This window comes from Alteromonas sp. DY56-G5 (assembly GCF_041414725.1).
Taxonomy (GTDB): domain Bacteria; phylum Pseudomonadota; class Gammaproteobacteria; order Enterobacterales; family Alteromonadaceae; genus Alteromonas; species Alteromonas macleodii.
This window is the reverse complement of record NZ_JANHZQ010000002.1, coordinates 1-115,343: the sequence shown is the minus strand read 5'-3', so window position 1 is coordinate 115,343 and position 115,343 is coordinate 1. Positions and strand designations below refer to the sequence as shown.

Below are 115,343 nucleotides of genomic sequence, written 5' to 3'. Positions count from 1 at the left end.
CAGTTTTTTGCCACGAAGGTGACGTTTACGCTTAGAGCTCTTCTTAGTCAGAATGTGACGTAAGTGAGACTGTTTGCTTTTAAAGCGGCCAGAACCCGTTTTCTTGAAACGTTTGGCGGCACCGCTTACAGTTTTCATTTTAGGCATTGCTAAAACTCCGCATTGTTTAATATCGGTATTTTTCGTGTTGCAGTCACTTCATACCGGCTAATGTTTAGCAGCAAGGTGTTTAAGGGTGCAGATTCCTTAAAACTTTAGACCGTTACTACTTCTTATTTGGGGCTAGCACCATGATCATCTGACGGCCTTCCACACGACGTGGGAAAGACTCGCAAGTAGCGATATCTTCCAAATCACCTTTAACGCGATTTAGTAGATCGATACCGATGTCTTGGTGCGCCATTTCACGACCGCGGAAGCGGATCGTAACTTTGGCTTTATCACCACCTTCAAGAAAGCGACGCAGGTTGCGCAGTTTTACCTGGTAATCGCCTTCATCAGTGCCAGGGCGAAATTTAATCTCCTTGACCTGAATTTGCTTCTGTTTTTTCTTCTGCTCTTTCTGAGCTTTACTTTTTTCGAAGAGGAATTTGCCATAGTCCATAACTTTACAGACTGGCGGCTCGGCATTTGGACTGATTTCTACTAGATCTAGGCTCGCTTCTTCAGCGGCACGCGTAGCATCTGCTAGCGAAACCACACCAACCTGTTCACCGTCTTTGCCAATTAATCTTACTTCTCTGGCTTTAATCTCATCGTTAATGCGGGCTTTGTCGCCCTGAGCCTTGTTGTTAGCGCCTTTAATGTGCTATTCCTCCAAACATTTAATTCTTTTGTCTGCTTTTGGGAGGTCGGTTGACCCGAAGTAAAACCAAAAGCAGACACCTTAATTGTGTATTATACACAATTTGCTCAACTACTTAATCGTCTTTTCAACAACTTCTTGTTGAGCCATGGCAATAAAGTCTTCCAGGCGCATTTTGCCTAGGTCGTCACCGCGACGAGAGCGTACTGCTACTTCGCCCGCTTCCATTTCTTTATCGCCCACAACTAGCATATACGGAATACGCTTCAAAGTGTGCTCGCGGATTTTAAAGCCGATCTTCTCATTTCGCAAGTCAGACTTTGCTCTAAAACCTAATTCTTGCAGTTTTTTTACACAATCTGAGGCATATTCAGCTTGTTTGTCGGTAATATTCATTACCACAACCTGCTGAGGTGCCAACCAGAGTGGGAAGAAACCTGCAAATTCTTCGGTCAAAATTCCAATGAAGCGTTCTAGTGAACCCAAAATAGCGCGGTGAATCATAACCGGCACTTTGCGTTCGCCATCTTCTGCTACATAAGTAGAGCCCAAGCGACCTGGCATTGAGAAATCTAGCTGTACGGTTCCGCACTGCCATGCACGGTCTAAGCAATCGTGCAGTGTAAACTCAATTTTCGGTCCGTAGAACGCACCTTCTCCAGGCTGATAATCGAACTCGATGTCATTGGCTTTAAGTGCATCTGCAAGCGCAGCTTCTGATTTGTCCCAAATCTCGTCAGCACCTACGCGCTTTTCTGGGCGAGTAGACAACTTAACTTTGATGTTTTCGAAACCAAACGCGGCGTATGTCTCGTACACCATCTTAATACAGCCACTCACCTCTTCTAGGATCTGTTCTTCAGTACAGAAAATATGAGCATCGTCTTGCGTAAAGCCACGAACACGCATTAGACCATGTAGTGCACCCGATGGTTCGTTACGGTGACAGCAGCCAAACTCAGCCATACGAAGAGGCAGGTCGCGGTACGACTTCAAACCTTGGTTGAAAATCTGTACGTGGCCTGGGCAGTTCATTGGCTTAACGGCATATTCACGCTTTTCAGATTCAGTCGTAAACATGTTTTCAGCGTACTTGTCCCAGTGACCTGATTTTTCCCAAAGCGAGCGGTCCATCATTAATGGGCCTTTAACTTCGTCATAATCGTATTCACGAAGCTTCTTACGCACGTAGCTTTCTAGCTCGGTGTAAATTGACCAACCGTCGTTGTGCCAAAACACCATACCCGGCGCTTCTTCTTGCCAATGGAAAAGGTTAAGTGCTTTACCAATTTTACGGTGGTCGCGCTTTTCAGCTTCTTCTAAGCGCTGTAGGTAAGATTTAAGCTGCTTCTTATCTGCCCACGCAGTACCGTAAATACGCTGAAGCATTTTGTTGTCGCTATCGCCACGCCAGTAAGCACCTGCCACTTTCATCAGTTTGAAGTGATGGCAGAACTTCATGTTTGGCACGTGAGGGCCACGACACATATCTGTGTATTCTTCGTGGTGATACAGTGCTGGGCGGTCGTCCTTGCTGATGTTCTCATCAAGAATTTCTATTTTGTAGCTTTCGCCGCGCGCTTCAAATGCATCGCGTGCTTCTTGCCAGCTAACTTTGTTCTTAACCACGTCGTAATTAGTTTTAGCCAGTTCAAGCATACGCTTTTCTAGTTTGGCTAAATCTTCCTGGGTTAGGCTTTCTTCCATATCAACATCGTAGTAGAAACCGTTGTCGATAACTGGGCCGATAGCCATTTTGGTGTTAGGCCAAAGTTGTTTGATAGCGTGACCTAACAAGTGCGCGCAACTGTGACGAAGAATTTCTAAACCTTCATCGTCTTTTGCAGTAATAATTTGAAGTTGTGCGTCCGCGTCAATCATATCAACGGCGTCAACTAACTCACCGTTTACTTTTCCTGCAATGGTTGCTTTGGCTAAACCAGGGCCAATATCATTTGCAACATCTAGTACAGAAACAGCGTTATCGAAAGCGCGTTGGCTTCCATCAGGAAGGGTAATTACAGGCATTTTAATTCCTTTACAGTGGTGACGCCTACTCTGCGCCACATGCATGTTTTTGAAAATTTAATCGTGCTTTATAGCACTCGAAACTTGCTTTATTTGAAGCGACTAAAGTACAACATAAAAATACAGCGCATTGGTACTGCAAAACTGCATACGCGTCGAACTTACTGAGTTTTCTCAGTATTAAAGCAAGTTGTGGATTATAACCAGTGTAGGGGCAACTTCAATATCGAAAAGCCTTTATTGGCTAATTTGTGGAGGTTTGATTTCGTTTAGGAAGATTTTGAGTAGGAATTTATGCATTTCACCGTTTTTATCCCATACTTTAGTGTAAGGCGATAAAGGTTGCTGGACTAGCTATTCGCTGGTGTTCTAGTGTGCCATAGGAAAGTAGTCACTCAACACTCCAATCGCCTTAAAAAAAGCATTAAAACAAGCAGAGCGTGCAATATGTGGCATTTTATCAGCGAGCATATTTCAGATGAAACCCAGCAGTTTTTTAGCTGCCAAAAAGCCGACCGAGTAAGTGGCGGAGATACACACGAAAGTTACATCATAAAAGATACGACCCATCGCTACTTTGTTAAAACCCGCAAATATGATGATACTCAGCAATTATCTCATGAAGCCGAAGGACTAGCGGCCATCGCTAACACGCAAACCATTGCTACCCCGCGAGTCATTTGCCATGGAATTACAGCCAATGAAACGCCTAATATGGAATATTTGGTACTTTCTCACGTTCGATTTATTGAACCTACTGATAATGACTATTTCATTTTAGGACAGCAACTCGCTGCACTTCATGCGGTTAACGCCTACACCAGCTATGGATGGCCGCATGACAATTACATTGGTGCCAGTGTACAAACCAATGGAAGAATGGCGTCTTGGGCTGACTTTTTTGCAGAAAAACGGATTGGTAGCATGCTAGAACGCTTGGCATCAATTGGTACATGGAAAAGCGGAGATGGCAATATAGACGATATTGTTACTCGAGTAAGACATCTCTTGAGCTTACATCAACCCCACCCTTCACTACTTCATGGCGATTTGTGGGCGGGCAATGCAGGCATTAATAAAAAAGGACCGGTGTTATTTGACCCCGCTGTGTATGTTGGCGATGCGGAAACCGACCTTGCCATGGCCGAATTGTTTGGTGGCTTTCCCCAATCTTTCTTTGAGGGTTACCATCAACACACCCCAATTGAAAAAAATTACCGATTAAGAAAACCAATTTACCAGCTTTACCATATTTTAAATCACGGGTTATTATTCGGCGCGCATTACATTACGCAAGCCAAACAAATAATAGATGACATTTACAAGCATTGATGTGACAAACAAATTCGCTTGCATTTGTTGCCCATCAGCCGTTTTACCTGCGGATTAAGAAAGAAAGCACCGCAAACTGTAAATAGATATAAGTCGATTTAAAATAGAGAGTAGCTTTTATTATGACAAACTCAGGCCCTGTAGCACTCATTACCGGGGCAGCAAAGCGAATTGGCGCCGCCATGGCGTGTCAGCTTCATAGCGAAGGCTATCGCGTTATTATCCATTATGGGCATTCTAAAGACGAGGCACTTGCACTGGCTGAAAAGCTAAATAGTGAGCGGGAGGACTCTGCTACCTGTATCCAAGCCAACCTTTGTAATTCAGACGAAGTAAGTGCACTTGGGCAGCGAGCATTAGGCATTTGGGGTCAGATAAACGTTTTAGTAAACAATGCTTCTAGTTTTTATCCCACTCCGGTGGGCGAAATTTCAGAAGACGACTGGGTATCTCTAATAGGCAGTAACGTGAAGGGGCCATTGTTTTTGTCACAAGCATTGGCACCAGCATTAGCGGTAAGTAAAGGCTGCATTATCAATATGGTCGACATGCATATCGATCGTCCACTTCCCAAACACAGTGTTTACCTCATTGCTAAATCCGGTCTTGCCTCACTAACCCAATCGTTAGCTATAGACTTAGCCCCCAACGTTCGCGTAAATGGTATTGCGCCAGGGGCAATTTTGTGGCCAGAACGGGAAATGGACGAGGACGAAAAAGACAAACTGATATCGAGTATTCCACTGGGTGAACTAGGTACACCAAATGATATTGCTAAAACATTGTCGTTCTTGGCTTCGGCCCCTTACATCACTGGACAAATCATTTATGTCGATGGCGGGCGCGGACTTCATACTGGTGCCTCCGCGTGAATATTTTCCAAGTGAAACCATGGCACCCAAAAGTTTCGCAACTAAGAAACGCTTGCCGCGCTGGTGTCATCAGCGTTGCCATGTTTGCTTTGCTAGGCTGTTTTGGCGGTAGTACCGTAAAGCAAAGCATTGACGATTACGCCGCACGACTCTCGCGTGTACTCGATACGCCCCTCCCCGATTCGTTTAACGATAAGATTACCACCCCGCTTCCCAAACTTGCTGACTCCGCCACGCTTAAACACGCTATTGAGGGCGTGAATATAAACCTGCGTGAGTTTTATGCGCTGCAAGATTGTGAGTTAGGCACAGTGGTTGCCGAACGCAATACGTCGCTAGGAAAAAGTCAGCTGCCATCACAGCGGCTTGTTTATGAGAGCAAGCTGCTTAATGTACTCAACAGCTGTGAAGCAGCGCTCACGAAAGAAAACAAGTCTAACCAGAGAAACGCGGCACTGGCAGCAACCATCGCATCGTGGCGTGAACAAAAGACACAAGACTACAGTAAAACGTGGGCAAACCTAGTCCAAGGGAGCCAAGAGTTGCGTCTGGCGCTTAACACACCTGAACGTCTTTTCTCAGTTGAGAATAATAAAGACGCACTTTCTAGCGTAAACGCGCTTTATTACATTAACAGCTTAAGTAACAAAGAATTGCTATTGAGCGATACAGAAACAGAGGCTACGAATGAAAATAATAGTGAGCGTATTATTGAGAGCAGCGAGCTTGAACAACAGTTAAAAATTATACGCTCAGCCAGGTTACCCGCTACACTTTGGCATACACAACAAACCTTAACGCAAAACCTCTCATTGCTTACGAATATGCTTGAAACCGAGCTTGATGCTGTAAGCTGCCCAGAAGGCCGCGCCAGCGACAAAGCAAAAATATTGCGTAATGTATTCTATCTTTTCTTTATTGAGGAGATACAACCTGTAGGAAGTTTGGTAAATCAATACCATTACAAACTAGCCCCATTATGGGAAGACTGGCTTGCGCAGCCGTCGCTGCACGAGGAATTCAAACGCTACATCAGGCAACAGTCACAAGACGGATTCAATCAATACAGCAGCGCCATGAAAGCGCATGTCAACTTATGGCAAGGATTCCTTGGTAGATGTAATCTATCGCCCGTCGCGCCTGTTTAATAGCGCGACGAGCAAATCCACAAGCCCAGCTTTTGCTGAACATCTCCTCACTTCTGGCTAGCTATGCTGCAGCACGTTCAATATGTTCGTTTCCCTTCTAGATTTGAAAAGAGGGCAAATGACACATTCCAATAATCCTTCACATAACAAATGTTAAAGAATATTTTCTCCTGCTTCCGGATCTCTCGAATTCCGAGCCTGCTCACGTATTTCATGAGCTTCGGAAGACACATCATCATTGATTTTCGATTCTTGTGGGCGCGAATTTCCAGCCCCTTTAGCACTTGACCTTTCGTTTCTATTTTCTGTGGCTCCACTATTCTTTTCGCTATCCAAGCTTTTTACGTTCTTTTGGCCTGTTGTTATTTCACTTAACTCATTTGCTTCATTTTCAGAAGGGCGAGCGCTTGAAGCGTCTTTCTCGGAAGCGTGGTAAATATGCATACCCTCAGGGAAAATGCGCTCTCTCGCATCATCAGGCATACTGATATTCGCCTCTAAGAAGGCCTGAGTGATTTTACGCATCAGCACCGACGCCATTTTTAGTACACTCGTTTTCTCTACATCCACCCAAAAATAAACCTTGATGTTGTAGGTCGAGGGGCCTAATTCGTCGATGAGAATTTGCGGTTCAGGGTCGATTAACACGTTGTCTTGTGCTGACGTAATTTCTTGCGCCATCTGCTGTGCGTGTTGTATATCAGCATCGTAGCCAACGCCAATAACAAACTGACCACGCATTAGCGGGTTGGCCGTAAGGTTTTTGATTACCCCTTTGTAAATAGACGCGTTAGGTATTTGAATATGGTTGCCGTCAAAATCCACCAGCGTTGTCGCACGTGCCGTTACTTTCTGAATGATGCCGGTGAAATCGTTGATTTGTACGATATCCCCTATCCTAAAGGGGCGTTGAATAGTAAGCAGTAGGCTTGAAATAAAGTTCTCGGCGATGTCGCGAAAGGCGAAACCAAGAATAAGCCCCACCACACCTGTACCACTCACCACCGCGATTGCAAACCCAGTGAGCCCAGCTAAGAACAAAAATAGATAAATACCGAGTAAAATTAAGACTAAACTGACACTTCTTTGAATGACTGAGCGCAGCAGTGGAGATGTGGTCGTACGGGTTAACGGTTTAACTAAAACCTTGGCAATATGTGGCGCTAAAAGGATAAACGCCGCCATGATAACTAAACCTAGCGCCAACCCCGGTAATCGATAAACAAAGTTCTCCCAAAGCTGAGAGAGTAGCGACTGTGCACTTGATAAACTGCTTATTGCGCCACCTTCGTCACTTTGTTGAAGCAAAGTTTGTATGAAAGGTTCGCTGTCGGTTTGTGGGAAAGAAAGCCCCGCTCGCTTATTTAAAATAGAGGGTTGTAATATTTGTTGCGCACTGAACATCACCTCACTCCTTGGCGTTCATGTGTTTCGATTTTTAATACAAATAACTACGACGCGATAACTAAATAAGATCCCAGCCCGATGGTAAATAAAAAACTGCCCCATATAGCGTGTTCTATAACCACCACGGGCGTCGAATTAGTTTGCATATACCGATAACCGAAAATGCCACCGCCAATCCAAGAAATGACTACAGCAATCCAGTTACCGTACACTAAGTGGGCTAAACCAAATAAAAAAGTGCTTAAGGCCCACCTTGCATACTTCGAAGGCAGTATTCGCTTGTAACGGTGGAAAAAGTACGTTCGAAAAATGATCTCTTGCGGGATGACCGACACTAACGGATAAATCAATAATGTAGCTACCCACATCCATGGCTGGTTCATAGGCCAATGTAGGAACAATTCCGGTTTAAAAAAGTAAACTACCAGCGCCAGTAAGCTCGCCCAAGGCAAAAATAACCTTAGCGTACTTTTTAAATGCGTTCGATAGTCTTCCCAATGCCACAATTTAATGCGTTTAAATTGCTTATCTGCTAACAAGATAGCTAAGCAACAAAGTCCCATAACACCTAAAATAGGCATGAGATAATTTGCAAAATGCTTTATCCAGTAGAGAACGGCAAAGGGAATCACCACAAAGAGCAAGATCAATTCAGACCACAGCTTTGCCACAACTCACCTCTTTCTCACGATCATGCTAGGTTCGCTGATCGATTCCCCAAACGTTTTTACTAACTAGAATCGATGCTAAACCAACAAGATAATTACCAACCGATGACACTTTTGTGAATTTTTACGGTTTATATCTATGAAAGTGTAGTGCCAATTTGCAAAGCATGAGTGATTAATTAAGTGCTACTTTAGCCCTATGCTTTACTACGCATTCGTAACTCTCTATATAGATAAGGTTTTTTAAGAGCAGTGGAAACTTGTAAGCGTTTTTTAGTAATGAGCAACAACGCTTATTATAGTGATCTACTTCAATAATCGGCTTCGAAAAACCTATTTTAAAGTACGTGAACGCGTTGAACTCAGGTAGTGTTTGTATATCGCACAAAAGTCGTGAAATAATTGCATAAGATGTATAAGGCGATACCAATGACAAAAAATAGCCCTAGCGACGTTTTACAGCAAATTGAAAACCACTATGCCTCTTTGTCCCCTTCGGGCAAGGCTATTGCGCATTATATTCAGCAGAATCCAATCGCAGTATTAAGTCAATCTACGTCTTTAATTGCAGAAAAAACGGGGACGTCAAAGGCCACAGTCAGTCGCTTCTTTCGCCAGCTGGGTTTTGACTCGCATCAGCAAGCTAAAGAGGCGCTTGTTCAGCTACGTGAGCAAGGCGTGCCTGTTGTGAGCCCTTCAAGTGGAGTTCTTCAGCATGAGAATGATAGTAAGAATTTGGCCAATACATTTGATAGCACTTCCTCAGAGGCGTTGACAGATATTGCTAAATTGCTGGCATCAGCAGGCCAGGTCACCTTGATTGGTTTTAGAAACGCCTACCCCATTGCACTTCATTTTAGGCAGCAGCTCAAACAAATTCGTGCGTCGGTCCGTGTGCTTCCTCAGCCCGGTCAAACACTGAGTGAAGATATTATCGACCTAACCGAAAACGATCTTGTTGTACTTTTCGGTTTTCGTCGTAGAACCCGTCAATTCAAGTTTGTTTTAAATAGCATTAAACACTGTAAAACCGTATTAATTACCGATCCAACGGGTCAAGGATATCGTCACGATGTCGACCACCTGCTCGTTAGCCACATTGGCAGTGACTCGCCTTTTGATAGTTACGCGGCTCCAATGAGCTTGGTTGCATCACTGTGTAACCTTACCTACGAAGTATTAGGAAGCCAGGCCGCAGACCGCGTCGACGCTATTACTGACATCTACATTCAAATGGATGAGCTAGAAAGTCCAAAGCGTTAACCCTTCCCACAGAACACTTTTTAAGCAATACTATAAAGAGATCGGATAGCAGAGAATTGTTATTTTGCAAGCGTAAAGGGAACTAAAGCGCTTAAAAATGGGTATAAGTATTAATTCACAACGCTTATTTTGGGTTTTAATGCATAAAAACGTACCTGTTAATTTAATTTCACTGCTAAAAGCGTGTAGTTGGAGTTGATATGGATAAAACGCAAGTAGTCATGGAAGAAGCTAACGGTGTGCTAGACTTTTGGTTTGGAGAACTCTCTCCAGAGCATTGGTTTAAGGAAGATGCTGCACTAGATAAAACGATCACTTCGCGATTTTCAAAATTGCGTTCAGCAGCCATAAAGGGCGAGTTGTGGCCTTGGCGAGCGACGGCTACCGGTCGTCTTGCCGAAATAATTCTTCTCGATCAATTCTCCCGAAATATTCATCGCAATGAGAAAGATGCATTCAGTGCAGACAGCATGGCTTTGGTTCTTGCGCAAGAAGCGGTAAGTGTTGAAGCCGATAAGGTACTTACACCGCAGCAGCGCGCGTTTCTGTATATGCCGTTTATGCATAGTGAATCACTCGCAATCCACGACGTCGCATTGGAACTATTTTCACAAGAAGGCCTTGAAAGAGAATTCACCTTTGAAAAGCGCCATCAACAGATAATTGAAATGTTTGGCCGCTACCCCCACCGCAACCGAATTTTAGGGCGCGAGTCGACACCAGAAGAAGTTGCATTCCTGAAGAAAAATCCCCAAGGTTTCTAGCAACTTACTTAGTTTTTTTATCGATTTACTCAGCGCTTTTCCAATTATGTAACTCACAGAGAATAACGTACTTACTAAAGTGCCCAGTGAAGCAACGTTCGTTTCTCTTGACTTTTTAATGAAACAGTTGTTTCATTAATCTAAAGACGAATAAAGAAACAATAACGAATAAGTAACGCGCTGTGAGCTCTCCTTTTGTACTGAAGCCCTGTGATGCCAAGTTCACGCAGGCAATTAAAAACCTAGAAATCGCATTCAGTCTTGACGGTAGTGTTAAAGATGACGCATTTTCGGCGTCAGGAAAAGCGCTGAATCAGGCAAAAAGTCAAAGTAAATTGCCGCTTAGCGGACTAGGTCTGGCAGTAAAAGATTTGTTTCACATTGAAGGATTACCAACCGCAGCAGGAAATCCTGATTGGTTAGCCACACACTCGATTCCGAAAAACACAAATCGTTGCGTAGCAAAGATGCTTCAAGCGGGCGCCGCGTTCAAAGGCAAAACCATCACTGATGAACTTGCCTACAGTTTACACGGGCAGAATAAGCACTACGAAACACTGGTAAACCCAGTGGCACCAGCTCATATACCTGGTGGTTCTTCGTCAGGTTCAGCGGTGGCCGTTAGCGCGCACCTTGCCGACATAGGGCTTGGCACCGACACCGGCGGCTCTATTCGCGTACCGTCTAGCTATCAAGGGTTATGGGGGCTTCGCACCACGCACGGCGTTGTGGCCTGCGACAATATGGTGGCACTTGCCCCGTCGTTTGATACCGTGGGCTGGATGACACGCGACCTAAACACGCTGACTAAAGTTGCCAATGTCTGCATAGATAGCGCAACACAAAGTGAAATATCAGGTTCGCCTCGATTTGGCATAGCAGCGCATTTATTTGAGCAGGCCGCTCACAAATCGCTGTGCAAAACATGGCTTGCAGCGCTGGCAGATAACAACGACTGTATTGTATTGTCAGAGACACAGCTAGATTTAAAAACCTTACAAACTGCCGCTACCTTTCGTACCTTACAGGGCAATGAAATATGGCAGCAACATGGCGAATGGATTGAATACACTCAACCCGATATCGCCAAAGATATAATGTTGCGCTTGAATTGGTGTAAAACCATAACAACGCAAGAAGTAGAACAAGCTAAAGCGCAACAATCTGTGGTAATCAATCATTTAAACACGCTGTTTGAAGAAATAGATGTATTGATTATTCCCACGACACCCGGTGTAGCACCTCGATGTGATGCCGATGAAACAACGCTGGCAAATGATAGAAACGCTCTGCTCGCACTCACGGCGATAGCTGGGCTTGCGGGATTACCCCAACTTCATTTGCCGTTGTTTACCCTACACAACGCCCCGTGCGGATTATCGCTAGTGGGCAAAAAAGGCAACGATCTTACACTTCTCGCGTTAGCAAAAAAGTTAACCACTCGCTAAACGTGTAAAGCGCGCCTGTTTTTTTAAGTTGCACTTAAAAAAAGCATTAGCGCCCTATCGCATTCAAGTTGAAACTAGAAAGCGGAAGTAAGACCTAAGCGCCCGTCATTTTGCCTGATTTGGGCTTAAACTGACTGCGCGGTTGCCGAGTTTTTGAAGGAATTAAAAATGAGTGAAAAACCAAATATAGCGTTTACTGCCCCTCACTTTGCGGCATCGCAAGTGGGCTTGAACATATTAGAAAAAGGCGGCACCGCTATTGAAGCTATGGTAGCTGCTGCAGCATCTATCGCGGTTGAATACCCGCACATGAATGGCATGGGCGGAGATGGATTTTGGCTAATCAGTGAACCTGGTAAAAAGCCGATTGGTATTGATGCATCTGGCGTAGCAGCAAAGGGCGCGACACCTTCTTTCTACGAGGGTAGCGATGCCATACCGAGCCGAGGCGGAAAGTCAGCATTAACCATGGCAGGCGCAGTTGCTGGTTGGCAAGCCGCGCTTGAATTAAGTCACAAATGGCAAAGCGGTTTACCGTTAAGCACATTGTTCGATACGGCGATTAGTCAAGCTAACTGGGGGATTGAAGTTACCCAGAGCTTGGTGGATGCCAGCAACAAAACCTTTGAAGAGCTAAGTGCGGATGAAAATTTCGCTCAGTTTTTGATTAAGGGGAAAGCCCTTAAAAAAGGTAAAATTTTAAAGCTAACAAAGCTCTCTGAAACTTTGAAGCATTTAGCAGAAAAAGGGTTAGATGATTTTTATCACGGTGAGTTAGCTTCACAGCTGGCTGAAGACTTAGAAGCCGCCGGCTCCCCTATTCGTCTTGAAGATTTTAACAATTACAAAGCGACAATTGTTGAGCCATTGTCAGTGTCCACCAGCAAAGGCAAGCTTTATAACTTGCCGGCGCCCACACAAGGTGTGGCGTCGCTCATTATTTTAGCCTTGTACGACAAAGTTCAGCATTTAGGCAGCACCGATGCTGACATGGTGCATTTACTTATTGAATGCACGAAACAAGCCTTCATTGCGCGTAACGCGAACGTAACCGACCCATCTCGTACGCCTGTTAGTCTTCAAAGCCTGTTAAGTGACGATGTGCTTGATGAAATGGTGAAGAACATCTCATTAGATAAAGCACTTCCTTGGCCCCATGAAGCCAAGCACGGCGATACTATTTGGATGGGTTGCTGCGATTCTGAAGGCCGAATGGTGAGCTACATACAGTCACTTTACTGGGAGTTCGGCTCGGGCGTAGTGAGCCCGCAAACAGGCATTGTTTGGAACAACCGTGGCACTTCGTTTTCACTCGATCCAAACAGTAACCAATATTTGACCCCAGGCTTGAAACCATTTCACACACTTAACCCCGCTTTCGCTGAGCTTGTTGACGGTCGACGCATGAGTTACGGCACCATGGGTGGTGAAGGTCAGCCTCAAACCCAAGCGGCGCTGTTTGCTCGTCATGTCTACCACGGCCAACCTATCGCCAAAGCTATTTCCCTCGGCCGTTGGCTACTTGGTAGAACCTGGGGCGATCAGAGTCACAACTTAAAAGCAGAGCGTGACTTAGTTGAGTACGTAGGTGAGAGCTTACTGGCACGGGGCCACGATATGGTGACGGTAGATCCTTGCAACGAACTCATGGGTCATGCTGGTGCAATCATTCGCGACACAGAAGGTACAGTGAGTGGCGCAAGCGACCCAAGAAGTGACGGCAAAGCCTACCTTGGACACCGCTAGTTTATTCGCAGTGGCTACGACGCAGCACTGACAAATAGTTAAACCAATAAACGTTAAAGAGAAAGAAATCACATGCAGTTTTTAATGGATAACCTAACGGTTATATTATCGCTTGCGGGAACAGGCGTTTTCGCAGGCATATTAGCAGGTATGCTTGGCGTAGGTGGCGGTATTGTCATCGTGCCAGTACTGTTCTTCTTGTTCCAAGCTCTTGGTGTGTCCCCTGAGAGCGCTATGGTCATAGCCACGGCAACGTCTCTGGCAACCATCGTTCCTACTTCAGTAAGCTCTATTCGTGCTCATCACAGTAAGGGCAATGTAGACTTTGTATTGCTAAAAGCGTGGGCAGTGTTCATTTTAATTGGCGTGCTTGCCGGAAGCTATGCGGTGACGGCTATTAACCCGACGTTCCTTACCTTACTGTTTGGCATTATTGCAACCTTGTCTGCCATGAATATGCTCATTGGCAAGAAAGACGCGCTATTTAAGGGGCTACCGGGCCGCGCGGGTCAGTCGATTATGGCAACCTGCATTGGGCTATTCAGTTCTATGGTAGGCATTGGTGGCGGTACGTTAACCGTGCCGACTCTCACATTTTGTAACTACCCAGCACACAAAGCGGTAGGCACCGCTGCTGCAGTCGGTTTGATTATTTCGCTTCCAGCGGCGCTTACGCTGCTATTTGTTGGTACCACTCCTGTTGATGCGCCCTTTGCTACGTACGGCTATGTAAACTTGCTGGGGTTTGTCTGCATTGTTCCGCTAACCGTGTTATTTGCGCCTGTCGGTGCAAGCATAGCCAATAAGCTAGATGCTGGCTTACTTAAGAAAATCTTCGCCGTTGTTCTCATCATCACTGGCTTGCGCATGCTAGCGCAAGTGCTTATCTAGGAGTGCCCACATGTCTAAAGAAGCTTCTAACAGAACGTTTGCTCCACTATCGCCGCCGCCTCGCTTGCTAATGGGCCCGGGCCCAATTAACTGCTACCCCCGTGTGTTAAGCGCGATGTCTACCCAGTTAGTAGGTCAATATGACCCTGTAATGACTGGCTACATGAACGAGGTCATGCAACTTTACCGCGATGTTTTCAATACGAAAAACCAGCAAACCTTCTTGGTCGACGGTACGTCGCGCGCTGGAATTGAAGCTGTATTGGTATCGGCAATTGAGCCAGGCGATAAAGTCCTCGTACCTATCTTCGGGCGTTTTGGGCATTTGCTTGCTGAAATTGCAGAGCGCGCCGACGCTGAAGTTCACACCATTGAAGTGCCGTGGGGCGAAGTGTTTACGCCTGAACAGATTGAAAAGGCGATAAAAGACGTAAAACCAAAACTGCTTGCCATTGTTCAAGGGGATACGTCCACCACCATGCTGCAACCGCTTGCAGAAATTGGCGCGATTTGTGAAGCAAACGATGTGTTGTTTTACTGCGATGCAACAGCGTCAATAGGTGGGAACCCGCTAGACGTTGATGCTTGGAAATTAGATGCGGTGTCAGTTGGCCTGCAAAAGTGCTTAGGAGGCCCATCAGGCAGTGCTCCTATTACACTAAGCGACAAGTTTGTTAAAACCGTGCGTACCCGTCACCACGTTGAAGCCGGCATTCGCGATGCTCACCATGAAGCCGCGCGTGGCCCTAAAATTCGTTCTAACTACTTCGACTTGCCCATGATCATGGATTATTGGGGCGAAGAGCGACTAAATCACCACACCGAAGCAGCCAGTATGCTCTATTGCGCCCGTGAATGCGCGCGCCTGCATTTAGAAGAAGGCCAGGAGAACGTGATTGCTCGTCACAAAGTAGCGGGCGACGCCATGCTAGCCGGTATTCAGGCCATGGGACTTGAGCCCTTCGGCGACCTGAAACACAAAATGTACAATGTTGTAGGTGTTCATATTCCCGAGGGTGTTCATGGCGAAGAGGTACGCGAAACCTTACTTCTGCGTTTTAACATTGAAATAGGCACTAGTTTTGGTCCGCTAAAAGGAAAAATTTGGCGCATTGGCACTATGGGCTATAACGCCAGAGAAGATGCCGTGTTACATACCCTCCAGTCCCTTGAAACTGTGCTTCGTATGCAAGGGTTTGCGCTACCTGCTGGTAAAGGTGTAGATGCTGCGCTTAGCGTTTATGCTAAGGCTAAAGCGGCGGGAGTCACCAATGGGTGAATTCGCAGAATTTGCTGAATTGGCTACGCAAGTCATGGCAAGGTGCGAAACATTAGGCACCTTAAGCCAGGACCCAGCCTGTCTAGACCGGCGCTATTTGACCGAACAACACAAGCTTGCAAATCAACTCGCCTCAGGGTGGATGATTGAAGCCGGAATGACCACCTGGCAAGACGCCGTTGGCAATATATGGGGGCGCTATACATCAAGCGTGCCCAACGCACCGCGATTAATTCTAGGTAGCCACCTCGACACTGTGCCTAACGGCGGAAAGTACGACGGCATGCTAGGCGTGGTCGCCGCTATTTCGCTGGTCGCTATGTTTGACGGCACGCAAACCAAGTTCCCTTTTCATATCGATATTGTGGGTTTTTGTGATGAAGAAGGCACGCGATTTGGCACCACCCTTTTAGGAAGCCGCGCGCTCACCGGTAAGTGGCAAGAGCAATGGCGTCATCTAAAAGATGAAAATGGCGTGAACTTAGAGCAAGCCATGGCGAACTTCGGCCTTAATTTCGACGCAGTAAACAGTGCCGCCATTTCCCGTACCGACATTTTGGGCTACATAGAGCTTCACATTGAACAAGGCCCTGTTTTAGAGCAAGAAAATCTGCCTGTTGGCGTTGTCAGTGCTATTGCAGGTGCAAAACGTTTTAATTTTTCAGTAGAAGGCATGGCGGGTCACGCTGGCACTGTGCCGATGTCTATGCGACGAGATGCGTTGTGCGCAAGTGCAGAGATGCTATTGGCTGTCGAGAGCATTAGTTTGCAGCGTCCGGGCGTTGTGGCCACGGTAGGTAAAATTGAAAATGCGCCAAACGGCGTTAACGTCATTTCTGGTCGCACACGTTTTTCTCTCGATATCAGAAGCGAAGATGATGAATTGCGCGATTCTGTCTTGGCAGAAATATTGCAAAAGTTTGATGCCATTGCGCATGCAAGACAAATAACGCTAACACAGGAGCAAACCCACAGCGCGCCCGCGGTACATTGCGATAGCCAGCTGAAAGAAGCACTCGTTCGGGGGGTAGAAGAAAGCGGGATTAAGCCAAGAGTCCTTGCCTCGGGAGCAGGTCATGACGCTATGGCTATTGCTGATATTTGCCCTGTGGCCATGTTGTTCACACGTTGTAAGGGCGGAATAAGTCACCACCCTGCAGAATCTATTACCATTGATGACGTGGCCGCCAGTTTGTCAGTACTTTATAAAACCATTAGCAAGCTCAAGCATACGTAGTGGTCAAATCAGTAAAGTTTTAATGAAGGGTTAATAATGAAAATAACAAGGATTTACAACGATGAAGCAGGCAAAAGTCATTTTGGCGAAGTGGAGATTGCGCTAAAAGACGGCGGTCCTATCGGTATGCTTTCAGAGAAATTCGGTGCAGATAAAATAATTTTTCGCGAAACGCCCGCAGATTATGATTTTAAGTGGCATCCAGCGCCGGCGCGACAACTCCTTTTCATTATTAAAGGGCGTGCTGAATTTACGGTGTCTAACGGTGAACGTCATGTGTTTGGAGCAGGTGACGTACTATTGCTAGAAGACACAGAAGGCGAAGGCCATTGTTCCCGCGCAATGTACAATGAAGTACGCCACTCAATTTTTGTGACGTTAGATGAAGGCGTAGTCCTATAAAACGACCGTTCGCACTGCTTTGAAAAAATGCGCTAATTTAGCGCATTTTTTTGTTTAGGCACCAAAATGGGGCTTACAAATTGCCTAATTATTTGCTCCTGACCCAAATCCACATAAAAAACAATTTAAAACAACAGCTTAAAAACACATTACTAAGCAGACCAACTGGTCAATATCTTGCAACCATAGAGCAACTATTGCTAAGAAAAATTGCTCATGTCATTTGTTGTACGAACCCTGTTCATTTTGTCTTTATCCTTTGTTGGTCTTTATTCCGCCGCAAGCCCCTTTCCTACTGAAGAAGACGCAAACGGATGGTTTAAGCAATATACACAGTCATTGACCGACTCACAGACCTATCAACTACTTAAACAGTTTCCAAAAGGCGGTGACTTGCACCATCACTTATCAGGTTCGGCGTACGGCAAATGGTGGTATGAGCTAGCAACTAATCAAGCGCTAAACGGTGGCTATCAGTACTTCACTAAGATAAATCATAGCGAGTGTGACTCGGCACCGTTGTTTCATACTATTTCTAACACTACCCACTCTAAACTAACGAAATGTGAGCAAAAGCAATATAAAGCGCTGAATGCCCTAAGTAACAAAGAGCAAGAAGCGTTTATCCATAGTGTTGAACTTGATAAGCCAGAAGAAGGTCGAGAGGAGTTTTTTGAGTTTCACTGGCAGCGTTTAAGCGAGCTTACTCAAAACCCCTATATTACAGCGCAGGTTCTGCTTAGAAACATGGAGCTGTATCAACAAGAAAATGTGCGCTATTTAGAAACGCAAATGAACGTTAGGTTTATGAATCGCGCAGACGGGAGCCGCTTTCCCCCTGCTGGAGCGCTTAAAGTTATTACAGACATGCTCGATAGCGAACCAGCGAAAGCTACTGGTGTCACCGTTCGTTTTCAATATGCCTTGGTTCGTTTTACTGACAACATTGAAGCTCAACTAGACTGGATCTTCAAATTCGTAGACGCCAATAGAAAATGGTATGTAGGGATAAATTTGGTTGGCAGGGAGGATGATCCTCGAGGTCAACCCACGCGCTTTTTAGCCCCCATAACGAGACTTAGAGCTCAATATCCAGCCATTCGCCTCTCCTTTCATGCAGGTGAATCTGAGCATGCAGATACCAATATTCGCGACACCTTATTGTTAGGCGCAGAGCGAATAGGCCATGGCATTAATCTGCTAAAAGATCCTTCAACGTATTTGCTCATGCGCCATAACCGCTATTTGATTGAAACCAATTTAATTTCAAACCTAAAGTTAGAATACATCGATGATTTGAGCGCTCATCCCTTTCCTCAACTTTTAAGAACCGGTGTACCCACTGCACTTTCAACCGACGACCGAGGGATGTGGGATGCCACACTCACAGATGAATATTACCTGGCGTTTACCCAGTTCAATCTAAGCTGGAGTGAGTTAGTTACATTAAGTCAAAACAGTATCAAGTACAGCTTTTTGCAAGACGAGAAAAAAGAGCAACTACTTACTGAGCTAAACCGAGATCTAACACAGTTTTTAGCCTTAATAGCGGAAAGCGCTGACCAAATACCTTCTGCAAACAGCAAAGTACAACCTCTTAACAGCAACGTGGAACGCTACAGTGATTTCATCTGCGAGTTTGCCGCCTCGGTCTGCGCCAATGAAGGAAATAACAAGGAAATAACAAGGAAATAACCATGTCTTCAAATCACAGCGAACTACTTTACGATTTACATGATAGTCCGGCATTTCTTCCTTCACTTACCGCGGCATTTCAGCATTTACTTGCAAGCTTCGTCGGTGTCATTACCCCGACTCTTATTGTTACATCAACACTGGGCCTTACTGAATACACGCCTTATCTTATCAGTATGGCCTTGTTTGTAAGCGGCTTAGGCACGGCAATTCAAACAAAGCGTATAGGCCCAGTAGGCAGTGGATTGGTAGCCATCCAAGGTACCAGTTTTGCGTTTATTAGCGCGTTGATACTGGCAGGAAATCAGGTCAAGGCGGATGGAGGAACACCCGAAGATGTCTTGTCTTTGTTGTTTGGATTAACTATGGCGGGTGCCATGGTCGAAGTGGTGTTTAGTCTATTTGTACATAAACTCAAACGTATCATTACACCATTAACTACAGGAATTGTAATAACCGCTATTGGGCTAAGCTTGATAAACGTCGGCATGACTGATCTTGCGGGCGGCTTTCACGCCGCTGACTTCGCCAGCACAGAAAACTTAGCCGTCGGCCTTGGCGTGTTACTCATTATTGTTTTCTTGAACGCCTCAACAAATCATTGGCTGCGTTTGAGTGCCATCTTTATAGGTATGGCGATTGGCGCAACCTATGTCGGCATTACAAAAGGATTAGATTTCAGCGGCCTTGCTTCGCTTTCCGTCGTAGCGATCCCCACCCCTTTTGCCTTTGGCATTGCATTTGATATCACTCTCTTTTTACCTATCGCGCTCATCTATTTGTTTAGTGCAATAGAAACGGCCGGCGACTTAACCGCAAATAGTCTTTTCTGTAAGCAGCCTGTGAGCGGTCCGATTTATCTTGCAAGAGTGAAAGGCGGCATTTTGGGCGACGGCGTTAATTCGTTACTTGCTGGGATGTTCAACACCTTTCCAAATACTACATTTGGCCAGAATAACGGGGTTATCCAATTAACCGGCATCGCCAGCCGTAAGGTCGGCTTTTTTGTTGCAGCGCTATTCGTTGTTATTGGGTTCTTCCCCATTGTAGGTGGCGTGCTGCAGGCTATTCCCAAGCCAGTTCTTGGCGGTGCTACTCTGGTTATGTTTGCCATGGTGGCCGTGGGCGGCTTAAAGCTATTAGCCAGCTACGCACTTGATAGGCGCAGTAGTTTGGTGACAGCGTGTGCGCTAGGTATGGCGATTGGTGTAATGATGGTACCAGAAGCCCTTTCTGAATTGCCTTCATGGCTTGAAAATATCTTACTTTCCCCAGTAACCTCGGCCGGCCTTACCGCCGTCATCCTTGATTTAACCTTACCTGGAAAAAAGCCCCTTGCTTCCCCACACGCTAGTGCACAAAAAATTGAAAGCAGCACTGGCGTTGCTCAGGACAACCCTGCTTACGAGCCTATTCACAACCCAAAGCTAGAAAGTAGCCGTAGGGCGCCGAAAGCACTCAATGAAAAAGCCGTTGTAAACCATGAGGTTGTTAAGCAATCAGCACACTCGACATCCATTTTAAGTATAGACGGAGAACCGGGCGTAACCTCTGCTCTTTTTAGTGCAAAAGCTCGCTAAAAATCACCTTATAAGTGCATGCATTTATGCGATTGAGTTTATTTACATAAAAATAACAACACAAGAACAACATTATATATTTTTATCCCTATAATTCAGCAACTTAAGAGAAGGCTAAAAGTTGACCAACTGGACAAGTAGTTGGCACTCATCCTGCTAACTCTCTTGCCAATAACAAAACGCATATAAAAATGCGTGAATAGAGCCCTAAAAAGGGGCAACTAAAAATAACGAGGAAACCATGAAAAACACTACATTCAATTTATCTCCTCTAGCAAAAGCTATTGCAATGACTACCGCGGTCGCGCTATCGTCGCAAGCTTTTGCTCAAGAAGAGACAGAGATTAAAGAAAAAGACGTTGAAAAAATTCAGGTAACAGGATCCCTTGGGAGTCTTCCTGGCCAAGACGTTGAGTCAGTTTTTGGCTTTGGCAAATCTATTCTTGAAACCCCCCGTTCTGCATCGACTATTTCTCAAGAACAGATGGAGCGCTTCAACGTTTCTGACATTGACGAACTCGTCGCGTTTGCACCAGGCACATTTACACAATCATTCTTTGGTGTTGCGGGTTCTCTGGATGTGCGGGGCACGCCTGGGGAAACTTACTTCCGCGGTGTTAAGCGCTTGGACAACCCAGGTAACTACCCTACGCCTATTGGCGCGTCCAGCCGAATTGACATCGTTCGTGGTCCGGCATCACCTATTTACGGCCCGTCAAAAATTGGTGGTTATCTGAACTTTAATCCTAAGTCTGCTCGTGCGTCATCGGGGCAGTATTTAGATGCACCAACAGGCGCGTTGTCTTACACAACGGGGTCGTGGAACAAAAGCATTTTAACTGCAGAAGTTGGCGGACCGACTAGTGTTGCCGGTAAAGAAATGGGCTATTACATATACGGTGAGCTAGAAAACTCTGACAGTTACTACGACAATACCCAGACTGATCAAACCGTACTTCAAGCATCATTTAATATCGATATTACCGATAACCTTCGTTTCGAATTTGGTGGTATGTACCACGACTACGATGGTAACCAAGTGGCCGGCTGGAACCGATTAACTCAGGAGTTAGTTGACGACGGAACCTATATTACAGGTACGGCTCAACCATTAGATACGGACGGCGACGGTCAAATCAGTCACGAAGAATATGCTGAAGTCGCCGACTTGATTTCACCGTTTATTTTCACGCCAGCTGTCCCATTAGATTCGGTTACAGGCGACTTTTTCGATCCTCTAATGGCATTACAAAACCCAGGTACTACGACCTTAAGTGGTAGCCAAACTTTGGTAGCACCTGATGACCAACTTGGTAACGAAGCCATAACGCTTTACTTCGACACCATTTACTACACGGATAATTGGGAAATTCGCAACCAGCTTTTCTATGATGCATACGACAACATAAACGAAAATGCTTATGGCTTTTCACAATTCCATGACAGCTGGGTTATAGAAGACAAACTAATTTTTGCGACAGAATATGAGAACGACGGACTATTAGCGCAATTTCAATTTTCACCATCTGTACGCTATACCGACTTTGAGCACGGCGATGACTTTACTTACGAGTTCTTTAATCGTCGCGACCTAACCATGCCGTCTTCAGCGCTCGATCGCCGCCTTTTGTCTACCCGCTCGGGTAAAAACTACGACAACTATGACGTAGGTAATTACTTAGACTTAGGCATTGCTGCAATGACCGATTTAACTTGGGACTGGGGTTTAAACTTAGTACTAGGTTTACGATACGACACTATTGATATTGAAAGCACATCGCGCACGGATTTACTTTTGGGTGCTACTGGAGATGAAACACCAGTTTATGCTGAAGAAACCGTAGATGGATGGTCTTGGAACGCTAGTATTTCATATGAATTTGAATTTGGCCTTATTCCTTATATCACTGCAGCAGAGCAAGCTACCCTTGTTGCAGGCCAGGGCGCCGAGATTGGTGTTGGCCAACTCAATCAACCTGGTGGTGGCGGTGCATTCGACACCTCTGAGCTGATGGAATACGGTATTAAAGGTTCTCTCGTTGACGATACACTCTATTTTGCCCTTTCATTCTTTGAGCAAGAGCGTACCGACTTCAATACTCAGAATACGGTCACCAACAACACAACCAATAACGAAGGCACCGAATTTGAACTTCGTTGGGTAGTCAATGAGAACCTTGTTGTTTCTGCTGGCTATACAAATATAGAAGTTATCAACTTAACTGCACTTGCCAATGGAAACCAATTTGGGTTCTTAGGTGCTGACGATTTAGTTGCTCTTGATGATCCTTCGTTAATTTTTGGCGGGAACGTAGTAGGTCTTAACCTTGTTGGTGAAGGAGAAACAAACTCTGACGGACGAAAGGCCGGTATTCCTGAAAATATTTACACGCTGACAGCAACCTATGACTTCCAAAATGGTTATGCTGCCAACGTGAGTATTGTGGATGTGGATGAGGTCGCGTCTGGCTACTCAGCTGCAGTGACACTTCCAGCCTACACGTTAGTCAATGCTGGCTTGTCATATCAGGCGGAAGATTGGTCGTTAAACTTAACCGTTAAAAACTTAACTGACGAGCGTTATTTCCGCTCTAACTTCCCTGATCTATTTGGTAGTCAAATTGTACTACCTGAACTACCGCGTCACTGGAATGCTAAATTTACTTACTCATTCTAAGTTCGCATACTCTTTGAGCGTGGTCGTGCCTCATGTGTAGATTGAACGTTCGACACACGCTCTCAGGCCTGTAAGTTTTTTCGATAAGAAGCCCAGTTTGATAATGCTGGGCTCTTTTTTAGGAGTACTAAATGCATCTTTCTTTTTATCCACTGCTTAAACAAAAACGGTCTGCCTTTTTCAACGCTTTGCTTATATTGGCTATGTTTTTGGGTTTCTGTAGCAGTAGTTATTCTGCCAGTGTTAAAACCGATGACGCTAAGCCGCCAATGAAAGTGAAGGTTGTTGTGGTAAGTATGTTCGAAATTGGCAGCGACGAAGGCGACGCTCCTGGTGAATTTCAATTGTGGAAGGCTCGCCAGAAACTCACAACCCAATACCCTTTGCCTCATGGCTTTCACGATATTTACGCCAATCCTGATACAGGTGTAATCGGTATGGTTACGGGAATGGGCATTGCGCGCGCTTCAGCAGCAATAATGGCACTAGGTCTTGATCCTCGCTTTGATTTATCCCAAGCCTATTGGCTGGTCGCAGGGATCGCGGGAGTCGACCCAGCGGATAACACCATTGGAAGTGCAATTTGGACCGATTACGTAGTTGATGGCGACCTAGCACATCAAATTGACGCTAGAGAAATTCCGTCTCAGTGGAGTACGGGTTATTTCCCCCTCTTCACTCATGCGCCCTTTGAAAACGCTGACGCTGTAGACGTAAACAACAGCCCAAATGGCGAGGTGTACGCGCTGAACTTACCGTTAGCAAAGTGGGCCTATTCGTTGACAAAAGACACCAAGCTTTTAAACAACGAAGCGATGGATGCACTGAGAGCCAAGTACACCAATTCAGCTAATGCGAGGGCACTTCCCAATATATCTATGGGTGCGCATTTATCTGCTTCTACTTTTTGGCATGGCGAAAAACTAAATACGTGGGCAAACGATTGGGTGGCATACTGGACGCAGGGCAAAGGAAATTTTGTTACCTCGGGCATGGAAGACTCAGCAACACTTCAAAGCTTGAGCTACTTGGACAATGCAGGGTTAGTCAACAAAGACCGCTTACTTATTCTTAGAACGGCGAGCAATTTTACCATGCAGCCACCATCGTTGAGCGCTGCGGAGAACCTAAAGTTAGAGAGTTCTGGCGATGGATATGCAGCAATGGGAGCCGCTATAGAAGCCGCCTATAATGTCGGCTCGCAGGTTACAGACTATATTGTAACGCATTGGGAAACCGTAAAAGATACGCCCCCTTCAGCGGAATAAACGTACTTTAACCTCTACGCTGTCACTGATTTTGCATTTAGTGCATGGCGCACCTGAAGGGTAACGTCATTTTGTACCACGGGCTTGGCAAGAAAATCGGTCATGCCCGCATTGCTACAATTAGTTTTATCTTCAGGCGTTGTATTTGCCGTTACAGCCACAATACGACCGTGTTTGGGCAATAAGTTTTCTTGGACAATAATCTTAGTAGCACTTACCCCATCGAGCACTGGCATAGCGCAATCCATAAAAATAATGTCGTATTTTTTAGCTCGGGCCATTTGAACGGCCACTTCGCCATTTTCGGCTTCATCTGGAAGGTAATTAAACTTCTCTAGCATGGATGCAAGCACGAAACGGTTTATGTCGTTGTCATCAACAACCAAAACGTTAAGAGGAACGCTAAGTAGGTCTGAAGAGAGGACAACGTCACTCTGCTTTTCTTTATCTAAAACTGCCATTTCTACAGGTATAGCAATATCGAAACAGGAGCCTTTCCCTGCGCTTGAACGCACTTCAAGCTCGCCATCCATTTTGCCAACAAGTTGATTGACGATAGACAACCCTAAACCGTTTCCATTTAACTCTTCAGAGGCACTGGCGGTGTCGTTTTGAAATGGTCTAAAAATACGTGACAATATTTCATCACTCATGCCCACACCAGTGTCTTCAATTGACGCAAGTAAAATAGGCACATCGCCTTGATGCTTTAACGTAACTTGCACCGAAATATACCCTTTTGGCGTAAATTTAACCGCGTTCGATAGTAAATTTGTAATGACTTGACTGATTCGGGCGGCATCTCCGTGAACATAAGTGTTTTCGTCAAAAGACAGCACCGCGTAAAGCCTTACGCCTTTCTCTGCACATTTTGTTTTAAATACATCTAGGATATCCTCAATTAACGAACGCGCACAAAAATCGCTATATTTTAGTGAGAATTCGCCGTTAATGATGGAGGTGTAATCCAAAACATCGTTTATAAGAGACAATAAGCGGTCTGCGCTATGAAGCGCCACATCCGCTTTGCGCATTCTCACATTTTCTTTATTTTCGAACTTGAGCGCCTGCAGCATGCCGGTAATGCCATTAAGCGGCGTCTTTAATTCGTGGCTTATACGAGATAGCAACATGCCACGTTCTTTAGACGCAGCTTCGGCTTCTCTTCTTCTCTCTTCCAATTCGAGTCTAAGTTGCACCGACTTATTTACGTTTTGGCAAGTCCCAAACAAACGAATACACTTTCCGTGCTTCATCTCAGCCATGCCGTGGGTTTCTATCCAAACCGAATTACCTTTGGCGGAGACAAGTTCAAGCGTTGCACTCCACGGTTCACCCGTAGCCACTGTGTGGGAGACAATGCGGTTTATCTCATCTCTATCAAACCCCTCTTTGTAGAAGTTGATAGCTGTTTCTAATGTGGGTACAAAGTCTTCTGAGACTTCGTGAATAAGCCGAGTTTGTGAAGACCAGCTAAGTGCATTAGTGGTCAAATCAACTTCCCATGTGCCTATGTTCGCTACACTTTGTAACTTTTCGTACAACGTGTTTTGATTGGTCTCTGCTTTTTCGAGATGAAACTTATCCAACATCACGCTCAGGCAATCGTCTAACAGCGACAGCTTGTCGAGGTTTACCGACTGTTCCGGGCACGCATTAATAAAGACTAAGCAAACTTGGCTTCCATCTAGGGTATGAACACGGCCTCGAATGTATTTTTCGGCATTAAAATAAGTAGAAAACCATTGTTTAAATGCAGTAGAACACTTAGCGCTGTTTACAGGGAAACAGTGGTCTACAGGCACACAGGTAGAGAAAGAAGGGACCGACTTAAAGTTGGGTGCATACGCCGACGAAGCTTTAACCAACATATTAACTGTCTCTTCGTCCAGCTGTAAAAGTAAACCTTGAAACACGCCAAACGAATCGCAGCCTCGCTGTACCAAATTGGTTAGCGATGCCTTCAACTGGTGTTCCAGTTTCACATTCAAACTCGATTGTTCGTCAAAATAAACCATGGTTCGCTACCCAAGCGTAAAGACCACAAGATTCTTGCCGCCTTGCTCGATTCGTGCACAGCGGCCCCGCATTTATAATGATAGCTTGGGATTTGAATACGGGATATTAAACAATAGGCTAGAAATTCTATTTTTATGATGGGATATTGGGCGATGGCCTCAGCCCTTGGCTTGGTTTCGCCCTAATTCTTTTGCTTCAAACAGTGAAATGTCAGCGTCTTCTATAAGCGCAGCCACATCGTCTTCAACCACATCCGTAGCTTTCCAAACTGCAAAGCCTGCACTTATTGATACGCGGTTTTCTATCCCTTTACCATGTGGAATTCTTGCTTTGGCGACAGCCTCAACAAGCTGATGTGCCACTAGCTTTGTGCCCTGATGGTCGATATAGGGGAGGACGACTAAAAACTCTTCGCCGCCAAAGCGAATAACGGCATCTTTCGGCCGTTTAACCGTATCCGATACAATTTGCGCCACTTTTTGAAGACAAATATCGCCTTCGAGATGCCCGTACGTATCGTTGAAAAGCTTAAAATAATCGATGTCGATCATTATTGCTCCAACCGTACCTTTGTCTCTCGCAACTTGCTTAATGAGTAACGGAATTTCGTTGGTTAAGTACATACGATTGTACAAACCCGTTAGCTGATCGTGAAATGTCATCATTTTAAGGAATTCGGTGCGAAGCTTATTTTGCAGATGTGTTTTGATGCGATGCGTTAACGTAGAAGCGTTAACCGGTTTCATGACAAAGTCTGACGCCCCTACTTCCCAGCACGCATTTTCACTCTCAATATCCATTGTAGATGTAACGAAAATGACGGGGATATGATTCGTTTCAGGCGAGGCTTTTAGAGCGCTACAAACATCTAACCCACTAATGTCTGGCATGTTCATGTCAAGCAGGACTAGGTCAGGAAGGTTTGCCTCGCAGTAGGATATGGCTTCTTCTCCTGACTCGGCTGTAGCACAGGTAAACACCAACTCTAGGATGGATTCAAGCAGCATTCGACTCATCGGCTCATCGTCCACAATAAGTACGTTACACTCTGTGTAGGGTTTTATTTCTTTTCGATTCATCGGGTACTTTTATTATTACTACATCAAGGTGACCATTCTCGCATGCATTGTTATTACTCTTACAATATCAAAGTAATAACAACGTTTTACGCAAGTCTAACACCTTACATCCAAATTTGTATCGAAAAGTCAGCTAGTTTGCTTCCAAGTAGGTATGGTTTGAACGACAAGGTTATAAAGAAGAGACTATCGATTAGCACTCTACTCAGCGTCCAGTAAACTTTACGCTACTTGGCAATCATCGATGTACTTCGTGAAGAAATCCGCCATCGCCATAGGGCGACACATAAAATACCCCTGCCCTAAGTGACACCCAAGTGCTTTGAGCGCGGCAAAATGAGATTGGGTCTCTATCCCTTCGGCAACAATGGTTAACTCTAAGCTTAATGCTAAATGCACTATTGCCGTTACGATGTCATGTGCCTGCTGTTCTTTATCCATATCAATAACGAAAGAGCGATCTATCTTAAGCACATTCAATGGGAACTGACGCAAATAAGAGAGACTTGAATAACCCGTACCAAAATCGTCTAACGCAATGGTAACGCCCAATGAAGCCAAGTCGTTCAGGATATCCCGGGTTTGCTCAAAGTCGTGCATTAGGGCTGACTCTGTAACTTCCAACTCTATAGACGACGCGGCGATACCCGCTTCGTTGATAATTTCAGCAACTTCACTTGCGAAGCCTGGGTTTGAAAGCTGTTTAGCAGCTACGTTTACCGCCACTTTGAAGTCTTGCCCCAATTCATTGCATCTAGCGACAAACTCACAGCTTTTTTGTAACACTTGCTTACCTAGCTGATGTATTAGCCCAGTTTCTTCTGCTAGCGGAATAAACTCATCAGGTCCAATAACTTTACCATTCTCGTCGAACATTCTGACTAAGCTTTCCGCACTTAATACTGCGCTATCGTCAAAGTTATATTTTGGCTGTAGGTAAATAGCTAGACTGTCGTTCTCTATGGCATTTCTAAGCTTTATCTCCATCTCCACACGATGATGCATGGCATGCTGCAGGTCTTTTGAAAAGAAACTGAAAGTGTCTTTGCCTTTTGATTTAGAGCGATACATCGCTGAGTCTGCATGGCGCATCATCTCTTCCGCATTAACAGCATCTTGGGGATAAAGGCTAATTCCAATACTTAAGCTAAGTTGATGGGCCTTACCGTCTATATCAATGGGCTCTCTGCCCGCCTGCAAACACGCCATAGCAATACTGTCTGCACTGTAGCCTGAACCAATTTCAGTAAGTAAGCAGGCAAACTCATCGCCACCCACGCGGGCGAGCGTAGCGCTTTCTCCAACAACCTTTGCAAGGCGCTTTGCAATAGACGCAATAATATAATCGCCGACTTGATGCCCAAGACTGTCATTGAGGTACTTGAAATTGTCAATATCAATTAACAGTAGCGCTATGCTTTGCTTAGAGGTAAAACAACGAGTGATAGCCTGAACAACTCTATCGTGCAACAGCACTCGGTTTGGCAGGCCCGTGAGCTGATCATGATTGGTTAAATGCGTCATCTTTACTGCCATTTCAATGGCTTCTGACACATCTTGGAAAACGATAACGGCGCCAGACAGATGGCCATCTTCATCAATGATGGGCGACGCTGTATCTTCTACCCTGAATACTTGATTATGTCGGCTTACCAGCGTGGCGTTGTAAGACATAGCTACCGGACGCATCACTTCTAGTGCGTAAAGAGCGGGGTTTAAAAGACGCTCATTTGTCGAGGCATCTCTTAAATTCATAACCTCATCGATAGGCTTGGCAAGAGCTTCAGCTTCACTATATCCTGTTAACCTCTGCGCTACCGAGTTAATAAAAGTTACATCCCCTGCTGCGTTAGTTGAAATAACGCCATCAGCTATAGATTTGAGGGTAATAGCAAGCTGCTTTTTCTCTGCTTCTAATTCTTGATTAACACGAGCAAGCTTTGTTTTTTGATCTTGGATAGTGAGATGATTTCTCACTCGCATTTGGCACAATCCAATATCAATGGGCTTGGAAATGAAGTCTATGGCACCTAACGACAATGCCACATGTTCATTTTCCGAATCGCTATGGGAAGTGACAAAGATTACTGGAATAGCAGCCGTTTCTGGACACGCTTTTAACTGCTTGCAGACCTCAAAGCCAGATAGCTCAGGCATGCTTATATCTAGAACAACCAAATCAGGAAGTTGTGCTTTTATCACCGAAAACGCATTCGCGCTTTGCGAGACCGTAACAACCTTTGCTAGAGATTCTACTGCACTTTCTAATAACAAGAGTGTTGTTGGTTCATCGTCAATGATGACTACTTTCTGTGTCTCATTATCCATGAGAAATTCCACACCATGTAACAAATATCAGAATAAGTATCGCCCGAGATACGTAAAAAAAAATTAGTCTTTAGTCTAGGTTTTGCTGGTTTATAAACCGCAGTATGCTATGCCACTAAACTTGCTATTTCTTGATTAGAACATGTATTGTACACTGGCATAACGCTTCAATTACGGTGGCACATATGGACACATCTAACTCAAACGATACGCCCACTCGAGAACAATTATGGAACCGCGATGCTGCAATAAGCAGGTTGGGTGGAAATGAGGGGTTATTGAACCGTATTGTTGAAATGTTCCTCGCGCAAATAGGACAAAAACAACAAGCACTTCAAAGTGCTGCGACCGCATTAGATGTTGAAGCCGTTAGATTCAACAGTCATGCTATGAAAGGTGTGTCGGGCGACGTAGGTGCCGATGCCATTCGGGAAAAGGCATCGTCTATTGAAAACAAAGCCAAGCAAGACGATTTAAGCGAAATCGTTCAAGACATCACGGAATTAGACAGTTTGATTAAGCAAACTATTGCAGTCATGCAATCGTAAAATCACATTAGCTTCTCGCATTAATCGCCAGAAGCTAACTCGACTATCTTCCACTCCTCGCCTTGCTAGGCTGAAAGAACCTTTTCAACAAGCTGGTTTTTCTGCTCTTGCGGCAAAAAACTTGCCTTAAAGCTATTTGCTACCAACGTACGAACTGTTTTTTCATCAATATCCAGCGACTGGTGCAACGCTTCAAAATTGTCATTTAAGAAGCCACCAAAATACGTAGGATCATCAGAGTTAACCGTGACCAGAAGCCCAGCATCAAGAAGCTGGACAATGTTGTGGTCTTTCATATCATTTATCACACACAGCTTGAGGTTACTTAACGGACAAACAGTGAGTGGAATTTGTCTTTCTTTCAAGAGGTCCATAAGCGCTTCATCTTCTTGGCAGCGTACACCGTGGTCAATACGATCAACGTCCAATAGCTCGATGGCTTCCCAAATGTAAGATGCCGGTCCTTCTTCTCCAGCATGGGCGACAATTTTAAATCCCAGCGCTTTGGCTTTTTTGAATACGCGTTCGAATTTTGACGGCGGATGACCAAGTTCGGAGCTGTCTAACCCTACCGCTGTAATGTGCTCGTAGTAGGGCTCTGCTGCAGAAAGCGTATCGAAGGCAGCATCTTCTGGCAAATGGCGAAGGAAAGACATGATTAAATAGCTACTGATACCGTATTCATCTTTTGCTTTTTCCATCGCCTTCAAAAAGCCTGGCATGAAAATATCGAAACCTATGTCACGCTCTGTATGGGTTTGCGGATCAAACATAATTTCTGTGTGGACGATATTGTCCTCATAACACCGCGTTAAGTATTCCCACATTAAAGCAAAGAAATCATCCTCATCGCGAAGCACGCCCGCCCCTGCATAATATAAGTCAAGGAAGCTTTGTAGATCTTCAAAGTTATACGCCGCTTCTATCTCTTCCACGCTAGCATAAGGAAGTGATACACTGTGCTTTTCAGCTAGGCGCCACATAAGTTCAGGCGTTAAGCTACCTTCTATATGCAGATGCAGTTCGGCCTTTGGAATGTTTTTAATTATTGATGACAGCGACATGGCCCCTCACTTATTTGCACCACAACAATGCAATGGCATTTAATTGGTGCGTAATAGTTTATCTTTAATGCTATCTGTAAACGAGTTCTATTGCTCATTTAGGTTTTGTTTGCGGTTTTTTTGACTTCATCTATGTTGATTACTAACCGTTTGGCTGGCTTTGTGCTGCCTGGCTAGTGACTTTGAGTCACGCAATGATTATTAATTAATCATTGTACTGAAAAGTAAGTTAGCACAAAACACACCAACAAGTTGACTAATTGGTCAGTTTATTGCTTTCAACGCACAAAACACACAATGAAATACTAACAGAGAACTCTTGATGTCCAACAACGTAATCGAACGGCTATTTAAGCTGCAGGAACACGGAACAACAGTAAGAACAGAGATCATTGCAGGACTTACTACGTTCGCAGCCATGTCTTATATACTCGTGGTGAACCCAGGTATTCTTGGGTTAAGTGGCATGCCCGTAGAGGGCCTAATTACAGTGACAGCAATAGCGGCGTGTATTGGCACTTTAATGATGGCGCTAATGACTAACTACCCTATTGCGTTGGCACCAGGTATGGGCTTGAACGCCTTTTTCGCGTTTACCATTTGTCTTGGTCGTGAAATTCCATGGGAAGCAGCGCTTGGTATTGTTTTCTGGAACGGCATTCTCTTTTTACTCCTTTCTCTCACCGGAGTTCGAACCAAAATAGCCGAGTCTATACCTCCTTCTCTTAAAATCGGCGTGCAGTGTGGCATAGGTTTGTTCATTGCCTTTATCGGCCTTAAAAATGCGGGGCTGATTGTTGATAATCCCGCAACCTTCGTACAGCTTGGCGACCTTTCTGAGCCAGCAGTAATGTTAGCGCTCATCGGCATTATTTTTACTATCGTTTTGATGGTGAAACGCGTTACAGGCGCTATCTTAATCTCTATCGTAACACTCACCTTAATTGGTGCTTTTATCCCCACTGAAAACGGTACCTTAACTGCAACGCCTTCTGCTGTAGTTGGCATGCCAGAATCTATTTCAAACACTTTTATGGCAATGGACTTTTGGTACCCAATTGATCACCTTGCTGAAACGTGGGACCTCATTTTCGCACTTATGTTTGTGAACATGTTCGATACCATTGGCACCTTAATCGGCGTATCTCGAAAAGCCAATCTACTTACTCCCGAAGGCAAGCTACCGAAAATTGGCTCAGCAATGACAGCCGATGCATCAGCGAGTATTGCTGGCGCATTAGTGGGTACATCTCCAGTAACTAGCTATGTGGAGTCCGCTACGGGCGTATCGGCGGGCGGCAGAACCGGGCTTACCGCAGTAGTGGTTTCTGTCTGCTTCTTACTCTCGCTATTTTTAACACCGCTAATGAAAGTTATCCCGCTAATGGCCACTACGCCAGCGCTATTGATGGTAGGTATTTTAATGATGGAATCGATTCGACAGGTTGATTTCGACGACTTAGGTGCGTTAGCCACTGCTTCTGTTGCACTTATCGCCATGCCGCTCACATTCAGCATTAGCGAAGGCATTGCCCTTGGTTTTATTACTTATGTTGGCATTAAGGTAGGTACGGGAAAATTTAAAGAAGTAACACCGCTCACTTATGCACTGGCGATTGTTTTCTTATTACGATACTTATTGGATTTAAAATAATTCAACGGCGCTTATTGCGTGCCTGTAAGTTAACGCTTTAGATACAAAAAAGGTGGCTTTCAACGCCACCTTTCTTATTAAACTAAGCAAGTGAAAAAGATATACGTTTACTTCAATCCATCGTAAGTGAAGGTAACGGCTTTATCACCCATAAATACAATTTTAACGTGCTTACTGTCTTCATTGCCCCATGTACATGCCATGGTACCCATTGTTTTTCCGCAGTTGTCAGCTGAACCCAGAATTGCTTCAACTTCGTCCTGAGACATACCCATATTAGGGGCTGTTAACCTTTTCTGTGCATTTATGCAGCGTCTGTATGTCATCTAGACAAGGAGGATGTTTGAAGGTCTAGTGGGCCTAAATCGAAAACATTCAACGCAGTATAGATGACATACAGGCGCTGCCCGGAGGGGTCGTCATGGAAGCCTTTTACTCTTTGTCACAGCCCTTTAACTTAGCCCACTAGGCCTGCAGGACTGTTTCGCGATTAAAAGGCTTCCATTTAGACCAAAACTGCACAGAAAAGGATAACAGCCCCTTAGTTATCATAGTTTTCTTTAGTCAGCTTTGAGCATGCTGTCAGCGCTAGCGCCCCAAGGGCAATAATGGCTAGTTTTGTTTTCATGGTTTTGTCCTTTATTAAGTGAAGGCGATAGCGCTCCATTTGTTTCACTTTCGTCTCTTCACTTTACTGTACTTCAAATATAGTAGGCGTAATGTAAACGCTACGTACGCGGCTTGTCACCACCATCTTTAGGATGAAGCTCCAACCAGTGACGGGCAATTTGCTCTCGTGTCGCTAGCCATACTTTATCATGAGACTTAACGTACTCGATAAAGCGCTTAAGTGCGGCGAGTCGAGCAGGCCGTCCTATTATGCGATTATGAAGGCCGATAGATAGCATCTTAGGCGCTTCTTCTCCTTCTTCATACAACACGTCAAACGCATCTTTTAAGTAGGTGAAAAACTGTTCCCCACTGTTGAAGCCCTGAGGCGTGGCAAAGCGCATATCATTGGTGTCTAATGTGTACGGCACCATTAATAACGGCTTGCTGTAATGGCAGTCGTAGTAAGGTAAGTCGTCAGCATATGAATCGGCGCAATATAAGATATCGTCGCGCTCTGCAATCAACTTCAGCGTATTCGGACTCGTTCTTCCTGTATACCAACCTACAGGTTTACTGCCCGTTAACTGCTCATGAAGAATAATCGCCTCATCAATTTGTTTACGCTCTTGCTCTTCGTCCATGTCTTGATAATGCACCCAGCGCATGGCGTGGCTGGCGATTTCCCAACCTGAATCCATCATGGCTTTTACGGCGTCAGGGTGTCGTTGCATAGCCATAGTGACGCCAAACACAGTAACGGGAATGTCGTATTTATTAAGCAAACGGTGTAAACGCCAAAACCCTGCACGACTGCCGTATTCGTAAATAGACTCCATGCTGAGGTGGCGATCTTTATACGCTTGTGCGCCGATAATTTCCGATAGGAATATTTCTGACGCCTCGTCACCATGAAGCACGCAATTTTCGCCACCTTCCTCGTAATTTAATACGAACTGAATCGCGATTTTTGCGTCGCCCGGCCACTTAGCGTGAGGTACATGTTGACCATAACCAATCAGATCACGAGGGTAAACAGACTCTGTCATGCTACACCTCGAAGTTTTCTGGCACAGATAACCCACAGCCACCGAGCACGAGTTTTACCACTTGTTTTGTAGCGTCTTCAAAATCTGATTTTGTCATCTTTTTACCGCGTAGACGGGTTATTTGCGCAGAGAAGTCAGCATAGTGCTGGGTACTCGCCCAGATTGTGTAAAGCAAGTATTCCCCTTCAACAGGTGGCAGTTTGCCGGCCTTTACCCATGCATCAATAACCGCAAGTCGCCCTTTCATCCAAAGCGCATGCTCTTCATCAAAGTAGCCACTTAAGTTTTGTGCACCATTGATAATTTCCATCGCAAAGATCTTAGAGGCCATTGGATGCGTTCGCGACACTTCCATTTTCTCGGCGATATAACTGGCGAGTACCTCGGCTGGGTCGTCTTCTACTGTGGCTTTATCAAAACGTGAGTTCCACAGCGAGAGGGTTTCTTCTAGTACCGCTACGTAGAGCTCTTGTTTTGTTTTGAAATAATACAAAACGTTAGTCTTAGGAAGTCCTGCTTCATCAGCAATTTTTTGTACTGCTGTGCCTTTGAAGCCAAACTGTGCAAAACATTTTTCAGCGGCTTGGAGTATTTTTCTTCTGTTCATAGCGCCAACGCCAGCGTCAGCATTTTTTACCTTCATCATTATTATTAAAATTCCTTTGCAATCTACTTTGCAAGCGCACGGGCAGTATAAATGCTGCATGCCTTTTCGATAGGTTAGCATTTATTGCCGACGAGTTGCTATGCTCTTATAGATCATACATACCCTATGCAGGGAGTGTTAACCATACTAAAACACGAATTACGCGAATAGTTCAAAACCTTGCACGAATCTTGCCTTATTCTTTATTAACAAATCGACGTAGTGCTTAGCAAAAGAAAAATAGAAAGGTATCACTTCTTTTTTTCCAATCAAATTTGCGCAAAATCATGGCCTTTTAGAACTCGGCCTTTTTTTATAAGCAATAAATTGACCAAATGGTCTACTTTTATTGAAAAAATACAGCTATATTAATGAATACAAGAATGAATATAACAAGAAGGTGTGAGTATGATTCGCTTTCTAATAAATAACGATGTCGTTGAATTAAATGAAGCGCGGGCCGACCTCACCCTTCTACAATTTATTCGCGAACATCGCAAAAAAACAGGCACAAAAGAAGGCTGTGCAGCAGGAGACTGTGGTGCATGTACCGTAGTACTTGTGGAACCAGCCTCTTCAAATAGCGCTGCAGAACTTAATTATCGAACGGTGAATAGCTGTATCACGCTAATGAGTGCAGTTCATGGGAAGCAGCTTTTATTTGTTGAGCATTTAAACGATGGTAAACACTTACACCCCGTACAGCAGGCGTTAGTTGATCACCATGGTTCTCAGTGTGGCTTTTGCACACCTGGTTTTATCATGTCGATGTTTGCCTTATATCACAGCAATACAAAACCAAATCGCGACGATGTGCTGCACGCTTTATCAGGCAACTTATGTCGCTGCACAGGCTACCGCCCTATTATCGATGCTACGATGGAGGTGTGCGAACAAACACCTGATGATCAATTCACTGCACGCCAAGCTGCCACCCTTTCTACATTACTGTCATTATCTGGTGAGAAACCCACTGGTACGGGCAATATCCATACGCCAACGTCTCGCGAAGAACTGAAGACTCTGATTCAAGCGCATCCAACTGCACAGCTAGTCGCTGGCAGCACGGATTTAAGCCTTCAGTTCACGCAACAGCTAAAAAATGTAGAAACGCTTATCAGTGTGACACATATTGATGCACTAAAACAATGCACCAAAAGCGAGCATTCTCTTATTCTTGGTGCAGCTGTACCGCTAAATGATGCGGCACCTTTATTACTAAATGCATTTCCGCAAGTGGCTGAGCTTGTTACCCGATTTGCCTCGTTGCCTATCCGCAATCAGGCTACCATTGGCGGTAACGTGGCTAACGCTTCCCCTATTGGTGATATGCCACCGTTACTACTCGCGTTGAATGCCATACTGCATTTAGATAACGGCGAGAGCGTTCGTATGATCCCAATTAGCACATTCTTCACAGGCTATCGCGAGACCATGCTGGCGAAAGATGAATGGATAAGTGCAATAGAAATACCATTGAAACAGCCCAATCAAGCATTAGCTGCATATAAGATATCGAAACGATTTGAAGATGATATTTCTGCAGTATGCGCCGTATTTAATGTCACACTCAACAACGGCAAGGTAGAAGCCATTAGCAGTGGCTTTGGTGGTGTAGCAGCAGTTCCGTCAACCTGCAATGCGTTAGAAAACGTTTTGAAAGGTAAGCAGTTCGCTAGCAACGAATGTTTAACGTTGGGCAAACAAGTCTTATTCGATGCATTTTCACCTATCGATGATGTGCGCGCTACAGCCCAATACCGTAAAACTGTTTTAGCTAACCTGTGGCATCGCTTCTGGTTAGAGAACCAAACAGCAAACCAAATTGAAACACGGGTGGTGCAGCATGCGTAAGTTAATTGATGCCCGTAATCCACTGCAACAAAACGACAAGCAAAGTGTCGTTCATGTATCTAAAAAACACGAGAGCGCAACACGCCAAGTACAAGGCAGCGCAAACTATGTTGACGATGTTATTGAACCTCAAGGCACTCTTTATGCTGCAGTTGGTGTAAGCCAATGCGCAAAAGGTACGATTAACTCGATAAATCTTGACACTGTTCGCCAAAGTGAAGGCGTTGTAGATGTGGTTACGATTGACGACGTGCCTGGCCATAAAGATATTGGACCTGTGTTCGAAGGCGATCCGTTACTTGCTAATGGCGAAATCAAATTCTTCGGTCAGCCTGTGTTTGCCGTGCTTGCCACTTCGGTAAACCTTGCCCGACAAGCTGCGCTAAAAGGGAAAGTAGAGGTGAGTGAAGCCAAACCTATACTTAGTGCCGAAGCTGCCCACCAGCAGCAAACGTTTGTGCGTCCCTTACATCGGTTTGGCCAACATACTGACCGCGTTGAAAGTACATTTGAAAAAGCGATCCACCAAGCACATGGCACGCTCAGTATTGGTGGACAGGAACATATGTACTTAGAAGGACAAGTGAGCCTTGCGATCCCTGATGAAGAAGATCGCATGAAAATCTATACGTCTAGTCAACATCCCAGTGAGGTACAAAAACTCGTTGCCGAAGTGCTCGATGTAAAATTGCACCGTGTAATGGTAGACATGCGACGTATGGGCGGCGGCTTTGGCGGAAAAGAAACGCAAGCCGCGCAATGGGCCTGTATAGCGGCTCTACTGGCATCGCGCAATCAATGTGCGGTTAAGCTTCGCTTACCACGCTTCACTGATATGCATGTTACTGGCAAACGTCACCCGTTCGAAAACGAGTTCGACGTGGCCTTTGACGAGACAGGTAAAATTGAAGCCACCCGCATGACAATCAATGGTATTTGTGGGCACTCGCCTGATTTATCTGACGCCATTGTCGATAGAGCCATGTTCCATGCGGACAACGGTTATTTCTTAGGTGATAGCGACATTGTTGGCCACAGATTGCAAACCAATATGGTATCGCATACCGCTTATCGAGGTTTTGGCGGACCGCAAGGTATGATTATGGCTGAAGCCATGATTGATAAAATTGCCCGTGCTATTGGCAGCGACCCCCTATCGGTAAGAAAACGTAATTTATACGGCCCCACGACGGGTAGTCTGACTCCCTATGGAATGAAGGTAGAACATAACCTTCTGCCCGATATGATTGCCGAGCTAGAAGAAACCGCTCAGTATTGGCAGCGCCGTGAAGCTATTGCAGCGTTTAACCGCGAAAGCCCGGTGATTAAGAAAGGTTTAGCGCTAACGCCTGTTAAGTTTGGCATTTCATTTACCGCGAAGCATTTAAACCAAGCTGGCGCTTTAGTGCACATTTATACTGATGGTAGTATTCAGGTGAACCATGGTGGTACTGAAATGGGCCAAGGGCTTCACACCAAAATAGGCCAAATTGCAGCCAATGAATTTGGACTAGATTTGGATATGATTGAAGTCACTGCAACACGCACTGACAAAGTACCTAACACTTCACCAACAGCAGCTTCAAGCGGCACTGACTTAAACGGAAAAGCCGTACAAAATGCATGTATTACGCTAAAAGCCCGTTTGGCCGAGTGCTTTGCCAAAAGCTTAGGTCTAGAGGACCGCGCTGGCGACGTGCTATTCATTAATGAGCACGTGGTATTGGATGAGCACAAAATTACCTTTACCGAGCTTGTGCAGCAAGCGTATTTTGCTCGTGTATCTTTGTCTTCAAGCGGTTTCTACAAAACCCCAAAATTACAGTATAACCGCGACACCGGTGAAGGCCGTCCGTTTTTCTATTTTGCCTATGGCGTCTCAATGAGCGAAGTCTCTGTCGATACACTTACCGGTGAATATACGGTAGATAAAGTTAACGTACTCCACGATGTTGGCAACAGTCTTAACCCTGCCATTGATATTGGCCAAATAGAAGGCGCGTTTATTCAAGGTATGGGTTGGCTTACCACAGAAGACCTTAAATGGAATGAAGCGGGTAAGCTGATAAGTGAAAATATGGCGACCTATAAAATTCCAGCTATTGGCGATACGCCAAAAGAGTTTAATGTGAAGCTGTTTGGTAGAAAGAACGCTGAAGACAGCATTTACCACTCAAAAGCGGTTGGCGAGCCACCATTTATGCTGGCTATTTCAGTGTGGTGCGCCCTTAAAGACGCCATATCTAGCCTATCTGGCTACACAGTTGATCCGCAACTAGATACACCAGCCACACCAGAACGGGTGTTAAATGCACTAAGTGCTATGCAGCATTCTTCCAGTCGAGGCGGTGTTTTATGACACTCACTGCAGCAAAGTCATCTCGCGCGCCCCAATCATTTCGTGCAACAAACTGGTATGAGGGAATAGCCGAATGCCAAGCGCGTAATGAAGGCTATGTGCTTGTGACTGTGGTTGGCACTGCAGGCTCTACACCTCGTGAACCCGGGAGTAAAATGGTGGTTACCGCTTCACAAAGCATCGATACCATTGGCGGCGGGCACCTTGAGTTTGATGCCATTGCCCGCGCACGAGAGTACCTTGCAAAGGGCGAAGCATGCACTGAACTTCACAGCTACCCGTTAAGCAGTTCTTTAGGACAGTGCTGCGGCGGCGCAGTAAAGGTGCTATTTGACGTGTGTAACGTTCATCAGCAGCACATCGCCATTTTTGGTGCTGGCCATGTTGCAAAAGCACTGGTGCCTATTTTGGCTCAATTGCCTGTACGCATTTCGTGGATAGACAGTCGCGAGGAACTGTTTCCATCGTCTTTGCCAGCCAACGTGCACAAAGTCGTGGAAGAAGCACCAGAGAGCGAAGTTAGACACCTTGATGAGAACAGTTGGCTGATTATACTCACCCACGATCATCAATTGGACTATCGCATTACAGAGCAGGCGTTAAAGCAACCTTCCCTCCCCTTTGTTGGGTTAATTGGTTCAGACACCAAAGCAAAGCGCTTTATTACCAAGCTGACTCAGCGTGGGTTTGACGACAACGCGCTGGCAAGGCTATTTACGCCAATAGGTAACCGAGATATCCCTGGCAAGCAACCAATTGAAGTTGCCGTTTCTATATCTGCGCAAATTATCGAGCGTCTTCATGTAAAAGAAGTAACGGCAGGCAACAGTAACAAATACAGTGAGAAACCCGTTACAGCTTTTCACAAAGAAAAGGACACCACCAGTGACACTTAAAGAATTAAATACGCTACGCGCTGAAGAGGCGTCTTCTTGGTTTGAGCAATGCTGCGCGGCGAAAACCTGGGTTTATCAAATGGTAAAAGCACGCCCCTACAGCGACAAGAATGCTCTTGTTAATCAAGCGAAGAGCGCGTGGGCCAAATGCAGTGATGACGACTACCTTGAAGCTTTTACGGCACACCCCATGATTGGCGACGTTGATTCGTTGCGCAAAAAGTTTGCAAATACCAAAGCCATTGCTGCGGGCGAGCAGTCGGGTACAGCCAGCGCGTCCGAGGCCGTTTTACGCCAGTTAAAAGAAGCCAATCACGCCTATTTAGACAAGCACGGGTTTATCTTTATTATTTGTGCCACCGGTCTTTCTGCGCAGACTATGTTAGAAGCATTACAAGCTAGGCTACCTAATACCACACAGCAAGAGATTACCAATGCTGCTGCAGAGCAAATAAAGATAACCCTATTGCGTATTAACAAAGCGCTGGATTAACCCCCGAATTTTCAAAAATATGGTCAATACGCATTGAATAGTTTTTAAGGAAAACAGTATGAATACGCTTTCTAGCCACGTACTCGACACTACATTAGGTAAGCCAGCACAAGGCATTGCCCTTACACTTACACTACCTGACGGTAGCACCCTTTCGGGTGAAACGGATAATGACGGGCGTTTTAACAACTGGGGCGTTGAAGACGGTTTTGCCGCAGGCGTTTATACCCTGCGCTTTCACTGCAAGCCTTACCTTGTAGAAACGCATGGCAAAAGTTTCTACCCACACATTGATATTACATTTGAACTTGATGAGAATGGCGGTCATTATCATGTGCCACTTCTAATCTCTCCATTCGGTTTCAGCAGCTACAGGGGCAGCTAACAAACATGCAGCTTTTTCGTGCAAGCATTGCGCACTTTCCTAACCAAACTACACAGTTCGATAATGACATCGCTATATTCAAAGACGGTGGTTTGTTAGTAGACAATAAAGAAATAAAAGACATTGGCACATTTGAAGAGATAGCAAAGCGCTACCCGGCTGCCACTGTGACAGATTTTTCAGGCAAGTGGATTTTGCCAGGTTTAATAGACAGCCACCTGCATTATCCGCAAACACAGAGCATAGCTCATTATGGCGAGCAGCTGTTGAGCTGGCTTGAAAACTATACGTTTCCCACAGAAATGCAGTTTGCTGACAGTGAACACGCTAAAACCATTGCTAATGTATTTTTACGCCAATTGCTAAAGAACGGTACTACCACAGGTTTTGTTTTTACTACGGTTCATAAAAGCAGTAGCCACGCATTATTTAGTGCAGCAAGCGAAATTGATATGGCAATTGTGGCCGGTAAAGTATGTATGGACAGGAATTGCCCTAGTGCGCTTAATGACTGCGCCGACACAGCACAAGCTGACAGTGCAGAATTAATCGAAGCTTGGCATAACAAGGGCCGCAACCGCTATGCGCTAACGCCCCGTTTTGCGCCAACCAGTACTGAAGCGCAGCTTGCTGCATTAGGGGAACTTGCCAAGCAGTATCCCGACGTTTTCATTCAAACACACTTGTCTGAGAACTTAGACGAGATTGCATGGGTGAAGAGCTTATTCCCTAAAGCGGACGGCTATTTAGATGTATATGACACCTACAGCCTTGTGCGTGAACGTGCGGTGTTTGGCCATGGCATTCACCTTACGCCTAACGAATGGGCACGCTTAGGCGAAAGCGGCGCTACGGTGGCCTTCTGTCCGACATCTAACCTGTTTTTAGGAAGTGGCCTTTTTGATATGACCGCAGCGCGTGCTAACAAGGTCCATGTGGCCATGGCCACCGATGTGGGTGCAGGCACTACGTTTAACATGTTTAAAACCTACGGCGATGCATACAAGGTTAGTCAATTGCGCAGCGAGCCCATCAGCCCGTTAGAAGGCTTTTATCTTATGACCCAAGGCGCGGCCGTAGCTCATGCGCTTGATCATGAAATAGGCAACTTAAACCCAGGCACCACCGCTGACTTTATCGTTGTTGAGCCTAGGTTTGACGAATTGACACAATTGAGAATAAAAGAAGACGCGGACTTTGACGATGTGTTTTTTGCCTTGAGTATTTTAGGTGATGACCGCGCTATCGACCAAACGTGGATAAGCGGCACCTGCCGCTATAAAAAAGAACATCATTAATAACAGGCTGCTGTAGGGCCTTTGGGCCCTAAATAAGGAGAACAATAATGCCGTGGCTAGATTGGATAAGTTTATTTGTACGTTGGTTCCACGTTGTAGCGGGTGTAGCGTGGATTGGCGCGTCGTTTTACTTCATTTGGTTGGATAACAATCTACGCACGCCACCTAAATGGAAGCAGGATAAAGGTATCAAAGGCGACTTATGGGCTATTCACGGTGGCGGCTTTTATGAGGTCGCAAAATACGCCTATGGCCCAGAGAAAATGCCAGAAACGCTACACTGGTTTAAATGGGAAGCCTATACCACGTGGTTATCGGGTTTCGCACTACTCATAATTGTTTATTACTTTGGTGCTAGCGCTTATCTTATCGACCCTTCGGTAAACGCCATGTCACCGACCACGGCAATATCTTTAGGTTTAGGGTTAATCTTTGGCGGACTAGCCTTATACGAATTTGCGTGTCGCAGCCCATTGGCAAAATATCCACTTGCCTTCGGTATTGGATTAGTCGCGCTTGTTTGTATTGTCAGCTACCTGTCTACCCAGTGGTTTAGCGGTCGCGGTGCCTATATTCACGTTGGTGCGCTTATTGGCACTATCATGGCAGGGAATGTCTTTTTCAACATCATGCCGAACCAGCGCAAAATGGTAGCAGCTGTAGCCGATAAGAAAGATATTGATCCTACTTGGGGTGCGAGTGCTAAATTGCGTTCGGTACACAATAACTACTTTACGCTGCCTCTGCTGTTTATCATGATTTCAAATCATTACCCCATGACGTATCAACACCCGCAAAATTGGCTGGTACTCATTGCGATAATGGCCGCTGCCGCTTGGATACGTCATTTCTTTAACTTGCGTCATGTGGGCATCACTAAACCAGGTATTTTAGTGTCTGGCGCAGTCGCTATGCTAGCAATAGCGCTATGGGTGTCATGGCCTCAGTCGCCATCACATACATCGAATGAAGGACATGAAGATGTGAGCCTTGTCGATGAAGTAGGTAAAAAAGTAACGGCTAATAATGCAGTCGCCCAAGCGAGTTCTGAAGTAAGCAATGAGCGCGTAGTAAGCTTAATTACAACCCATTGTGTGGGTTGCCACTCGCGCACGCCAACCGACGATATCTTTAAAGTCGCACCTTTAGGCGTAATATTAGATACATGGGAAGATATTGAAAGGTTTGCGCCACAAGTGGTTCGAAGAACCACTGTGACCAAAGACATGCCATTTTTAAATAAGACAAAAATGACAGACAAAGAGCGTCAGGAAATAGCGCGCTGGTTCGCTCAAAGACAACAATAAAATGGCGAAAGCGATGTAGATATCGAGTCTCAGAAATAGCTATCTACATCGCTTTATCAATCGCGGTTAAAACTTGCTGATAACGCTTTTTTCCGTACATTACCTCATCGGCCTTATCTAGCCACTCCTGCACGGTTTCAATCCCTTCGCTCCACTCAACCCAGCCCACACTGAAGCCAATTGGTACTACCTTATTGCCATCTACATTAACTTCAAAGTCGCTTTGGGCAACCCTATTGAAAAAAGCTTCCGTTTCCTTTTCACCCGTGCCATAGAGCAGGATCACAAATTCATCTCCGCCAATACGACCGAATCTATCACTATCACGCAGCAAACCACTCATTCTTTCAGAGAACTCAACAAGCGCCTTGTCTCCTACCTTGTGACCGTATTTATCGTTAATTTCTTTGAATTTGTTTAAGTCTATATAAACAAGCGTTGACGTTTGTTGGCCACGATCCATACGAGAAATTTCGTCACTTAACTGGCTAAATATCTCTCTCCTATTGGCAAGTCCAGTGAGCGAGTCGGTTTTCGACAGGTGCTCTAATTTAGTGACGGCGCTCATCAGAGCTTGCTGCTGCGTTTTCTCTCTTGTTATATCGTCGGCCGTACCTAAAATAAGCGACTGCATTTCACGGTCGTCAAATATCAAGCTTCCGCGATCGTGAAGGTACTTCACTTCGCCTTTCGAGTCGTATATACGATATTGAATATCCCAATTCTGCAAAGGGCGTTGACTGAACAGTTTTAACACCCGTGCTTTATCATCTTCATGTACATGATCAATAAAGCTCATAGGGTTACAGTAAAGTTCGTACTCGTTGCGACCGAATATGTTTGAATAGCCATCGTTAACGTATTGCAGTTTAGACAAGTCTGGCGTCGCCACCCATATAAACGTTCTATCAGAAAATGCGCTAACAATTTTGCTAAACAAGGCATCAACTTGAAAGAGCTCAGACTGGATGCGCTTTTTCTCGTCGATATCTTCCACAATAGAAATAAAATAGTCTGGGTTGCCGCGCTGATCTCTTACTAAAGACACTGTTAACTTCGCCCAAACTTGCTCGCCATCGCGCCTTACATATCGCTTTTCAATCGCATAGTCATCGATATCACCTGCCATCAGGCGCTCTAAGTAACTTAGATCTTCATCAAGATAATCTGGCGCAGTTAATTCTTGAAAGGTTAACGTCGTTAGTTCTTCATCAGAATATCCTAAAAAATCACACAGTCGCTTATTTACACGTATAAAGCTTCCATCCACGCTTACGTGAGCGAGCCCAACAGGACAAAAGTGAAAAGTTTTTTCAAACATAGGGCATCGCCCCGTTCGGTAATTGCATTCCGTCGCCTCAAGAGGTGGCACTCAAAGGATAATGAGCACCCTTTTATACTTTAGTATAAGTCATTATAGATTAACTTTTTTCATTCGCTAAAAAATGCATCTAAGAAAAAGGCTTAGATAGCGTCTAACTGCGACATAGCGGTAAAAGGCATTTAATGGTGGAGATTGCTTTTCACCTGAAAAAAGTTGCTAGTCAGCTTTAAACGCTAACCATTACTCCGTTAGTTGCCTATGTTAGCGTTTTTTCTCAATAGGACAGTAAAATGATCGAGTTTTCAGTCGTAATCTATTCTCAACCAAACCAACAAGATGCACTTTTAGACGCATTGTTACCCTTGGTTAAATCAAGCCGAGAAGAAGTCGGCGCAGTGATGTATGACCTACATGCAAGTGAAGAGGGTGTGTTTGTTATTACGGAGAAATGGCAATCTCAGGATGCCCTTGATGCTCATGAAGCTACTGAACACTTTGTTGGTTTCCAAGAAAAAGCCGGAGAGCTTGTTGAAAAAGTACTTCGATTACCGCTAGTGTCGGTCTAGCTCTTTATAAAGCAAATGCGGTGAGATAAATACTCACCGCTAGCGGTATTTAATCATTCGTGTGGTTTTCAGACCAGACTCTTAGCTGTTCAAGAATATCTAGCGCTGAGCGCCCAAACTCGGTGAGACTATAAGCAACCGCAATTGGACGAGAGTCGATAACGTTGCGAATGACCATGCCGTTGTTTTCCAGCTCTTTAAGGCGCTGATCGACCATCTTCCGGCTGGCGCCGCCCAGCATTCTACACAGGTCGTTAAATCTAACAGGCTCATCTTTGAGATGATAAATAATAGAACCCGTCCACTTTCCACCAATTAGGCGCATTCCACGCTCTATAGCACAAGGCTCTGTACAAGTATTTAGAACGGTTTTTCTACCCTTAGCGTCTGTTTTTATTTCACTTTCCATCTATTTTCCTAAAAAAGCCACCTAGTTACTAAAAGTATACTAATTGTTTGTTTGAACAAGGTAACTAAAATAGACCACATAAGCAAGTTTGGCCTCTAGTATACCTTTAGTTAATTAGTCTAACTCCAATTCGAAAGGTTCATTCGGGCGTCTATGGAGTGAGCGGTTATTAAAGGGAGAGCCAACGCGGCCAGATTTTAATAATACCAATTAAAACAGGCAAAACAGACCGTTCAAACCAAGTACAGCGCCTTGGCGAGAGCATATTAAACATTAACTTCACGGTGACACAAACCATGATTGAATTTACGTTAAATGGAAAAAGAGTGCAGACAGATGCTGCATCAGATACGCCTCTCGTTTGGGTAATACGCGATGAATTTGGACTAAAAGGTACCAAGTTTGGGTGCGGTGTAGCGATGTGTGGCGCATGCACGGTACATATTGATGGTAACGCTATTCGCTCTTGCTCCTATCCCGTTTCGTTAGCTAAAGATAAGAACGTAAACACTATTGAAAGCTTCAACAACGCGCATCCGCTGCAATCTGCTTGGGTAGAAGAGCAGGTTCCTCAGTGTGGCTATTGCCAGTCTGGCCAAATCATGCAGGCGGCGACATTGCTAGACAGAAATCCAAACCCGAGCGACCAAGATATCGTTAATCACATGAGCACAAATTATTGTCGCTGTATGGCTTACGCGCGCATAAAAAAGGCGATTAAGCGCGCTGCAACGTCTTCCGTTCAATACTTTGATCCAACCGCTTCATCAGAAGGGGAAAGCGCATGAGCATGAAAAATATCTCTCAAGAAAAGAAAGACATGATCAACTTATCTCGCCGTTCTTTCATGGTTGGATCAGTGAAAACGTCTTTATTCATGGCATTTGGTGCTGCCGTTGTTCCATCCCTGCTGTCGGCAAAAGAAAGTATTGAAACCAAAAAGTTTTCTCCAAATATTTGGTTTGAAATGGATACAGATGGCAACGTTACCGTCAACATAGCCAAAGCGGAAATGGGTCAGCATATCGGCACGCCAATCGCTAGAATCTTGGCTGATGAGCTTGAGTGCGACTGGGAGAAAGTGTCTATAGTGCACGTTGATACAGACCCGAAATGGGGCTACATGGTAACAGGCGGCTCTTGGTCAATTTTCCATACCTACAAGCCCATGTCTCAGGCGGGCGCCGCTGGCCGCATGGTGTTAATTGATGCAGGTGCGAAGCTACTTGGCGTGCCTGGCGATAGTTGTAAAGCAGAAAAAGGCTTTGTTATCTCAGGTAACAAGAAAATTAGCTATGGCGATATCGTAGCGAATGGCAAAGTAGACAAAACATTCAGTGCAGATGAGCTTGCGGAACTGCCGATTAAGCCGGGAAAAAAACGCCACCTTATTGGCGTTAATGCAGACTACAAGGCTCTCGACATTCCGCCTAAAACTAACGGTACTGCGGTATACGGTATTGATGTTGAAGTGGAAAACATGCTTTATGCACGCCCCATTCTGCCTCCGACTCGTTATGGCAGTACAGTAACAAATGTCGACGACAGTAAGGCTAAGAGTCTACCGGGATATAAAGGTTATAAAGTGCTTACCGATCCGAGCGGTACCATCGAAGGCTGGGTCACTGTATTGGCTACAGACTACCCTACTGCGATTAAAGCCGTTGATATGGTGAAAGTCGGCTATAACGCCGGTAAAACCGCTAATGTTTCTGAAGCCGATATACAAAAAGAAGGCGAAAGAATTGTGCGCGACCGTAAGGAAGGCACCGTTTTTGTAGACGAAGGAAATATAGAGCTGGCGCAAACAAAAGCAGCACAAACCATTGAGGCTTTATACACCACAGCGACTGCCAATCATTTCCAGCTAGAACCACTTAACGCCATTGCTGAATTTAAAGGCGGTAAATGGCATATTCATACGGGTAACCAGTGGCAGAGCCTAACACTTCCTACTGTAGCTAAAGCCGCAGAAGTGCCAGAAAGTGATATGGTCCTTCACCAGTATTATCTTGGCGGTGGCTTTGGGCGACGCCTTTTTGGTGATTGGGTTGTTCCAGCTTTGCTTACAGCTAAAGCTGCTGGCCAGCCAGTCAAACTGGTGTTCATGCGCCCGGATGATACATTATTTGATCAACCCCGCTCTGCCTCTACTTCACTGTTTAATGCGTCGTTCGATGAAAATAATCAGTTTTTAGGCATGGAGCATGCGCTAGCGGCAGGCTGGCCAACACTAAAAATGGCACCAGGATTTCTAGCACCAGGAGTAAGTGGCGAAGGAAAAGTCGATATGTTTTCGGCATCTGGTGCCGACCACTGGTACACCATGTCTCACCATCGCGCACGCGCGGTTAACAATAAGGTAGCGCAAGATACGTTTACGCCAGGTTGGCTGCGTTCGGTAGGCCAAGGTTGGATTGTATGGGGCTTAGAATCATTTATTGACGAAGTGGCAATGAAAGCGAACAAAGACCCCGTCGACTTCAGACTTGCACTGTTAGACGGTAAAGGTAAACAAGGGGGCAAAGCGCCTGAAAGTGTCGGCGGTGCCACTCGACTTGCCAATACGCTTGAAATTCTTAAGAAAAAGACTGCGAGTGTTGAACTTGGTGCTGATGAAGGCATTGGCTATAGCGTAAGTGCGGGACAAGAACGCACTATGCCAGCTTGGCTCGCGACTGCAGCCCATGTTCACGTTAATAAGCGCACTGGAAAGATAACGGTTAAGAAGTTATGGGTTGTGTCTGATGCTGGTATTGTTATTCATCCAGATGGCGCGATGGCACAGCTTGAAGGTTCACTGCTGTGGGGACTGAGCTTGGCACTGTTTGAACATAACGAAGTGAAAAACGGTCAGGTTTCAAAAACAAACTTACATACCTACCTTCCTCTACGTATGAACGATGTCCCAGAGATGGATATTGAACTTGTTGAAAGTGAGGAGTTTCCAGTAGGACTGGGTGAACCAGGCGTTATTGGTGTCGCGCCGGCTATCGGCAATGCCGTGTACCAAGCTATTGGTGTACGGCTACGTCATTTGCCCATGCTTGCTCAACACGTTACCGCAGCATTAAAAGCATAAGGGCAGTATGATGAAAATGATAACAGTCCTATTAATTGGTGCTCTCTCATCATTCGTCCTGAGTGGGTGTATTGCAAATAAAAGTGACGATAGCGACCATAGTAATTTGACCGCTAGCGCTTCAAAAGCAGCTAACTCAACGCCTGCTTTTGAAGCTTATCAGCAAGTTCCTAACCCAACGACAGCATTTAACTACTTGTTCGATGTAGCAACACATCCACGGTGTGTGAACTGTCATGGTGTTATTGAAGATGGCGCTCACCGACCGACAGTGGGCGACAACAGCGTTCCCCACCCTATGAACATTACCTCTTTGAACAACTTGAAAATGGCGGTGCAAGATGGAAAGTTTGTTCAGGTTGGCGAAACGCACCCCGTAAACTGCCGCGGATGTCACCAAGATGAAAATGCGCGTGAACCCGGCAGGCCGCCTGGTGCAGCAAACGACCTTATGCCAGGTTTCGTGTGGCACATGCCGCCTCCTACCATGATTATTGGCAGCGACATGACACCCTCAAAATTATGCAACAATTGGTTAAACCCGCGTTTGAACTCTTTTCTTGCTCAACGTGGGGGAAGAGATGACATGAAAACGTTTAAAAAAGAATTTGAGCATCATGTCAGTGATGATCCATTAGTGAGATGGGCATGGAACCCCGGCCCAGGCAGAACACCTGCTCCTGGGACACATGCACAGTTTGCTAAGGCAATGTCGGTTTGGATTAACGGCGGCGCACCTTGCCCGACAGAAAGTTAAGTTAAAAAAGTCTTTGCCAAAAATGAACAGCCCGCGTTTTAAGCGGGCTGTTTAACGAACGAACTAGGCACAACTTGTTTAGGCGAGATTAGAAATGGTAGTGAGCACTTAATACAAACGATTCTGAACCAGGGTTCGTGTCCCCTAGCCCGCCGTTAGAAATGTGGCCAATTTCAGCTTCTAGTGAAAATGATTCAGAAAAATTGTAGAGTCCGGAAAGTGATGAATAGAATTCAATGGTGTCGCCTAAATTTTCAGATTCATCAACAATGCCCGCGTGAAAGGCAACGCGTACTGAAAAGTCATTGTATTTGTAGACGTCTTTTGCCAACCCCGCAGCGAAATAGTGTTGGCCTTGATCTGCGTTTACCAAGAGAACTGTTGGTCGAATTCCGTAAAATGATTCGAGCGGTTTGTGAACATAAGCCACATGCAATGCGTAACGGTCTGCGTCATCAAACAAGTTCCATACCGCAGCCCCAGCTTTAAGCTCACTTCCTTGCGGCAGGGCTTGAGTAGAAAGAGAAACAAGGGGAGAAAGTAAAGATAATGCAAGTGCGAGTGTTTTTACTGGTGTTTTCATGTTTATACTGTCCTAGGGCCTGCTGACCTTTGCTGTACATCAAAGGTCAACAGGCCCTAATCAAAAGTTAAAAATAGTGTTCCGTCTACGCTTCTATTAGAAGCTGTTTTTATACGTGAGTACATAATGGTAATCAGGTTACTTTTTTCAACCTAATAAATATTAGTAACCTTATAACTTTGAGGAAAAACACATTCTTATTTGCTCTAAACGTACAGATTGAATTAATGAATAACCTAGGGTCTTTTGACCTTTGCCGTGTTTTGCACATCAAAAATCAACGGCTCCTTATAGCCCAACGAGAGCTGGCTGTAGCACTGAGTAGAAATGTATGACTGACGAGAACATCATTGAAAGCAATGTAGAGAGCACTAAGAAAAGTAAGAAAGTACTGGTTCTCTTTGCCCACCCCGCGCAAACCCGTTCAGAAGTAAATGTGCCGCTTTTTCACGAAGCAAAAATGAATAAACACGTTACTGCTGTTGACTTGTATGCAGAGTATCCAGATTTCAATATTGATATTGAACGGGAGCAGCAGCGTTTAATCGATCACGATGTCGTTGTTTTTCTGTTTCCACTTTACTGGTATTCCACACCTTCAATCTTAAAAGAATGGCAAGATTTAGTGTTGGAATATGGTTTTGCCTATGGGCATGAAGGCACTGCACTTAAAGATAAATTATTTCTTTGCGCATTAAGTGCAGGCGGTAAGGAAGAAGCCTATCAAACTGATGGCTTTAATCATTACACCATCAGGCAACTGCTCCAGCCTTTAGAGCAAATGGCTCAGATCACGCACATGACCTACATCGCTCCTTTTGCGATCTTTGGCTCTCGTACTGCGCAAGAAGAGCATCGCGTTGCTGAACATAGAGGTAAGTGGACAACCTTGCTAAACAAATTGACCACTAACACCCTGAATCTAGAAAAAGCAAAGCACATCGAGAATCTCGCAGACCTTTGTACACCTCAAGGAGATTAATGTGACTGGCTATTTTCTATATGCATTTATCTATCTGGTCGCCGCCGTAATTGCAGTGCCCATTGCGAAGCGTCTTGGATTAGGGTCTGTACTAGGCTATTTAATAGCAGGGCTAGTGATTGGCCCCATATTCGGCCTTGTTGGTGACGAAACTGTTGCCATTCAACATTTTGCTGAATTCGGTGTAGTCATGATGCTGTTTTTGGTTGGACTAGAACTAGAGCCTCGCTCGCTGTGGGCGATGAAGTCAAAACTAATGGGATTGGGCGGCCTTCAGTTAGCGTTAACCACCGCCCTTATCACAGGCGTAGCCATATTGCTTGATCAGCCTTTTAGCATTGCCCTTACAATAGGCCTTATATTCGCCCTTTCTTCGACTGCCATTGTTTTACAAACGTTGCAGGAAAAAGGGCTGCAAAAAACGGAAGGAGGCAAAAGCGCTTTTTCCGTTTTGTTGTTTCAAGATATCGCGGTTATTCCAATGCTTGCGCTTATCCCTCTTCTTGCCATACCCGAACTGGTCGAAGCAGGAAATGCACATGGCGGCGATACAGGGTCACACGATAGCTTTAATTTAGTTGACGGGCTTGCCCCTTGGGCTTCAGGTCTTGTAATCATTAGCTCAATTGCCTTTTTGACCATCGGAGGACACTACTTAAGTCGCCCCTTATTTAAGTTTGTTGCTGCGTCGGGTTTACGGGAAATTTTTACCGCCACTGCGCTCATGCTCATTATAGGAATTGCAGCACTAATGGGACTTGTAGGTCTCTCTCCCGCCCTTGGTGCATTCTTGGCTGGTGTAGTTTTGGCAAACAGTGAATTCAGGCATGAACTTGAAGCTAATATCGAGCCGTTTAAAGGCTTATTGTTAGGCCTCTTTTTTTATAACGGTAGGCGCAGGCATTAACTTCTCTGTACTTAGTGAGAGCCCAATGCTAATAGCAGGGCTAACCGTAGCTGTTATGCTTGTGAAAGCCATTGTGCTGTTTATCATCGCCTTAATTTTTAAAATAAAAGGCACTAACAAATGGCTGTTCACACTAAGTCTTGCTCAGGCGGGTGAATTTGGCTTTGTGCTATTAAGTTTTGCCTCGCAAAACTATGTGCTTCCCAGCGACATTATTTCTGTTCTCTCGCTTGTTGTTGCCATTTCAATGTTCCTAACGCCAGGACTTTTCATTCTTTTCGACAAGGCCATCATTCCTCGCTACAAAAACGCGAAATCACAGCGAGATGAAGATGAGATTGACGAGAAAGGCACAGTCGTGATTGCTGGAATTGGGCGCTTTGGACAAATCATTAACCGTCTTTTAGTGGCCAACGATGTAAATACCGTTGTGCTTGATATTCGCTCTGAGCAAATAGACCTTATCAGACGGATTGGCACCAAAGCCTATTTTGGCGATGCATCCAAACCAGACATTTTGCATACTGCTGGCGCCCATGAAGCTTCGTTATTAGTTATTGCTATAGACGATAAAGAAACCGCTGCCGAAATGGTGAAATACGCCAAGCACGCATTTCCTAACATTAAAGTGCTTGCGCGTGCCTTTGACCGCGGTCATGGGTATCGCTTGCGCCAGTTGGGCGCAGATTTTGTGGTATCTGAAACGTACCACAGCGCTCTTGAGATGGGCGCAGAGGCACTTCGCTCACTCAATATTCACCCTTTCCAAGTTGAACGGCAAAAAATGGCGTATAAAAATATTGAGGCTCAGCAAAACGATGTGCTGTATCACGCGTGGGCGGATGAGGCCAGCGGAGAACGAGTAGACAATAATTATCTGAAACTCTTTATTGAACTTGAGTCGCTAATCGAAAATGCGCTAAAAGCAGATTTACACGACAAGCATTCGAAAATGCGTGGCTGGACGCCACCACCGAAAGGCTATGCTGAAAACCTCGCGCCCGATGAGAAACCTGATTAGGGTGAATTGCGAACTAGCCGGCGGTATTTCGAGAGGGTAATTGTCTGATAGTGACCGGACACCCACGAATATTTATGGGCGGTAGCATACTATCGCCTTGTAAAAATAAACAAAAAGCTGATCGAAAAGGGAAAAAAACGCTATAACCTGTATGTATATCAAACTTGTCGTATATTGGCTTTTTATCTTTCACGTTCAGAAGTTAACACGCGCCTTGTACAAGATAACCCATTGCCTTAGTGGGAATAAAAAGTGGTCTATTTAAATGGAGAGTTACCATGTTGTCTGAAAAAAGTCTCTTTCACAGCTTAGCCCTGTGCACTGTGATGGTATTTACTGCACTCGCTGGATTAAGTGCGTGTGAAGAAGCCCCCACGCCTCCCAAAGCAGTCTCATCAACACCGGTAACGCTTTATAAAGTGCAGCACTCAGACGAAACCATCGCTAAATTCCCGGGGCAAGTGGAAGCGGCTGAGTATTCAAACCTTTCGTTTCGCATTGGCGGCAAACTCCAAGAACTCAAAGTAAAAGCGGGCGAGGAAGTTAAAGAGAACCAACTTATCGCTAGACTTGATGATAGAGACGCGAAAGCACAGTTAGCCACCGCCCAGTCTCAGTTTGACGTGTCATCGGCGATGTTTGAACGCATGGAGGCTTCCGTTGAAAAAGGCGCGGTAAGCCGCTCTACTTTTGATGAAGCGAAAGCCAATTTTTTAGCCGCTAAAGCCAGTCTGACCAACGCACAGGACCAGCTAAGCTATACGGAGCTTCGCGCACCGTTTGCGGGGCTTATTGCGTCTGTTCCTGTTGAAAATTACCAAGTCATTGTACCGCAGCAAACCATTGCCGAGCTTCATATGCCGGGTGCAATCGACGTTACGTTTCAATTGCCTGAGCAAAAAATGCGTATGATTGATCGCTCACGAGCCCGTGAAAATCGTACATCTGAAATGGCATGGGTGAGCTTTTCAGGTATGCCAGACAAGCGTTACGCGGCCATGTATAAGGATCACGAAAGCACCACGCGACAAGGCGAGCTTAGCTATGAGGTAACAATTACTCTGCCAGAACCAGACGACATCAATGTTCTAGCGGGCATGAGCGCCACCGTATTACTTGATATGTCGAAACTTATTGAGTCTAACGCGAAGCTTTGGCTAGTACCTTTTGGTGCGGTGGTTACCGACAATGCAGATCCAGACAAAGCGATTGTATGGCGTTTTAAGCCTAGTGATAGCGACGCGACGAAGGGCACCGTAGAAGCAGTAGATGTGTTGATTACGCGCGGTATTTCCAACGGTCTGTTAGTTGAAGGCCCGCTAAACGACGATGATAAAATCGTTGCTGCTGGAGCTCATCTTGTAAAAGAAGGCCAAGCTGTTACGGAGTGGACGAAAGAAGGGGGCCTATAAGCCATGGTCGAGTATTTTTTTCGTCAAAAAGTAATTAGCTGGATGGTCGCCATCATCTTGGGTGTTGGCGGCATTGTGACTTTTCTTGGCTTAGGTCAGCTAGAGTTTCCCGAATTCACCATTAGAAATGCTCTGGTTATTACTCAATACCCAGGTGCAACGCCTGAGCAAGTTGAGGAAGAAGTTACGCTGCAGCTTGAAAAGGCGATTCAGCGTATACCCAACGTGAAACGAATCAGCTCAGTAAACATGGTTGGGCTATCGCAAATTACTGTTGAGCTTAAAAGCAGTGTCCAGGCCAAGGACCTAGAGCAATACTGGGACAACTTACGCCGTAAAGTGGGCGATGCACAAGCATCACTGCCACCTGGCACCAGCACCTCTATTGTGAATGATGACTTTGGTGACGTTTTTGGCCTGCTGCTTACCCTTAAAAGCGAAGACTACTCCCTTAAGCAAATGGAAGACTTTGCAGATTTAATGCAGCGAGAGATTCAGCTTGTTGACGGTGTAAAAAAGGTGTCGATTGCTGGTACCGTTAATGAACAGATTATTGTGTCGTTAGATCACGATAAAATGAAAACTCTAAATGTTTCTGCAGAATCCATTGCTGGCCTTTTAACCGCGCAAAATGTAGTGGGCAACGCGGGTTCGATTAAGGTTCAGGGCAAGCGACTGTCCATACAGCCCACTGGCGAATTTGATAACCTAGAGGCGTTAGGTCAGGTGGTAATTGGCTCACCTGCAAGCGGCCTTATTCGCTTAACAGATATTGCGACTATTGAGCGCAAGCTTAACGATACCCCTTCAATCCTTTATCACAGTTCTGGCACGCCGGCTCTGTCAATTGGTGTGTCGTTCGCGTCGGCGGTAAATGTAGTTGATGTAGGTAAACGACTTGATAGCAAAATTGCCGAGCTAGAGCAGCGTATGCCCCTAGGTATGACGCTGGATACCGTTTACAACCAGCCCACAGTGGTCGACGATTCTGTAACTGGCTTTCTTATCAACCTTGTTGAAGCCGTGGCCATCGTTATTTTCGTGCTGCTACTTTTCATGGGCTGGCGCAGCGGCGTTCTGATGGGGCTCATTCTTGTACTTACCATTCTTGGCACTTTTATATTGATGTCGGTAAAAGGCATTGAGTTGCAAAAAATCTCTTTGGGTGCGCTTATTATTGCTCTTGGCATGTTGGTCGACAACGCCATCGTTGTAACCGAAGGCATGTTGATTGGTGTGAGAAAAGGACAAACCAAGCTTCAGGCGGCAAAAGACGTGGTGTCGCAAAATGGGTTGCCGCTGCTTGGCGCGACTGTGATTGCCATCACCGCTTTTGCGCCCATTGGTCTATCGCCAGATGCCACAGGTGAATTCGTCGGCTCCCTCTTCTGGGTACTGTGCTTTTCGCTATTCTTAAGTTGGATCACCGCACTTACCATTACCCCCTTCTTTTTCGACTTACTGTTTAAAACTGAAAAAGAGCGCGGTGCTAATGACGAAGATGACGACCCATATAAGGGCATTATTTTTACGGTATACAAGCGTGTGCTTACTGCTGCTATCAATCATCGTTACGTGACAATTGTACTGGTACTTGTTGCATTAGTAGGCAGCATGGCGTCAGGTAAATTCGTAAAAAATGCATTTTTCCCAGATTCATCCACTCCGCTGTTTTTCGTTGATTTGTGGTTGCCTGAAGGTAGCGACATCTTAACCACCGAACAGTCTATTCGTCGCTTAGAAGACAACGTGTTAGGCATGGAGAATATCGCCAACGTAACAAGCGTTATTGGCGGTGGAGCACAGCGCCTTACCCTCACCTATGCGCCAGAAGACAGATACGCCAGTTATGGTCAGCTTATCGTTGAAACTGATACGGTTGAGTCTCGTGATGCTCGTATGCGAGAAATTATCGAACTGGTGCGAGAAGACTTCCCTAATGTGCAATACAAGGTAAAAGCACTTCAAGTAGGCCCTTCTGCAAAAGCGGCAATTGAAGCGAGGATCTACGGACCAGAGCCTGAAGTTTTACGTGAGATAAGCAGCGACATTGAAGCGATATTTCAAGAAGAGAAAACCATGGACAGCGTTCGCTTGTCGTGGAGCAACAAAGTCCCATTTGTTGAACCTGTGTTTCTGGAAGAACAAGCCAGGCGTATCGGCGTAACGCGAGATGCCGTTCACACCGCATTTTTACTGAACAATGAAGGTGAAACTGTGGGCCTTTACCGCGAAGGTAGCGATTTAATACCTATTGTCATGCGCAACGATCCAAACCAGCGCTATGACATAGATAACCTCGCCTCACTCAACGTATGGAGCCAAGAACAAGGTAAATATATAAGCATGGCTGATGTTATCAGCAATGTGGATGTATCGCTTGATAACCCTATCATCAAACGCCGCAACCGGGTGCGGATGCTAGCGGTTTATGCAGAGCCCATGCCTTTATCCGGTGAGACGGCCGCGAGTGTGCAAGCTAAAGTTCGCCCTCTTGTAGAAGAGCTTAAACTGCCTGATGGCTACCACATTGAATGGGGCGGCGAATATGAGACCTCAACAGACGCACAAAGCGCCCTATTTGCAAGTATGCCTATTGGTATATTAGGTATGTTCATTATCACCGTTTTGCTGTTTGGCAAGCTTCGTCAGGCGTTAGCGATATGGGGCGTAATTCCACTCACCACTATCGGCATTATTGGCGGGTTGGTGCTAGTTGATGCACCCTTTACGTTCATGGCGCTGCTCGGCAGCTTAAGCCTTATTGGTATGGTGCTTAAAAACGGGATCGTATTAATGGAAGAAATAAACGTACAGGCAAAGGGTAACAGTGGCGCATTCGATGCCGTAGTAGCCGCGTCAGTATCTCGTGTACGTCCCGTTTCAATGGCAGCCATCACCACCATACTGGGTATGATCCCGCTGTTTTCTGATGCGTTCTTCGCGTCAATGGCAGTTGTTATTGTATTTGGTCTGACCGTTGCCACCGTACTTACACTGCTTATATTGCCTGTGCTGCACTGTACGTTCCACGGTATAAAGTCAGAATAAAAAGTACGCACTACAAATTCAATTAGTTGTGCGCTAGTTCGTGTAGGTAGCGCAAAAACGGTGCGGACCTAATATTGTTAACAGCCAGCATGAGGAGAGTCTACTCATGCTGGCTGCATACTATCGCTTAGCTGCAATCTATCCTTCTCAACAAAAACTACACCCACCAGTTTACTTTTAACAAAATTAGTTTATTATGGGTAAACTACACTGTGCAGTATACTTTTTTATTTAAGGTGAGAGCATGCCCGTTTTTAATCGCACACGCTTTCTTGTTGGAGTTTTATTTATGACATCTTTCTGTGGTTCTTCAAACACCCTTGCTGCAAGCGCGCCGCAACCTGAAAAATTCACTAATACTCATATTGAATATAAAACGACGTGGCGAGACATGTGGAAAGTCACCAAAGCGTATTTTCGTGACAATAGAGATGCTGCAACGCCAACGTTTGACATACCCGTGTCGGCACTTACACCACAAATGCTTGACGCAGTTGCAGAAGACAGCGTGATAAAGCTGGGCCACTCTACTACCCTATTGAAACTTGCCAAACGTTATATCTTGATCGATCCGGTCTTTAGTGAACGTGCTTCTCCCGTCCAATGGATGGGGCCCAAGCGTTTCCACCAAGCGCCAATTTCACTGGAAAACTTGCCTAAATTAGATGCCGTTATCATAAGTCATGACCATTACGACCATTTAGATAAAGGCAGTATTGAAATACTAAAAAACAAAGTCGACGTGTTTATTACACCGCTAAAAGTTGGCAATCATTTACGTGACTGGGGTGTGGATGCAAATAAAGTTGTTGAGCTAAATTGGTGGCAAAGTACAAAAGTGAGCGACATTGAAATAGTGGCCACACCGTCTCAGCATTTCTCAGGACGAGGTTTATTTGATAGAGACGAAACTCTTTGGGCAAGTTGGGTTATCAAGTCTGCAAATACCAATATCTTTTACAGCGGTGACTCGGGCTATTTTGACGGATTTAAAGCTATTGGTGAAAAGTACGGTCCGTTTGATTTATCGATGATTGAAACCGGCGCGTACAACGAGCTATGGTCTGACATTCACATGCTGCCTGAAGAGAGCTTGCAAGCCCATATTGATATTCAAGCTAGTGTCATGATGCCCGTGCACAACAGTACCTTTGATTTAGCACTACATAATTGGAATGAGCCTTTAATAAAAATCACAGACCTTGCTGGTGCTAAGGGTGTTCCCACCAGTATTCCTATCTTTGGCGAAGTTGTTCCAGTTAAGGGTGCAGGCGAAGCTCCGAACAAAACCTGGTGGTTAGACGAAAGGTGAGTAGCTAATAAACAGCGCTTGCTTCATTATTCTGGGCTTTAATTGCTCGCTTAACTCTATGTTTTGCAGTACATTTATTATTCGCCGCTTAGGCACTATTGGCGGGTATAACAAAAGCCTCAATCAAAGTGATAGCACTCGAATTGGTTGAGGCGAATAATAAATTTCTCAGTTAAAGGAGCTAACTGCTAGCAATGAAGCTGTCTAGTCAAATTAATTTGGGCGTTTTTGCCCTTATGCTTTTAGCATTTACGGTGTTGTCGAGTATTGAGCTAAGCGAAATAAAATCTCGCACTTCAGTGTCAATCGAGCAAGAAGCTGAAGAAGCACGGCTGCGTTACGAAACAACCGTCTTACAAACCTCTGCCATGTCTTCTCAGTCGAAGCAATCAGTGATTGATGCAATGCTTCGTCAAATGGTATTGCAGCCGTTTTTATCTGCAGCAAAAGTCATTGATGTCGAAGGAAATGTGTTTGCGAAGTACGAGCGCTCGCCTAACACTATTGTTCCTAATTGGTACTTACAGCTGGACTCCGCGCCTGCCGTTAACAAGAAAATTCCTTTTTCAAATAATGATGGTTATTTGTTAGTTACGTCTGACACGTCTTATATCTACACTGAAATCACCGCTATTCTCATCAAAAATGCCGTTATCTTTTGTGGGCTATTTTTCGCCCTCGCGCTATATATCGTCACGGTAACCAAATTTGCTAGGCGCCCCATTGCAAACACCATTAAGAAGCTTAATGAGATCAATAGACACGACTTCACCCCCTCGCAGGTAAATGCGTTTACAACAGATTACCGCCAACTTACCAGCACAGTGAACACCCTAACCACGTCGTTAGCATCAAAATTTAATGACATTGCTCAGCAATCTGAGCGATTCAAAACAGAAGCCAATAAAGATACATTGACGAAGTTGTCGAACCGCAGTGCATTCGAGCGACACACTCGCGCGCTGTTGTCTGACACGTCTAATTTCCAGGAAAAAGAGCTTATTCTCATCAGGCTCGCTCAACTTACCACTATAAATACTAAGTTGGGCATGTTAGCTGGTGACAATTATGTAAAATCTATCGCGGACTTTCTTGTGCATGAGGCGAAGCACAATTGCAAAAGTGGCTTTGTATTTCGGTTATCAGGCGGAGATTTCGCCTTGATAAGTGAAATTATGGGGCGGGACGAACGGGATTTGATGTTAGAAAATATGTCGAAGCAGTTTGCAAACGCCACGCCACTTCGAGATGGAAGCAAAGCAACGTGGATGGGCGTTACACGTTTTTCTAGCCAAATGTCGTTACAGCAGGTAATGGAAAGTGCTGACAGTGCGTTGATGGCGGCAATGAAAACGCAAAAAGGATGGCAGTTTTCTTCAGAAGTGTCTCAGGTTCATAGCAATACAAAATGGCGTGAGCGCCTCAATTACATCGTGTCGCAGCAATATGCCGATATTCTCATTCAACCCGTGATGAATGTAGAGCGAAACGCACCAGCATATTACGAAACGTTTGCTCGATTTAAAGACAAAGACACCAATGATGTTATACCCATGGCACAACTTATCCCCGCATCGGAGCGATTGGACCTTATTCCTCAAGTCGATAAGTTGGTAGCAGGCATCGTGTTTAAAAAACTAACGGTAACGTCTCATCAGGTTGCTATAAATATTAGTAACGCCTCAATTGCCAACGGCGAGTTTAGACAATGGTTAATTGAAGAGCTTCGAACCCGGGAAACGCTATGCCCAAGACTTATTTTTGAAGTCGAAGATGCAGCGCTTATTCATCATCGAGAAGTAGCCGAAAACTTTTGCCGTCAACTCATACAGCTGGGCTGTAGAATTACCATAGAACACTTTGGCGATAACTTTGCCTCGCTTGCGGGTTTAAGGGCAATTCAGCCTCAATTCGTTAAGCTTTCGGGACGGCTAACCCAGGGAATTCATACCAATAAAGATAATCAGTTATTTGTCTCTAGCCTTATCAATATTGCGAAAGGCCTTAATATCCATGTTATTGCGGAAATGGTAGAAAACGAGGCTGAGTCTGTTGCACTGAGCAAACTAGACGTTGAACACCAACAAGGCTATTACTTTTCTAAACCCTCACTTTGGACAATGTACTAAGTGTAAGCTCGCTGGTCTGAGGCATTGAACGTCAGAATAAGTATTGACGCTTTATGTGAGACCTCGCGCTTTATACGACTTAATTGTGCGTCGATTCAATGAAACGTCTAAGGCGGTGTAGTGAAAATCTCTTTCATATACACCTCCTTTTAACCGCATTTACTGATCGTTAAGCAGCTTTACAATGGCGTCAGAGCTAATGGGTTTTGAATACAGAAAGCCTTGCACATATTCAACGTTAAGAGACTTGCAGTAGTTCGATTGATTTTGAGTTTCCACGCCTTCAACAACAATGTTTAAATCGAGTTTGTGACCAACATTCACGATAGCCTCCATTAACGCGCTATCGTAGGCATTTTCCGGTGCACCTCTTAAAAATGAACGATCTATTTTTAAGTGGCTAACGGGAAACTGTTTTAAATAACTAAGCGAAGAATAACCCGTACCAAAGTCGTCAATCGATATTTCAACGCCCTGGTCGCGTTGCGCTCTCAAATTCTCTAAAATCGTATTGTCAGACTTAATAAGCACATTTTCGGTAAGCTCTAACCCAATATCTTTAGGCATTAAACCGTGCCGCTCTCGACACTCCCTTAGGCGTTCGAAATAAGCATTCTGCTCTAACTCTTTTCCTGAAACATTGATATCAACGCGAATATTAATGCCCTGCTCTTTCCATAACTGTGCCTGTTTGCACGCCTTTTCTAACACCCAATTTCCAATGTGAACAATTAACTCACTGCGCTCAGCGATGGGGATGAAGATATTGGGTGGAACAGCCTGATCCTCATCTTTAGGACGCCACCTTAACAGCGCTTCACACGATGCCACTTTTCCAGTGAGCAAATCGATTTGAGGTTGATACAAGAGTTCAAACTCATCGTTAACCAAAGACTCATGCAGATAAGCTGCGATACTTCGCTGTTGTCGAACTTTCTGACTTAAAGCGTGGGTGAAAAAATGAAAACGGTTTCGGCCTTCAGCTTTCGCCTGATACATTGCGACGTCTGCATTTTTCAGAAGATCATCAATCTCACTTCCGTCTTTAGGGTACATACTAATACCGATACTTGAAGTGATATGCACGTTTTCAGTGCTAAGTGCGAAGCTCTGCTTGAAACACTCAGTAAGTTTCTTAGCAATGTCAGCACTTTCATTTTCAGAAGTCACTTGTGTGGCGACAAAAACAAATTCGTCTCCACCAAACCGAGCCAGTAAGCCTTGTTCGCTCAGACAATCTGACAGCCGCTTAGAAACAGAGCGCAGTAATTCATCACCCCAGGTATGCCCAAGCGTGTCATTAACTTCTTTAAACATATCTAAGTCAATGAAAAACAAAGCGAAGCCAGACTCATTGCGCGATGTATCCTCAATAGACGACGTCAAAAACTGCTCTAACAGGCGTCGATTTGGCAACTCGGTTAATAAATCTGTGGATGCCATTCGCTCAAGTTCTTGCCGGATGTTGTGCTGCTCACTCAGGTCAATATCCACACAATACATTTCGGGTGAATCTGTGCCTTCTTTCAGCATAACGTGAGATGAGAAAACATGGATAGGCTCGCCACTTTTCTTCTCAAGCACGAGTTCGTCTGAAGGAATTGCCTCACCGTAATCTATCCATCGCTGATGTAGCTTTATCACTTCACTTTTCATGAACGAGGGAATGATGAGATCTTCAAGTTTTTGACCTAGTGCTTCGCACTCACGAAAGCCATACATGTCTTCACTTGATTTATTCCAATAGATAACTTTTCGGTGCTTGTCATAACCTTGCACCGATACCTTTGGCAAGGCACTAATAAGCTGAAGGAACCGCCTTTCAGCCGAACCATGTTGTTCAAATAACGGGGGCTCTTGGTATTTCTGTAAGCTCATCGTACTCCCGCGAGTGCTAAATTGTTAGATAGCAAAGATATAAAAACGGCCACCATTCTTTTAGTGTAGTCCAAATCACACAGACCACCCGACATTAAAAAGTTAAATTACTCATGAATATCGCTGAATAGAGAAAAAGGTATCAGTGCGTGTTACGCAGAACTTGAGTCAACAAAAGATGAAATTAAATCGTAAGATGGTGCGTCTACCCTGATTCGAACAGGGGACCTCTACCATGTCAAGACATGAATCAGGTTGGTTAAATATCGTTCTATCACACAATTCCCAACAAAATCAAATAAAAGACCTTTACCCCAACCTATTTAGCCTACTTTTTACTTGAATTTGGTCACAAATTAGCCACAATCTAAAAGTACTTAAAACGCATAAAAAATCATCGAATTTTCGTTATATAAAGCGAAGTTTGGTACTCGAATATCGGCTATATGCGCTCAAAGAGAACTCATCTCATGGCATTTAGGTCGCAGAAAAAGCGTCGAAAAGTACTCAATATAGCGTATATAAGTCGCTAGAAAGTATACATTTTCGGCGCACAAGTGACGCAGAATTGTCACCAAAACTAGCTCAACTTTGATCACAAAATTACGCAAAACTTGCGCAAATTTAACACAAATGAGGACCACGGATTGGACAGTGAATTAGAGAAGTTCAACGAAAAAATTTTGGACGGTTTAGATTTCAGAAAAATTTTAATTCCTGAAATAGATTTTGATGACGTCATCCATTCGCTTTTTGCTTCAGCCAATCCTGTTGCAGGTATACGAACGACATCGGACAATAACGACAAAGCAGCAACGCTTTATAATCTGCTCGCGTTGCAATCACCTATAATTTGTTACCGCTTCAGAAAAAATTATCGCGCGCTAACTGGTACCTTTACACTCGCCTCATTGCAACATGCTCAAGCTAAACTGCGGTTAAAAGAAGATGCCAAGATACCTGTCTTCATTCTAGAAAAGAAACCTAGCGAGTCAGTTAAGAAAGCTATCGCCCTTTTTTCACTTACCAACGACTTACTATCAAAGTGCTTTATCAGCGATGCTAAGAAAATCGGATTTTATCTTCGAGCATGGTTTTCTAAAGACGAAGGCAAAAAAAGTCTGTTTCAATCTGCTGAGTGGAGCGCACTATTTCCACATATAGATACCGCAGAAAAATTGGCGAGCCATTTATCAATTAGCAAAACTGAATTGTTTAGGCGTTAATAAAAAACATGGCAGATTTATCTGAACAGACACTCTCTGAGATTTTTAACCTCATTGATGAAGAGCAATTGAACACGATGGCGAAGTTGCTTGAAATGATTGATTGCCCGTCCGATTTAAGAGGGTTGCGCAAAGCAATAGCCACTGTCGAATATCTATTCTCTCTTTACCCTTCTCGCGTTACGAGTTTATTTGGCATAGACCATAATTCATTTAAGGCTTCATTATTAATTATTCACTCTTACCAACATAAAAACTCTTCAGCGTTTTGGAAAGATTCACATGGTCGGGGATGGAAGAGTGAACGACCAATTTATTCTCTGCTATTTATATTCAGTGATAATAGAACCTCCCACGCTGCAGCAGCGCTTCTTCTATTTCTAGAGCACTACTTAAACAACGAAACTAAAATTGTAGGCCAAAATAGAGCTGAAGAGTCAGTCCGTGCTTTTAGGATGTTATATGCCGATGAGTCAACCAGAGATGAATGCTTCAGAGAAAGTAGCCTCGATAGAACTGTAAATAATATCTTTGCTTTAAAGGAGCGTTTAAAAAACGATGACGATGATAATTATCTACCCCGAGCTCAGTTAGGCTACCTCTATCAACTTGAACACTTTTACAGGTTAGATTGGGTGACAAGAGGTCGCCATGAAAGAAGAACAGCCAAACGAATACGTGGGCACTACTCAAGAAAAAGATACGAGCGAATAACGGGTTCCGATGACTTAATGACGCCATCGCTAAATACCCAAAAGCTAAAGCGTATTTACGAAGAAGCGGGTGTAACAAAAAGCGAGGACCTACCCGACGTTACGGTCATCAAATCGTCGTCACCCCCTCAACCACTTCAGCCGTATGAAGAGGCATCGACATCAGTTGTAAAAGATAGCGCTCTTCACTGGTTCAAAACAAACAAAGTTAATATAGACATTAGACGCTGCCACAATTTACTTCCTACTAGCCGCACTATTCTGCAACCTCATGAACTAAAAATCTTAATGAGTTCATTAACAAACACGTCAACCGGCATTATTGGGGGGATTGATAAAAAGCTAATCAGGGCGGTATTACTGATAGTGTTAATTACAGCGCGCGACTTACAATCGGTTCTCAGCATCAAACAAGCGTCGACACAAAAGGAAGTCGGCTTTCACTTTGACGGTAATTATATTTTACTGAATGTCGCGCCAGAGCCTACAACATTATCCCCTATCCATAATGAATTATTGCTGCCTGTTTCGAGCGTTATTTCTATCGCGCTGCCCGAACACTTAGTTACGTATATATCACCATACTTTTCTGATACGTTTATTGAGCTTATACAGCAAAAGAAACCTATCGAATGGCAAGATGTAATCCAACGCTACTTAAAAGACCTGAATCGAAAATTCAGTATCCAAATAAGTCTCACCAGAATTGAGCACCACTTAATAAATTGGGTTTCAGCACATGAAAGTTACGACCCAGTCTTACTTGACATACTCGCAGAAAAAACACGCTATCAAAGTCGCTCGGCAAAGCACTATGCTTATTACACAGAAACCGAAATAAATGATGAACTTCACGCGCTATGGAATGCATTATTCACTGAGGCTGCTCATCAACAAGCTGAAAATAGTGATTCTTTAACGCCAACTATTAGCAGCGAATTAAAAATGGAACGAGGTGTTGGCTCTGCGTTTACACCAAAAGCCGATGCGCTATCAACATGGATAAGTGAAAAGGCTTCAATACTCCTTTCAAATAAACCTTTTGCGGTGTCATCTACTTTGGAAGGGCTCGTTAATTATCACAATGCCTACACGCTTTATACCATTATCATGCTCAAGAGCGGCACAGGCTATCGCGCCGTATATAACCCCTTACCAAGCCTAGACTTAGCGCTTTTGCGATATCAAAGTATTTGTATATCTGACAAAGACTCCAAAACACTTTTCAATCATACAAGGGTTGTTGCCTGCCCCGACATATTAAAATCACAGATTTTGCATTACCAAGCACATATCGAAGCGTTTGCTAATTTAATAGCCGTGAATTTCTCTTACTTTGCGCAACAATATTTCACCCATTCATCTCACTTACAGCACCTCAAGCTCACTTCAAAGACTGAGCGGCTAGAGCAATTCTTGGCGATTAAGAATTCTAGCGGTACTGACGGTATGTTTTTATTTTTTACCGAACGTGACGAGCATGCCAGTCATATCAAAAAAGTAGTACAGAACAGCTCACCCACATTTTTGAACACGTATTTTCCATTTCCCCTAAACTTCGGCCGACACTATATGCGCCGTTACCTACAAAAGAACAACATTCACCAAGAGCTTATAAAGTTTCAACTGGGGCATTGGATGACAGGTGAGACGACGTTAGAAAAGTTTTCAGAATTAAATCATGTGGAGGCAATTCAGGCACTGCTACCGACATTAAATGGCATGATGGATGAACTTGGTTGGCGTGATATCCCTTCACTGCTAACACGGAAAAGGGCGTAATCGTTTGACAGCAATAAAGACCATTTTTACACCTGAGTTCCTAAACCAATATAAAACTAAAGCGTTAGAAGAGTCTGGTGCTTATTTAGTCATTGCTGAAAACCTACAGCTCGCATCTAACGAAATTAATAATAATATTGATAAGGTCCTAACACTTACTCAACAGCTCGTTACTTTAAACAATGAAAAGATCGCTTCAAACAGTGTATCTGCCGTAATAAAAAAACTGAGCAAGGACTTTCAGCTACACAATTTTCAGCTCATGCTGCTTCATTTATTGTTAAGAATGGCGCAGCAGAGTTTCGGTATTAAATCGGTACAAATAGACCGAAGCTATCAAATAAAGCAGGACGCACCACTTCTTAAACCCGATGACTTCTTAACATCAAGGCTGCAATCAGATTTATATGACCTACTAGAAAGCGAAGCAAAACAGCTAAGATATCTAGGCTCACCGGAAACCCAGACTGGCTTTCTTCTTCTGTGGTTATTTCTTAAAGAAGGTATTGATAGTACCGCCGCGTTGACGTCTATTTTATATCACCCCAATAAAGTCAAAACCCTATCGCGACATTGGTTCTATCAGGGAAAAGAGAGGATATGGTTATCTTCAACTGCAGAACTGCTTTTACGGGCTTTTTGGAATAACCAGGTTGGCAAACCAAAAAATTGCCTTACTGAAATAAACAACACCCTGATTGCCGAACGCATCATCCCTTCATCCACTCGCGTTCAAATAGGTGCATTGCGCGCCATGCTTCGCACAGAATATATATTTAAAACTAGCGCCTCTAATTATGCCCAACAAAAGCGATTAATGCCGTCGTCACCTCTGTCTGGTAAAACACTATATAGGATCATGTCTGGTACGTGCGTAATCCATGAGTCAACGGCTAACCAAATAGCATCTATAACCCAAAACCAACGTGGACTTTGGTTATCTAGCCTTAGAAACGATAATACCGAGACTATAGAAGCAAGACACATTAAAGACGGGTTAAACACTTTAGAGCAAGTTGACATCGTCAAGCAGTTTTCCGACCAAATAAAGATACTTGCTCGACAAGAAAGCGCCCGAAATTATACGAAGGTAAAAGAACGCCTTAGGCTGTGGCTTCACAAAAGAGAAAATGCAAAGGCAACGCCCTTCTGTTGGCTTTTGTTGTCTTGGCTGTATCACCTATTAGCGCACGGAGGCATGCGAAAAAAACGCTTAAGGCCAAGAACGATAAAAAAATACATAAACAGTGTGGCGGCACCTGTGCTTCAAGAGTTTGTTGATTGCAAAGCTGACAGAATGGGTGGGCACACGTGGGCTGAAAAATTAAACTTGGCAGCAGAGAATATAAACTCAAAAAACCGAGACTATATATTGTACTTTGCTGACTTCGTTGTAATGAACGATTTAGTACCCGACCTGTGCCTGTCTGACCTTGATATCTCTTCTTCCCGTGGCAGTGTAAATACCAACATTCTTACGCAACACGAGGCCAAGTGCGTCATTAGTGCGCTTAACCGACTAGAAACCAAAGCCTCGCACTTGGCACAGCTATGCTTTTGCCTTAGCTTTTACAGCGGTTTACGACGAGGTGAAATTGCTGGTTTGCAATACGCGGATTTTAACTCAATGGGTGATGACTATATTAATTTGCACGTAAGGCCAAACAAATACCGTGAACTAAAATCGCCTCAAAGCGCCAGAAATATTCCGCTCGATGTGCTTTGGCCAGAAGAGGAGCTTGTAAAGCTTAAGCAGTATTTACGCACTTCAAAAACCAAGTTTAATAAAAAGAAGTCAAAAATATTTAGGGATGAAGCATGCTTAAATGAGGCATTTTTACTTGCTACCGAGGCGATGAAATTGATCACGGCCGAACCCACAATGCGCTTTCATCATTGCCGCCATTCATTTGCCAACTGGCTATACTTGCTGCTTTCATTACCAGAAAAACGTCAGGCAAACTTTTATCCATTTACTCGTCACGCTTATTTCGACGTTACCAATAGGGAAAGAGTAATGAAGCGTTTGGCGCTAGTGGAGTATTCTCGAAAAAAACTATGGGCGGTATCTATTCTTCTTGGTCATAGTTCTCCTTCAGTTACCATGGCATCTTACATCCATACCAGTGAATTTTTACACCCTCTAAAATTTGCAAACCATTCCCCCTCCCCTCGGTTACTTCGTAAGTTTTGGGGGCAGAATATCTCGATAGATGATTACGGTAGAATAGACAATTACCCTGCATCCAAAGCCCACCTTTTAACTGCGTTTCCCAAACAGATGACGCATAAAGTAATAAGCGAGAGTCAGAAGAAGAAAAATATAACGCAGTGGCTTGAGAGCAAGCTTGTTAAAAAAGAAGAAACGAGCGAATTTACACTCTCGATGATACGCACATGCTTTGAGATGCACTCTAAGAGACATTCTCCAGAAGAAATTGCCCGAGTGTTGCCTATCACCCGACAACAAGTTGCAGAAATCATTGAGTTAGAACCAGTATCTAATGAACGAGTTCACAATCAACCGAGCAACAGCAGCCGTATACATACCCTATACAAAAACATGACGGCCCGTCAGCATGAAATAACAAGCGAACTAGCCGAGCAACTCGATGCCCTCGGCACATTTGTTGAAATCGATAACCGGGTGGACTTACAGAAAATTGCAAAGCTAGAAAAACACCTCGTCAAAGCAAAAGACTTTTTGATCCGCTCATACGATTGTGAAGCCATACTTTCTCTGCTGGTACTCTTAAAACTACTCGGGTTTACAGAAGAACAGTTGCGCCTTCGATGGTATTTCCCCTCACCTTCGCAATTTGATAGCAGTAAAAGGCAACAGTATCGAGCGGACCTTCGTTTTTGGATACAAAATGTCGTTATAAAACTTTTTCCTGAACTAATAATAGAAGTGATAGTACCTCACAACTACGCGCAAAATATTAGACACGTACCCGGCGTTAAAACAATAACGAGTGACGAGGGCCGTTTTCTCAGTTATGAGAAGCATGGCACCGTTAGTGTACATTTGCTTGAAAGCCCTTTAGTAGCTGATAAGTCTGAATCAAGCACTCCACCTCTATCAAGACGAAGTAGAGCTTATGTTTGCTTTCTAAGACTGTTGTTTACTTGGGTGAATTTGCACCATGAATGATGAATAAAAACGCAGGGACTTTCTGCAAGGCATGAGCACTTCGCGAGCACAGTCAACGCAAGTATTGCTTGAGGGGGTAATTAAAATCAATGTGGATAGCACTTTGAAAATAAAGCGATCCGCGAGTTTTATATTCAAAATGTATAATTATAAATTCAGGATATAAAAGCTTATAAAGTCGGTGGTTTTGACCAACGCGAAGCAACAACTTCTGAACTCGAATATAAGCCGTTGCATTTACAAAAAGCTCTACAAAACAAGCGGGCGAGCTGTCTCCGCAACTTACACAAGAGTATATGTCACCGTAATCGGGCTCATTATTGCCAAATCGGCACATTTATCTTAACATCCGACCAGTTCTACATTTTGCTTTATGCAAAAATCATAATTGATAAGGATATTAATTTGACTCATTTTTTATTCCCCCTCAACTGTTGTTCCTCAGCTTTAGCATTAGGTGCAAACGCTCTTCTGTAAAAACAAGGGCTTAAACATCATTCGAGAACTCTGTGCTCTGCTTAGTACTGTAGATAACTCGCGAAAAGTCTCATTAATAAATAAAGGACCGATAAAGTTTGACGTCACAAATCAAGCTAGCGGTAATTGTGGCCACTAAAAACCGTCACAAGTTACTGGCTGAACGCTCACTTCCATCAATAGCTCGACAATCTACGCCCCCTGACTTTTTAATAGTATGTGATGACTCTGATTTAGATATTCGTAGACTGAATCAAAACACTGTTGAAGACATTGAGATACCCAACTGTTTTGTTACTTACTGCGTCAACACACGCACTGATGGAGCAAGTGGTTGTTGGAATAGCGCAGTAACGTATCTGGCGTCTCATGTGGATACTGCAGAAAATGTAATACTAGCATTTTTAGATGATGATGACTCTTGGCATCCCAATTATTTCGAAGAGTGCATGAAAACGTTGCAGTCATTCAAGGTAGATATGGTGGCGAGTGGATTTAATCGAATCGAGAACAACTGCCTAAGCCCTATCCAAACTCAAGCACCAGCTAAACTAGAAGCCTCATTATTTTTAACAGGCAACCCTGGAATTCAAGGCTCCAACCTGTTTCTTCGAATGAGTACTTTCCTGCAAACCGGAGGATTTGATGAGTCTCTAGCTAGCTCTACCGACCGCGATCTTTGTATTCGATTGAGTGAGCTGGGCACTGTGCGTTATCAAGCGCTTCCTAAGTTTTTAGTTGATCACTACGCTGAAGCCAATAGAACGAGACTAAGCACCAGCGGGGGCAAATCAAAACTAAGCGGCACCTCTTCCTTTTGGAAAAAATACCAAAGTCGAATGAGCGCATCAGAGGCCGCAAGTTTCAAAAAACGTGCTCATGAACTTTTTGGTTGGAAATCGCCTACGAATAAAGCTTCACAAGAATCTTACCCTAAGAATAAAGCGCTTGTTCTATGTTGTTTTAAAACAGTGACCCGAGAATTACTCAATAAAATTGTCGCATTTTTCCATTTTTATCGAACTATAGATCTCGTAGGCTTAGATGTCGTTTTTAACATTAAGCCTCACGATTCATTCTGTGAAAACTTAGCAAGCACTTTGAGAGACCTAGGAATAGGATGCTTTACAGTCAAGGAACTTAGGCATCTAGAAAGCTACGCAGTTAATGTTTCAAAACTTCGACCAGGCAGTACTGTATGGGTAATAGATAGCCTTGCAAAACGCCATTTAGAGCTTTTTGATGATTCAGAATCATACCTGACCTCTAACGGCGCAAAAATACTCAATACGGAAAAATACTCAGATAAGAAGCTTTCACACGGTGAATCAGAAAACCTTGAAGAAGAAGTTTACGCTCAACGTTTAGTTACCGCAAAACATCGAGTTAACTACCACTTCAATACGCATAACTTACGCCTATTAGGCTCTGGTTCAGAAGCAATTGTATTTACCGATGGCACAACCGTTTACAAATGCATCGACTATTGGAAAACGCGTACACCTAAAGCGCAGTTCGAATTCTTGCGCGACAGTGGTGCTAAATGGATAAATGTTCCTGGTATATACCCTCTAAACCAGGTCATTAGAGACGGCGCATGGGTTCTCGTAACATATCCTTTCGAAGAAAGCGCTCCCTATAACGGTGGTTTCGAAAAGCGCGTAATCGAACTCATCAACGGTTGTACTCGCGTTGGTATTGTCTGCAACAACATCCACCCTAAAAATCTGATAACAATAGAAACAGAAGTTAAGCTTATCGATTATGGATCGGATATCCGTCCATGGAACGAGCTAGGCTTTGAGCACATGGCTAGGCGTGCATACTTATCATGTCACTATGCCCATCGCGATGATTTAAAACAGCTTATGCGCAAATCTCTTACTCATTCAGCCATGCCTGAGCTATCCGGTTTTGCAGCTTTCCGTGCAAAGCTAGACTACCCTATTGATCGAGTTCAGCCAGTCGAAGAGGTACTTGATAAAGCCCCAAATCATAAAGCATTCAAGCTTGTAATAGGCGTTATTTCTGCCGACCCACTAATGTTGATGCCTCTACTTAATAGTCTAAGAGTTTTTAACGACCATCCAAGCATAACTTCATTATCAGTTTTTGTTTTGTGTAATGGCTGTAACGCTTCTGACTTTATCAAATTGAACGACGAATCATTCGGCGATCGGTTAGCAGTTAATTTTATTTCAGAAGAAGCTCAGCTTAAAGATGCAAAATCTGGATTATTTGGATCTGAAATTAAAAGCCGACCTTCAGGTCAAGTGGGTATAGCATTTGCGCGAACCATGCTTCAACGTTACGTCGGAAACGAACTAGAAAAATCACCAGACGCGATTGGCTGGTTGCTTGATGACGATATGCGCATTGATGAGCGAGCCAGTGAATACATTGAGTGGCTACCCGCGTTCCGAGAGCATAACGTAGATGTACTTTTCGGCGCTTATGAGGGCTCGTCTCCTAACCCACCATTGAACGGATTAAGAGTTCAACTGATGGATTTAGTACACAATGCAGCTTGGTTAGCAAAACTGCCAGAAGACGCTTTGTTACCCGACCGAACTGAAGAAAATAAAGCACTTCGTAAAATGTTTCCGGACTATTATTATGACCTTTCTCGAAAGCATAGTGCTCATTTAGAAACACCACTTTGGCTCGAACCTAGTTACCCATTTGAGACTGTAAAAGAGGCTCGGGCTCGATTATTCTCAGGAGCTCTGGGTATCCTTGATGGTACTCCACTGACTCGTTCAATTATCGCAACTTCATGCCGAAATCCAATTAGCGAAGCAAAAGACTCTGTAAATCGAGGGGGCTGTACGTTCATACTCACCCCTGAAGCACTCACAAAAACACCTAATTTATCCCCAGTATTGAATGGTAAAGAAGCCCGTCGTTCAGACATGATCTGGGCAATCATCAATAAGCACTACCAAAGAATGACGCTTAAGTCAGTTTCGTTTCCTGTGCATCATGTCGGACGAAGTTATTCAGAACCAACAATAAATTCGGAAAAAGTACAAGGTGAAATAGTTGGCTCTGCACTCTACGCCGGCCTCGTCGAATTTTTAGGTGAAAACTCTGACCACAGATTGAATTTTTCAACAGATGAGGTGGCAGATATTTATTCGCGCTCAATGAGTCATATGGACGCAAGAATACTGCTTTTGGAGCAGAGCTTTTACCGGATTTCGGGGTTAGCGAAAGCGATTGCGAACGGCCCTTTTTGCAGAGAGCTCAATGCCTTGACAGATTGCCTTCAGCAAGAGTTTTCACTAGACGCTTTTAAACAAATTAAATCAGCAATTAACGACTTAGATAAGAATGAAATATCCCGCTTTTTAAAACAGATGATAAGTTCTAGCAACGCCTACACAACACCAATAAGTCGTAAGCGTATATCTAAAAATCAAAATTCTAATATCTGTGTGAGCGATGAAGTAACGGAGAAGTATTGTGAAACTACAAATTGATAATTGGTGTACTCTTCCTACGCCTATGGGCAAGTTCCGGATGTATGATAGTTTGGACGAAAATTACAGCGTTATCTGCATGGGTGATATCTCTGATCAAGGGGAATGGCCACTTTTTCGTGTACATTCTTCGTGCCGTGCATCTGAAGTATTTAGCGCTTTAGATTGTGACTGCGCTGACCAACTGACTGAAACAATGAAGAATATCGCCTCAGAAGGACGTGGTATTATTGTTTATCAACAGCAAGAGGGCCGTGGCCACGGCTTATCCGTGAAGATAAATGCTGTTCGAATGATGGAAGATAAACAGGTCGATACTGCGGAAGCTTTTGAGAAGCTTGGTATTGAGCAAGACATTCGCAGCTATGCTGAGGCGGTGTCTATATTAAAACAACTGGATATTGAAAAGGTGCGATTGGTATCCAATAACCCTCGTAAACGCCAATTTTTGAATAATCATGGTATCCAGACATCAGTAGTGCACACAAACCCGAATATTCGACCTGAAAATAAGGAGTACTTGCACACCAAGAATGAAAAATTGGGTCACAATTTACCCCTCGCATCTGAAAGTAATAATGGCCAACCTATTCACTTCTATCACTCTGATCAACCCTGGGGAGAACTCTCTAACTTCTCAAGACATTCAGTTTTCCTCGACGGTAAGATTTGGCCTACGACAGAGCATTATTACCAAGCACAGAAATTTGAATCTCAACAGCTTAAGGAACAGATTAGGTGTGCTGCTACCCCAATATTAGCCAAGTCTGAAGCTCATCAACGTTTAGAAGAGTATGGACGGGCAGATTGGATTGATGTACGGGAGCATTTTATGCTCGAAGCTTTGAGGGCGAAATTTAAACAACACCCTAATTTAGCAGAAAAGCTCCTATCCTCTGGCAACCGCTTGCTGGTTGAATTGACAGATAACGATGAATATTGGGGCGATCCTGGTGATGGTTCTGGCCAAAACCGTCTTGGTCAGCTCTTAATGCAGGTAAGGACCGAGCTTAATAGTAAAAGCGTTGTTTCACCCGCTCTAGCAGAAGTAAATTAAATGTGCGGTATCGTTGTATTAGCCGGTAAACAAGCCGAAACATTAATTCCCGAATGTATTGAGCGAATTAAGCATCGTGGACCTGACGAACAAGTTATATTGACAGAGAATGAGTTCGCCGTTGGTTTTCAACGTCTTGCGATTAATGGCAACGTTCAGGCTGGTCGACAGCCCTTCAAAGTTGAAGGCTGGTTAGGTGCAATAAACGGTGAGATCTACAATTTCAGTGATTTGGCTTATCAATACCAACTAGAGAATCACGGATGTGATACTAGTGTTGTCTTACCGCTTTATTTACGACTCAATGAACACATAATTGAAGAATTAGATGGCTTCTATTCTGCTGTTTTAATCGAGCCCAACAGAAAATATGCAATTTGCCTTCGCGACGCTATGGGGAAGAAACCTCTTTACGTTGGAAATTCTCAAGGCGAGATATTCATTTCCAGTGAATTAAAAGCGTTTAAGTCAATTGACTGGTTTGAGACGATCCCCAAAGGCGTTTCAAAAGTTTGTTTGAACACTGGTGCAGTGACGTCAGTTAAAAGCTTTAGCCGTTTTCATAGCACCTTAAGTATTAAGCAAGCTTTAATTGAGGGTGTCCGCAAACGTCTGCCAAATCATAACCAAAAGGTAGCAATTTTCTTAAGTGGCGGGTTAGATAGCTCACTAGTTGCGAGCATTGCATCGAAACTTCGAGACGATATCGTTTACTTTACGCTTGGCAATGGCGACGGAGATGATTTAAGTGCAGCTCATACTGTTGCACAATATTTAGGGCTGAAAAACGTAGTTAAAATTCCACTTCCTAAAATTGCCGAACTACCAAGCCTCATCAGTCAAGTCGTTTACGCTACTGAAAGCTACAACCCTTCAGTAGTAAGCAATGGTTTAGCTACTTTTCTTCTAGCAAAAGCAGCCAACAAAGCAGGCATTAAGGTAGTACTTACCGGCGAAGGCGCTGACGAGCTTTTTGGTGGGTACCATAATTTTTCTGAAGTTGAGCCATGGAAAGCAACACGAGACCAGTTGATAAACGATATGACATTCACTGAATTACGCCGACTTGATATGGCATGTATGGCACATAGTGTTGAGCCTCGATGTCCATTTCTGGACAAAGACGTTAAAGCGTTAAGTGATACGTTAGGATATGACGAACTCTACAGTGACGGGATGAATAAAGTTACCTTACGAACGGTATTTGACGACTTTCTTCCCTCTAATATTCTGCTTCGAAAAAAGGTCTCATGTGACGTAGGCTCAGGCATCAGGAGCATGGTAGTTAATTATCTAAAACGCAATGGTCGCAATGAGAGAGATGAACTTCTCGATATTTGGAAACAGCATTTTCAGTTCGACCACTCCGATGGCTATTTTCATTTGTATCCTGTTTTCGACTCAGCAATTAATGCTAGAGGGAAAACACATCGATGATAAGCGACATCCAACAGCTCCTTTATGAGCATTTCTCTACCATTCCGTTTCATAACTTGGATTTACTATATGGTCGTCCACTTCAGGGAGGGATTCCTGGAGGTACTTGCTCAGATAAAACACTCGCGTTTCTCACTGATTTGAAAAAACTCGATGTAGATGCTCAACTTCACAGTGCGTTTATCGGTAAGCAAGAAATCCATCGTCTAGTTCGTCTTAATTTTGAAGGACGAATACTTTTCGCAGACGTTGGAAACGGTTGGCCTGCACTAAATCTATTTCCTGCGGATGAAGGGGTTTCTTTCGAGTGCTTTGGTATGACATATCGCTCTGTTGTTACGGAAAATTGGGTTCGCGTATTTCACCGAAGGCAAGGTAAAGAAAGCCTTCAGATGGAAATAAACGTCACACCTAAAGCTGAAGCTGAGGTTTACGAGCAAATAAATTCCCGCTACACGTCCGGTATTGAATACCCATTTTCAAAAAGCCTTCGTTTTTCGCTTATAGTTGGAAACGCATTTTTGTTTTTAAGAGGCAATCGTTTGGAGCGATACTCTATTCACAGCTTCTCTTCTGTAGAGCTAAGTGAGAGAGATATTCCTGCCGCTATAAATAGTGAGTTCGGTTTCGATGTAAGTAGCTATTTTCTTTAAAGTCAATTTTGTCCAGCACAAAACAACTTCAGCCAGGACATCGATGATATTTGCTTGATTGCGATCATTCTGTTACGCCATAGTGGGCTGCTAACGCATTTAACATCTCTTTTTGGTGAAGTTGTATTTGCGTTTTCTGCCAGTCACCCTGTTCTTTTAATATCTTGAACATGGCTTTTAACTTTAACGACTCATATTGAGACTTTGCCTCAAAATCAACTAGTTTCTTCTTAACCGCTTGATTGCTATATGACGAATTTTCACCTGGACTCAATAAAACTAGATTTCCAAAAGCATCCAAAAAGTCACGCTCCATTATATTTTGGTATTCTTCACGCTGAGGATATACATGCTCGACCGAGTTTTTCGCCGTGATACGGTAATTGCTAAATTGTTTGAGATGCCTATTTGTTTCTTTTTTCCACAATATGTATTCCAGCTTTTGGAACCAATAATGCTCAAAGCTGGTTCCTCGAGGCTCTGCAAAGTAATCAACGATTTTTTGCCAAGAGTCGATTTCAGGTTGCTGTTGTTTAGCTTGCTTAAAACTGGCCGTTTTTTGAGTCTCTGACTCAGCAGCTAATGACAAGTCGTTATCAATTTTCTCGAGCAAAGCGATGGCTTGTGCATCTTCAGTAATATTTTCTCTTATCAAACCCGCGATAAAGGGCGTAAGCCAATACTGAGCGCTGCGCTCACCGGTAAAGTTTCGCACGCTTTGAAGCATCACTAATTCATTTAGTTCTTTTTGAGTACGATTAATGTACCGTTTACCACCTGATTCGCTTTTTGTTAGATAAGTTAATCGTAGTTGTTCATCATCACTATCGTCTCGCTCTACCCACTTAACTACCCAACGATCAAATTGATAACGTACTCGCCACAAGGTTTTGATGAAGTCTTTTACTTCTTCTTCACTGGCCTTTGTCAGCGGATCAAAGGTTTCTAATAATTTATCTGCATGCACACGAGGGACTACATCGTCTGTATCATCAAACTCAACAGCACGGTTGGCTAAATATATTCGGTAAGCGTGGATGAGTAGTAGTGGGAAACCAATTATAGGACGACAGTATACTGTTTCGGTTTCTAAATCGTAGGAGCCAGCATCCTGTTCATTGTCCAATTTGTTATCTTCACTATTTTTGTTATCTCTCTCTGCAGCTGCTTCTAACTGCTCTGCCAGTTGCATGATGGTCAAGCCCTGCTTGTGCGTATTCCCACCATAGCTCTTTACAAATAACGTTTCATTAAAGGAGGCTAAATGCTCAGGCTCAATATCGTTCCACGGGGCATTAGGAAAAATTTTGCGTACGTTACGTTCGAAGTAGTTTTCCATATGTTCGCAAGCTAACCACATAGCATCGAATAATGGCTTATCAGTAGAGATTTGTTTAAGCAACTTTGACTTCAATATATCGGACTGCTCAAGCTGTATGCCGGCAGTATTCATTGTTGCGAATAAACGATTTAAATCCATTTGTGGAGGTACAATATTATTCACCCATTGCACATTTTTGAAAATGTAATCGCCTAGCAAAACACGGTCTTGATTTTCCAGCGCATTTACTTGTTGCTCTAATACTTGCAATGCTGCGTATATGCGATTCAAATAGGGATTTTCATCGATAGCTTCCAATCCAGGAAATACATAATCATCTAGGCCTGCTAAACTACCCAACAAGTGCTGCACTTGGTCACGAATTTTAAATTGCAGTCTAGGTTGCTTGTTGAAAGCGGCGATATCAGCAATAGCTGAATCGACTTTTGCCATTTTAAAAGCAAGTGCAATAAGCATTAATGTGGTGGTGCGTTGCTGTCCATCAATCAGCTCATAAATACCATTTCCATCTTCGTCTTGCTCTAGAGACGTTAGCACCGTACCAATAAAATAATTCGGCTCTTTCGCCACGCGCGCATCGTTAATATCTTTAAACAGCTTTAGCACGGCATCATCAGGCCAAATATAAGGGCGCTGATAACTAGGTATGCTAAATTGATATTCATTCATTTGAATGTAACTTAACGTTAGCACTTGCGTTTCAACTTGGTGCTGTATCAATAGTTTTCCTTTTGAGTTGGCTTCACTCGTAACTATGTTAACCATGCGTTCCTCCACTACTCTTGCGCGTAAGCGCCTAATTCGAAAACTCTGCTTCAGAACTTAAAGGAAGAATATAAGCATCCAACTGTGCTGTATAATTGTCGGCAATTGCTTGGGCTGAGTCGTCTCTAACAAGCTCTATACCCAAGTGCTGCAATACGTTAAATACAAAGCGTTTTTTAACGCTGTTTTTATCAACTGCTAAATTGGCGGGGTCCGCCCTGAAGCTAAAGCGATCAAGGTAATCGAAGCACATTTTTGGAGTGTAGCTGGCTGTAATCCAATCCAAAACAGGGGTATCGCGAACAAATGCGGAGATAGAACTCTCTCTTACCGCTTTTTGATTGCTTACGCGCGGTGAGTAAATGACGCGAAACAATTTCTTCGCCGCAATGTCTAATTGTTGCTCACCAAATTGGCTAATATAAATAAGCAAAGCCGTATCATATAGCCCTTTCAAATAGCTGCAGCCATCAAGCTGGCAGATGAGGTTTCGATAAAAATGGAAAAAGCGCGAAAGTGTACTCCCACTAATATCAGAAGTATTAACATTTATCTTTTCTTGTTTTAATCCACTCTTTAAATATTTATCTCTTAACTGTTCAAAATAGCTCAAATAATGAATGGTATTAACACCACTGTTCAATGGCTGCCTTAGCTCATAACCCTGCTGTGCTTGTTTATCTATTTGACTACCGTCAAGCAAATAAGCACGTTCAAAGCGGCCAAACGCTATATCTTCACCTTTCCCCGTGCTTTCTCCAAGTTCATTTACTACAGCACTTCTCACCAGATGAGGTTGCCGATGGGAAGGTACAATTCTATTGTACAATTTTTGCCAGTAGCGCCCCTTAATTATGGAACCAACAACGGGGTTTAGATCGCCTAAAGCCTCCCATTTAGCGGCAAACTCATTCTGCCTTTGTCTTTCAACAGCCCTAAGATGGTGCGCTTTAATAATGTCTGGCCCACTTAGTCTAACGCCTCCTGTATTTTGGGTTTCAAAAAAACGGTATGCATCATCTTCTGAGCGAGTAACAACCAATGTTAAATTGATTTTATGGGCATCAAATGCGGCAATTTGGCTGGCATACTCATCTTTCAGTTGCTCGTTTAACCAAGTGAGATTTTTGACAATTTGTTGTTGAGACTCTGGCGAATCATAACTAAGCGACAATTCGAAAGCGCTACAATTAAATTTATTATCATCAGAAGTGTTTGTAGCTTTAGTAATACGAGATAAATGCTGTACATAAATAATTAATGCTAAGGTGGTTAAACGTTGCTGACCATCAATAATATTTAACTGACCGTTCTCCGCTGACTGATGCAAAATCACGCTGCCTAGGTAATACCCGTAAAGAGTTTCACTTTGTATTAAATCATTCAAGAAAAGCTGATAATCTCTCAACAGTTTTTTAATTTGCACTTGGCCCCAACGATAAGGGCGCTGGTATTCAGGTATTGCTAACTCTCCAACAATTTCCGTATTATTAGCACAAACGATACGTTGACTACTGAACAACTGCGCTAAGGTACAACTCGCAACTTCAACTGACATACACCTTCCTTGCCATATAAAATCCGCATCTAAAATCTAGCATGTTAGTTTTGGCCGCCATCGTGATGTTTATGATTATTTTTAATAAAATCATACAATCATTCTGAACGCTCAAACACCAATATTTCTTCGAAGGACCTCAGCTGACTTAATAATACACTCAGTCCGATATAACTCTGGATGCTTTTCTGATTCCTCGTAGTCCGTAGGATCACCTGTTTTTGCGTTCACAACCCAAGAGACCTCAGGGCGACGCTTTCCCAAATACAAGCCCACAGAACGCGAGTTTACGCCAAGAATCTCGGCTACAACACCATAAGTACAACGGGTTTTGACTGTGTTTAAGTACTTAATGATTTTTTGAACTTTTTCTTCCATCTTAGATTGGCCTGATTACCTTATATGATCACCTTTGAACACCAATAACAAAAAGGCTATTGCGATTTGTCACTGGCGTCAGGTGATGATTGATTTTATTGTCGGACTCCAAAAATGCACCGGGCAAAATAATAACTAATGTCCTTTATCTTCCATAGTCCTCTACCCTATACATAGTTACGCATGTTTCATAATTACTATTAAGAAGATGTGACACCCCCCCACTTAGCTCATACACCACAGTTTCGCTAGCACCGTCAGAATTAATGATCTCAAAAGACACTCTGCGATCATGGAACCCTCTCCTATGATTCGCTGGGAAAACAGAAATATCGAATGCTTTCCTGTCGAAATTACATTCGTTGATGAGGGTATTAGCAACCTTCGACTCGTAATCTCTATAATCATCACTGTTGTCCATCATTCGACAATCAAGTTTTATTCTTTCTACTTCATTAGTTAATTTGCAAAATGTCGACAAAAGCTGTCCAAGGTATTTAATAGAATTGTCGCTAGCTAAATAAGGATCTCTTATATGGAGACTCTTTATATGCTTGCCCTCTACATAATCAAAAACAGTCTCTAGATTTCGAGTCTCGTTTGAGCGATAAGGAAACACGCCAAACGGCGATCTACTGGAAAAATAGTCCGGTGAATATCTATTTTTCTCAAGATTAGATAAAAGCAAAGCTACAACTGGCGCATAGTCTTTTTTCGCTAACTGATAAATTTCGCCACATACTTTATTGTTCGAATTGAAGTTGAGGGTAGCATTACCGAACCAAAGAGAGTCAGCCTCCTCGTCTTTTCCCAGGCCAATAGCAAATGGAATACACATCAATTGCTCGTCAGTGAGTTTAGTTGAAATATGCGAAACGTCTAACACACCGTCAGAAATATAAGGTTTCAGATAATCTATAGCAGCCCTGAGAGACGCAGGCGTATTTTCAAACTTATTCGGTAGTTCGTTAAAAAGTAATATCTTTACCTTTACTTTGGAGAGAAGGTTGATGAGCCAGTCCAAGTCTCTTTTGTCAAAAGAACTACTATCTACAAGGTGCGGCATAGTAAAGATGACTTCTTCAAATTTTTCGAACTGCTCAATTAATCCTTGAAAACTAGTAGACTTCTGTTTGACTGCACCCAGCTTTTGAATAGGGTGTGAATACTGAAAGTCGTCAATCAAACCTTTCACGTAAAGGCTAGCTTCTTTCCTCAAAAAAGAGTCCCAGTACTTTTGATTTGAATAATCACAAATACAGTTGATACATCCTGTTTCGCAATCATTTTGGCAATCTAAAATTTGTATTACCTTTTTCAATATCTCTTTAGTTGATATCGTCTCAAAAATACGGCTTACATAACCCGCTCCTCCTGGTACGCCGTCGTAAGCTATGAGTATCAACGCCCCATTTTCAAATCGAAATAAGCTGCGAATTTCAGATATCGGAACCTCGAGCATTTCAACAAAAGCCAAACGCAGAGCTTCGGAAAGCGTAACCGCAATATTGTTTTTACGCTCGGCTTTCTGTTCATCGCTGAGTGAACTGTCGTCCACCGAAATAGGTATAGTGACTTTATAGATAGCTACATCGGTATGAAACTCATGAGCCAAGGAGGTTTTCTTAAACTGCTTATTGAGGCACTTTTTACCGGTTTCTGGCATTTCGTGAGATCTGGGAGGCGTTCTCGATTCAGCAGAGGTCATGAAGTTACAATATGGACACCTCCAATAGCCTGCTTTTTTAAACCCTTTATTCAAGATAAAGAGTCTACCGCTGATATCACTCTTCGAGTATGCAGGCATAAACATTTTAAACACAGCTGAATGATCACTTTGCTCGTACTGCTCTGGAGAAGGCACTACAATAAGCTTTGCCTCCTCAGCCTGAACTGAACGCTTGCGAGTAGAGGAAGGATCTTTACCTTTAGAATCTTTGAAAGCGGTAATAAAACCTTTTGGTTTGATGAACGGCAAAGGAGTTTCATTGAGTGGACTTTTACAGTTCTCGCATACTGTTTGTTTGTCCTCTTCGCATTCAGCGACATTCGCATGATTACAAGTACCACAAATCGTGACTACGTTGGTCGGCATAAAGTCTCTAGGCGAATATGCCAGCCCGGCACTTCGCCATATACGACCATTTGCAATAACTTCAGACCCAGGAGCATATTCAGATATCCCCAAAGAAGCATCACGAACCAGTTCAACATCAGATTTCAAAAACTGATTTTTATACTCTTTTTCTTTCTGAGTAACCTCCAACGTAAGAGAATGAATAGGAAAACTATATGTTGGTATTAAGCCATTCTCAGAAAACTTGTTCACTAAAAACTGGCCTAAGTAGCTATCTCGCTGATGCTTCCAACGGGCGAAATCTTTGTTAGCATTATCGTCCCCGTTACTTATTTTTTCTCGTGCTTCTTCTATTTTACCCTGATATGTCACACATCGTTGTTCAACTAGTTGAGCAAAATTTTCCAATTCGCTTACGAACAACACTTTTATATCGTCTATTTGTGATTCCACAATCGCGCGTTGCTTACAAGGTAGCTTTTCTAAAATTCGATTTGCTTCATCCGTTGCAACTTTTCCGTTCTCTGTTTCTAACCAGGCCAGTAGTTCGTTTCTAAATTCTTTACTAAATCCTGAAGTGATTTCAACCCCAAATAAATCAACAAGTTTTGGCGCTTTTAGTTCTTGAGAGGATAACTTACTTGCTAGAAACTTAGAGAGCAGAACAGATAGTTGATGACGCTGTATCAGTGTTTTATTCGTTAAATTAACAAATGGCTCTGGGGGCGAACGCTTTAGATATCCTTTAAAGTCGCCGAAGACAACTCGGTCATGTTTGGAATTTCGCGCAACAGTTACGCAAAATGGCGCAGCTTGCGCTCTACGACCAGCGCGCCCAGTTCGTTGTTGATAGTTTGCAACGCCAGGGGGCACGTTTAGATTGACTATCGCTTCGAGATCCCCTAGATCAACACCTACTTCCATTGTCGTGGTGCAGCTCAATACGTTTACTTTGGAATCAAAAAACTCAGATTCAATCTCTTCTCTCAATCCGGTAGACAAAGATGCTGTATGCTCTCTTGCTCGAACAATTTGCGAGGTCACTTCGGTATATGAGTGAATATAGTGATTAACGTCAGAGCTTAATTTATCGGTAGCTGGTTCGCCTAATTCGCCATGACAACCAAATGCTGTGCATTTATTTCGTATAAATAATTTCTGCCTCAATCCGCAAACGTTGCACTCTTTTAGAGCCTCGCTACGACCTCTTTTCAACAGGATTAAACTCGCATCTAGGGCATGCCCCCCCCCACTACTTTTTAGAAATTTGCTTTTCTTGGTTAAACATTCCCAAACAGCGCTCAAAAACCGCCTACTAAAATCTTGATCCCAACCAAGTTGATTAACAAGGTACCACGTTCTGCGATTATATCTCGATGAGCCCAATTGAGTGATAAAAGAGTGAGTTGCTTCACCACCTGCTCGTTCAAGCTCAAAAGTTTTTATCCCTCTGTAACGCTCTCCCCATATGGTAGCGCTGTTCGTTTCAGGACTATTTGGAATGTTTATAACTGCTTTACTACGCCGGATATGCTCTAACATTATTAAGCAAAGGGTCTCTATCTCTTGCTTATCCAATTCTTCAAACTCTTTTACAAGAGCCCTGACGAGGCGATCCATAGATTTCTGATCATAAGAAACATCCACAAGCCCAAGGGACTCTAATGAGGTACGCCTCCCTGGAGGTGTGCAGAACTCTGCAGCCAGTTTTCCAGTAAGAATATCTTTAACGTCCTCGAAGTATTCCTTCAGCTGGCCGTTTGCATCGGGATATGAAAAGCTATTTCTTTTATCCCAGTTTGCGCGGATTTTATTAGCCAGAGTATCGAACGGTATTGAATGTTCAACATCTTGGAGCGCTTCAACAATAGCCCCTCTGTGAGCGAAATCATTAGCGGTTCGCTCAAAATAGGGAGCAAAAAAAGCTGCATCTTGCCTATTATCAGAGAACGTAAGTAGTTTTCTTCCAGCCGCGGGTCTTTGATTATATTGCTTTGCAGGAAGTGCTTCTAATACCTTCTGAGTTACGACACTAGAGAGGGACTCATTGCCTGGGTAGAAGCGAGTAATAATCTCAGCATTCGCACCAGATGCTTTCGAATTACATGCCGCACAATGCTTGAGATAACTAGTTTTATCAAACTCATCGTCTTCGGTTTTTAATTCGTAAAGCTTTACTCCACCAATTTTTACCTTATCGCCGTTAACTGGGTTAATATTGAGCGTAGCCCACTTTTTGGTACCCCCACATTCTGCTTCATCTTCCTCATCAAAATTTTCATATGATGCAGGCTTTCCCAACCAAAATATTTTGCGTTGGGCATTAGAATTTGATGAGGGGTATCTATTATGCAGAGTGGAGTTATGAAGATAACCTTCAATGTAAGGCTGTCCGCATTGACGACAGGTGAGTAATGGATAGAAGATTTCATCTTTTGTCTGATGGTGAGAACGTAACTCTAAATTATTAAAGCCTTCTTCCGAGTTATCCAGTGAGACACAAGACCCTTCGATAGCTGATGCAATTAAGTGATGTTTACACGGTAATAGTGGGAAAGAATCTGTCGAAGATTTCGCATATATTCCGATCTTTACAAGACCCGTTAAAGCTTCTTCTAGATCATCATTATCACTATTGGCAAAAACCAAATTTGCGAGTTCAGTAAAGTGTATTACCCCATTGTGTAAATGTTCGGAAGCGGTTTGAACCTCTAGGTTTCGTGAAAATGCGGTAAACAGCGCTTGCGATAGCTCTTGCTGATTTTCTGCCCCATCTATTAACTCTAGTTCTTCTTTCGTCAATAGCGCATCTAACGAAAGTCCATGGTCTTCACAAGTACTGATAAAATTGAAACCATCTTGCTCATCTGCACTGGGGTTGTCGCTTAAAAAAACATCAAAAACGAAAGAAACGACCTTCCAATGATTTGCGCCCAGAGTAAAACTCGCCTCTTGGTTACTCAAGATATCGCTGTGAGTTATGCGCTTTCCGCGAACTATTTCAGGTTCAGCTTCGCCGAATAAATGTGAAGCAAAAGTTTTCAGTTTCAATTCAGACTCATCAGAGTCCCCTAAACTAGCGCTTGTAGCGAAGTATTGCACTGGGTAGTCGACACCAAGTCGATTTTTTAGTTTCCTAAGAAGCATCGCAACTTCGGTCGCCTGCGACCCGTTGTAGGTATGAACTTCGTCGAGAACCAATGACTTTAATTTGCAGTTTTCAAATAAGGGAGCATTAACAGGGAGTAAGAGAAGATGCTCTAACATTGCATAGTTTGTCACCAAGATTTTTGGTGGTGTTTTTAACATTTCTTCACGTGTTACGAGCCAATTATCCGGGATCTCGCCGTCAAATTCTTCATCTAATTTAACGTTATTTAGCATTTCTGCTACTACTTCTGAGCGACTTGCAGCTTTTTTAGTTTGGCCTGTGTAGCGTCCAAACGTTATGTTTTGGTCTCTAAGCTGTTTGCCTAATAGTGGGGCTATTCGAAAATTGAGTTGATCGTTAGCCAACGCATTCATCGGATAAATTAAAATGACTCTAACACCTGGCTTTTCAAACTCAGGGTCATTCAATATTTCGTTAACAATAGGATAAAGAAAGGTCTCTGTTTTCCCCGAGCCGGTACCCGTTGCAACAACTAGATTTTTTTTCTCAGTACACGCTTTCGTCAGAGCTTTATCTTGGTGAAGGTGCAGTCGTCTGTTAATTAAGCCATCACCAAGCTGTGCGAAAGCATCGTTTAGTGGACCACCGTTGACGTTCAAAAATTCACTTAGAGCACGCCCTTTTTCAAAGTCAGGTACCGTCTCGATATATGGGCCTTCGACCAGTGACTCTTTATTTAACGAATTCCAAAACGCGCTATACAACTGTGAATATCGAGAATGTATCGGAACTGTAGTCGCTATATATCGTCGAAGCGTTTCTTCTAATGTATTTTTAAGAACTAATGGATTGGCTTCAGACATTAGCTAAACTCCCTTTTTTGTTGTTTGATTCTGATACAAAGTAAACTTCCCAGAGTAAGAGATAAAAGTGAAAAATATCACCGCATACATTAAAGAAATAGCTAAGCAACGACTTAATATCAGCAGTCGGTCCTGCTTGTTGCTGTAAGCGGTCTAAAACTTTTACTATATCCTCTTTTTCCCAGTGAGCTGCGCGGTATGACTTCGCCAGATAGGAACTGAATTTACAAACAGCATCGAGAAGCTCTTTGAGATAATCGTGATGACCAAAGTAATGATCCGGTAAAAGAACGGGTACAGATTCGCCAAGCTCACGTGCAACCTTTATTACAAGCGTATTAAAATGAGGTCTAATGTAATCATTCCCTTCTTGAGCCGATTTTTCGTTTTCTATAAACCTCAGTTGACTGTAAGCATAGTGATTTCCACCCAGTAAGTCCCCATACGCTGGCTTGATATCGCCACGCTTCAATTTGTCGAAATCACTTTCGGAAAAGAGATATGGGATAGATTGGATGTACTGCTCGTAATTAAATTCTACAGGTTCAACCTCTGAATTTGGATCTGCATATTCGCTTCTATTTGCAAAAAAGACGGTTACTGCTAGAGCTAACTTCTCGGTCTTTATGGCATTCAATAAAGACTGATTTATCTCGCCAGCCAACTTCAAGGTCTTTAGCCGAGTACTGTTCTGCGCGTCCAGTTTTCGATAATTATCAAAACAACCAGAATAGATATTGTTAGAATATGCACCAAGGCTAACTTGTGGTACCCAACTTTGTGAATCTTCTTCGGAAGCTTGGTAGGCAGTAAGACGAATCACCGTGTTGCTGCTTTCGATACCCCCAATGTAATTGAGCATAAACATCCAGATGCCTTTAATCCATTCCAGAGAATTCCAAGAATTCACTTCAAAACATCTGTTAAGCCTCTTAGTCAACAAAGCAAACAAATCTATCAAGTGTTCGGAACTAAACTCCCTTAATTTCGTGAAGTAATCGTTTCCTAAATTGATAAGATGCCCGCTAGCACATACAAAGCCCACCGAAAAGTGGTCCTTTCTCTTGTTTGAGAATCGCCCCCACTTACCATCTACTGACGCAGTGAATTCTAATAACCACGGACCATCTTCACCTCCAGAAACATCCACAGATAGTATTTGCTTTTTTGAGCTCTTGTCGTGGTGGAAAAGGGTTGCAGACAATCCGTCTTGACGATAGTTTGACCGGCCATTCAGAGAGCCAACATAAATTTTCTCTTCTGATAAGGTGAGTAAGTTTGTAGCTACTATTTCCATTTCGGAAACCCCTACAGGAGTTTCAAATATTACTTCAACTGTTTGAGTTTTCTGCTCTATCGTCCAATTTTCTATGTAGTGTGGTGAGACAAGCTTCAGAAGCACTTGTTCGGCATTCCCATAGTTTGCAACTAACTCGTTGTTACTCCTATCAACCTTATCTAATAATGATGCGATGCTTGTCTTATACCAACGTTTCTTAGCAAAATCGTGTAAAGTATTTTCGCCAATTTCTAAAGTTGGATTTTCTGATGAGTAAATACGAACTCGCCTTGAATCATTATAATTTGATGCTAATGTCGCCCCTAAGCTCAAGATTTTTTCTTGACGAAAACCATCTTTTAAATCGCTGATATACAAAAAGGTTCCCTGAAGCGCAAAACGAAAGACTTGTGAATTTTTTGCCGTAAAATTAAAACAGATGTCCATATGGGGTAGATCATTATCAATAGCAACAAGGTTTTTGTTCTTAACATCACGCCGAACATTTGATGACTTATCAATATTGAAGTTATCTTCTGCTGGTAGTTCAGAAATATGAAATTTATAGCCTTCAGTAATAGCATCTAACCCACACCATACTAATGCACTCAATCTCGACAATGCTCTTGAACTACCACCCCTTTTTAACTTAACTACAATTCGCTTTAATCCAGGAGCCCAACAAGCAGCGCGGTAATCAAAACAACTCACCTGATTCATCTCATCAGATTTGAGGTTGATTACAATATTAGGAGTATCACTGTTTGAACTTATCTCTAACTCGTAGCTATGCTCACTGGAAAGCCATTCTTCAGGAAGGTTGGTAATAAGCTCAATACCTTTTGAGCAGTAGAAATCTTTTCCCGTATGAGGCTTTATCAGCGTTCCCTCGAAAGAAATACTTGGCTCTGCATGTGAAAGAATTGTAAAGTTAACGGGCCCTCGCTTGATAATAATTTGTGTGTCAGGCTTTATCTCGAAATCTCCAATATAAAAGCCATCTTGGAAATATTCAGTTAACTCAATTTCATTTGAAGTGAATTCGAACCTACTGATGATGATATATTTACCGGGAGGAAAAGCTTCTCCCTCTTCTGTGAGGGAGTGGGAAGATACAAAATGACCATTATCAGCTCTAAATATCGCCAACTGATTGTCTTTTTCTGAATCCCATAAATGGTACTCGAACCTTTGCTCATCGCATTCTACGAGTATATTTCTGGAGCCAACATCTTCGATTAGGAATTGAAAATCTGCTTCTTGGACGTTTACTGTTTCAATGGTTCCGTCAACGTTTATTGTCCAAGTCTTCTCTACTGAAAGCGCTGGAATTACAATCTTTAATTCATCTTCAACAAACATCAAATTCACTGAATAAGCGATTGTATATTGCTCACTTCCTGAATCCGTAATTTTCCTTTTTTCTTCAAGAAAACGATTTAGATAGTAGCCCGTCGTATCGTTCTCAAGAGCTCTAATCGACCTCTTACTAAATGGTGGCTTTAACGACTTTTTGAAGGATGAATACCACGCTTGCTCGGCAGTGACGTCGTCAACCTCAGGCAAGCCGTGCTTTTTGGCATAAAGTTCCATTCTTTTTTCGAGTTCAGGCAAGTTTGCTTCTGGTATCCCAGCCTGCTCTAAATAAGCGTCTACCATGAAGTTTGGACCGAAACACCTGTTTGAAATAGGCAGTCCTAGTTTTTTACAAGCGACTCTAAAAGCCTTCCAAAGCCGACTGCGTTCATCGCTTGTCTGCTTTGCTTCCACTGGCTTCCCAACTGCCATATTGATACAGCCATAGATGGCTGACGTATTAGCACCTAAATTTTTTCTTATTGAAGTTGATAGATAAGTAACGAAAAGAGCTGGCGCTAATCTTAGACCTCTTTCAAATTTTTGGAGTTGCCCCCCATACTTAGTGATACTTTTTTCGACGAAGTGCATTTCTTCGGTAATCAATACCTCGTCGATTAGTCCAACGTAAGGTACATCAGAATTTTCAATAGCTTCTTTAACTTTGCTCTCATAGCTAGCAAAGGGGCTTAGGTCACTCATGCATGACTCTCCATATCTTAAATCTTATTTTGCTCGCACACGCAGTGTTGCAAACTTCATTTCCATCTTTTCAGCTGTTTTTATTAATTTTATATCTGCTAGTGAACTACCCTATACTCATCACCAATCCATGGAAACAGTCACAAACATTTAACATTCTATCTCTATCTGGTAATACTGACAGAAATTTGTAAAGTGCGTAGAGCCTGTATATCAGTTAAGACAATTCGCATGAGGATCGTTAGTATCACGAGAAGTTACGCTTAATAACCTTCATCATCTCTGATATTGCTTCATCTCCAGTGGCAACTTTAACAAGCCCACCGTCCTGTTCTTTCTCACTCTCCGACATCGGCATATTTTTGAAAGGCGCATCGTCAAACAAAAAGAGATAATTGTCGCCCTTAATCATATTGCGGTTTGCACATGTATTTGCCCAGTATGAGCCGCCGTACTTTTTAGAATTGCGATATTTGATAGTCTTTGGCCTCGGGTGCGGAGGCTCTTGTTCGCAAAATGGCACGCCCTTCCACCAAAATACCGGCACAACTTCCTTGCACCTAAAGCACGTTTCAACGTCGGCGACATAGTTAGCTAGAGATGCTTTTTTTATAGGGGTATACAAACTGCTATCGATATTCCATCTATTCGCAACTGATTGGACGTGCTTTATGTGACTTCTGCACCCCGAACAAAATGACGATTTAAGTTTACTTTGGGTCGGCTTCCAGTGATGTGGGTCGTTAATAACGTCTTCTGCTTTTAACTCTATCCAAGGTATAGGCAAATCTGTTGCTTTTGCACCATCAACTTCATGAGTATGAAAAATTTCTATACCAAGCGAAGTGCCTCCACTTCGATATCCAACAACATCACAAACATAGCTTGCGACCGCAACTTCCTGTGCGGCACTAGTGAAGGTTCCAAAAGGCAGAGTGGTATTGAATTGAACACCACACTGATAACAGTCGCTTTGAAGAGTAATTTCTATCTGCGACAGTGAATTTGAGCGTATGGCAGATTCTGTAAGCTTCTTAGCCGTGATGTGTAGGATAGACTCTTGACTACAATTTGATGACGACGGGTGCGCAAAGTGCTTTACCTTTACTTCACCTGCTCGTCGTACTAACTGCGAATTACAGTTAGGGCAAAAGTAGGTTTTATTCTTCTGTGCTTTGGCTGCAGTAACTAACTGGCCAGAATCTTCCAGTCCATAGGGTACTTTTAAGCTTTCCATTTTTCGCTCAGCATTTTCTACAATTGAGTTTTATGTTCACGTCATTCGTGACTAAGTGAGAAATCACGGCGAAAAGCTCAAAGAAGGCTCTCCGACTCATCAATGGTATCGTAAACAAAGTTTTTTGGTTTTTGTTTTGAATACTCAGAATCATCATGGATAAACCAACTACCGGTGCTAGCTGATTGGCTTACACTCCTTATACCAGCGCTTTTCATTTTTTCAGCAAGTTCTTGAGGGATACGATTGCTCCACACATTAACCGAATTTTGTCCAAACCGTTTCCTCAGTTCAGGGAGAATATCCTTGCACTCATTAATTATCGCATCTCTATTTTTTAATTTACTTTCCATACTGTTAGCTCTTATAGAGCTCCTCCCTATTTTTTCTACCTTGAGTTTCAATTTTGCTGATGTTTGCGGGCTCTAGTGATTCAATATGTTGTTGAATGCATGCACCGATATCATAGTGATCATGAGACAAGCCGTAAGCAACGGAGTAGCGATGGTAATCTTCATCCAAGTTAAAGTCGCTCATCAACCTGTCTGGTTTAGGAATTTGGACAATTTCAGTAGGATAATCTCGGTGTATTGGTTCCATCGCTTCACTGTACAAGTATTCTGAACTTCCCCCACCACAAACAAATATCACTATATCTTCTGACATTTTGCTCGGTGGCACGTCCAGCGCTTTAACCCTAGTCGCGTATGAATCGTTTACTTTTACCCTAAAAGGTTCGTCAACGCTTGTTAACTTGTTTAAAGTGGTTTTTAGCGAATTGGCTAATGTACCTGGGGTCGTAAATTTGTAGGTTGCTACATTTTTCGCAGCCTTAATGTGTGAGCCGCGATGCTTACTCAAGAAGTCAGCACCTAAGGTTTCAACACTTCTGTCATGCACTCTAAACAGCCAATCACCAGAATCCTCTTTTACAGTAAATAAGGAAACATCCAGTGTACCGGCTCCAACATCTGCAATAAGGTGTGAGTGCATGCGACGTCTAGGCGAACGTACATACCCGGTAATTTGAGCTACGAACTCGGGAAAACAGTTGATTCGTTCATCATGGAAATACGCATATTCAGGAACATAATTTCCACTTATCGAACGGAAAAGAATAATAGCCGCCTGATACGAAACGACTTCGCAATAACTCAGAGCCCATGCAGCCTTAATGAGTCTGCAGTATTCAGCTTTCAATCGCTCATCTTCATATGATTGTGTCGGTAGCCCTGCATTTACAAACCAGTCAGGGCTTAAGTCGGTAAGGTGAGACGTTGAATACCAACGCCTGCATTCAATAAATATCAGCGCAAGAAATGCTATCACCAAACCATAGTCTTCTTCCGTTGCGTTTTTGGTAAGAATGGGGAGCTTTAAATCTGTGTATAAAGTGTACCCAGTCTTCTGACGAAGTGAACACCTCCCATCAGAAGCGATAAAAATAGATGAGGGTTGTAATCCGTCAGTCGGGGATAGCTTTAATACGTAAGACGTGCCTTCAACGCCTATTACAACTTTTGTGAAAGCGGTACCAAAGTCTAGCCCAATAAAGAAGTCAGCGCTTCTTCCTGTAGCTTTTTCGTAAGCGGCCCAATTTACTGATTCTATGCTCGCCTCGTTAATTTCAAAGCGCTCTAAGCCATTTCTATCAGGCTTATGTAGTTCACTAAATTCAGCGACTTCAATTTTCTTAGGTATGACCTTTAAAACAGTACCAGACTTAACTGCAGAGACAGCAGGGCCGATCAGGTCAAGCGGCTCGTTTTGGAATTTAGCCTTTTGCTTTTTCCTTTTTGCATGCTGCTTCCTGCGTCGTGCTCGTTTATTGGGCTCTTTGGTGCTGATGCGGCTAGCTTTATCTTTGTTTTTAACTACGTTAGCTTCATTTGAAGAATCCAACGTTTTCTGCTTCTTAACTTTAACCTCAACGCTATCTTTTTTGACACTTGGAAACACACCGCTTTTTTTCCACTCTTCCAGGTCATCTTGCCATGTCTTTTTCATGATACTTCCTTGTATAACTGTAAAACTAATTTTCTAAATCACTTTCAGCGCTATGTGGCACACATCTTCATGGTATTTTTTCAATGACTTATTCGCCCCTAATTCAGAGAGTCGTTTGTCGTATCTCTCTTGCGCCTTTTTAATACGACCTTCAGTCGCTTTAACTAGCCCTATGCGGTTATTGTATTCATGCCGCGAAAGCACTTCTTTTAAACTTGCAATTTGTCTCTCAAAGTGTTTTTTAGCGGTCGTTATTTGTAAGTTAACTCTGTCTTCGTTCTCTGCGGTTTTAGCCTTTTCTTCGCGTTCAAAGTCGTCGTCTAGCAACTCATCGCATAAGTCAAAAGCCTGTTGGAAATGCGCAACATCAATTTCAGCTCTTGCTTCCAGCCAGTCTTTACCTTTAAAACGCAGTAAGTTAGTAATTTCTTGTGATTGTTCTGAATTAAGCAGCTTTTCGTCTTCAACCCCAACTATTCGAGAAACTAAAGACTCTTCTATCCGCAACCCTTCAAAATTGAAACGCTTTATCGAAGCAACATACTCACCTACCGGTACTCCTGGTAATTCTTCAGCATCAACACGAAGCGCAACTAATGGCACAAACGACTCTTTGAGCTCTTTCAGTTTGAAGCTAATAAATTGAATAAAGGGATGAGTTTGGTTAATACCTTCTTTTTTGCCCGTAGGTGCTACTACATTGTTGTTAAAAACGCAGGTGACCACGTGGCCACTACTTACGTTCGTTAAACCATGTAATTTGCGTTTTTGAATAAACAGCTCTAGTTCTGCACTGACATCACCAGGTAACTTAATTTTATATTCGTTGGTGTTCTCGTCTTCGCAGATAAACTGAAAGCCCTTTACATGCTTTTCCAAGTAGTCCTTAACGTAAATGACAAGGTCTGCTTCGGAGATCCGCTTACTAAATTCATGTGCTGCCTTCACCGTATTTAATATATGACCACTATGTGCAATAAGATTTGAAGCCTGTTCTTCCAATGCATTTTCTTCAGCACGAAGCCTTTCAATAGCTTGTGAGGTCTGCTCTATCCTCGCCTCCTCTTGCTCAGGCGTTAACTTAAATGAGAAGAGTTCTCTGGTTAGCCGGGAAATCTGTTCACCCAGTATGGCTTCCATATCACCAAGGGCTCGTTGAAAGATATCGAGTCGCTGAAACAGCCGTTCATATATTCTTTGGTCAATGGTATTGTCGTAGCAAAAGTTGAATATCTTTATCTTTTCTGCTTTTTGCCCATGACGGTCAATACGACCAATTCGCTGCTCTATCTTCATGGGGTTCCACGGTAAATCGTAGTTGATTAACACTTGGCAAAACTGAAGGTCGACACCTTCACTGGCAACCTCGGAGGCGAGCAAAATCTTACACTCAGGGTTCTCTTTAAACCGATTTAAAATGCTTTGCTTCGATTCTTTCATTCCCCCCATTAAAACTTCATTGCAAAAACCTAACTCGCTCAATCGATCTGAAAGATACCTAAGAGTTTCTCGGAAATAAGAAAAAACGATGATTTTTTCGGATGGAAAATCATTAAAGTATTGCGAAACCACATTCAAAAAGGCATCAAATTTACTGTCATTATCGCGAAGTAACTTTGAATCCACCTCTGGCAACACTTCTTCAATAATCGTTTCTAACAACGTGCCACGTTCTTCGTCCTCTACCTCAATACCTAAGTCTTCGTACGCAGACTCTTTGAAAGACATCGAACGTTTTTGCCAAGATCTTACAGCAGCATACATTGAGCTGGATAATTGTCGTTGAGGTGTGGCAAGCAAGAAGCCTTCACTGATATCTAAATCTTGCGCGTGCTGCCTTACTACATTAGTCACTTTCAAATACAGGTCATGCTCCTGCTCGGTCATGTCAATTTGTGGTGCAACGGCCTCGCGAATAACCCTAAGTTCTTTTACATCTCTTTTTCTCGTTCTCGTCACTACCTTTGATAAGAGATTACAACGCTCGATTTTGTCAGCAATTCTAATACGCTCAGCATCGTCTAATGAGTCTTCATTTACCTCATCACTCACCAAATTTGCTAGCTGCTGACTTTCACTTAGCAACGGGTTAAATTGCGCGCCCATCAGAATTTCTTGTGTCTCGCGCCACGGCTTACGTCTATCTAATATTGTATTGCGAGCATGGATGAGAGGCTCATTAGCGTCTAACACCGCTGGGAATATATTTTCATCGCTAAAGGTGTCTTCATCTGCGATGTTTAGAAGATGATAAAGATCGTTGCTATGCAAATTTATGGGCGTAGCAGAAAGTAATATTAACTTGTCACTTACATCTCTAAGTAGTCGACCTAATTTGGCTGTCGCGCTTTCTGGGTTTCGCATTTTGTGCGCTTCATCAAATATCACTAAATCGATAAGAGGCTCTTCACCGCTCATGGTTTCCAGCAATGTCGAAAGCTTGTTTGCGCCCCTTTCAACGCCCTGTTCTTTACCACTTGCGCGAGGAGGTCGAATACCATCGTAGCTACACACAATCGCCTGGCCAGGTGGTATTGAATGTCTGTATCTCGAGAGTTCTTTTGCTAACTCATCAGCGTTTAATAGTTTAGCCTCTATGCCGAAACGGTACGCCAGCTCATCTTTCCACTTTTCGCGTAGCATGGCAGGGCAAACAATCAGAAGTCGCCGTGTATCGTACCTTGCCCTAAGCTCGGTCCATATCAAGCCAGCCTCTATGGTCTTACCCAACCCCACTTCGTCAGCAATTAGAATACCTTTTGATGGAGAGTCTAGAAACGACAAAACAGGTTTATACTGGTAAGCATAAAACTCCGTATTTGTTGTATTCATGGAATAAATAAGATTTGCCAGCTTGCCTGACAATTGAATAGAGGTAAGGTTTCTGCGGTAATCAGCTAACCTGCCGAATTGCTTTTTTTCAAGCATGGACACGGTACTGTTAGTAGCACTATCTAGTAGTTCAAGCGCTTCTTCGCGTAGCCACGTCGGAGAATCGGGAAAGTGCACAAAGTGCATCTTAACACCACGCCTATCCCGCGTTTGGCCGGAAAGTATCCCCTCCCGTCCCGGATCGCTTATTAATCGAACCTGGACGCCGGCTTCAAATCCATTTGACATGCTAAACCTCAGATTTACTTAAACTATTAGATATCCTTTCACAGTAAACAAGGTTATACCGTGCGGTCAACTTTGCAAGCATCTTATAATCCTATTTATATGTTTTTCAATAAGAAATCACAAGAAATGTATTCATGATTAATTGTTCGCCAATCAATCACACTTTTTAGTAGTTAATGCGAGGGCGTGATATATTATTGTGTTATAAAAATAATACGCTAAACATTCATCCTCTTGTTATCAAAGGCTTCAATGAACAAGGCTAAAAAAGACACGACTTACAAAATCGGTTTCGCCCGCCTGGCATTAATTTTTGAAACCAATACTCTTTGTTACTGAGCATTTAAGCGCAAGCTTATTGAAATAACAGTAAATTGATAGTAGAGATTCAACAGAATGCTAGGCAACTACGAGCAAAATCAAACAGGACGTTATGTTAATGGACAAACTAATAATTAAAACACTAGTCGAACTGAGAATCATAGTTGGCTACCTGGGTGAAAAATCGCAATACAACTGGTGGCCATCCAATTTTCTAGCACCTACGACCCAAAAAATGCTTGAATTTACTTTTCCTAGAACAGCGCAGATTTCTCAATATATGGCTTTATCGGCGGCTGCCGCAAAAGTGCATGACGAAGCAATAGGTATAGGCAAATCGTTTCATTTATTTCGATTACCAGAGCACATTGAAAAAGCGATGCTCGAAGAATTCAAAATGCTTGGTAAAGATATAACTGAAACACATTTATCCTCAAAGGCTAGCGCAACAGACCGACTAACAGAACTTTCAGGTGGCGCAAGCATATCAGGTGAAGGTCCTATCAACATTGGTGAAACACAAATTGGCAAACTTGACCACGTTGCAACAAAACTAGCATGTGCTTATTCGCAAGCTTTCAGTAAAAACAACAAAGCATTTCCATACTTCCAGAGTAATATCTAACAATGCCCGAGCAGTATTATACAACTCAATTACAGGCTGGACTTGGCTTAAAAGAAGAGACCAAAGGTTTGTTCGAGCTATGGGCTCCAGGTATGAACACACAACAACTGTGCGAGGTCGCACTTGAGTCAGGCTCATTTCCTAACGTAACAGCGCGTAGGCTTCGAAACATCGTCGCAGAGTGTTTCTACCCAAGGTACTTAAGAAACGAAGAAGTAGCTCATCGGGTAAAATCATTGCTTGATGTGCTTTCATCAGCCGAACTTAGTCAAATATTTTACCTCTATACCTCACGCTCTAACTATATATTGTCGGAGTTTGTGAAAGCTGTTTATTGGCAAAAGTACGCTTCAGGCTACCAGAGTATTGAAATTGAACACGCTAAGGAATTCATAGAGCAAGGCTTACAAGAAGGCAAGATGAAAAAGCCTTGGTCTGAAACCACTATTAAAAGAGTGTCTTCTTACATTCTCGGGTGCTTAGCCGATTATGGCTTTTTGGAAGGCACAACAAGAAAAGAGAGAAAATTAACGCCACCACGAGTTTCTGACAAAATCAAAGTTTACCTGGCTTACGAACTACACTTTGCTGGACTGGGTGACAACGCTGTTATAAATCACCCAGATTGGCAATTATTTGGTTTAACAAATGATGATGTAAGGGAAGAGTTAAAAGCTCTAGCGGTAAATAGATACTGGATAATTCAAGCAGCCGGGGATGTGGTCCAGATAAGTTGGGCTTATAACAACATGGAGGAAGTTATAGATGTCATTGCTTAAATCGAATTTTGATGAATTAGTAGCAAAGATTAAACAAGGAAGAGAATTTACCCACGCAAGCTTTGAGCCCATCTACTACTTGGTCTTTTCGCCTGAAGAGATTGTTGCAGTTAAACGACAGAAAACAGCATGGCTTGCTAAATTAAAGTCCGAAGGCTGGAATGTAAAAGAATTCTCTATAGCACAACAAATAAGCGTGCTTTTAAACAAGATAAATCCAGTAGTTAGGAAAATGTGGGAAGCTGCTGACAAAAAAGACCCTCTTAACTTCAACAAGGTTACACAGTCAATAGCAAATAACTTAACAAAAGAGGGCGAAGGCTTAAAAGAAGTATTCGAGAGTTTCCTTTTAGAAGCGGAAAAAGACCCTAACTCGCTGATATTAGTAACTGACTTAGAAGCACTTCATCCTTACATGAGAATAGGATCTATCGAATCTGGGCTTCAAGGTAAATTCAATGTGCCCACTGTATTTTTGTACCCCGGCGTAAGAACGGGGAAAACTAGACTAAAGTTTTTAGGTTTTTATCCAGAAGATGGAAATTATCGTTCATTACATGTTGGCGGTTAACAGGAGTAAATCATGACAAACATAAGATCACTATTTGACGGAACAAAAGGGTTAGATCGCCGAATTGAAAAAGTAATTACCTACGGCAGTAATGAAGAAAAGAATCTGAAGGCAGAGATATCAGAATATGTAGTTACAGACCATCTTTGTGAAAGCATGCACGAATTGCTAGAGCGAATGCAAACAGCAATGAATTCAAACGATGAAAACGAAATTGGTGTTTGGGTTTCTGGTTTCTATGGCTCAGGTAAATCATCGCTTTCGAAATACATAGGAATGGCATTAGACGACCGCATCACAATTGAAGGCACGCCATTTCTACAACACTTCTCTGATCGAATTCGCGACGCCAGAACAAAGGCACTACTTAACACAGTGGCAAAAAAATTTCCTGCTTCTGTCGTCATGGTCGATTTAGCCAGTGAACAATCGGCTGGGGCATCCATGGAAGATGTCGCTACTGTACTGTACAACAAGGTTCTAAAGTGGGCAGGCTATTCTCGTAATTTAAAAGTTGCCTCTTTCGAAAGAAGGCTTAAAAAAGACGGACGTTACGAAGAATTTGAAAAGCTCTTCTCCGAAATGTTAGAGGGAGAAACCTGGCAATCGTATCAAGACGATCCCTCTGTTGTAGATTTTATCATTCCCGAGCTTGCTCATCAGATGTACCCTAAATTCTGGCCACATTCTGACAGCTTCAAGACAGACCATGAAGAAATCGTTTTTACCGTAGAACAACAAGCACAAGAAATAATAGATATAGTGCGTGAAACCAGCAGCAAAGAATACTGTATTTTCATCTTTGATGAGATCGGTAACTATGTTGGCCCTCGTGAAAAGCTTATTTTTAAGCTGCAAGGATTTGCGCAAATTATTAAACAGTTGGGTAAAGGCAAAGTCTGGATTTTCGGTACAGCGCAGCAAACACTTGCAGAAGATGATAAAAGCGCCGCGCTTAACTCGCCAGAGCTATATAAACTGATAGACAGGTTCCCAATTGATATCCGCTTAAAATCTAGTGACATTAAAGAGATTTGTTATCTCAGGTTGCTCGGTAAATCTTCGGAGGGTGAAAGCAATCTACGCGCACTATTTGAAAGCAACGGACAATCTTTACGACATGCTACAAAGCTTGAGGGTAATAAGTTCTACGAAGCTGATGTAGACGAAAAGTCTTTTGTTAATTTGTATCCGTTTTTACCTGCGCACTTTGAGTTGCTGCTCAACTTACTTGGCGTACTAGCCAAATCTACTGGTGGTATAGGTCTTCGCTCGGCAATTAAAGTTATTCATGATGTTCTAGTGGAAGGCAATGAGGACCAGGCTCCCATTGCCGATCAAAACGTAGGTTGGTTGGCCACATCGGTTACCCTTTACGATGCTCTGGAAAAAGATATCGGCGCAGCTTTTGCCACTAAACACAAAGCGGTTGGCAGATTGTATCAGTCAAACTGGTATGACTCGAAAGATCATCAAGGCGTTGCAAAAACGGTGGCTCTGCTAGAGATACTAAACAATTTGCCGATAACACGACACAACGTTGCAGCACTAATGCATGGAGAAGTGACGGCACAATCTCGAAAAGATGCCATAAACCAGGCAATAGAAGATCTTATTAACGATCCGAAAGTTCCCTTGGCAGAAAAAGACGGTGAGCTAACCTTCTTTAGCGAAAAGTTGAACGATATTGAACAAGAACGTCATCAGTTACGTTTGCCTTCCATAGAACTTCGTAAAATTATGAGTAACGCTATAAAAGAAGTAATGAGCCCACTTCCAAGCGTTAGCTTAAATGGCTCTAGAGCTGTTCAAACAGGTATAAAATATACCAATGAATCTGGACATACATCATCGCTAAATGGTGATAAAAATCATATTCAGACAGTCATCGAATTTGTAGCTGCTACTGAATTTGATGTTGCAAGAACACGTTTAGTTGACGCATCTCGCCACAATCCTAACGAGATTTACTTGATTGCTAGAACGTCACAGGATATCGATGAATTAGTTAACGAAGCATATCGCTGTGATGAAATAGCACACAGGTATCGTCAAGAGACAGAAAAGGAAATTAAAGATTACTGTAAAACGCAACAAGATAGAGCCGCAAACCTTATTGGACAAATAGAAACCAAGCTTGCACGTAGCCTTGTTAACGGAGAATTTATTTTTGCGGGCAATGCTACAGCAGTTGAAAGCTACGACCAAAAACTATTAGAAGCGTGTAAGAAACACCTTGCTGGTGCCGCCAAAAAAGTATTCGACCGCTATCAAGAAGCCCCCGTGCAAGTTAACACTAATATTGCTGAAAAATTTATGAGAGCTGATAACTTGTCTCTCATCACGTCCGAAGTTGATCCACTATCGCTTGTAGTAAAAGACGGAGGTAGCTATTCAATAAATGAAAGCCACCAAGCAATTATTAGCATAAAAGACTACATCGACAGCCGCGGTGGCATCGACGGTAAAACACTTTCAGACTATTTTTCTCGTCCTCGCTTCGGTTGGTCGCAAGATACGCTTCGCTATTTAGTCTCTGCGATGTTTGTTGGTGGTTTAGTGAAATTCAAGGTCGCAGGGCAAGAATTAACCAGCTCTGGTCAAAAAGCTATAGAAGCAATAAAAACCAACAATACATTTAAAACCGTTGGTGTAAATTTACGCGACGACAGACCTTCACAAGAGATGTGTTTGTTGGCTTCTGAGCGACTTACCGAGCTAACCGGCGATACTGTGTTTCCGCTAGAAGATGACATCAGTAAAGCGGCTGTTAAATATTTCAACAAGGCACAGCATGAGTTTGGTTCATTAGCGTCAGACCTAAAAAACTTAAACATTCCTGGTGAAGATAAAGCGAAAAGTTTAAGTAATGATCTCGCGAACATGCTGTTGTCAGACTGCTCTGACGCATCACAAAGACTGGGTGCAGAGGAGTCTCAGGTATTTAGCTCATTGCAATGGGCATCGGCGGTCCAACTAGCCTTTAAACAAGGATTGGATAAAACGTTAAAATGTTTGGATGACTTAATTTCCTCGATAGATTCGCTGCCAGCTTCTGGAATTCCAGGCCTATTACGCCAAAATGCCGCTGAGGAAATATCGACATATCAGGAAAAACTACAAAGGCAGGACTTCTACCAATATAGCGCTGACTTCAACTCATCACTAACGAGTCTTCAAACGCTAATTTCAAACACCGTTAAAGAGCTACAACTGCAACAAGAAAAAAGTATAAAGCAAGCTCAAATAGAAGTAACAAACCATATTGACTGGAACGAACTGACAGTTGAAGAAAAAGACCAAGAGCTTGGCCAATTTGACTCAATGGCATTAACCGTTAGTAGCGACATCTCTGGCTTGAACTCGTTAGTTGCGCAAGAATTTAACATCGGTCAGAAACTAAAAGATGTAAATGCATCAGTTGCTCGCAAAGCGCAGGAAAAGCGAGTTCAGCGCATCGCTGAAGAAAAGGCAAAATACGAGGCTGAAGGCAAAGCTAACCAAAAGATTGAACGCAATGTAACTATTCCCAAACGAGTAACTCAAAAAGCGGAACTAGAGCAGTTAATTCAAAAATTGCAGCAGCTTAAGGGTGATCTAGAGCTTAATAGTGAAATTGAAATTAACCTTAATTTTGAGAGTTAAAAGGATAGAACATGGCATTTGACCAAACTACACGGAACAGGCTGAACCGCTTTGTTGCTGATTCAAGAGCCCTCTTATCAGGCGAGTTTACTCGCCAGCTGCAATCAATATATGGGATGAACCCTGTTAGCGGCGAGGTGGCTGATTTAGACGCTTTATCTGGGCTGACACCACATCAGCAAGAAACTGCTCGATTATTACGTGAGACTTTTGAACACTACCTTGCAGCGAACGATCATGACAAAGTTAAGAGTAAGGAAAAGCAAAACCGCATCGCAGCACTCGACAGAATTGTTCGTGAACAAGCTTTTACGGTATTAAATCGGTTATCAGCTTTACGGATGAGTGAGGCTCGAGGATTTTTAACCGAATCAATAGGTAAGGGGTACGATTCAAAGGGATTTCAACTGTTTCATCGCTTAGCGGGCAACAGCCTAGGTGAAACGGGCGAGTCTTATATTTATTACTTGTTCAGTATATTTGACGAATTCGCACTAGACCTTTCAGTTCTTTTTGATCGTTTTTCGGCTCAAGGTCGCTTGTTCCCCTCTTCGCCAGTACTGCTCGAGTTACTAGACCTCATCAATAATGAAGAAATAGCATTACTATGGGCTGAGGATGAAACCATTGGCTGGATATATCAATACTTTAACTCGCATGAAGAACGCAAGAAAATGCGTGATGCTTCACAAGCACCACGTGATAGCCGTGAGCTAGCTGTTCGCAACCAGTTTTTTACACCCCGTTATGTGGTTGAATTCTTGACCGACAATACGCTTGGTCGTATTTGGTATGAAATGACTAAAGGCCAGACCAAATTAGTCAATGAATGTGAGTATTTAATTAGACGCCCCAATGAAATTTTCTTAAACCAAGGTGAAGAAGCAGCAGCCCCCCCCCCTAATGAAGTACTAAGTCAAGAGGAATTACTAAAACAGGCCGTTTACATAGAACACCGCGAATTAAAAGACCCTCGCGACATAAAAATGCTCGACCCTGCCTGCGGCTCAATGCACTTTGGCTTATATTGTTTTGATTTATTTGAACGAATTTACGATGAAGCTTGGGATATCGAATTAACACAAGGAGCAGAGACGTTCGAGCGTGAAAACGATCAAGCTCCACTAACTAAAACTTATTCAGATAAAGCGGAGTTCTTGAAGCATGTCCCTAGGTTGATTATTGAGAACAATATCCATGGCGTTGATATTGACCCGCGCGCCACACAAGTCGCGGGTATGTCACTATGGCAACGTGCCCACAACAGTTGGCAGAAAGCAGAAATAAAACCTCAACTCCGCCCTCAAATCACTAAGTCAAATATTGTTTGTGCCGAACCTATGCCCGGCGAACAAGACCTTTTACAAGAGTTCACATCACAATTGAAGCCAACAGTACTGGGTCAGTTAGTCGAAGTGATTTTCGAAAAAATGCAGCTCGCAGGCGAAGCAGGGACATTGCTTAAAATTGAAAAAGAAATTGAAGATGCCCTAACTAAGGCTAGAGTTCAGTGGTTGCGACATAATGATAAGTTAGAACAATACCCTGAGCTAGGAATATTAGCTAAACAACCGGGCGAGATACGCTTCGATATACAAGATGTTAAAAGTGAAAGCTTTTGGAAACATGCAGAAAACAAGATTATTGAGTCTATAATTTTTTACCTACGATCAATAGCTTCAGATACAACTGAAAAGAAACGATTATTTGCATCTGATACAGCTAAGGGTTTTGCCTTTATAGAAATATGTAAAAAGCGTTATGATGTTGTTTTAATGAACCCCCCTTTTGGTGAATTTTCAAAGCGATGGAAGTTAGATGGAAAGAAAGACTACCCAACTTGTTCAGGCGATATACTGGCGGCATTTATACAACGAGCAAATCAGTTGCTTAACCATAGAGGTAAAGTTGGAGCGATCACATCCAGAACATGCTTCTTCATAAAAACCTTTGAAGAATGGAGAGAGTCTATTCTGCTTAGGTCTTTTTCTATCGAATTGTTCGCGGATTTAGGCTTTGGTGTCATGGATGACGCAATGGTTGAAGCTGCTGCATACACTTTGGAGAAAAGATAATGGCTACTTTTTTAAAGCTTTTTGGTGAAAAAACTAAAGTTTCGGCGCTGAGAGGTGAAGTTAAAGCAATAAATTCTGGAAAACCATCCAAGCTTACTTATATAAAAGACTCAACTAGTTTTTCGAAAGTTCCTGGTTCCCCACTATCTTACTGGATAAATGAAAAAGTAACAGCGATCTTCAAAAATTTTAAAAAGCTCCAAGATAATAACTTTTTAGCTAGAGTAGGGTTACAAACATCAGATGATTTTCGGTTCATAAGGTTGTGGTGGGAAGTTCCTCCAGATGACTCTGGCTGGGTCGCGCATGCTAAAGGAGGCGAATATGCAGAGTTTTACTCTGATGTTCACCTTGTTGTTAAATGGCACAACGAGGGCTATGAAATTAAGAACTTTTGCGATATTAAAACTGGTAAAGTTATTTCATACTGTCGCAGTGAGGAACACTATTATAAACCTGGACTAACCTGGACAAAATCCACAACTTTAGACATGTCATTTCGCTGTATGCCAGAGGGGTCGATTTTTGGAGTAAGTGGGCTTGGATTGATTGAGGCTAATAATGATGCTCAAAACTTACTAGCTCTGAGTGCTATTGCGAACTCTAACGTATTTAAAACATGTGTATCACTCAGTCTTGGTTTGGCAGCAGAAGGTAGGAAACATTATGAAGCTGGCTTAATTAATAAAAACCCTTTACCAGATCTTTCCGAAAATGAAACTCTACAACTTTCAGAGTTAGCTTTATCATACTGGGAAAAACTTTTTTTGTTCGACACTATGAACGAAATGTCTCACTCATTTATCTCCCCCCTTTACGACGAGAAACACCATTCAATGACAGAGCTTTACAATATTAAGCTAGAAATAGAAAAGCTAGTATTGAATATATATGGCCTTGAAGCCACTGACATCGAAAACCGCGAGATAAACATTCCGGAAATTAAGATAAATGAAAATGCATATCAAAGAAAAATTGTATCTTGGACAATCGGTGTGGTATTTGGGCGATTTTCCATTAATAACGAAGGTATTAAGCTTCCAGAGATTACATATGAGACTCCCTTTAAGTCTATCCCAAGATTAAGTTTTGCATCGCTAAATAATACATATAAACGTTTCGACACTAATAACGGTATCTTTAGCGATAACTTGGGAAATGGAGAGCAATTATCTACTCTGGTAGATAATACTATTGGATCACTTGGGCTAGCACTTGACTTCGACCTTGAAAAATACATAGAAAATAAATTTTTCACTGATCATTTAGCGATGTATTCGAAGAGTCGCAGACAAGCTCCAATTTATTGGCAATTACACTCTTACAATAAAAATTTTAGCATATGGGTCTCGTATCATCGCTTAGATCGCCAGACTCCTCTTTTTATTTTGAATGACTTTGTTAATCCTACCCTAGATGACTTGGTATCTGAACTGAGGGCTATTAAATCTAAAAAAGAAAGATGTGTTTCTGATGAGAGAAACATTGACAAGCTATATAGCTTATTACAGGAACTAGAGAGCTTTCGAAATGAAATTATTCAAGTTTCAAAGTTTTGGCAGCCTAAACTTGACGACGGTGTTCAAATAACCGCTGCTCCCTTATGGCGATTATTTCAACATAAAGCTTGGCAGAAAAAGCTCAAGCAGACTTGGGAAAAGCTTGAAGAAGGCGAATATGACTGGGCGCACCTAGCTTTTTCTACTTGGCCAGAAAGAGTACTAAAAAAATGCCATGCAGATAGAAGCTTAGCAATCGCTCACGATGTTGAAGACGATTTGTGGCATGAAGTAGAGGTGATTAAAGGTAAGAAAAAAGAGCCTGTTTGGGAATGGCAACCTAAACTTCTTTCTGAAGCAGAATTACGTGTATACATAAAAGAAAAAATAGCCACGGATGATAGGTTGAAATTGTATCGCTCGAATCAATCTAACACTGCAAAAGGAGATGCTTGGTGAGTATTGAGCAGTATATAAAAACGGATATTCTTCAAAGTCGTCTATCTGATAACAGTGTTCTAATTGTATACGACGGCGAAAGGCGCTATCACCAGCTGGCTAAAGAAATGGCAAGCGAAAACTGTGATGTCATCGACGTTAGTGAAGGCAGTTTAGCTACTCGCCTGGAGGCAATTAACATCCTTTCTAAGATAAAGTCTACTAAGCAGTTGCTTGTATACGTGCCCAAGTACGCTCCCATAGAAGATGAGGATAAGCAAAAGGACCCGTTTGCGCTGTACGCTGCCGCAGGTGGTATTTTCCCAGACCCTGAACGCTCTGGTGATAAATATATAGACATATGCTTAAAAGCTAAACCAGACCAATCGACGGCAATACGTGAGCTGTTTGAGAAGAACAACAATCCTAGCTTTGATGTAATCAATGCCATTGGCGGAGGTGTTAATTGGCCTACCCTACAAGCAGCATTGAATACCGAAGGAGCGGCTAACCTACTATTTAAGTTTATGACTGCAAATAAAGCGGTCCAAAATAAGTTAGCCGCAGAAACCAGTTGGTATAATGAAGTACAAAGCCTCTTTAGTTCAACGCTTGGTTTAAGCTTACGCACCAAACAATCGAGTTGGACTGCCATTTCAGATGAACTATGGCGATTTGTTTTATTCAGTGAGTTTGCATTCGACTTGAATGAGCCCATTCCCAGTAGCTTATCTGACGTTCCCATTGCTAAAGCTTCAGCTCAACCTATTGTTGAAGAACTTGGAGATAGCTTAAGAAAGCACACCGACTACCAGAACCTTTACATTGAGCGCGCAACGGGCATTGAGCAAGAATTAAACCTTAATAGCGTTTGTGCCAACATTACGAAGCTAGGTCACCGCGATACTTTCCCATTTGAAGAGAAGTGTTACCTCAAACAAGCTATCACTGCCCTTCTTAATGACGAAGGGCATATAACTCGTCAGATAGTTGCGGAACACTCAAACTCTGTTTGGTCCTCTAATAGTGACAGTCAGGTAAATTGGGAGCTGGTTAAATCGTCACAACGCCTTTTGGAAACATGTGAAGACTTAGCCAGAGAACTGCCAAATTTTATTAAGAAGCTAAGCGATTTGATTGAGTTTTATCAGTCTTCACTTCGCAGAGCTGATCAGCTTCATCGTGAGTTTGAGCAAGCAGTTAATGACTGCCCAGAGGCTGATAATTTAATGCCTGGTGTTGTCGACTTGGTTCGTAAAAATTACCGGAAGTTAGTTGAATCTGTCCAACTACCTTTCACGCATTTCGTCAACGAATCAGGGTGGCCTCCAGCTGAAGTTTTAGCTAACACGCAACTATTTGATAGCAAAGTTGCACCGCTTTTGAAAAGTGGAACTAACCGCATTGCTTACCTTATGATTGACGCATTGCGTTATGAGCTTGGGTTTGAGCTTAATAAACAGATTAAAGAAGATGTTGACTCTCAGCTATCCGTAGCCTTTTCAACGCTACCGTCCATTACGCCTGTTGGCATGGCCAGCTTGCTACCCGGCGCCCACACAAACCTTTCGGTAAGTTTGGATGATGGTAAGACAAAAGCACTTTATAACGGAAAGCCTGTTGGTTCTGTAGAACAGCGCATGGGTGTTTTCAAAACCTTGTATGGCGATCGCTTCATTGAAATGCCCTTAAAAGATTTTATAAAGCTAACTAAGACAAAACCTGTTGCCAGTACCATAGACTTATTAGTTCTACGAAGTACTGAAATAGATAGCTTTTTTGAGAACCACCCCGAAGATGCGCCAGCAATGATGCAAAGGGAATTAAAGCAGATTCGCCAAGCAGTAAACAAACTTCAAGAGCAAGGCTTTCAGAAAGTATTTATAGTGACTGATCACGGCTTTTATATGAACAATGCTCAAGAAGCTGGCGATAAAGTGGTATCACCAGATAGTAACTGGAAGATAGAGCATCAAAGAATATTGCTTGGCTCAGGAAATATTGACGACCACCACTACTGCCTTTCAAGTGATAAGTTAGGTATAAACTCTGACATAAAAATGTTTGCAGGCCCTCGCTCTCTAGCACCTTACCGCAAAGGTATGCTGTATTATCATGGCGGTCTTTCACTGCAAGAATGCCTGGTACCTGTTATCGAAATAACGTTAAAACCAAATGCCGTGAGAGCGGGCCAAACAGCATCTGTTATCTTAGATTACAAAAAAGGCGCAACGCGTATTACCACTCGATTTGCAGTAATCGAACTGAAATTAGAGTCGTTAAGTGCAGACTTGTTCGGTGATTCTGACGATTTAGAGGCAACGGAAGTGTTACTCGAAGCACATACGGGAACAGGTAAAAATCTCAAAGTAGTTGGTGAAGCTCGCCCCGGAGAGCACGTTAACGCAGCCACAGGTACGGTAACGCTTGAGCCAAACAAGACTATTAAAGTTACACTGAAAATGGACCCAGAGTTTGAAGGAAAATTTAAGGTAAAAGCTATCGACCCAGTAACTAGCACAACACTAGGCGATGCACTTGAATTAGAAACAGACTACGCCGTTTAAGGAAGCGATATGATGGACAAGCTAGATGATAAGTTAATAGAAATCTTCGACGGCAAACTAGTTAGAAAAGACCTCCTTCAGCGAATTAAGAAAGGCACAAATGTTCCTACGTTTGTGCTGGAGTTTTTGCTTGCTCGGTATTGTGCCAGTGACGACGAAGATGAAATTCAAGCCGGTTTAGAAGCTGTGCTTGAAACGCTTTCAGACAATTACGTTCGTCCTGACGAATCCAATATTGCCCAATCAAAGGTTGCCACAAAAGGACGTCACAAATTTATAGATAAAGTTCATGTTCGTTATGTTGAAACCAAAAAGCGTCACTGGGCCTCTTTAGAAAACTTCAATTCGCAAAAAATAGCGGTTGGCGACAAATTCTACAAGGAGAATAAGAGACTACTTGAAGGCGGTATTTGGGCAGAGGTGAAACTTGCATACAATGAAGTAGAAGAAGATGACTATGCTTTCTACATCGAAGAACTACGCCCTATTCAACTAAGTCGATTTAGTTTTGAAGATTACAAGTCTGGTCGTAGCAAGATGACACGAGACGAATGGATGGACATCATCCTTCGTTCTGTCGGACTTGAGCCGACTAAGCTTGAACAACGAGTAAAGTTTCATTTTCTACTTAGATTAGCGCCGCTTGTTGAAGCTAACTTCAATTTTGTTGAGCTGGGCCCGCGCGGGACAGGTAAATCTTACTTTTACAGTGAGTTCTCGCCTTACTCCACGCTAATATCTGGCGGTCAAGCCACAGTCGCTACTTTGTTCTACAACAAGAACCGAAAAGAGACGGGGCTTGTTGGACATTGGGACACCATTGCTTTTGATGAAGTCGGTAACATGAAGGTGAAAGATCCAGATGTTATTCAGATTTTAAAAGACTTTATGGCAAACGGCCGCTTTTCACGAGGGAAAGAAGTTATCGCGGATGCAAGTACAGCATTTGTTGGAAACTTAGATCTTTCTGTTCGCCAAGTTGTCAACTCTACTGAATACGACCTATTTCAACCCCTCCCAAAAGAGTTTGATTTAGCAATTATGGACCGGTTTTATGCATATTTGCCGGGTTGGGAAATGCCCAAAAACTCAAGTGACTACCTGACTGACAACTATGGATTCATCACTGACTATTTGGCTGAAGCTTTCCACCATCAATTAAAATCGGTAAACGTTTATGAAATGGTGAATAAGCGCATAAAACTTGGTAGGGCAATTGAGGGGCGTGACGAGAAAGGCATTAAGAAAACAGTTTGTGCTTTCATTAAAATGCTTCACCCACATGGTGAGTGTTCAAATGACGAGTTTGACCAATATGTTGAGTATGCGGTTGAATGTCGTCGCCGTGTAAAAGAACAGATGAATAAGCGTAAACCTGATGATGAATTTGCCAATATTGATTTGTCGTACATCAATGCAGCAGGTGAAGAGATTATTGTCCGCTGCCCGGAATCTATAGGCGCTTTAGCCACATTAGAACCATCAAAACCAAGCATTACTGATGATGGCGAAGCTGATACAGAGAAGCCTATTACCAAAGTAGTTACACCAGCTGAGAAAGTGATAGCAAATCAGGATGACGTTTCCGTTGACGACAACCAAAACTTAAAGGAACAGCACTTTAAAATTAATTACGGCGCAACTGGCTATAGTTACGAAAGTATCGTCCTACCATATTTGCTAGAAGCTAAATCTCTCGTTATTGAAGACCCTTACATAAGAGCAAAACATCAACTCACTAATTTTGTTCGGTTTTGTGAAGCCGTAATTAAGCAGCCCTCTGTTGAAAGTATTACTTTGATAACGTCTTATGATGACAATACCAATATTCAAGAAATGGCAGAAGCACTTGATGGGCTAAAACAGAGTTTGTTGGAAATGGATGTTAATTTGGATGTCAAAGTCAATGAAAACCTCCATGACCGTGAAATCCGTATAGATAATGGCTGGACAATTAAGATTGGGAGAGGCTTAGATTTTTATCAAAAACCAGATAGCTGGTTCGGTGTAGGTGTAAATGATTTAAGCTTACGTAAGTGTTTAGAAACGAATGTAGATATATTCAAACAAGACTAACGTCAAACCGTTCGAGTGCGATTTAAAATTAAATTGCTGTTGTCACTCACTCCAAAAGCAGTAGAGCATTGCCCTAGCTCTGGTCATACCCACATAGTGCAATGCTTTACTTTCGTCATCACTTAATTTTGAGGGATGTACTAAATCTACCAAAATAATCACATCATTCTCTAACCCTTTAAAGTCTTGGATTTTCGAAAAGGTGACTCCGTCAAACGGCAACTTCCTTACTACATAGTCATCAAGTTCTGATATGAGCTCTAGTGTTGAGGCAGGTAGCTTTTTGATAATCGACTTACGTTTGCTTATTGGTGAGAGTATTGTGACCGAGCCAGGCATCAGCTCTGAATTTGCTAGTTCAGTAATGAGTTTTTCTAGACTGCCCACCAGCTCACTTTCATTACCGTGATATTCAGTAACTTCGGGGCCATCTGCTAGGGTTGGCATACCCACATCACAAGTGAGCTCTTTTTGAACCGACTTCAAAATATTAGAAGTGTTTCTACAATTTACGCTAAGTGGAAGAAGGGTTGGGTTGTTCCTGTTTTTTAGCCAGCTGAAGGCTTCTGCGTCTAATTTATCTAACAAATTAGCTTGATTATTAGCGTCGTGAAAAAAATACCACAGCCCATTTTCAAAACCACCATCTAGCATTGAATCTAGAAGTTTTAAGTCTTGAAAATTTAGCAAATCTTGCCCTTCATCAACGATAATTGCGTCGAAAACATCGAGACCGGAGCGACGTAATGCATTACCTACTGATGATATGGTTGCTATCACTAGACGGTCGTTTTGAATTCGCGTTGTTAAGTAATGCCTAAGCCATGAAGACTTGCAGACGAAAAGCGTATTATACCCCTTTGCGATAAGCCTTCTGGATAGTTCAGCAGCTAAGAAAGTTTTGCCCGTTCCAGCCCCTCCCTGACAAATTACTCGATTGTTAACTTCAGCAATGTCGACAAATTTATACTGTTCTTCGGTTAATCTTACCGATGACAGCTCTACTTGTTTTACATGGTCAAATAGCGGTTGAATAGTCTCAAAATCGGGGCGCAAGTAGGCGGCAATGGCTTCAACATCAGCTTGGCTGAGTAATTGATCGTTGTTAGGCCTTTCTAGTGTCCAATAGTCAAATAACGCTTTAAGCCAATGATTGAAATTTCTAAAATCACGGCTGTCGCATACCATTTCTCTATCCCACTCTCCACCATCACATGGCCAAAGCGTATCAGGGCAAACCACTCCATACCCAATAGGAAATCTAACTTTGTGTGCCCCTAAATAATCATCAATTTTCTTAACTATTGCATGTACGGCAGTATTTGCCTGATGGAATGGGTCTTGAATTTGGTCTTTGCCATTTCTTCCCTCTGTAGACCACTTACCATCTACATAAGAGATTTTGCCGCCTTTAACTTCTAAGACAAATAGTCCGTAAATAGAAACAATTACAAAGTCAGCCTCGCCAACCCTTTTGTAATCGTGTTTAGTGAGTAATAGTGAATGGAAGCCTATTGGATGATGATCCGCAAATTCAGAGTCTGCAAGTTTTTCAAAAACTTTCAACTCGGCTTTGCTTGTGGTGCTATGAGGCTTTCCTGGTATTAACTTCACATTTTACGCCTTGAATATATCTAGCGCTTCGTTCATATCGAACAACTCATCAGCGTCTTTTATTGTTTTATGGCGCATCGACTTTTCAAAGTTTGAAGACAATACCTTTGCTACAAGCTTAGGGCGAGTAGAAAAAATAATGGCGCTTCCTTTTACCCGATACTCTTCTTTAGTGTTTAGCTCCCAAGAAAGTACCTCTTGTTCTTCCATTTCCATATATGAAATAAACTTCTGTAGGTTATCTTGCGACTTAGAGTTGGGTGTATCCTTAATGTATTTTTGGTAAATCAGTGGCGGTTGAACTGGTGCCTTCTGAATAGTAACGCGAGCCCCCGTCGTTTTTTGTAATAGAGCGACGATGTGATGCGACACCCAATTTCGAAGACCATTCACACTGCGAACTCGTTCAGGCACTCGCTTTATACCCTGAAAAAGTCCATAGAAAGCGGCTATTAGAAAGTAATCTTCTTCAGTAAAACTTTCATGGTAGAACTTTAAAGCTGTTTCAATATGGTCACGTACAAAAATCATTGATATCAATAAAAAGGGTTTTGAGCCTCCCTCTTCTTCACTCTCATAATGATTTATAAGCTTTGAGAAGTAAGTGTCTAGGTCACCTTCATATGTTCTATCCACGAGTTGCCTTAACCGCTTAGCAAGGCCAGCGACTTTCGTGTAAGCGTCTGGTATGCCATCTTTATTTTCAAATGAATTAAGCAAATCGTGCTGAATAGTGCCAAAGTCAGATTCACTAGAGGCAATGTCTAGCACTCTCTTATAGAAAGAATCGAGTTCGCTTGCATGATTGGCATCTACTAGCCAGTTCTGAAAAGCGATGATAGTGTCACTGGTAGTCTCATCAGAACGTTCTACAAATTTCTTGAATAGTTCACATGAAAGGCTACCGTTCTTCGTTTGGTAATATGCCAGTGCTAAAGCACCACCAAGCGCCTCAGCTTTTTTATAATCTAGTGCAATATCAGCAATTTCATTCAAACTAATGCAGCTTACTGATGAGTCTATGTCTAGTTCAGAAGGCAAACTACCTTGCTTCCCAGATTTAAATAGTTTGGCATTTTGCGTAATGTATTTAGGAGGAAGTACGCCATATAGGCGCGTAAGCTCGCTTTTTAATAAATCGCTTGCTTTAGCATTTTTCAGAAAAACAGTTTTTATTATGCCAATAGGTAAAGGCGCTGGTATTAATATTTCGTCAACATCAGAACGTAATATCTGATCAAGACTACCGAACTCATATTGCTGTTCAGAAACCCTACCATAGACACTCGCTGACTCTAACCCACTTAGGTCTACTTCAACTATACAACTTTCTAGATTAGGATCTTCCGAAATAGAAAGTTCAAGCGCGTCGGTTAGATTGGTTTGATCATTAAGCGTAATGTATCCTTTGGGTCTTTCTGCCTGAATATCTCGAAGATAAGCATTACCTTCAAACGCCTGTGTCTCGACTATCATGTTGCAGTCGAAGTGATATTTAAGATTTTCTGTATTGGTTACCAAAAACCATTTGCTAGCGCTCATATTTTAATTCTCTTGAGGAGTTCATGTTTTTCAACGTGGCCATTTCGCTCAATTTCAATCGTTTCGCCTACAGGCGGAAGAATTTCTTCAAATATACTTTTTTGTACTTCACTTTTTAACAAAAACAGTCGGTCTCGCGCACGCGACGCCATGACATACATTCGCTTCTTTAATGATTCTTCGTCACTACCTATTGCTTTAAAACCGTCAATGATAATAAACACTTTGACGTGGTTCAATAGATTCACACACCCAGTTAAGAGATAATCATCTCAACTGGAGTGTATATGAAAACGCGAAAAA

General features: G+C 43.1%; 75 protein-coding genes and 1 pseudogene (1 of these 76 running past the window's edge). 49 read left to right on the top strand and 27 right to left on the bottom strand.

Annotated features, from left to right (window positions below):
- From rpmI to thrS, 3 genes are all read right to left on the bottom strand, one after another.
- Nucleotides 1-147 carry the 5' portion of a 50S ribosomal protein L35 gene (gene rpmI / locus NO989_RS01425; RefSeq protein WP_012518091.1) on the bottom strand. 51 nt of this gene lie to the left of the window's left edge, so 147 of the gene's 198 nt are visible here — the first part of the coding sequence; the start codon lies at nt 145-147; the stop codon falls past the left edge of the window.
- 118 nt (nt 148-265) lie between these two features.
- Complete coding sequence (gene infC / locus NO989_RS01420; RefSeq protein WP_179985174.1) at nt 266-805, bottom strand: translation initiation factor IF-3; 540 nt, start codon at nt 803-805, stop codon at nt 266-268.
- A gap of 111 nt (nt 806-916) precedes the next feature.
- Nucleotides 917-2,833, bottom strand: coding sequence for a threonine--tRNA ligase (thrS, locus tag NO989_RS01415; protein ID WP_371341933.1), 1,917 nt, complete (start codon nt 2,831-2,833; stop codon nt 917-919).
- 447 nt (nt 2,834-3,280) lie between these two features.
- On the opposite strand from thrS, the gene NO989_RS01410 reads away from it, so the two are divergent.
- The 3 genes from NO989_RS01410 (at nt 3,281) to NO989_RS01400 (ending at nt 6,185) form a co-directional block, all read left to right on the top strand.
- Entirely contained in the window at nt 3,281-4,165 is an 885-nt protein-coding gene (locus tag NO989_RS01410; protein WP_371341932.1) for a fructosamine kinase family protein, read from the top strand.
- Between the two features lie 122 nt (nt 4,166-4,287).
- Nucleotides 4,288-5,037, top strand: a complete 750-nt coding sequence (locus tag NO989_RS01405) for a pteridine reductase (protein WP_371341931.1) — start codon at nt 4,288-4,290, stop codon at nt 5,035-5,037.
- A complete protein-coding gene (locus tag NO989_RS01400; RefSeq protein ID WP_371341930.1) occupies nt 5,034-6,185 on the top strand; it encodes a DUF3080 family protein in 1,152 nt (383 codons plus the stop codon). Before NO989_RS01405 ends, NO989_RS01400 begins: the two co-directional genes overlap by 4 nt.
- A gap of 153 nt (nt 6,186-6,338) precedes the next feature.
- Here the strand turns inward: NO989_RS01400 and NO989_RS01395 are convergent, their stop codons facing one another.
- Both NO989_RS01395 and NO989_RS01390 read right to left on the bottom strand, forming a co-directional pair.
- A complete protein-coding gene (locus NO989_RS01395) occupies nt 6,339-7,589 on the bottom strand; it encodes a mechanosensitive ion channel family protein (protein ID WP_371341929.1) in 1,251 nt (416 codons plus the stop codon).
- Between the two features lie 47 nt (nt 7,590-7,636).
- Nucleotides 7,637-8,263: a CPBP family intramembrane glutamic endopeptidase gene (locus tag NO989_RS01390; RefSeq protein ID WP_014976215.1), complete on the bottom strand. Its 627-nt coding sequence runs from the start codon at nt 8,261-8,263 to the stop codon at nt 7,637-7,639.
- 426 nt (nt 8,264-8,689) lie between these two features.
- Here NO989_RS01390 and NO989_RS01385 point away from each other — a divergent pair, with 426 nt between their 5' ends.
- The 12 genes from NO989_RS01385 to NO989_RS01330 all read left to right on the top strand — a co-directional run bounded on the left by NO989_RS01385 (nt 8,690) and on the right by NO989_RS01330 (nt 24,510).
- Nucleotides 8,690-9,523: a MurR/RpiR family transcriptional regulator gene (locus tag NO989_RS01385; protein ID WP_371341928.1), complete on the top strand. Its 834-nt coding sequence runs from the start codon at nt 8,690-8,692 to the stop codon at nt 9,521-9,523.
- A 200-nt stretch (nt 9,524-9,723) separates the two neighbouring features.
- Nucleotides 9,724-10,287, top strand: coding sequence for a DUF924 family protein (locus NO989_RS01380; protein WP_371341927.1), 564 nt, complete (start codon nt 9,724-9,726; stop codon nt 10,285-10,287).
- 182 nt (nt 10,288-10,469) lie between these two features.
- Nucleotides 10,470-11,735: an amidase gene (locus NO989_RS01375; RefSeq protein ID WP_278346852.1), complete on the top strand. Its 1,266-nt coding sequence runs from the start codon at nt 10,470-10,472 to the stop codon at nt 11,733-11,735.
- Nucleotides 11,736-11,903: 168 nt separating this feature from the next.
- Nucleotides 11,904-13,481 (top strand): gamma-glutamyltransferase family protein, encoded by a 1,578-nt coding sequence (locus NO989_RS01370; RefSeq protein WP_278343552.1) that lies wholly within the window; start codon nt 11,904-11,906, stop codon nt 13,479-13,481.
- A 72-nt stretch (nt 13,482-13,553) separates the two neighbouring features.
- Nucleotides 13,554-14,372 carry a sulfite exporter TauE/SafE family protein gene (locus NO989_RS01365; protein ID WP_371341926.1) on the top strand — a complete coding sequence of 273 codons (819 nt, stop codon included), beginning with the start codon at nt 13,554-13,556 and terminating at the stop codon, nt 14,370-14,372.
- Nucleotides 14,373-14,382: 10 nt separating this feature from the next.
- A complete protein-coding gene (locus tag NO989_RS01360) occupies nt 14,383-15,651 on the top strand; it encodes an alanine--glyoxylate aminotransferase family protein (RefSeq protein WP_283622603.1) in 1,269 nt (422 codons plus the stop codon).
- Entirely contained in the window at nt 15,644-16,888 is a 1,245-nt protein-coding gene (locus NO989_RS01355; protein ID WP_014978988.1) for an allantoate amidohydrolase, read from the top strand. Before NO989_RS01360 ends, NO989_RS01355 begins: the two co-directional genes overlap by 8 nt.
- A 36-nt stretch (nt 16,889-16,924) precedes the next feature.
- Nucleotides 16,925-17,290, top strand: coding sequence for an AraC family ligand binding domain-containing protein (locus NO989_RS01350; RefSeq protein WP_014976207.1), 366 nt, complete (start codon nt 16,925-16,927; stop codon nt 17,288-17,290).
- A gap of 216 nt (nt 17,291-17,506) precedes the next feature.
- A complete protein-coding gene (locus NO989_RS01345; protein WP_371341925.1) occupies nt 17,507-18,985 on the top strand; it encodes an adenosine deaminase in 1,479 nt (492 codons plus the stop codon).
- Between the two features lie 2 nt (nt 18,986-18,987).
- Nucleotides 18,988-20,565, top strand: a complete 1,578-nt coding sequence (locus tag NO989_RS01340) for a nucleobase:cation symporter-2 family protein (protein WP_334039488.1) — start codon at nt 18,988-18,990, stop codon at nt 20,563-20,565.
- A 241-nt stretch (nt 20,566-20,806) separates the two neighbouring features.
- Nucleotides 20,807-23,242, top strand: a complete 2,436-nt coding sequence (locus NO989_RS01335) for a TonB-dependent siderophore receptor (protein ID WP_371341924.1) — start codon at nt 20,807-20,809, stop codon at nt 23,240-23,242.
- Between the two features lie 131 nt (nt 23,243-23,373).
- Nucleotides 23,374-24,510: a purine nucleoside permease gene (locus tag NO989_RS01330; RefSeq protein WP_371341923.1), complete on the top strand. Its 1,137-nt coding sequence runs from the start codon at nt 23,374-23,376 to the stop codon at nt 24,508-24,510.
- 14 nt (nt 24,511-24,524) lie between these two features.
- Here the strand turns inward: NO989_RS01330 and NO989_RS01325 are convergent, their stop codons facing one another.
- The 3 genes from NO989_RS01325 to NO989_RS01315 form a co-directional block, all read right to left on the bottom strand.
- Complete coding sequence (locus NO989_RS01325; protein ID WP_371341922.1) at nt 24,525-26,528, bottom strand: hybrid sensor histidine kinase/response regulator; 2,004 nt, start codon at nt 26,526-26,528, stop codon at nt 24,525-24,527.
- Nucleotides 26,529-26,687: 159 nt separating this feature from the next.
- A complete protein-coding gene (locus NO989_RS01320) occupies nt 26,688-27,608 on the bottom strand; it encodes a diguanylate cyclase domain-containing protein (protein WP_371341921.1) in 921 nt (306 codons plus the stop codon).
- Between the two features lie 222 nt (nt 27,609-27,830).
- Nucleotides 27,831-29,936, bottom strand: coding sequence for an EAL domain-containing protein (locus NO989_RS01315; protein ID WP_371341920.1), 2,106 nt, complete (start codon nt 29,934-29,936; stop codon nt 27,831-27,833).
- Between the two features lie 185 nt (nt 29,937-30,121).
- Between NO989_RS01315 and NO989_RS01310 the strand changes: the two genes are divergently transcribed.
- Nucleotides 30,122-30,484: an Hpt domain-containing protein gene (locus tag NO989_RS01310; RefSeq protein ID WP_371341919.1), complete on the top strand. Its 363-nt coding sequence runs from the start codon at nt 30,122-30,124 to the stop codon at nt 30,482-30,484.
- Nucleotides 30,485-30,549: 65 nt separating this feature from the next.
- On the opposite strand, the gene NO989_RS01305 is transcribed toward NO989_RS01310, so the two are convergent.
- Nucleotides 30,550-31,548, bottom strand: coding sequence for an adenosine deaminase (locus NO989_RS01305; protein WP_371341918.1), 999 nt, complete (start codon nt 31,546-31,548; stop codon nt 30,550-30,552).
- A gap of 322 nt (nt 31,549-31,870) precedes the next feature.
- On the opposite strand from NO989_RS01305, the gene NO989_RS01300 reads away from it, so the two are divergent.
- Nucleotides 31,871-33,202: an NCS2 family permease gene (locus NO989_RS01300; protein WP_014949076.1), complete on the top strand. Its 1,332-nt coding sequence runs from the start codon at nt 31,871-31,873 to the stop codon at nt 33,200-33,202.
- Nucleotides 33,203-33,309: 107 nt separating this feature from the next.
- Here the strand turns inward: NO989_RS01300 and NO989_RS01295 are convergent, their stop codons facing one another.
- The 4 genes from NO989_RS01295 to NO989_RS01280 all read right to left on the bottom strand — a co-directional run bounded on the left by NO989_RS01295 (nt 33,310) and on the right by NO989_RS01280 (nt 35,506).
- The gene (locus tag NO989_RS01295; RefSeq protein WP_231514267.1) at nt 33,310-33,477 is read right to left on the bottom strand and encodes a hypothetical protein; all 168 of its coding nucleotides are present in this window, start codon (nt 33,475-33,477) and stop codon (nt 33,310-33,312) included.
- Nucleotides 33,478-33,743: 266 nt separating this feature from the next.
- Nucleotides 33,744-33,878, bottom strand: coding sequence for a hypothetical protein (locus NO989_RS01290; RefSeq protein WP_275446548.1), 135 nt, complete (start codon nt 33,876-33,878; stop codon nt 33,744-33,746).
- A gap of 52 nt (nt 33,879-33,930) precedes the next feature.
- Complete coding sequence (gene puuE / locus NO989_RS01285) at nt 33,931-34,860, bottom strand: allantoinase PuuE (RefSeq protein WP_049588806.1); 930 nt, start codon at nt 34,858-34,860, stop codon at nt 33,931-33,933.
- A gap of 1 nt (nt 34,861) precedes the next feature.
- A complete protein-coding gene (locus tag NO989_RS01280) occupies nt 34,862-35,506 on the bottom strand; it encodes a TetR/AcrR family transcriptional regulator (RefSeq protein WP_371341917.1) in 645 nt (214 codons plus the stop codon).
- Between the two features lie 408 nt (nt 35,507-35,914).
- On the opposite strand from NO989_RS01280, the gene xdhA reads away from it, so the two are divergent.
- The 7 genes from xdhA to NO989_RS01245 are packed head-to-tail and all read left to right on the top strand — an operon-like array spanning nt 35,915 to nt 44,098.
- Entirely contained in the window at nt 35,915-37,360 is a 1,446-nt protein-coding gene (gene xdhA / locus NO989_RS01275) for a xanthine dehydrogenase small subunit (protein WP_371341916.1), read from the top strand.
- On the top strand, nt 37,353-39,719 hold the full coding sequence (gene xdhB, locus NO989_RS01270; protein ID WP_371341915.1) for a xanthine dehydrogenase molybdopterin binding subunit: 2,367 nt from the start codon (nt 37,353-37,355) through the stop codon (nt 39,717-39,719). The genes xdhA and xdhB overlap by 8 nt, the downstream gene beginning before the upstream one ends.
- Nucleotides 39,716-40,615, top strand: a complete 900-nt coding sequence (gene xdhC, locus NO989_RS01265) for a xanthine dehydrogenase accessory protein XdhC (protein WP_283630945.1) — start codon at nt 39,716-39,718, stop codon at nt 40,613-40,615. Before xdhB ends, xdhC begins: the two co-directional genes overlap by 4 nt.
- Nucleotides 40,605-41,108: a 2-oxo-4-hydroxy-4-carboxy-5-ureidoimidazoline decarboxylase gene (gene uraD, locus NO989_RS01260; RefSeq protein ID WP_371341914.1), complete on the top strand. Its 504-nt coding sequence runs from the start codon at nt 40,605-40,607 to the stop codon at nt 41,106-41,108. The genes xdhC and uraD overlap by 11 nt, the downstream gene beginning before the upstream one ends.
- A 58-nt stretch (nt 41,109-41,166) precedes the next feature.
- Nucleotides 41,167-41,493, top strand: a complete 327-nt coding sequence (gene uraH, locus NO989_RS01255) for a hydroxyisourate hydrolase (protein WP_014976192.1) — start codon at nt 41,167-41,169, stop codon at nt 41,491-41,493.
- Between the two features lie 5 nt (nt 41,494-41,498).
- Nucleotides 41,499-42,791 (top strand): guanine deaminase, encoded by a 1,293-nt coding sequence (gene guaD, locus NO989_RS01250; RefSeq protein WP_049588801.1) that lies wholly within the window; start codon nt 41,499-41,501, stop codon nt 42,789-42,791.
- Nucleotides 42,792-42,838: 47 nt separating this feature from the next.
- Nucleotides 42,839-44,098 carry a urate hydroxylase PuuD gene (locus NO989_RS01245; protein WP_278347033.1) on the top strand — a complete coding sequence of 420 codons (1,260 nt, stop codon included), beginning with the start codon at nt 42,839-42,841 and terminating at the stop codon, nt 44,096-44,098.
- A gap of 43 nt (nt 44,099-44,141) precedes the next feature.
- Here the strand turns inward: NO989_RS01245 and NO989_RS01240 are convergent, their stop codons facing one another.
- The gene (locus NO989_RS01240) at nt 44,142-45,419 is read right to left on the bottom strand and encodes a diguanylate cyclase (RefSeq protein WP_039225683.1); all 1,278 of its coding nucleotides are present in this window, start codon (nt 45,417-45,419) and stop codon (nt 44,142-44,144) included.
- 293 nt (nt 45,420-45,712) lie between these two features.
- Here NO989_RS01240 and NO989_RS01235 point away from each other — a divergent pair, with 293 nt between their 5' ends.
- Nucleotides 45,713-45,988: a putative quinol monooxygenase gene (locus NO989_RS01235; protein WP_014949064.1), complete on the top strand. Its 276-nt coding sequence runs from the start codon at nt 45,713-45,715 to the stop codon at nt 45,986-45,988.
- A 49-nt stretch (nt 45,989-46,037) separates the two neighbouring features.
- Here NO989_RS01235 and NO989_RS01230 read toward each other — a convergent pair whose 3' ends face one another.
- Nucleotides 46,038-46,397 (bottom strand): helix-turn-helix domain-containing protein, encoded by a 360-nt coding sequence (locus NO989_RS01230; protein WP_014949063.1) that lies wholly within the window; start codon nt 46,395-46,397, stop codon nt 46,038-46,040.
- Nucleotides 46,398-46,693: 296 nt separating this feature from the next.
- Here NO989_RS01230 and NO989_RS01225 point away from each other — a divergent pair, with 296 nt between their 5' ends.
- From NO989_RS01225 to NO989_RS01215, 3 genes are read left to right on the top strand one after another with little or no spacing between them, the layout of a single operon-like run.
- The gene (locus NO989_RS01225; RefSeq protein ID WP_371341913.1) at nt 46,694-47,185 is read left to right on the top strand and encodes a (2Fe-2S)-binding protein; all 492 of its coding nucleotides are present in this window, start codon (nt 46,694-46,696) and stop codon (nt 47,183-47,185) included.
- A complete protein-coding gene (locus NO989_RS01220) occupies nt 47,182-49,479 on the top strand; it encodes a molybdopterin cofactor-binding domain-containing protein (RefSeq protein WP_371341912.1) in 2,298 nt (765 codons plus the stop codon). The genes NO989_RS01225 and NO989_RS01220 overlap by 4 nt, the downstream gene beginning before the upstream one ends.
- Nucleotides 49,480-49,486: 7 nt before the next feature.
- Nucleotides 49,487-50,236, top strand: coding sequence for a hypothetical protein (locus NO989_RS01215; protein WP_371341911.1), 750 nt, complete (start codon nt 49,487-49,489; stop codon nt 50,234-50,236).
- A gap of 88 nt (nt 50,237-50,324) precedes the next feature.
- On the opposite strand, the gene NO989_RS01210 is transcribed toward NO989_RS01215, so the two are convergent.
- On the bottom strand, nt 50,325-50,819 hold the full coding sequence (locus NO989_RS01210) for an acyloxyacyl hydrolase (RefSeq protein WP_014949059.1): 495 nt from the start codon (nt 50,817-50,819) through the stop codon (nt 50,325-50,327).
- Nucleotides 50,820-51,150: 331 nt separating this feature from the next.
- Here NO989_RS01210 and NO989_RS01205 point away from each other — a divergent pair, with 331 nt between their 5' ends.
- The 6 genes and pseudogenes from NO989_RS01205 to NO989_RS01180 all read left to right on the top strand — a co-directional run bounded on the left by NO989_RS01205 (nt 51,151) and on the right by NO989_RS01180 (nt 61,633).
- Nucleotides 51,151-51,801 carry an NAD(P)H-dependent oxidoreductase gene (locus NO989_RS01205; protein ID WP_069944076.1) on the top strand — a complete coding sequence of 217 codons (651 nt, stop codon included), beginning with the start codon at nt 51,151-51,153 and terminating at the stop codon, nt 51,799-51,801.
- 1 nt (nt 51,802) lies between these two features.
- Nucleotides 51,803-53,729: pseudogene (locus tag NO989_RS01200) on the top strand (monovalent cation:proton antiporter-2 (CPA2) family protein).
- A 278-nt stretch (nt 53,730-54,007) separates the two neighbouring features.
- Nucleotides 54,008-55,141: an efflux RND transporter periplasmic adaptor subunit gene (locus NO989_RS01195; protein WP_371341910.1), complete on the top strand. Its 1,134-nt coding sequence runs from the start codon at nt 54,008-54,010 to the stop codon at nt 55,139-55,141.
- 3 nt (nt 55,142-55,144) lie between these two features.
- Nucleotides 55,145-58,192: an efflux RND transporter permease subunit gene (locus NO989_RS01190; protein WP_342326304.1), complete on the top strand. Its 3,048-nt coding sequence runs from the start codon at nt 55,145-55,147 to the stop codon at nt 58,190-58,192.
- A gap of 244 nt (nt 58,193-58,436) precedes the next feature.
- Entirely contained in the window at nt 58,437-59,504 is a 1,068-nt protein-coding gene (locus NO989_RS01185; protein WP_342326305.1) for an MBL fold metallo-hydrolase, read from the top strand.
- A gap of 194 nt (nt 59,505-59,698) precedes the next feature.
- Nucleotides 59,699-61,633: an EAL domain-containing protein gene (locus NO989_RS01180; RefSeq protein WP_342326306.1), complete on the top strand. Its 1,935-nt coding sequence runs from the start codon at nt 59,699-59,701 to the stop codon at nt 61,631-61,633.
- Nucleotides 61,634-61,792: 159 nt separating this feature from the next.
- On the opposite strand, the gene NO989_RS01175 is transcribed toward NO989_RS01180, so the two are convergent.
- Complete coding sequence (locus NO989_RS01175) at nt 61,793-63,511, bottom strand: EAL domain-containing protein (RefSeq protein ID WP_371341909.1); 1,719 nt, start codon at nt 63,509-63,511, stop codon at nt 61,793-61,795.
- A gap of 647 nt (nt 63,512-64,158) precedes the next feature.
- On the opposite strand from NO989_RS01175, the gene NO989_RS01170 reads away from it, so the two are divergent.
- The 7 genes from NO989_RS01170 to NO989_RS01140 all read left to right on the top strand — a co-directional run bounded on the left by NO989_RS01170 (nt 64,159) and on the right by NO989_RS01140 (nt 77,492).
- Nucleotides 64,159-64,737 (top strand): hypothetical protein, encoded by a 579-nt coding sequence (locus tag NO989_RS01170; protein ID WP_371341908.1) that lies wholly within the window; start codon nt 64,159-64,161, stop codon nt 64,735-64,737.
- An 8-nt stretch (nt 64,738-64,745) separates the two neighbouring features.
- Nucleotides 64,746-67,232, top strand: coding sequence for a hypothetical protein (locus NO989_RS01165; protein ID WP_371341907.1), 2,487 nt, complete (start codon nt 64,746-64,748; stop codon nt 67,230-67,232).
- A gap of 4 nt (nt 67,233-67,236) precedes the next feature.
- Complete coding sequence (locus tag NO989_RS01160) at nt 67,237-70,386, top strand: tyrosine-type recombinase/integrase (protein ID WP_371341906.1); 3,150 nt, start codon at nt 67,237-67,239, stop codon at nt 70,384-70,386.
- Nucleotides 70,387-70,961: 575 nt separating this feature from the next.
- Nucleotides 70,962-74,345, top strand: a complete 3,384-nt coding sequence (locus tag NO989_RS01155) for a glycosyltransferase family 2 protein (protein ID WP_371341905.1) — start codon at nt 70,962-70,964, stop codon at nt 74,343-74,345.
- Nucleotides 74,329-75,402, top strand: a complete 1,074-nt coding sequence (gene ribA / locus NO989_RS01150) for a GTP cyclohydrolase II RibA (RefSeq protein WP_371341904.1) — start codon at nt 74,329-74,331, stop codon at nt 75,400-75,402. Before NO989_RS01155 ends, ribA begins: the two co-directional genes overlap by 17 nt.
- A complete protein-coding gene (locus NO989_RS01145; RefSeq protein WP_371341903.1) occupies nt 75,403-76,839 on the top strand; it encodes an asparagine synthetase B in 1,437 nt (478 codons plus the stop codon). It abuts the gene before it with no gap.
- The gene (locus tag NO989_RS01140; RefSeq protein ID WP_371341902.1) at nt 76,836-77,492 is read left to right on the top strand and encodes a hypothetical protein; all 657 of its coding nucleotides are present in this window, start codon (nt 76,836-76,838) and stop codon (nt 77,490-77,492) included. Before NO989_RS01145 ends, NO989_RS01140 begins: the two co-directional genes overlap by 4 nt.
- Before the next feature lie 64 nt (nt 77,493-77,556).
- On the opposite strand, the gene NO989_RS01135 is transcribed toward NO989_RS01140, so the two are convergent.
- The 8 genes from NO989_RS01135 to NO989_RS01100 form a co-directional block, all read right to left on the bottom strand.
- Nucleotides 77,557-79,599, bottom strand: coding sequence for a DUF262 domain-containing protein (locus NO989_RS01135; RefSeq protein WP_371341901.1), 2,043 nt, complete (start codon nt 79,597-79,599; stop codon nt 77,557-77,559).
- A 31-nt stretch (nt 79,600-79,630) separates the two neighbouring features.
- Nucleotides 79,631-81,157: a DUF262 domain-containing protein gene (locus NO989_RS01130; protein WP_371341900.1), complete on the bottom strand. Its 1,527-nt coding sequence runs from the start codon at nt 81,155-81,157 to the stop codon at nt 79,631-79,633.
- A gap of 523 nt (nt 81,158-81,680) precedes the next feature.
- Complete coding sequence (locus tag NO989_RS01125) at nt 81,681-87,587, bottom strand: DEAD/DEAH box helicase (RefSeq protein ID WP_371341899.1); 5,907 nt, start codon at nt 87,585-87,587, stop codon at nt 81,681-81,683.
- Nucleotides 87,580-90,924, bottom strand: a complete 3,345-nt coding sequence (locus tag NO989_RS01120) for a hypothetical protein (RefSeq protein ID WP_371341898.1) — start codon at nt 90,922-90,924, stop codon at nt 87,580-87,582. The genes NO989_RS01125 and NO989_RS01120 overlap by 8 nt, the downstream gene beginning before the upstream one ends.
- Before the next feature lie 247 nt (nt 90,925-91,171).
- Nucleotides 91,172-92,161 (bottom strand): competence protein CoiA family protein, encoded by a 990-nt coding sequence (locus NO989_RS01115; protein ID WP_371341897.1) that lies wholly within the window; start codon nt 92,159-92,161, stop codon nt 91,172-91,174.
- Nucleotides 92,162-92,238: 77 nt separating this feature from the next.
- Nucleotides 92,239-92,514, bottom strand: a complete 276-nt coding sequence (locus NO989_RS01110) for a hypothetical protein (protein WP_371341896.1) — start codon at nt 92,512-92,514, stop codon at nt 92,239-92,241.
- 4 nt (nt 92,515-92,518) lie between these two features.
- Entirely contained in the window at nt 92,519-94,168 is a 1,650-nt protein-coding gene (locus tag NO989_RS01105) for a hypothetical protein (protein WP_371341895.1), read from the bottom strand.
- 33 nt (nt 94,169-94,201) lie between these two features.
- Entirely contained in the window at nt 94,202-97,288 is a 3,087-nt protein-coding gene (locus tag NO989_RS01100) for a helicase-related protein (RefSeq protein ID WP_371341894.1), read from the bottom strand.
- 439 nt (nt 97,289-97,727) lie between these two features.
- Between NO989_RS01100 and NO989_RS01095 the strand changes: the two genes are divergently transcribed.
- From NO989_RS01095 to brxL, 8 genes are read left to right on the top strand one after another with little or no spacing between them, the layout of a single operon-like run.
- On the top strand, nt 97,728-98,234 hold the full coding sequence (locus NO989_RS01095; RefSeq protein WP_371341893.1) for a BrxE family protein: 507 nt from the start codon (nt 97,728-97,730) through the stop codon (nt 98,232-98,234).
- Between the two features lie 2 nt (nt 98,235-98,236).
- Nucleotides 98,237-99,013, top strand: a complete 777-nt coding sequence (locus tag NO989_RS01090; protein WP_371341892.1) for a BrxA family protein — start codon at nt 98,237-98,239, stop codon at nt 99,011-99,013.
- Complete coding sequence (locus NO989_RS01085) at nt 99,000-99,584, top strand: BREX protein BrxB domain-containing protein (RefSeq protein ID WP_371341891.1); 585 nt, start codon at nt 99,000-99,002, stop codon at nt 99,582-99,584. The genes NO989_RS01090 and NO989_RS01085 overlap by 14 nt, the downstream gene beginning before the upstream one ends.
- 12 nt (nt 99,585-99,596) lie before the next feature.
- Nucleotides 99,597-103,229, top strand: a complete 3,633-nt coding sequence (gene brxC / locus NO989_RS01080) for a BREX system P-loop protein BrxC (protein WP_371341890.1) — start codon at nt 99,597-99,599, stop codon at nt 103,227-103,229.
- Nucleotides 103,230-103,240: 11 nt separating this feature from the next.
- A complete protein-coding gene (locus NO989_RS01075) occupies nt 103,241-105,304 on the top strand; it encodes an Eco57I restriction-modification methylase domain-containing protein (RefSeq protein ID WP_371341889.1) in 2,064 nt (687 codons plus the stop codon).
- Nucleotides 105,304-107,262 carry a hypothetical protein gene (locus NO989_RS01070; RefSeq protein ID WP_371341888.1) on the top strand — a complete coding sequence of 653 codons (1,959 nt, stop codon included), beginning with the start codon at nt 105,304-105,306 and terminating at the stop codon, nt 107,260-107,262. Before NO989_RS01075 ends, NO989_RS01070 begins: the two co-directional genes overlap by 1 nt.
- Nucleotides 107,259-109,808 (top strand): PglZ domain-containing protein, encoded by a 2,550-nt coding sequence (locus tag NO989_RS01065; protein WP_371341887.1) that lies wholly within the window; start codon nt 107,259-107,261, stop codon nt 109,806-109,808. The genes NO989_RS01070 and NO989_RS01065 overlap by 4 nt, the downstream gene beginning before the upstream one ends.
- Before the next feature lie 9 nt (nt 109,809-109,817).
- The gene (gene brxL, locus NO989_RS01060; RefSeq protein ID WP_371341886.1) at nt 109,818-111,884 is read left to right on the top strand and encodes a BREX system Lon protease-like protein BrxL; all 2,067 of its coding nucleotides are present in this window, start codon (nt 109,818-109,820) and stop codon (nt 111,882-111,884) included.
- 42 nt (nt 111,885-111,926) lie between these two features.
- Here brxL and NO989_RS01055 read toward each other — a convergent pair whose 3' ends face one another.
- Nucleotides 111,927-113,498, bottom strand: coding sequence for an NERD domain-containing protein (locus NO989_RS01055; protein ID WP_371341885.1), 1,572 nt, complete (start codon nt 113,496-113,498; stop codon nt 111,927-111,929).
- Between the two features lie 3 nt (nt 113,499-113,501).
- Nucleotides 113,502-115,040 (bottom strand): hypothetical protein, encoded by a 1,539-nt coding sequence (locus tag NO989_RS01050; protein WP_371341884.1) that lies wholly within the window; start codon nt 115,038-115,040, stop codon nt 113,502-113,504.
- Between the last annotated feature and the right edge of the window lie 303 nt (nt 115,041-115,343).

Coding starts and splice junctions, on each gene's coding strand:
- NO989_RS01395 (WP_371341929.1), bottom strand. CDS start 7,589: ATGTTCAGTGCGCAACAAATATTACAACCCTCTATTTTAAATAAGCGA.
- NO989_RS01245 (WP_278347033.1), top strand. CDS start 42,839: ATGCCGTGGCTAGATTGGATAAGTTTATTTGTACGTTGGTTCCACGTT.
- NO989_RS01360 (WP_283622603.1), top strand. CDS start 14,383: ATGTCTAAAGAAGCTTCTAACAGAACGTTTGCTCCACTATCGCCGCCG.
- xdhC (WP_283630945.1), top strand. CDS start 39,716: ATGACACTCACTGCAGCAAAGTCATCTCGCGCGCCCCAATCATTTCGT.
- xdhB (WP_371341915.1), top strand. CDS start 37,353: ATGCGTAAGTTAATTGATGCCCGTAATCCACTGCAACAAAACGACAAG.
- brxL (WP_371341886.1), top strand. CDS start 109,818: ATGATGGACAAGCTAGATGATAAGTTAATAGAAATCTTCGACGGCAAA.
- guaD (WP_049588801.1), top strand. CDS start 41,499: ATGCAGCTTTTTCGTGCAAGCATTGCGCACTTTCCTAACCAAACTACA.
- NO989_RS01095 (WP_371341893.1), top strand. CDS start 97,728: ATGGACAAACTAATAATTAAAACACTAGTCGAACTGAGAATCATAGTT.
- NO989_RS01370 (WP_278343552.1), top strand. CDS start 11,904: ATGAGTGAAAAACCAAATATAGCGTTTACTGCCCCTCACTTTGCGGCA.
- NO989_RS01320 (WP_371341921.1), bottom strand. CDS start 27,608: ATGAATCGAAAAGAAATAAAACCCTACACAGAGTGTAACGTACTTATT.
- NO989_RS01300 (WP_014949076.1), top strand. CDS start 31,871: ATGTCCAACAACGTAATCGAACGGCTATTTAAGCTGCAGGAACACGGA.
- NO989_RS01215 (WP_371341911.1), top strand. CDS start 49,487: ATGATGAAAATGATAACAGTCCTATTAATTGGTGCTCTCTCATCATTC.
- NO989_RS01190 (WP_342326304.1), top strand. CDS start 55,145: ATGGTCGAGTATTTTTTTCGTCAAAAAGTAATTAGCTGGATGGTCGCC.
- NO989_RS01280 (WP_371341917.1), bottom strand. CDS start 35,506: ATGATGAAGGTAAAAAATGCTGACGCTGGCGTTGGCGCTATGAACAGA.
- NO989_RS01225 (WP_371341913.1), top strand. CDS start 46,694: ATGATTGAATTTACGTTAAATGGAAAAAGAGTGCAGACAGATGCTGCA.
- NO989_RS01120 (WP_371341898.1), bottom strand. CDS start 90,924: ATGAGTGACCTAAGCCCCTTTGCTAGCTATGAGAGCAAAGTTAAAGAA.
- xdhA (WP_371341916.1), top strand. CDS start 35,915: ATGATTCGCTTTCTAATAAATAACGATGTCGTTGAATTAAATGAAGCG.
- NO989_RS01090 (WP_371341892.1), top strand. CDS start 98,237: ATGCCCGAGCAGTATTATACAACTCAATTACAGGCTGGACTTGGCTTA.
- NO989_RS01380 (WP_371341927.1), top strand. CDS start 9,724: ATGGATAAAACGCAAGTAGTCATGGAAGAAGCTAACGGTGTGCTAGAC.
- NO989_RS01105 (WP_371341895.1), bottom strand. CDS start 94,168: ATGAAAAAGACATGGCAAGATGACCTGGAAGAGTGGAAAAAAAGCGGT.
- NO989_RS01350 (WP_014976207.1), top strand. CDS start 16,925: ATGAAAATAACAAGGATTTACAACGATGAAGCAGGCAAAAGTCATTTT.
- uraH (WP_014976192.1), top strand. CDS start 41,167: ATGAATACGCTTTCTAGCCACGTACTCGACACTACATTAGGTAAGCCA.
- NO989_RS01335 (WP_371341924.1), top strand. CDS start 20,807: ATGAAAAACACTACATTCAATTTATCTCCTCTAGCAAAAGCTATTGCA.
- NO989_RS01175 (WP_371341909.1), bottom strand. CDS start 63,511: ATGAGCTTACAGAAATACCAAGAGCCCCCGTTATTTGAACAACATGGT.
- NO989_RS01110 (WP_371341896.1), bottom strand. CDS start 92,514: ATGGAAAGTAAATTAAAAAATAGAGATGCGATAATTAATGAGTGCAAG.
- thrS (WP_371341933.1), bottom strand. CDS start 2,833: ATGCCTGTAATTACCCTTCCTGATGGAAGCCAACGCGCTTTCGATAAC.
- brxC (WP_371341890.1), top strand. CDS start 99,597: ATGACAAACATAAGATCACTATTTGACGGAACAAAAGGGTTAGATCGC.
- NO989_RS01050 (WP_371341884.1), bottom strand. CDS start 115,040: ATGAGCGCTAGCAAATGGTTTTTGGTAACCAATACAGAAAATCTTAAA.
- NO989_RS01315 (WP_371341920.1), bottom strand. CDS start 29,936: ATGGATAATGAGACACAGAAAGTAGTCATCATTGACGATGAACCAACA.
- NO989_RS01240 (WP_039225683.1), bottom strand. CDS start 45,419: ATGTTTGAAAAAACTTTTCACTTTTGTCCTGTTGGGCTCGCTCACGTA.
- NO989_RS01235 (WP_014949064.1), top strand. CDS start 45,713: ATGATCGAGTTTTCAGTCGTAATCTATTCTCAACCAAACCAACAAGAT.
- NO989_RS01070 (WP_371341888.1), top strand. CDS start 105,304: ATGGCTACTTTTTTAAAGCTTTTTGGTGAAAAAACTAAAGTTTCGGCG.
- NO989_RS01210 (WP_014949059.1), bottom strand. CDS start 50,819: ATGAAAACACCAGTAAAAACACTCGCACTTGCATTATCTTTACTTTCT.
- NO989_RS01410 (WP_371341932.1), top strand. CDS start 3,281: ATGTGGCATTTTATCAGCGAGCATATTTCAGATGAAACCCAGCAGTTT.
- NO989_RS01310 (WP_371341919.1), top strand. CDS start 30,122: ATGGACACATCTAACTCAAACGATACGCCCACTCGAGAACAATTATGG.
- NO989_RS01385 (WP_371341928.1), top strand. CDS start 8,690: ATGACAAAAAATAGCCCTAGCGACGTTTTACAGCAAATTGAAAACCAC.
- NO989_RS01345 (WP_371341925.1), top strand. CDS start 17,507: ATGTCATTTGTTGTACGAACCCTGTTCATTTTGTCTTTATCCTTTGTT.
- NO989_RS01330 (WP_371341923.1), top strand. CDS start 23,374: ATGCATCTTTCTTTTTATCCACTGCTTAAACAAAAACGGTCTGCCTTT.
- NO989_RS01185 (WP_342326305.1), top strand. CDS start 58,437: ATGCCCGTTTTTAATCGCACACGCTTTCTTGTTGGAGTTTTATTTATG.
- NO989_RS01180 (WP_342326306.1), top strand. CDS start 59,699: ATGAAGCTGTCTAGTCAAATTAATTTGGGCGTTTTTGCCCTTATGCTT.
- NO989_RS01115 (WP_371341897.1), bottom strand. CDS start 92,161: ATGGAAAGCTTAAAAGTACCCTATGGACTGGAAGATTCTGGCCAGTTA.
- NO989_RS01075 (WP_371341889.1), top strand. CDS start 103,241: ATGGCATTTGACCAAACTACACGGAACAGGCTGAACCGCTTTGTTGCT.
- NO989_RS01140 (WP_371341902.1), top strand. CDS start 76,836: ATGATAAGCGACATCCAACAGCTCCTTTATGAGCATTTCTCTACCATT.
- NO989_RS01220 (WP_371341912.1), top strand. CDS start 47,182: ATGAGCATGAAAAATATCTCTCAAGAAAAGAAAGACATGATCAACTTA.
- NO989_RS01135 (WP_371341901.1), bottom strand. CDS start 79,599: ATGGTTAACATAGTTACGAGTGAAGCCAACTCAAAAGGAAAACTATTG.
- NO989_RS01305 (WP_371341918.1), bottom strand. CDS start 31,548: ATGTCGCTGTCATCAATAATTAAAAACATTCCAAAGGCCGAACTGCAT.
- NO989_RS01100 (WP_371341894.1), bottom strand. CDS start 97,288: ATGTCAAATGGATTTGAAGCCGGCGTCCAGGTTCGATTAATAAGCGAT.
- NO989_RS01165 (WP_371341907.1), top strand. CDS start 64,746: ATGGCAGATTTATCTGAACAGACACTCTCTGAGATTTTTAACCTCATT.
- NO989_RS01355 (WP_014978988.1), top strand. CDS start 15,644: ATGGGTGAATTCGCAGAATTTGCTGAATTGGCTACGCAAGTCATGGCA.
- NO989_RS01130 (WP_371341900.1), bottom strand. CDS start 81,157: ATGTCAGTTGAAGTTGCGAGTTGTACCTTAGCGCAGTTGTTCAGTAGT.
- NO989_RS01230 (WP_014949063.1), bottom strand. CDS start 46,397: ATGGAAAGTGAAATAAAAACAGACGCTAAGGGTAGAAAAACCGTTCTA.
- NO989_RS01145 (WP_371341903.1), top strand. CDS start 75,403: ATGTGCGGTATCGTTGTATTAGCCGGTAAACAAGCCGAAACATTAATT.
- NO989_RS01405 (WP_371341931.1), top strand. CDS start 4,288: ATGACAAACTCAGGCCCTGTAGCACTCATTACCGGGGCAGCAAAGCGA.
- puuE (WP_049588806.1), bottom strand. CDS start 34,860: ATGACAGAGTCTGTTTACCCTCGTGATCTGATTGGTTATGGTCAACAT.
- NO989_RS01205 (WP_069944076.1), top strand. CDS start 51,151: ATGACTGACGAGAACATCATTGAAAGCAATGTAGAGAGCACTAAGAAA.
- NO989_RS01340 (WP_334039488.1), top strand. CDS start 18,988: ATGTCTTCAAATCACAGCGAACTACTTTACGATTTACATGATAGTCCG.
- NO989_RS01195 (WP_371341910.1), top strand. CDS start 54,008: ATGTTGTCTGAAAAAAGTCTCTTTCACAGCTTAGCCCTGTGCACTGTG.
- NO989_RS01325 (WP_371341922.1), bottom strand. CDS start 26,528: ATGGTTTATTTTGACGAACAATCGAGTTTGAATGTGAAACTGGAACAC.
- NO989_RS01365 (WP_371341926.1), top strand. CDS start 13,554: ATGCAGTTTTTAATGGATAACCTAACGGTTATATTATCGCTTGCGGGA.
- NO989_RS01295 (WP_231514267.1), bottom strand. CDS start 33,477: ATGGGTATGTCTCAGGACGAAGTTGAAGCAATTCTGGGTTCAGCTGAC.
- NO989_RS01085 (WP_371341891.1), top strand. CDS start 99,000: ATGTCATTGCTTAAATCGAATTTTGATGAATTAGTAGCAAAGATTAAA.
- NO989_RS01125 (WP_371341899.1), bottom strand. CDS start 87,587: ATGTCTGAAGCCAATCCATTAGTTCTTAAAAATACATTAGAAGAAACG.